This window comes from Pseudomonas sp. Marseille-Q5299 (genome assembly GCF_943737035.1).
Lineage (GTDB): Bacteria > Pseudomonadota > Gammaproteobacteria > Pseudomonadales > Pseudomonadaceae > Aquipseudomonas > Aquipseudomonas putida_E.
Genome location: NZ_CALSFR010000006.1, coordinates 1 through 112,370, shown reverse-complemented (window position 1 = coordinate 112,370; position 112,370 = coordinate 1). Strand labels below are relative to the sequence as shown.

101 protein-coding genes, 7 tRNA genes, 3 rRNA genes and 5 pseudogenes (1 of these 116 running past the window's edge) are annotated in these 112,370 nt (G+C 61.5%); 43 read left to right on the top strand and 73 right to left on the bottom strand.

Annotation, left to right across the window (positions count from 1 at the left end):
- The 7 genes in view from NGJ21_RS17820 to ycaC are tightly spaced (at most 51 nt apart) and all read right to left on the bottom strand, a layout consistent with a single transcriptional unit that may run on beyond the window.
- A protein-coding gene (locus NGJ21_RS17820; protein ID WP_251962457.1) for a DUF2955 domain-containing protein crosses the window boundary here: on the bottom strand, window positions 1-453 show its 5' portion. It extends 558 nt beyond the left edge of the window; only the first 453 of its 1,011 coding nucleotides appear in the window; its start codon is at window positions 451-453; its stop codon lies off the left edge, out of view.
- A complete protein-coding gene (locus tag NGJ21_RS17815) occupies window positions 443-1,528 on the bottom strand; it encodes an HlyD family secretion protein (RefSeq protein ID WP_251962456.1) in 1,086 nt (361 codons plus the stop codon). The genes NGJ21_RS17820 and NGJ21_RS17815 overlap by 11 nt, the downstream gene beginning before the upstream one ends.
- Window positions 1,528-3,039 (bottom strand): efflux transporter outer membrane subunit, encoded by a 1,512-nt coding sequence (locus NGJ21_RS17810; RefSeq protein WP_251962455.1) that lies wholly within the window; start codon window positions 3,037-3,039, stop codon window positions 1,528-1,530. Before NGJ21_RS17810 ends, NGJ21_RS17815 begins: the two co-directional genes overlap by 1 nt.
- Before the next feature lie 13 nt (window positions 3,040-3,052).
- On the bottom strand, window positions 3,053-4,150 hold the full coding sequence (locus NGJ21_RS17805; protein ID WP_115273855.1) for an AI-2E family transporter: 1,098 nt from the start codon (window positions 4,148-4,150) through the stop codon (window positions 3,053-3,055).
- A gap of 40 nt (window positions 4,151-4,190) precedes the next feature.
- Window positions 4,191-5,387 (bottom strand): monovalent cation:proton antiporter-2 (CPA2) family protein, encoded by a 1,197-nt coding sequence (locus NGJ21_RS17800; RefSeq protein WP_046784573.1) that lies wholly within the window; start codon window positions 5,385-5,387, stop codon window positions 4,191-4,193.
- A 36-nt stretch (window positions 5,388-5,423) separates the two neighbouring features.
- The gene (ppk2, locus tag NGJ21_RS17795; protein ID WP_115273854.1) at window positions 5,424-6,242 is read right to left on the bottom strand and encodes a polyphosphate kinase 2; all 819 of its coding nucleotides are present in this window, start codon (window positions 6,240-6,242) and stop codon (window positions 5,424-5,426) included.
- Between the two features lie 51 nt (window positions 6,243-6,293).
- Window positions 6,294-6,914 (bottom strand): isochorismate family cysteine hydrolase YcaC, encoded by a 621-nt coding sequence (gene ycaC / locus NGJ21_RS17790; protein WP_046784574.1) that lies wholly within the window; start codon window positions 6,912-6,914, stop codon window positions 6,294-6,296.
- Between the two features lie 201 nt (window positions 6,915-7,115).
- Here ycaC and NGJ21_RS17785 point away from each other — a divergent pair, with 201 nt between their 5' ends.
- The 5 genes from NGJ21_RS17785 to NGJ21_RS17765 all read left to right on the top strand — a co-directional run bounded on the left by NGJ21_RS17785 (window position 7,116) and on the right by NGJ21_RS17765 (window position 11,352).
- Window positions 7,116-7,511, top strand: coding sequence for a hypothetical protein (locus NGJ21_RS17785; RefSeq protein ID WP_046784575.1), 396 nt, complete (start codon window positions 7,116-7,118; stop codon window positions 7,509-7,511).
- A complete protein-coding gene (locus NGJ21_RS17780) occupies window positions 7,508-7,654 on the top strand; it encodes an RES domain-containing protein (RefSeq protein WP_231386162.1) in 147 nt (48 codons plus the stop codon). Before NGJ21_RS17785 ends, NGJ21_RS17780 begins: the two co-directional genes overlap by 4 nt.
- 268 nt (window positions 7,655-7,922) lie before the next feature.
- Window positions 7,923-8,312 (top strand): YybH family protein, encoded by a 390-nt coding sequence (locus NGJ21_RS17775; protein WP_039601730.1) that lies wholly within the window; start codon window positions 7,923-7,925, stop codon window positions 8,310-8,312.
- A gap of 93 nt (window positions 8,313-8,405) precedes the next feature.
- The gene (locus NGJ21_RS17770) at window positions 8,406-9,908 is read left to right on the top strand and encodes a purine-cytosine permease family protein (RefSeq protein WP_115273852.1); all 1,503 of its coding nucleotides are present in this window, start codon (window positions 8,406-8,408) and stop codon (window positions 9,906-9,908) included.
- 13 nt (window positions 9,909-9,921) lie between these two features.
- Complete coding sequence (locus tag NGJ21_RS17765; RefSeq protein ID WP_115273851.1) at window positions 9,922-11,352, top strand: aldehyde dehydrogenase family protein; 1,431 nt, start codon at window positions 9,922-9,924, stop codon at window positions 11,350-11,352.
- Between the two features lie 58 nt (window positions 11,353-11,410).
- On the opposite strand, the gene NGJ21_RS17760 is transcribed toward NGJ21_RS17765, so the two are convergent.
- The 3 genes from NGJ21_RS17760 to NGJ21_RS17750 are packed head-to-tail and all read right to left on the bottom strand — an operon-like array spanning window position 11,411 to window position 15,576.
- Entirely contained in the window at window positions 11,411-13,810 is a 2,400-nt protein-coding gene (locus NGJ21_RS17760) for a DUF3772 domain-containing protein (RefSeq protein ID WP_204918891.1), read from the bottom strand.
- A 56-nt stretch (window positions 13,811-13,866) separates the two neighbouring features.
- Window positions 13,867-14,919 (bottom strand): bifunctional DNA-binding transcriptional regulator/O6-methylguanine-DNA methyltransferase Ada, encoded by a 1,053-nt coding sequence (ada, locus tag NGJ21_RS17755; RefSeq protein WP_115273849.1) that lies wholly within the window; start codon window positions 14,917-14,919, stop codon window positions 13,867-13,869.
- Window positions 14,920-14,949: 30 nt separating this feature from the next.
- Window positions 14,950-15,576 carry a DNA-3-methyladenine glycosylase family protein gene (locus NGJ21_RS17750; RefSeq protein WP_119687784.1) on the bottom strand — a complete coding sequence of 209 codons (627 nt, stop codon included), beginning with the start codon at window positions 15,574-15,576 and terminating at the stop codon, window positions 14,950-14,952.
- A 169-nt stretch (window positions 15,577-15,745) separates the two neighbouring features.
- Between NGJ21_RS17750 and NGJ21_RS17745 the strand changes: the two genes are divergently transcribed.
- The 3 genes from NGJ21_RS17745 (at window position 15,746) to NGJ21_RS17735 (ending at window position 19,774) form a co-directional block, all read left to right on the top strand.
- Window positions 15,746-16,261 carry a sigma-70 family RNA polymerase sigma factor gene (locus NGJ21_RS17745; protein ID WP_046784582.1) on the top strand — a complete coding sequence of 172 codons (516 nt, stop codon included), beginning with the start codon at window positions 15,746-15,748 and terminating at the stop codon, window positions 16,259-16,261.
- Window positions 16,248-17,204, top strand: coding sequence for a FecR domain-containing protein (locus tag NGJ21_RS17740; protein WP_119687785.1), 957 nt, complete (start codon window positions 16,248-16,250; stop codon window positions 17,202-17,204). The genes NGJ21_RS17745 and NGJ21_RS17740 overlap by 14 nt, the downstream gene beginning before the upstream one ends.
- A 95-nt stretch (window positions 17,205-17,299) precedes the next feature.
- Window positions 17,300-19,774: a TonB-dependent siderophore receptor gene (locus tag NGJ21_RS17735; RefSeq protein ID WP_119687786.1), complete on the top strand. Its 2,475-nt coding sequence runs from the start codon at window positions 17,300-17,302 to the stop codon at window positions 19,772-19,774.
- Between the two features lie 95 nt (window positions 19,775-19,869).
- On the opposite strand, the gene NGJ21_RS17730 is transcribed toward NGJ21_RS17735, so the two are convergent.
- Together NGJ21_RS17730 and NGJ21_RS17725 are read right to left on the bottom strand one after the other, a co-directional pair.
- A complete protein-coding gene (locus NGJ21_RS17730) occupies window positions 19,870-21,030 on the bottom strand; it encodes an MFS transporter (RefSeq protein WP_251962454.1) in 1,161 nt (386 codons plus the stop codon).
- Window positions 21,031-21,462: 432 nt separating this feature from the next.
- Window positions 21,463-22,674 (bottom strand): MFS transporter, encoded by a 1,212-nt coding sequence (locus tag NGJ21_RS17725; protein ID WP_115273844.1) that lies wholly within the window; start codon window positions 22,672-22,674, stop codon window positions 21,463-21,465.
- Between the two features lie 180 nt (window positions 22,675-22,854).
- On the opposite strand from NGJ21_RS17725, the gene NGJ21_RS17720 reads away from it, so the two are divergent.
- A complete protein-coding gene (locus NGJ21_RS17720; protein WP_251962453.1) occupies window positions 22,855-23,787 on the top strand; it encodes a FecR family protein in 933 nt (310 codons plus the stop codon).
- A gap of 95 nt (window positions 23,788-23,882) precedes the next feature.
- Window positions 23,883-23,959 (top strand) — tRNA-Met (locus tag NGJ21_RS17715).
- A 76-nt stretch (window positions 23,960-24,035) separates the two neighbouring features.
- Here NGJ21_RS17715 and NGJ21_RS17710 read toward each other — a convergent pair.
- Window positions 24,036-24,647, bottom strand: a complete 612-nt coding sequence (locus NGJ21_RS17710) for a LysE family translocator (RefSeq protein WP_119687788.1) — start codon at window positions 24,645-24,647, stop codon at window positions 24,036-24,038.
- A 145-nt stretch (window positions 24,648-24,792) separates the two neighbouring features.
- Between NGJ21_RS17710 and NGJ21_RS17705 the strand changes: the two genes are divergently transcribed.
- Window positions 24,793-25,707, top strand: coding sequence for a LysR substrate-binding domain-containing protein (locus NGJ21_RS17705; RefSeq protein WP_119687789.1), 915 nt, complete (start codon window positions 24,793-24,795; stop codon window positions 25,705-25,707).
- Here NGJ21_RS17705 and NGJ21_RS17700 read toward each other — a convergent pair.
- From NGJ21_RS17700 to NGJ21_RS17690, 3 genes are all read right to left on the bottom strand, one after another.
- Complete coding sequence (locus tag NGJ21_RS17700; protein ID WP_174141596.1) at window positions 25,647-26,231, bottom strand: D-Ala-D-Ala carboxypeptidase family metallohydrolase; 585 nt, start codon at window positions 26,229-26,231, stop codon at window positions 25,647-25,649. The genes NGJ21_RS17705 and NGJ21_RS17700 overlap by 61 nt on opposite strands.
- A 106-nt stretch (window positions 26,232-26,337) precedes the next feature.
- The gene (rimI, locus tag NGJ21_RS17695; protein ID WP_012316291.1) at window positions 26,338-26,793 is read right to left on the bottom strand and encodes a ribosomal protein S18-alanine N-acetyltransferase; all 456 of its coding nucleotides are present in this window, start codon (window positions 26,791-26,793) and stop codon (window positions 26,338-26,340) included.
- The gene (locus NGJ21_RS17690; RefSeq protein ID WP_046784589.1) at window positions 26,790-27,578 is read right to left on the bottom strand and encodes a hypothetical protein; all 789 of its coding nucleotides are present in this window, start codon (window positions 27,576-27,578) and stop codon (window positions 26,790-26,792) included. The genes rimI and NGJ21_RS17690 overlap by 4 nt, the downstream gene beginning before the upstream one ends.
- Before the next feature lie 220 nt (window positions 27,579-27,798).
- Here NGJ21_RS17690 and mksB point away from each other — a divergent pair, with 220 nt between their 5' ends.
- From mksB to NGJ21_RS17670, 4 genes and pseudogenes are all read left to right on the top strand, one after another.
- Window positions 27,799-29,076: an Mks condensin complex protein MksB gene (gene mksB / locus NGJ21_RS17685; RefSeq protein ID WP_012316293.1), complete on the top strand. Its 1,278-nt coding sequence runs from the start codon at window positions 27,799-27,801 to the stop codon at window positions 29,074-29,076.
- On the top strand, window positions 29,066-29,773 hold the full coding sequence (gene mksE, locus NGJ21_RS17680; protein WP_251962452.1) for an Mks condensin complex protein MksE: 708 nt from the start codon (window positions 29,066-29,068) through the stop codon (window positions 29,771-29,773). Before mksB ends, mksE begins: the two co-directional genes overlap by 11 nt.
- Window positions 29,770-32,601: an Mks condensin complex protein MksF gene (mksF, locus tag NGJ21_RS17675; protein WP_115273842.1), complete on the top strand. Its 2,832-nt coding sequence runs from the start codon at window positions 29,770-29,772 to the stop codon at window positions 32,599-32,601. The genes mksE and mksF overlap by 4 nt, the downstream gene beginning before the upstream one ends.
- 55 nt (window positions 32,602-32,656) lie before the next feature.
- Window positions 32,657-32,845, top strand: a pseudogene (locus NGJ21_RS17670) (Mks condensin complex protein MksF); the annotation flags it as partial.
- A 118-nt stretch (window positions 32,846-32,963) separates the two neighbouring features.
- Here NGJ21_RS17670 and NGJ21_RS17665 read toward each other — a convergent pair.
- The 5 genes from NGJ21_RS17665 to rplU form a co-directional block, all read right to left on the bottom strand.
- Complete coding sequence (locus tag NGJ21_RS17665; RefSeq protein ID WP_039603157.1) at window positions 32,964-33,425, bottom strand: CreA family protein; 462 nt, start codon at window positions 33,423-33,425, stop codon at window positions 32,964-32,966.
- Entirely contained in the window at window positions 33,422-34,540 is a 1,119-nt protein-coding gene (proB, locus tag NGJ21_RS17660; protein WP_012316297.1) for a glutamate 5-kinase, read from the bottom strand. The genes NGJ21_RS17665 and proB overlap by 4 nt, the downstream gene beginning before the upstream one ends.
- Before the next feature lie 87 nt (window positions 34,541-34,627).
- Complete coding sequence (gene cgtA / locus NGJ21_RS17655) at window positions 34,628-35,854, bottom strand: Obg family GTPase CgtA (RefSeq protein ID WP_046784592.1); 1,227 nt, start codon at window positions 35,852-35,854, stop codon at window positions 34,628-34,630.
- 190 nt (window positions 35,855-36,044) lie between these two features.
- Window positions 36,045-36,302 (bottom strand): 50S ribosomal protein L27, encoded by a 258-nt coding sequence (gene rpmA, locus NGJ21_RS17650; RefSeq protein WP_008092023.1) that lies wholly within the window; start codon window positions 36,300-36,302, stop codon window positions 36,045-36,047.
- A 38-nt stretch (window positions 36,303-36,340) separates the two neighbouring features.
- Window positions 36,341-36,655, bottom strand: coding sequence for a 50S ribosomal protein L21 (gene rplU, locus NGJ21_RS17645; protein ID WP_008092021.1), 315 nt, complete (start codon window positions 36,653-36,655; stop codon window positions 36,341-36,343).
- A 245-nt stretch (window positions 36,656-36,900) separates the two neighbouring features.
- Here rplU and NGJ21_RS17640 point away from each other — a divergent pair, with 245 nt between their 5' ends.
- The 3 genes from NGJ21_RS17640 to NGJ21_RS17630 all read left to right on the top strand — a co-directional run bounded on the left by NGJ21_RS17640 (window position 36,901) and on the right by NGJ21_RS17630 (window position 38,700).
- A complete protein-coding gene (locus NGJ21_RS17640; RefSeq protein ID WP_039603156.1) occupies window positions 36,901-37,869 on the top strand; it encodes a polyprenyl synthetase family protein in 969 nt (322 codons plus the stop codon).
- Window positions 37,870-38,029: 160 nt separating this feature from the next.
- The gene (locus NGJ21_RS17635; protein ID WP_012316300.1) at window positions 38,030-38,371 is read left to right on the top strand and encodes a zinc ribbon domain-containing protein YjdM; all 342 of its coding nucleotides are present in this window, start codon (window positions 38,030-38,032) and stop codon (window positions 38,369-38,371) included.
- 83 nt (window positions 38,372-38,454) lie between these two features.
- Window positions 38,455-38,700: a PA4570 family protein gene (locus NGJ21_RS17630; protein WP_039603155.1), complete on the top strand. Its 246-nt coding sequence runs from the start codon at window positions 38,455-38,457 to the stop codon at window positions 38,698-38,700.
- A gap of 117 nt (window positions 38,701-38,817) precedes the next feature.
- Here NGJ21_RS17630 and bamJ read toward each other — a convergent pair whose 3' ends face one another.
- From bamJ to NGJ21_RS17605, 5 genes are all read right to left on the bottom strand, one after another.
- Window positions 38,818-39,435: a BamJ family beta-barrel-assembly machinery protein gene (gene bamJ, locus NGJ21_RS17625; protein WP_012316302.1), complete on the bottom strand. Its 618-nt coding sequence runs from the start codon at window positions 39,433-39,435 to the stop codon at window positions 38,818-38,820.
- Between the two features lie 85 nt (window positions 39,436-39,520).
- Entirely contained in the window at window positions 39,521-39,826 is a 306-nt protein-coding gene (locus NGJ21_RS17620) for a DUF6482 family protein (protein ID WP_046784593.1), read from the bottom strand.
- A gap of 144 nt (window positions 39,827-39,970) precedes the next feature.
- Complete coding sequence (locus NGJ21_RS17615; protein WP_012316304.1) at window positions 39,971-40,459, bottom strand: TIGR00645 family protein; 489 nt, start codon at window positions 40,457-40,459, stop codon at window positions 39,971-39,973.
- Between the two features lie 201 nt (window positions 40,460-40,660).
- Window positions 40,661-40,999, bottom strand: coding sequence for a PA4575 family protein (locus tag NGJ21_RS17610; RefSeq protein ID WP_012316305.1), 339 nt, complete (start codon window positions 40,997-40,999; stop codon window positions 40,661-40,663).
- A 163-nt stretch (window positions 41,000-41,162) separates the two neighbouring features.
- A complete protein-coding gene (locus NGJ21_RS17605) occupies window positions 41,163-43,601 on the bottom strand; it encodes a Lon protease family protein (RefSeq protein ID WP_046784595.1) in 2,439 nt (812 codons plus the stop codon).
- A 251-nt stretch (window positions 43,602-43,852) separates the two neighbouring features.
- On the opposite strand from NGJ21_RS17605, the gene NGJ21_RS17600 reads away from it, so the two are divergent.
- The 3 genes from NGJ21_RS17600 to NGJ21_RS17590 all read left to right on the top strand — a co-directional run bounded on the left by NGJ21_RS17600 (window position 43,853) and on the right by NGJ21_RS17590 (window position 46,968).
- On the top strand, window positions 43,853-44,341 hold the full coding sequence (locus NGJ21_RS17600) for a DUF3015 domain-containing protein (protein WP_012316307.1): 489 nt from the start codon (window positions 43,853-43,855) through the stop codon (window positions 44,339-44,341).
- 74 nt (window positions 44,342-44,415) lie between these two features.
- Window positions 44,416-46,269, top strand: coding sequence for an Lnb N-terminal periplasmic domain-containing protein (locus tag NGJ21_RS17595; protein ID WP_046784596.1), 1,854 nt, complete (start codon window positions 44,416-44,418; stop codon window positions 46,267-46,269).
- Window positions 46,270-46,470: 201 nt separating this feature from the next.
- Window positions 46,471-46,968, top strand: a complete 498-nt coding sequence (locus tag NGJ21_RS17590) for a GreA/GreB family elongation factor (protein ID WP_046784597.1) — start codon at window positions 46,471-46,473, stop codon at window positions 46,966-46,968.
- A 36-nt stretch (window positions 46,969-47,004) separates the two neighbouring features.
- Here NGJ21_RS17590 and gdhA read toward each other — a convergent pair whose 3' ends face one another.
- The 3 genes from gdhA to NGJ21_RS17575 all read right to left on the bottom strand — a co-directional run bounded on the left by gdhA (window position 47,005) and on the right by NGJ21_RS17575 (window position 50,862).
- Window positions 47,005-48,345 (bottom strand): NADP-specific glutamate dehydrogenase, encoded by a 1,341-nt coding sequence (gene gdhA / locus NGJ21_RS17585; RefSeq protein ID WP_251962451.1) that lies wholly within the window; start codon window positions 48,343-48,345, stop codon window positions 47,005-47,007.
- A 244-nt stretch (window positions 48,346-48,589) separates the two neighbouring features.
- Window positions 48,590-50,257, bottom strand: coding sequence for an energy-dependent translational throttle protein EttA (gene ettA, locus NGJ21_RS17580; RefSeq protein WP_012316311.1), 1,668 nt, complete (start codon window positions 50,255-50,257; stop codon window positions 48,590-48,592).
- 206 nt (window positions 50,258-50,463) lie between these two features.
- Entirely contained in the window at window positions 50,464-50,862 is a 399-nt protein-coding gene (locus NGJ21_RS17575; RefSeq protein ID WP_046784618.1) for a hypothetical protein, read from the bottom strand.
- 1,104 nt (window positions 50,863-51,966) lie between these two features.
- On the opposite strand from NGJ21_RS17575, the pseudogene NGJ21_RS17570 reads away from it, so the two are divergent.
- From NGJ21_RS17570 to NGJ21_RS17560, 3 genes and pseudogenes are all read left to right on the top strand, one after another.
- Window positions 51,967-54,951: pseudogene (locus NGJ21_RS17570) on the top strand (sensor domain-containing protein); the annotation flags it as partial.
- 195 nt (window positions 54,952-55,146) lie between these two features.
- On the top strand, window positions 55,147-56,400 hold the full coding sequence (glyA, locus tag NGJ21_RS17565; protein WP_012316314.1) for a serine hydroxymethyltransferase: 1,254 nt from the start codon (window positions 55,147-55,149) through the stop codon (window positions 56,398-56,400).
- Window positions 56,401-56,563: 163 nt separating this feature from the next.
- Window positions 56,564-57,520, top strand: coding sequence for an arsenic resistance protein (locus NGJ21_RS17560; protein ID WP_251962450.1), 957 nt, complete (start codon window positions 56,564-56,566; stop codon window positions 57,518-57,520).
- A gap of 136 nt (window positions 57,521-57,656) precedes the next feature.
- On the opposite strand, the gene NGJ21_RS17555 is transcribed toward NGJ21_RS17560, so the two are convergent.
- The 5 genes and pseudogenes from NGJ21_RS17555 to NGJ21_RS17540 form a co-directional block, all read right to left on the bottom strand.
- Complete coding sequence (locus NGJ21_RS17555) at window positions 57,657-57,899, bottom strand: hypothetical protein (protein WP_115273837.1); 243 nt, start codon at window positions 57,897-57,899, stop codon at window positions 57,657-57,659.
- On the bottom strand, window positions 57,892-58,035 hold the full coding sequence (locus NGJ21_RS17550; RefSeq protein WP_174141599.1) for a hypothetical protein: 144 nt from the start codon (window positions 58,033-58,035) through the stop codon (window positions 57,892-57,894). The genes NGJ21_RS17555 and NGJ21_RS17550 overlap by 8 nt, the downstream gene beginning before the upstream one ends.
- A 352-nt stretch (window positions 58,036-58,387) precedes the next feature.
- Window positions 58,388-58,606, bottom strand: a pseudogene (locus NGJ21_RS25945) (helix-turn-helix domain-containing protein); the annotation flags it as partial.
- Between the two features lie 36 nt (window positions 58,607-58,642).
- Window positions 58,643-58,840: pseudogene (locus tag NGJ21_RS25940) on the bottom strand (helix-turn-helix domain-containing protein); the annotation flags it as partial.
- 25 nt (window positions 58,841-58,865) lie between these two features.
- On the bottom strand, window positions 58,866-59,372 hold the full coding sequence (locus NGJ21_RS17540) for a MarR family winged helix-turn-helix transcriptional regulator (RefSeq protein ID WP_012316321.1): 507 nt from the start codon (window positions 59,370-59,372) through the stop codon (window positions 58,866-58,868).
- A 125-nt stretch (window positions 59,373-59,497) separates the two neighbouring features.
- On the opposite strand from NGJ21_RS17540, the gene NGJ21_RS17535 reads away from it, so the two are divergent.
- Window positions 59,498-60,310, top strand: coding sequence for an alpha/beta fold hydrolase (locus NGJ21_RS17535; protein ID WP_251962449.1), 813 nt, complete (start codon window positions 59,498-59,500; stop codon window positions 60,308-60,310).
- Window positions 60,303-61,475 (top strand): MFS transporter, encoded by a 1,173-nt coding sequence (locus tag NGJ21_RS17530; protein WP_251962448.1) that lies wholly within the window; start codon window positions 60,303-60,305, stop codon window positions 61,473-61,475. Before NGJ21_RS17535 ends, NGJ21_RS17530 begins: the two co-directional genes overlap by 8 nt.
- 154 nt (window positions 61,476-61,629) lie before the next feature.
- Here NGJ21_RS17530 and NGJ21_RS17525 read toward each other — a convergent pair whose 3' ends face one another.
- The 9 genes from NGJ21_RS17525 to NGJ21_RS17485 form a co-directional block, all read right to left on the bottom strand.
- The gene (locus NGJ21_RS17525; RefSeq protein ID WP_237859835.1) at window positions 61,630-61,851 is read right to left on the bottom strand and encodes a hypothetical protein; all 222 of its coding nucleotides are present in this window, start codon (window positions 61,849-61,851) and stop codon (window positions 61,630-61,632) included.
- Between the two features lie 871 nt (window positions 61,852-62,722).
- A complete protein-coding gene (locus NGJ21_RS17520) occupies window positions 62,723-63,193 on the bottom strand; it encodes a helix-turn-helix domain-containing protein (protein ID WP_251962447.1) in 471 nt (156 codons plus the stop codon).
- The gene (locus tag NGJ21_RS17515; protein ID WP_251962446.1) at window positions 63,190-64,554 is read right to left on the bottom strand and encodes a type II toxin-antitoxin system HipA family toxin; all 1,365 of its coding nucleotides are present in this window, start codon (window positions 64,552-64,554) and stop codon (window positions 63,190-63,192) included. The genes NGJ21_RS17520 and NGJ21_RS17515 overlap by 4 nt, the downstream gene beginning before the upstream one ends.
- A 157-nt stretch (window positions 64,555-64,711) precedes the next feature.
- Window positions 64,712-65,290 (bottom strand): plasmid pRiA4b ORF-3 family protein, encoded by a 579-nt coding sequence (locus NGJ21_RS17510; protein WP_251962508.1) that lies wholly within the window; start codon window positions 65,288-65,290, stop codon window positions 64,712-64,714.
- A gap of 263 nt (window positions 65,291-65,553) precedes the next feature.
- Window positions 65,554-66,708, bottom strand: a complete 1,155-nt coding sequence (locus NGJ21_RS17505; protein WP_251962445.1) for a Fic family protein — start codon at window positions 66,706-66,708, stop codon at window positions 65,554-65,556.
- 450 nt (window positions 66,709-67,158) lie between these two features.
- Window positions 67,159-67,545 carry a carboxymuconolactone decarboxylase family protein gene (locus NGJ21_RS17500; protein ID WP_012316327.1) on the bottom strand — a complete coding sequence of 129 codons (387 nt, stop codon included), beginning with the start codon at window positions 67,543-67,545 and terminating at the stop codon, window positions 67,159-67,161.
- Window positions 67,546-67,570: 25 nt separating this feature from the next.
- A complete protein-coding gene (locus tag NGJ21_RS17495) occupies window positions 67,571-68,845 on the bottom strand; it encodes an OprD family porin (RefSeq protein ID WP_251962444.1) in 1,275 nt (424 codons plus the stop codon).
- 144 nt (window positions 68,846-68,989) lie between these two features.
- Entirely contained in the window at window positions 68,990-69,517 is a 528-nt protein-coding gene (locus NGJ21_RS17490) for a cupin domain-containing protein (RefSeq protein ID WP_012316329.1), read from the bottom strand.
- 152 nt (window positions 69,518-69,669) lie between these two features.
- Window positions 69,670-70,707, bottom strand: a complete 1,038-nt coding sequence (locus tag NGJ21_RS17485) for an AraC family transcriptional regulator (protein ID WP_012316330.1) — start codon at window positions 70,705-70,707, stop codon at window positions 69,670-69,672.
- A gap of 134 nt (window positions 70,708-70,841) precedes the next feature.
- Between NGJ21_RS17485 and NGJ21_RS17480 the strand changes: the two genes are divergently transcribed.
- The 3 genes from NGJ21_RS17480 to NGJ21_RS17470 all read left to right on the top strand — a co-directional run bounded on the left by NGJ21_RS17480 (window position 70,842) and on the right by NGJ21_RS17470 (window position 74,203).
- On the top strand, window positions 70,842-71,783 hold the full coding sequence (locus tag NGJ21_RS17480; protein WP_012316331.1) for a 3-hydroxyacyl-CoA dehydrogenase family protein: 942 nt from the start codon (window positions 70,842-70,844) through the stop codon (window positions 71,781-71,783).
- Window positions 71,784-71,788: 5 nt separating this feature from the next.
- Window positions 71,789-72,727: a 3,5-dioxohexanoate:acetyl-CoA acetone transferase gene (gene kce / locus NGJ21_RS17475; RefSeq protein ID WP_012316332.1), complete on the top strand. Its 939-nt coding sequence runs from the start codon at window positions 71,789-71,791 to the stop codon at window positions 72,725-72,727.
- A gap of 111 nt (window positions 72,728-72,838) precedes the next feature.
- A complete protein-coding gene (locus tag NGJ21_RS17470; RefSeq protein WP_251962443.1) occupies window positions 72,839-74,203 on the top strand; it encodes an MFS transporter in 1,365 nt (454 codons plus the stop codon).
- 238 nt (window positions 74,204-74,441) lie between these two features.
- On the opposite strand, the gene NGJ21_RS17465 is transcribed toward NGJ21_RS17470, so the two are convergent.
- Window positions 74,442-75,086 carry a recombinase family protein gene (locus NGJ21_RS17465; protein ID WP_251962442.1) on the bottom strand — a complete coding sequence of 215 codons (645 nt, stop codon included), beginning with the start codon at window positions 75,084-75,086 and terminating at the stop codon, window positions 74,442-74,444.
- A gap of 29 nt (window positions 75,087-75,115) precedes the next feature.
- On the opposite strand from NGJ21_RS17465, the pseudogene NGJ21_RS17460 reads away from it, so the two are divergent.
- From NGJ21_RS17460 to NGJ21_RS25935, 3 genes and pseudogenes are all read left to right on the top strand, one after another.
- Window positions 75,116-75,436: pseudogene (locus tag NGJ21_RS17460) on the top strand (IS21 family transposase); the annotation flags it as partial.
- An 18-nt stretch (window positions 75,437-75,454) separates the two neighbouring features.
- Window positions 75,455-76,210: an IS21-like element ISPsy14 family helper ATPase IstB gene (gene istB / locus NGJ21_RS17455; protein ID WP_251962441.1), complete on the top strand. Its 756-nt coding sequence runs from the start codon at window positions 75,455-75,457 to the stop codon at window positions 76,208-76,210.
- 115 nt (window positions 76,211-76,325) lie between these two features.
- Window positions 76,326-76,616, top strand: coding sequence for a topoisomerase DNA-binding C4 zinc finger domain-containing protein (locus tag NGJ21_RS25935; protein ID WP_353506392.1), 291 nt, complete (start codon window positions 76,326-76,328; stop codon window positions 76,614-76,616).
- Here NGJ21_RS25935 and NGJ21_RS17450 read toward each other — a convergent pair.
- The 3 genes from NGJ21_RS17450 to NGJ21_RS17440 form a co-directional block, all read right to left on the bottom strand.
- A complete protein-coding gene (locus NGJ21_RS17450) occupies window positions 76,609-78,030 on the bottom strand; it encodes a tyrosine-type recombinase/integrase (RefSeq protein WP_012316336.1) in 1,422 nt (473 codons plus the stop codon). The two genes, NGJ21_RS25935 and NGJ21_RS17450, sit on opposite strands and share 8 nt — an antisense overlap.
- Before the next feature lie 10 nt (window positions 78,031-78,040).
- Window positions 78,041-78,116 (bottom strand) — tRNA-Thr (locus tag NGJ21_RS17445).
- Window positions 78,117-78,186: 70 nt separating this feature from the next.
- Window positions 78,187-78,597: a pilin gene (locus NGJ21_RS17440; protein ID WP_237859810.1), complete on the bottom strand. Its 411-nt coding sequence runs from the start codon at window positions 78,595-78,597 to the stop codon at window positions 78,187-78,189.
- Window positions 78,598-78,812: 215 nt separating this feature from the next.
- On the opposite strand from NGJ21_RS17440, the gene NGJ21_RS17435 reads away from it, so the two are divergent.
- From NGJ21_RS17435 to yacG, 4 genes are read left to right on the top strand one after another with little or no spacing between them, the layout of a single operon-like run.
- A complete protein-coding gene (locus NGJ21_RS17435; RefSeq protein WP_196997067.1) occupies window positions 78,813-80,021 on the top strand; it encodes a type II secretion system F family protein in 1,209 nt (402 codons plus the stop codon).
- A gap of 2 nt (window positions 80,022-80,023) precedes the next feature.
- The gene (locus NGJ21_RS17430; RefSeq protein ID WP_204918946.1) at window positions 80,024-80,890 is read left to right on the top strand and encodes a prepilin peptidase; all 867 of its coding nucleotides are present in this window, start codon (window positions 80,024-80,026) and stop codon (window positions 80,888-80,890) included.
- Window positions 80,890-81,513, top strand: a complete 624-nt coding sequence (gene coaE, locus NGJ21_RS17425) for a dephospho-CoA kinase (protein ID WP_251962440.1) — start codon at window positions 80,890-80,892, stop codon at window positions 81,511-81,513. The genes NGJ21_RS17430 and coaE overlap by 1 nt, the downstream gene beginning before the upstream one ends.
- A complete protein-coding gene (gene yacG, locus NGJ21_RS17420; RefSeq protein ID WP_012316341.1) occupies window positions 81,510-81,710 on the top strand; it encodes a DNA gyrase inhibitor YacG in 201 nt (66 codons plus the stop codon). Before coaE ends, yacG begins: the two co-directional genes overlap by 4 nt.
- A 130-nt stretch (window positions 81,711-81,840) precedes the next feature.
- Here yacG and NGJ21_RS17415 read toward each other — a convergent pair whose 3' ends face one another.
- Window positions 81,841-82,581, bottom strand: coding sequence for an energy-coupling factor ABC transporter permease (locus NGJ21_RS17415; protein WP_052326222.1), 741 nt, complete (start codon window positions 82,579-82,581; stop codon window positions 81,841-81,843).
- 34 nt (window positions 82,582-82,615) lie between these two features.
- Between NGJ21_RS17415 and NGJ21_RS17410 the strand changes: the two genes are divergently transcribed.
- From NGJ21_RS17410 to NGJ21_RS17400, 3 genes are all read left to right on the top strand, one after another.
- Window positions 82,616-83,245, top strand: a complete 630-nt coding sequence (locus tag NGJ21_RS17410; RefSeq protein ID WP_012316343.1) for a DUF1780 domain-containing protein — start codon at window positions 82,616-82,618, stop codon at window positions 83,243-83,245.
- 132 nt (window positions 83,246-83,377) lie between these two features.
- Entirely contained in the window at window positions 83,378-83,551 is a 174-nt protein-coding gene (locus NGJ21_RS17405; protein ID WP_251962439.1) for a DUF3094 family protein, read from the top strand.
- An 84-nt stretch (window positions 83,552-83,635) separates the two neighbouring features.
- Complete coding sequence (locus tag NGJ21_RS17400; RefSeq protein WP_251962438.1) at window positions 83,636-84,931, top strand: NAD(P)/FAD-dependent oxidoreductase; 1,296 nt, start codon at window positions 83,636-83,638, stop codon at window positions 84,929-84,931.
- Window positions 84,932-85,050: 119 nt separating this feature from the next.
- Here NGJ21_RS17400 and NGJ21_RS17395 read toward each other — a convergent pair.
- The 6 genes from NGJ21_RS17395 to rluD all read right to left on the bottom strand — a co-directional run bounded on the left by NGJ21_RS17395 (window position 85,051) and on the right by rluD (window position 90,219).
- Window positions 85,051-85,126, bottom strand: a tRNA-Lys gene (locus NGJ21_RS17395).
- Between the two features lie 6 nt (window positions 85,127-85,132).
- Window positions 85,133-85,209: transfer RNA gene (locus NGJ21_RS17390), tRNA-Pro, on the bottom strand.
- A 4-nt stretch (window positions 85,210-85,213) separates the two neighbouring features.
- Window positions 85,214-85,289 (bottom strand) — tRNA-Asn (locus tag NGJ21_RS17385).
- A gap of 422 nt (window positions 85,290-85,711) precedes the next feature.
- Entirely contained in the window at window positions 85,712-88,276 is a 2,565-nt protein-coding gene (gene clpB, locus NGJ21_RS17380) for an ATP-dependent chaperone ClpB (protein WP_046784643.1), read from the bottom strand.
- A 243-nt stretch (window positions 88,277-88,519) separates the two neighbouring features.
- Window positions 88,520-89,260 carry a peptidoglycan editing factor PgeF gene (gene pgeF, locus NGJ21_RS17375; RefSeq protein ID WP_251962437.1) on the bottom strand — a complete coding sequence of 247 codons (741 nt, stop codon included), beginning with the start codon at window positions 89,258-89,260 and terminating at the stop codon, window positions 88,520-88,522.
- The gene (rluD, locus tag NGJ21_RS17370; RefSeq protein WP_039602973.1) at window positions 89,257-90,219 is read right to left on the bottom strand and encodes a 23S rRNA pseudouridine(1911/1915/1917) synthase RluD; all 963 of its coding nucleotides are present in this window, start codon (window positions 90,217-90,219) and stop codon (window positions 89,257-89,259) included. Before rluD ends, pgeF begins: the two co-directional genes overlap by 4 nt.
- A 147-nt stretch (window positions 90,220-90,366) precedes the next feature.
- Between rluD and NGJ21_RS17365 the strand changes: the two genes are divergently transcribed.
- Entirely contained in the window at window positions 90,367-91,386 is a 1,020-nt protein-coding gene (locus NGJ21_RS17365; RefSeq protein ID WP_012316349.1) for an outer membrane protein assembly factor BamD, read from the top strand.
- 93 nt (window positions 91,387-91,479) lie between these two features.
- Window positions 91,480-91,710: a PP0621 family protein gene (locus NGJ21_RS17360; protein WP_012316350.1), complete on the top strand. Its 231-nt coding sequence runs from the start codon at window positions 91,480-91,482 to the stop codon at window positions 91,708-91,710.
- A 102-nt stretch (window positions 91,711-91,812) separates the two neighbouring features.
- Here the strand turns inward: NGJ21_RS17360 and thiO are convergent, their stop codons facing one another.
- Genes thiO through NGJ21_RS17335 form a run of 5 tightly spaced genes read right to left on the bottom strand, consistent with a single transcriptional unit; the run spans window position 91,813 to window position 94,678 of the window.
- On the bottom strand, window positions 91,813-92,910 hold the full coding sequence (gene thiO, locus NGJ21_RS17355) for a glycine oxidase ThiO (RefSeq protein ID WP_115273825.1): 1,098 nt from the start codon (window positions 92,908-92,910) through the stop codon (window positions 91,813-91,815).
- A gap of 53 nt (window positions 92,911-92,963) precedes the next feature.
- Window positions 92,964-93,353 (bottom strand): type IV pilin protein, encoded by a 390-nt coding sequence (locus NGJ21_RS17350; protein ID WP_046784647.1) that lies wholly within the window; start codon window positions 93,351-93,353, stop codon window positions 92,964-92,966.
- 1 nt (window position 93,354) lies between these two features.
- Window positions 93,355-93,828, bottom strand: coding sequence for a hypothetical protein (locus NGJ21_RS17345; RefSeq protein WP_115273824.1), 474 nt, complete (start codon window positions 93,826-93,828; stop codon window positions 93,355-93,357).
- Window positions 93,825-94,472, bottom strand: a complete 648-nt coding sequence (locus NGJ21_RS17340; RefSeq protein WP_125923358.1) for a PilW family protein — start codon at window positions 94,470-94,472, stop codon at window positions 93,825-93,827. Before NGJ21_RS17340 ends, NGJ21_RS17345 begins: the two co-directional genes overlap by 4 nt.
- Window positions 94,469-94,678, bottom strand: coding sequence for a prepilin-type N-terminal cleavage/methylation domain-containing protein (locus tag NGJ21_RS17335; protein ID WP_046784650.1), 210 nt, complete (start codon window positions 94,676-94,678; stop codon window positions 94,469-94,471). The genes NGJ21_RS17340 and NGJ21_RS17335 overlap by 4 nt, the downstream gene beginning before the upstream one ends.
- Window positions 94,679-94,787: 109 nt before the next feature.
- Here NGJ21_RS17335 and NGJ21_RS17330 point away from each other — a divergent pair, with 109 nt between their 5' ends.
- Window positions 94,788-95,279, top strand: a complete 492-nt coding sequence (locus tag NGJ21_RS17330; protein ID WP_119687802.1) for a GspH/FimT family pseudopilin — start codon at window positions 94,788-94,790, stop codon at window positions 95,277-95,279.
- On the opposite strand, the gene ispH is transcribed toward NGJ21_RS17330, so the two are convergent.
- From ispH to murJ, 6 genes are all read right to left on the bottom strand, one after another.
- Window positions 95,280-96,227, bottom strand: a complete 948-nt coding sequence (gene ispH / locus NGJ21_RS17325; protein ID WP_012316357.1) for a 4-hydroxy-3-methylbut-2-enyl diphosphate reductase — start codon at window positions 96,225-96,227, stop codon at window positions 95,280-95,282.
- Window positions 96,228-96,241: 14 nt separating this feature from the next.
- A complete protein-coding gene (gene fkpB / locus NGJ21_RS17320) occupies window positions 96,242-96,679 on the bottom strand; it encodes an FKBP-type peptidyl-prolyl cis-trans isomerase (RefSeq protein WP_012316358.1) in 438 nt (145 codons plus the stop codon).
- Window positions 96,672-97,187: a signal peptidase II gene (lspA, locus tag NGJ21_RS17315; RefSeq protein ID WP_012316359.1), complete on the bottom strand. Its 516-nt coding sequence runs from the start codon at window positions 97,185-97,187 to the stop codon at window positions 96,672-96,674. Before lspA ends, fkpB begins: the two co-directional genes overlap by 8 nt.
- Entirely contained in the window at window positions 97,180-100,011 is a 2,832-nt protein-coding gene (gene ileS, locus NGJ21_RS17310; protein ID WP_012316360.1) for an isoleucine--tRNA ligase, read from the bottom strand. The genes lspA and ileS overlap by 8 nt, the downstream gene beginning before the upstream one ends.
- Complete coding sequence (ribF, locus tag NGJ21_RS17305) at window positions 100,008-100,958, bottom strand: bifunctional riboflavin kinase/FAD synthetase (RefSeq protein ID WP_046784653.1); 951 nt, start codon at window positions 100,956-100,958, stop codon at window positions 100,008-100,010. The genes ileS and ribF overlap by 4 nt, the downstream gene beginning before the upstream one ends.
- A gap of 118 nt (window positions 100,959-101,076) precedes the next feature.
- Window positions 101,077-102,615 carry a murein biosynthesis integral membrane protein MurJ gene (murJ, locus tag NGJ21_RS17300; protein WP_125923356.1) on the bottom strand — a complete coding sequence of 513 codons (1,539 nt, stop codon included), beginning with the start codon at window positions 102,613-102,615 and terminating at the stop codon, window positions 101,077-101,079.
- A gap of 250 nt (window positions 102,616-102,865) precedes the next feature.
- Here murJ and rpsT point away from each other — a divergent pair, with 250 nt between their 5' ends.
- The gene (gene rpsT / locus NGJ21_RS17295) at window positions 102,866-103,144 is read left to right on the top strand and encodes a 30S ribosomal protein S20 (RefSeq protein WP_003247625.1); all 279 of its coding nucleotides are present in this window, start codon (window positions 102,866-102,868) and stop codon (window positions 103,142-103,144) included.
- Window positions 103,145-103,283: 139 nt separating this feature from the next.
- Here rpsT and NGJ21_RS17290 read toward each other — a convergent pair whose 3' ends face one another.
- The 8 genes from NGJ21_RS17290 to NGJ21_RS17255 form a co-directional block, all read right to left on the bottom strand.
- Window positions 103,284-105,584, bottom strand: coding sequence for a PqiB family protein (locus tag NGJ21_RS17290; RefSeq protein ID WP_046784655.1), 2,301 nt, complete (start codon window positions 105,582-105,584; stop codon window positions 103,284-103,286).
- Window positions 105,577-106,200 (bottom strand): paraquat-inducible protein A, encoded by a 624-nt coding sequence (locus NGJ21_RS17285; protein ID WP_046784656.1) that lies wholly within the window; start codon window positions 106,198-106,200, stop codon window positions 105,577-105,579. Before NGJ21_RS17285 ends, NGJ21_RS17290 begins: the two co-directional genes overlap by 8 nt.
- Window positions 106,187-106,846: a paraquat-inducible protein A gene (locus NGJ21_RS17280; protein ID WP_125923355.1), complete on the bottom strand. Its 660-nt coding sequence runs from the start codon at window positions 106,844-106,846 to the stop codon at window positions 106,187-106,189. The genes NGJ21_RS17285 and NGJ21_RS17280 overlap by 14 nt, the downstream gene beginning before the upstream one ends.
- Window positions 106,847-106,980: 134 nt before the next feature.
- A 5S ribosomal RNA gene (gene rrf, locus NGJ21_RS17275) occupies window positions 106,981-107,096 on the bottom strand.
- Between the two features lie 131 nt (window positions 107,097-107,227).
- Window positions 107,228-110,119: ribosomal RNA gene (locus NGJ21_RS17270) — 23S ribosomal RNA — on the bottom strand.
- 236 nt (window positions 110,120-110,355) lie between these two features.
- Window positions 110,356-110,431, bottom strand: a tRNA-Ala gene (locus NGJ21_RS17265).
- A gap of 24 nt (window positions 110,432-110,455) precedes the next feature.
- Window positions 110,456-110,532 (bottom strand) — tRNA-Ile (locus NGJ21_RS17260).
- Window positions 110,533-110,618: 86 nt separating this feature from the next.
- Window positions 110,619-112,155: ribosomal RNA gene (locus NGJ21_RS17255) — 16S ribosomal RNA — on the bottom strand.
- The 16S, 23S and 5S rRNA genes sit together here with 2 tRNA genes alongside, the layout of an rRNA operon.
- Window positions 112,156-112,370 lie beyond the last annotated feature (215 nt).

The window sequence follows — 112,370 nt, the reverse complement described above, 5'->3', positions numbered from 1 at the left end:
CACATGGGCCAACGCCGTCCCCAGCACCGCCAGCAGCATGCCCTTGGCCATCGCCTCGACCACCATGAGCGCCAGGGTGAAATCGCTGGTACCGGCAGCGGCGATCATGGTCAGGCCAACCACCAACAGGTTGGCCAGCAGGCCGTTGCCACCCTTGAGCGCATAGCGCAACACCAGAAATACCCCCACACCGACCAGCAACACGCCACTCACCGGCGCATGGCGCAACAGGGGTATCAGCAAAAGGCCGCTGCCACAGCTGAGCAACACCAGTATCGCCAACACCGGTGCGGCCTTGATCGGCAACGGCTCGCTGCGCATGGCCAACAACAGCACTGCGAACACCGGCGCAAGTATGGGCACCGGCAGGCCCAGGCCAAAACTCGCCACCAGGCATAGCGCCACGCCCAAGGCCAGGCGCAGCGCGCGCAGGCGTCGCAGCTCAATAGGCATAGGACAGCCAGCTCATCAGCCACATGAACACACGCCCCAGAAGGTTCAAAGGGTTACCTTCGCCGGGCAGGGCCATGACTTCGGCCTGACCGCCCACACGCAGCCCGGACCTGTCTGCAAGTTGGTCTCGGTCGAGCTCGACGATCACCGGGAAGCGCTGCGCCGAGCGTAGCCATTCGCGGCTGTTCTGTACGGTCGGCAAGGAACCCGGCGGCGTACCCTGCCCCACACTCACGCCATAGCCGATGCTGCGGATATGCCCTTGCAATACCCTACCGGGGATGGCGTCCAGCACCACCAGCACCGGTGTACCAGGGCGCAGACGCCCGAGGTTGTTCTCGGTCATGTCGGCGCTTATCCACACGTCGTGGATGGCGATCAGGGTCATCATCGCACTGCCGGCGGGAACATAGTGGCCCACGTCAGTGCGCAGGTCAGTGATCAGCCCATTGGCATCGGCGCGCACCACGGTGCGGGCCAGGTCCAGGCGGGCCTTTTCGACATTGGCCGCCGCACTGCGCAGTTGCGCGTTGTCCGCCTCCACCCCGCCTTGCTGCTCCCGCGCCCGTTCGACTTCCGCACGGGCTGCCGCCACTTGGCTGATGGCCTGGTCGCGGGTCGCCTGCGCCCCTTCAAGGCGACGGACAGACACTGTACCTGGGTCTTCTTCGATCAGCCGTTTGAGCCGCTCGGCATCCTGGCGGGCCTTGCGCTCGTTGGCCTGGGCCGCCACCAAGGCGGCCTTGGCCGAGTCGATGCCGGCGGTATTGGCGCCGATCTGCCGGCGTACCGTATCCAGATCTGCCTGAGCGCGGGTCAAGGCAATGCGGTACTGCTCCTGATCCAGCTCGAACAGCACATCACCCTGGCGCACTTGCTGGTTGTTGCCCACCGCCACGCGCTTGACCTGCCCGGCAACTTCAGCGGCCACGGGCACCACATAGGCTTGCAGACGAGCCTGCTGGGTGTAAGGCGTGAACCGGTCGGCAAGCAGGTACCAGACCAGGCTCACGATGATCAGCACCAACACCCAGTGCATGGCGCGGTCAGGGGGCGTGTCCACGGCGTCACTCATCAGGGCTCACCTTGTTCAGGGTCGGCGGGGGCCGGCTCGTCCAGCAGGTCACCCCAATCGGTACGGTTTTCCATCTGCTGGCGGGTGGCCGGGTCAACGGGCTTGCGCTGGTTGTCCCAACCACCGCCCAGCGCTTTGTACAGCGTCACCAGGCTGCTCACTGCGTTGCCCCGGCTGACCAGGTAGCCGTCCTGCTGCTGCAACAGCAGTTGCTGGGCATCGAGCACGCGCTGGAAATCGGCAAAACCTTCCTGGTACTGGGCGCTGGCCAGGCTCAGCGAGCGCTGGGCGGCCTGCGAGGCCTCCTGGCGAATGCTGGCGCTCTGCAGCGAACGCACCAGGCCACTGGCGGCGTCATCGGCCTCACGCGCAGCTTCACGCACCCCTTGCTGGTACAGCTCGATCAACTGCTGCAGGCGCGCATCCTCGACACGCACGGCATTCTTGCGGCGGCCGTAGTCGAAGGGGCTCCATAGCAGGCTTGGCCCGGCAGCCAGGTCGAAGGTGTTGGGCAGTTGATTGGCCGATACGAAAGTCCAGCCGATGCTGCCCAGCAGGCTCAGCTGTGGATAAAGATCCGCGGTGGCCACCCCGACGAGTGCCGACTGCGCCGCCACGGCTTGCTCGGCGGCACGAATGTCGGGGCGCCGCTGCAGCAGGCTGGCGGGCACGTCCTGCAACACAGCCCGGTCCGGCAGTGGTAACTGGCCGTACCGCGCAGCCAGCTGCGGCAACGGCCCGGGCGGCCTGCCGAGCAATGCGCAGAGCACATTGCGCAAGGCATTGAGCTGGTTTTCGAACTCGGGGATCGTGGCCTGAGTTGCCAGGTACTGGGTACGCGCCTGCTGCCAGTCGAGCTCGTCGTTCTCGCCGTGGCGGAACAGCCGCTCGGTAATTTCCAGGCTACGCGCCTGGCGCCTGGCGTTCTCCGTTGCGATCTGCAGCCGCGCCTCGGCGGTGCGCAGGGCAAAGTAGGTGTCGGCCACCTGCGCACGCATCAGCAGCATGGCGTCGGCGTAATTGGCCTGGGACGCGAAATAAGCGGCATCGGCGCTTTCGATGGCGCGGCTGAAACGCCCCCAGAAATCGATCTCCCACCCGATATCGAAACCCACGCTGGACTGCCAGAACACCGAATCGCGGGCGCTGTCGGTGCCGGACTGGTCCTGTTTGAGGTACAGGCTCTGCCCACGCAGTTGCTGCAACTGTGGATAACGCCCGGTCTGGACGATGGCCAACTGCGCCCTGGCCTCGGCGACGCGCAGGCCGGCCAGGCGCAGGCTGGTGTTATTGGCGTCGGCCTCGGCGATCAGTGCGTCCAAGGCCGGGTCGGCAAACACTGCCCACCACTGGCGCAGCTCCGGCTGCTCAGCCCTGCGCTGGGCCTGCTCGAGCAATGGCGTGCTCCAGCTGTCCAGCCATGGGTGCCGGGGCGTCTCATAGTCCGGGCCGACCTGGGTGCAACCGGTCAGCACCATCAGCAGGCTCAACCCACAGCAGCGCCTGGGCATGGCAGGCCTTGGCTCAGGCTGCCGGCGGCGCGGGTTGCTCCGGCACCTGCAAGGCCACCCATTGCCAGAACAGCACGTAGGTCACAGCGAGGATCACCGGGCCGAGGAACAGCCCGATGATGCCCTTGACCACCATGCCGCCCAGCGCACCGATCAACACCACCGGCATCGGCACATCCACCCCGCGGCCCAGCAACAAAGGTTTGAGCACGTTGTCGGCAAGCCCGGCGACGAAGGTGTAGACAGCGAACACGATAGTGACCACGGTGAAGCCCTCGACGTTGAGTACGTAGATGATCACCGGCAACGTGATCAACGTCGCCGGGGCCTGGGCGATGCCCAGCATGAGGATGAGAATGGCCAGCATGCCGGCACCTGGGACGCCTTTGATCACGAAGCCCACACCGATCAGCAGCATCTGGATGAAGGCGATGCCGATCACCCCTTGCGCCACTGCACGAATGGTCGCGGTGCACAACGTGGCAAGCGGCTTGCCCCGCTCTTGGCCAGAAATCCGCATGGCGATGCGCTGTGCTGCGATTTCGCCACGATCACCAAAAGCCATGATCACGCCGGAAATGATGATCGCGCCGACGAACAGCAGGAAGGCCCCGCCGGCACTGGCCGCCGCACCCAATGCCGTACGCCCGGCGCTCTTGAGCTGGGGCATCCATTGCGCAATCACATCGGCCAGGTTCTCGGAGGCTGACAGCCACAGCGCATGGACTTTCGGCCCGATCAGTGGCCAGTTGGCCACAGAGTCGGGCGGCACCGGCACGCTCCAGCTGTCGCTTCTGATCAGCGACACCAGGTGGTCCACCGATTCACCGATGGACATCACCACCAGGTAGATCGGTACAAGCAACACCACCAGCACCAGCAGCACCACCAGTGTCGCCGCATAGCCGTCCTTGAAACCTGAACCACGCTTGATGCGTTGGTACAGCGGATACAACGTCACCGCCAGGATCACCGACCACAGCATCAACTCCAGAAATGGCTGGAAAACCTGAAAGGCAAAAAGCACCAGGGCAGCCACCAGGCCTGCCTTGATGAGCACATCGAGCAGGCCCCGTGACCGGGCGCTGTCCAGTTTGATACTCGGCTGCATGACTCATCTCCTCGTGCTCAGTGCGCCAGGGGGGCGCGATTCAGTGGTCCGTTCTGGGTGCAGGGTGCGAGGTATCGCGCTCAGGCAGCTGTCGCGCCAGGGCCATCATCACCAGCGGCACCACCGCCATCGAGAGGGTGATCGCGAGCACCAGCAGGTCGTGCACCTGTCGAGTCAGAACGTGATGTTCGAGCGCCATTTTGAATACGACGAACGCAAACTCGCCGCCCGATGCCAGCACCACCCCCAGGCAAAGCGCCTGCGGGTGAGTGAGCCCACCCGCCAGCCGGCCCAACCCCCAGAGAAGCGGCAATTTGATGCCCACCAACAACAGCGTCAGCCCCAGCACGGCCAGGGGCATGCCGATCAGCAGACGCAAATCGGCGCTCATTCCCACCCCGACGAAAAACAACCCCAGCAACAGGCCCTTGAGCGGCTCGATCTGGGCTTCCAGTTCGTGGCGAAACGGTGACTCGGCCATCAGCACACCAGCAAGAAAGGCGCCCAGGGCCATGGATATGCCCACGTGCTCCATCACCCAAGCCGTGCCCAGCACCACCAGCAAGGCTGTGGCGGTCGACAGCTCCGGCAGGCCCGACCCGACTGTCCATTTGAACACCGGCGTCATCAGGTAGCGGCCGCTGACGATCACCAGGCCAATGCCAAGTGACACCGCCAGTAGCGGCCAGGCGCGCTCATCGGCAGTGCTGACATCACCGCCAAGCAACGGCACCACGGCAATCAGCGGTATGGCGGCGATGTCCTGAAACAGCAGGATGGCCACGGCCAGGCGGCCGTGCGGTTTGCCCAGGTCCTTGCGTTCGGCCAGGACCTGCAGGCCGAACGCGGTGGACGACAGGGCAAGGCCCAGCCCCAGAACGATCGACGCCGGTTTCGACTGGCCGAACACAGCGTACGCCAGCAAGCCAAGCACCAAGGCAGTCAGCCCGACCTGCAGCGCCCCGACACCGAACAGCGCCCGACGCATGGTCCACAAGCGCTGTGGTGATAGCTCCAGGCCAATCACGAACAGCAACATGACCACACCGATCTCTGAAATCCGTGCCACGTTGCCTGGGTTATCAAGCAGCCCCAATACCGAAGGGCCAATCAGGATGCCGGCCAGAAGATAGCCAGGCACCGCCCCCATCTTCAGACGCTGCGCCAGTGGCACCAGAAGCACCACGGCCAGCAGGAAGACCACTGTCGCCTGCAGCAGGCTGCCGTCATGTGGCATAGGTTCGTACCCTTGCGACCATGCGCAGTGAGGGAATCAGAAACGCTCTTCGACCACTTTGAAGGGATAGGCTACCGCTTTGTACTTGCCGATCTTGCCGCGTTTGGGCAGCTTCACCACCTTGTCGCCAGTGACGTCCTTGTAGGGAATGCGCGAAAGCAGATGGCTGATGATGTTCAGGCGAGCACGGCGTTTGTCGTCGGAATGGGCCAGGAACCACGGCGCCCACGATGAATCGGAAGCAGCGAACATTTCATCGCGGGCGAGTGTGTATTCGTCCCAGCGGGTGTAGGACTTAAGGTCCATGGGAGAGAGTTTCCACACCTTGCGGCCGTCATTGATGCGGTCCTGCAGGCGGCGGGTCTGTTCCTGGGCACTGACTTCGAGCCAGTACTTGATGAGGATGATCCCCGACTCGACCATCAGTTTCTCCAGCAAAGGCACCACCGCGAGGAACTTGCCGGCCTGCTCGTCGGTGCAAAAGCCCATCACCCGCTCAACGCCGGCGCGGTTGTACCAGCTGCGATCGAAGATCACCACCTCCCCCGCTGCCGGCAGGTGGTTGAGGTAACGCTGGGCATACATCTGGGACTTTTCCCGTTCAGTCGGCGCCGGTAGCGCCACCACGCGGAATACCCGTGGGCTGACCCGCTCGGTGATGGCCTTGATGGTACCGCCCTTGCCGGCACCATCACGGCCCTCGAACACGATGCACACCTTCAGGCCCTTGGCCACGACCCATTCCTGCAGCTTCACCAATTCCACATGCAGGGTTTTCAGCTGTTTGTCATAGGCCTTGCCGCCCAGCTTCTCGACAGGCGCCTGCAAGTCTTTCTTCCTGGACGGCTTGGCCATGACACGCTCCTTGGGGCGAATGAACAGTGAGTATGGTCGATCCCTGCCGTTTTACTTGGCCAACTTGCTGTAACTGGTCATCAGGTTGCGGTAATCGGGAATATGGTTGGAGAACAATGTGCCCAGGCCTTCAACATCATTGCGCCAATCACGGTGCAGCTCGCAGGCCACGCCGAACCAGGTCATCAGTTGCGCCCCGGCTGCCTCCATCCGCCGCCAAGCCGAATCACGGGTCAGCTCATTGAAGGTGCCGGAGGCATCGGTGACCACGAACACCTCGAAGCCCTCCTCCAGCGCCGACAACGCCGGGAAGGCCACACAGACTTCCGTGACCACCCCGGCGATCAGCAACTGCTTCTTGCCGGTGGCCTTCACCGCCTTGACGAAATCTTCGTTGTCCCAGGCGTTGATGTTGCCCGGCCGGGCGATGTAGGGGGCGTCGGGGAATTGCTCCTTGAGTTCGGGCACCAGCGGCCCGTTGGGGCCCGTTTCGAAACTGGTGGTGAGGATGGTGGGCAGCTTGAAGTACTCGGCCAGGTCGGCAAGCGCCAACACGTTGTTCTTGAAACGGTCGGGGTCGATATCCCGGACCAGCGACAACAGGCCGGTCTGGTGATCGACCAGCAGAACCGCGGCGTTGTTCTTGTCCAGACGCTTGTATTGGAAGGCCATGACCGATCTCCTTGCTAACGTTGGGGTGGGAGTTTCAGCGTAGGCAAGGATGGGGGGTGAGTAAGACCGCCAGTCGGATCCAAGGCGGCGGTGCAGAACCGATGACAGCGCGGTCCCAGCCTGCGTGCAAAGATCTTGATTTATGCTCAAATTGTGCAAATATTGTGCTTGTGAGAAGCGAAACCCCTCAGGAGGTCAATCATGGCCAGCAATGCAGTATTGGAACTTCAACCCACAAGTTTCGAGGGGCTGATGGAAGCGCTTCGGGAAGTCAATCGGGTCATGTTCTCCCCTGAGCGGTTCCTGAAGGTGTTCTCGATGGACCAGCAGACATTCGCAACCCGCGCCCATGTCCATCGCAACACCGTGCGCAACGCCCCCGAGTCGGAGAAGATCCAGGCGTACATACGTGATGCCGTGCGGGTCTTGCGTGCTGTAACTGACATGGGCACGGACATGACCAAGGCCATTTTCTGGTTCAAGAACGAACCGCTGTCGACATTCGACTACAGAACGCCAGAAGAGGTTGTCAGCGACGGCCGAACTGAACAGTTGATCGCCTTCCTGCAGTCGTGGGAAGCCGGTTCTCAAGGATGAAAATCATCGCGTTGAAGAACCTGCCCTGCTACCGGCTGCACACACCGAAATGGGCAATAACACCCACATCCGGCACCGGCGCGGCTACCCAAGGTGGCCGCGCCAATCGCAAAGGGCTTGAGGCGCTTTACCTGTCCCTGTAGCCGGCCACTGCCGTGGCCGAGTTCCAGCAGGGTAGCCCGTTTTTACCGCCGGGATTGCTGGTGAGTTACTCATCGTTAATGACCCCAGAGGCGACTTGCCTCGCGACCAATCTTCCTGGAGTGATTCCTGAGTCAGGCTAAGCGCCTGGTTCATCGCACTTCACTTCACAAATTCCTGAACTAATTATTTCCCCCCAGCGATTTGTTCACCCGCCAACCCCCACCAGAATCGCTTCACCACAATCACAATAACCGTGAGGCCACTCCCGTGGACCAGACACTTCAGGTACGCCAGGCCGCCGCCGACCTTGTAGCCGCCTTCGCCAGCAACGACACCGCCCGCTACTTCGCCTGCTTCAGCGAAGACGCCACCTTTCTTTTCCACACCCTGGCGCAACCGCTGCTGTCGCGCGGCGCCTACGAAGACCTCTGGGCCCAATGGCAGGCCGAGGGTTTTGCCGTGCTCGGCTGCGTTTCGAGCAATGCGCAGGTGAGCCTGCAAGGTGATGTGGCGATCTTCATGCACGATGTTGCCACGCACATCCGCATCGCCGGCGAGCAGCACCAACTGGCCGAGCGCGAAACCATCGTGTTCCGCCGCCACGGCGAACGCTGGCTGGCCTGCCATGAGCACCTGTCGGTCGTCACCGTCGCCTGATTCACCTTTACGCGGCCCTGCCGCCCTGCCATCGCACCCACAAGAGGGCCCGCGCACCGCGCCGGCCTACAACAACCGCGCTGGAGCATCACCATGAGCCACTCGACCGGTATCGAGACCAATGGCGTCGAACAGATCCCTGACGATCAACGCGACGCCTCCCCGCTGGACCTGTTCCGCCTGATCTTCGGCGGTGCCAACACCTTTGCCACCGCCGTGCTGGGCAGCTTCCCGGTACTGTTCGGGCTGTCGTTCCAGGCCGGGGTCTGGGCGATCCTGCTCGGCGTCGGCGTGGGTGCGCTGATCCTTGCGCCCATGGGCTTGTTCGGCGCGCTCAACGGCACCAACAACGCGGTGTCGTCGGGCGCGCACTTCGGCGTGCATGGGCGCATCGTCGGCTCGTTCCTGTCGCTGCTCACCGCCGTGGCGTTCTTCTCGCTGTCGGTATGGAGTTCCGGCGATGCCCTGGTCGGCGGCGCCAAGCGCCTGGCCGGGCTGCCCGAAACCGACCTGACCCTGGGCCTGGCCTACGGCCTGTTCGCCATCCTGGTGCTGGTGGTGTGCATCTTCGGCTTCCGCTTCATGCTGTGGGTCAACAAGGTTGCCGTGTGGGCCTCGAGCCTGCTGTTCCTGCTGGGCATCTTCGCCTTTGCCGGCCCGTTCGATGCGGGCTACGCCGGGAGCGTCAACCTTGGCCAGGTCGGATTCTGGGCAGCCTTCGTCGGCGCGGCGATTCTGGCCATGAGCAACCCGGTATCGTTTGGCGCCTTCCTCGGCGACTGGTCGCGCTATATCCCGCGGCAAACGCCCAAGGCGCGCATCATGCTGGCGGTGATCGCCGCCCAGGCCGCCACGCTGATCCCGTTCCTGTTCGGCCTGTGCACCGCCACCCTGGTGGCCACCCACGCCGCGGACTACATCGCCGCCAACAATTACGTAGGTGGCCTGTTGGCGATTTCGCCTAGCTGGTTCTTCCTGCCGGTGTGCCTGATCGCGGTGATCGGTGGCATGTCCACCGGCACCACTGCGCTCTACGGCACCGGGCTGGACATGTCGAGCGTGTTCCCGCGGCTGCTCAGCCGCGCAGGCGCCACCGTGCTGATCGGGGTAATGGCTATTGCCTTCATCTTCATCGGCCGCTTCACCTTCAACCTGGTGCAGAGCGTTTCGACCTTCGCCGTGCTGATCATTACCTGCACCAGCCCGTGGATGGTGATCATGATTCTCGGCTTGATCACCCGCCGCGGCTTCTACCACGCCGACGACCTGCAAGTGTTCACCCGCGGCCAGCGCGGCGGTCACTACTGGTTCCTGCATGGCTGGAACTGGCGCGGCATGGGCGCGTGGGTCCCCAGCGCGGTGGTAGGCATGAGCTTCGTCAACCTGCCTGGGCAGTTCGTCGGCCCGCTGGGCGACCTGGCTGGCGGCATCGACGTGAGCCTGCCGGTAACCCTGGGCATGGCTGGTGTGCTGTACCTGCTGCTGCTCAACCTGTTCCCTGAACCTGCTGGCGTGTATGGCCCCAACGGCCCGCGCTGGGTGCGTTGCAAAAGCACCGCGCACACGCCGGTGCTGAAACCTGCCGAAATGGCCTGACTGGATAACGACCATGACCACTTCCCACTACATCGCTGGCCGCTGGGTCGAAGGCCAGGGCAGCGACTGCATCAGCGTCAATGACCCTGCATTGGGCCAACCTTTTGCCGAACTGATGGCCGCCAGCGTTGCCCAGGTCGACCAGGCCGTGGCGGCGGCGCGCAACGCCCTGCCCACCTGGAAGCAGGTCAGCGCCAACGAGCGTGCGGCGTACCTGCGCGGTTTTGCCGAGCAGCTCGGGCAACGCCGTGAAGCACTGATCAGCCTGCAAATGCGCAACAACGGCAAGCCTCGCCATGAGGCCGAAATCGACCTGGACGATGCCATAGCCACCTTCGCTTATTACGCCGACCTGGCCGAGCAACTGCCGGAAAGGAATCGCGAAGTGGCGTTGGCCGCACCGGGTTTTACCGCCCGCACCCGGCTGGAGCCGGTGGGTGTGGTCGGCCTGATCGTGCCGTGGAACTTCCCGTTGGTGACCAGCGCCTGGAAGCTCGCCCCGGCCTTGGCGGCAGGCTGCACCGTGGTGCTCAAGCCCTCGGAAGTCACCCCGCTGATCGAGCAGGCCTACGGCCAGATCGCCGATACCCTGGGCCTGCCTGCGGGCGTGCTGAACATTGTCAACGGCAAAGCCGAGACCGGCGCGGCACTGAGCAGCCACAGCGGCCTGGACAAGCTGTCGTTCACCGGCAGCAACAGCGTCGGCAGCCAGGTGATGCGCAGCGCATCGGCACAGTGCCGGCCCGTGACCCTGGAGTTGGGCGGCAAATCGGCGATCGTGGTGTTCGATGATTGCGATGTGGACCAGGCAGTGGAGTGGATCGTCGCCGGTATCACCTGGAACGCCGGGCAAATGTGCTCGGCCACCTCGCGCTTGCTGGTGCACGATGGCATTGCCGATGCGCTGCTGCCACGCCTGCAACAGGCACTGGAAACGCTGCGCGTCGGTAACCCACTGACTGAAGAAGTGGACATGGGCCCGCTGACCAGCCAGGCGCAATGGTTGAAGGTTGCCAGCTACTTTGCCACCGCCCGTGAAGAGGGCCTGCAGTGCCTGGCCGGTGGCAAGGCGCTGGACCGCGACGGCTGGTTTGTCAGCCCGACGCTGTATACCGACGTCCCCGTGGACAGCCGCCTGTGGAATGAAGAAATCTTCGGGCCGGTGCTGTGCGCGCGTCGATTCTCGACCGAAGCACAGGCAATTACCGAGGCCAACGACAGCCGTTTCGGCCTTGTCGCCACCGTTTGCTCAGCGGACCTGGAGCGCGCCGAGCGGGTGGCCGATGCGCTGGAAGTCGGGCATGTGTGGATCAACTCGGTACAAGCGGTGTTCGTCGAAACGTCCTGGGGCGGCACCAAGGGTAGCGGGATCGGGCGGGAGCTCGGGCCTTGGGGGTTGTCGGGCTACCTGTCGGTCAAGCATGTGACGCGGTGCCTGGGCTGATTGCCCCAGGGGCCGCCAGGCGGCCCAATCGCCGGCGGCCGTCTTGCGCGCCAGGGTATTACGCCGGCTCGTCAGCCGGGCGTGCGCCCTCCTGCACCAGCACCATGCTCTGCGGTGAAGACAGGGGAATGCCCTCATCACGCAAGCGCCCCAGGATGGTGAACAGCAGGTCGCTGCGCGCCCCTGACACCTGCCGCGGCCCCGCCACATAGCCGCTGACACTGATCACCATGCCGCTGGTCGTCAGGTCCTTGAAGGTTACCGAAGCAGCCGGCGCGTCCAGGATCGCCTCATGCTCGTGAAAGGCAGTCAGCAGCAGGTCGCGCACCTGGTTGGCATCGGTCTCCAGCGGCAAGGTCAGGGTGATGCCCACCACGCCCAAGGCATTGCCCATGGTCACGTTGCGCACGTTCTGCGAGATGAACTGCGAGTTGGGCACGATCACCGTGGAGCGGTCGGACATCTGGATCTCGGTGGCGCGCACGTTGATCCGGCGAATGTCACCCTCGACGCCCGCCAGGCTCACCCAGTCGCCCACCTTGACCGGGCGCTCGGTGAGCAGGATCAGACCGGAAATGAAGTTCTGCACGATCTGCTGCAAGCCGAAACCGATACCCACCGACAGCGCACTGACCACCCAGGTCAGGCTGGTGAGGTTGATGCGCAGGGTCGACATCACCAGCATGGCCAGGAACAGGAAGCCCAGGTAACCCACCAGGGTTACCAGCGAGGCACGCATGCCGGCGTCCATGTCGGTTTCCGGCAGCAGGCGCTCGCTCAGCCAGCGCTTGAGCACACGGATACCGAGCATGCCGCCTAACAGCATCGCCACGGCCAGCAGGATGTCTTGCGGCACGATGTTCAGGTTGCCAAGCAACTTGCCACCGGTGCCGTCCCAATCGCCCAGGCTCAGCAGCAGCTCGCCGGGGCTGGTGCCCGACGGCATCAACGCCAGCATCACGGCCAGGAACAGCAGGACCGTGCGGCTGACACCGGTCAGGATGGTGCTGGCCTGGGCCTGATGGCGTGGTGCCAGGCCCAGCGACGACGCCAGCGCCAGGCCGCCGGGTTGACGCGGCGACAGCAGGGTTTCGCACAGATCAGCCAGGAAGGTGGTCAAAAGGTAGGCGCAGGTGGCGACCATGCTGATCCACAGCAGCTTGGCAGTGAGGAAGTAAGCCAGGGTGAGGTAGCCGGCCAGCAGCGTCAGCAAGATGAGCCCGACCCACACCACGATCACGAACGGGATCAGCCCTGCCAGGCCGGTCGGGCGCGCCAGCTCATGTTTACGCAAGGTCCGGCGGTAACGTATGAGCGCCATTGAGAAGATGGCGGCCACCACCAGCGCGGTCAGGCCGTTGGTGGCGACAGTCAGCGCCAGGCTGGTGCCGATCACACTGTTGATGCGCTCGAAGGTCAGCATCACCATCAGTGCCAGGGCCAGCAACTTGGGGAACCAACCCAGAGCACTGGCCACTTCGTCGGGGATCGGCGGCAAACGCCAGGAAGGCCGTTGCAGCATCAACATGGCCCGGCCAAGGCCGGTGATGAAGGCACTGAACACCACGAGCATGAGGAAGTGGTTGGTCAGGCTGGCCATGTCCGAGCCCAGCATGGCACTGCTTTGAAGGCCCCAACGCAGCAGCGACACGGCGCCGGCGATAGTGCCCAGGGTGGCCAGGCTCACGCTCAGGGCCAGTGCGCTTCGGCGCAGGCGGCCTTCGGGCAGCCAGCGAATCATGGCGGCAGCGAGCAGGCGCTCAAGGACCAGGCGGACCAGTGTCCAGACCAGGATCGCGGCCACCAGGCTAGTGATGAAGAACCCGCGGTGTTCAGCGCTCAAGGCACTGGCGACGGCATCGGCCGCCTCGCCGCGCAAGTCACGCAGGCGCATCACATCGTCCTCGGTAGGACGGATCAGCGACTGCCAGAAAGCCGGGCTCAGCGGGGAGGCCGCCCGGCTGGTCACTTGCGAGTTGAACTGGCTACGGCGCAGGTTGACGATTTGCGTGGACAGGTCGCGCGCCGACTGAGTCAGCTTGGTGGCCTGATCCTGCTCGGCGAGCACGGACTTTTTCTGCGCCTCCAGCTCCTTGCGCTGCAAGGCCAGGGTCGCGGCTTCATCCTTCTGTACCGGGCCGATGACCTTGAGCTTGTCGTCGAGCTTCTGCACGTCAGCAGCGCGCAAGGTGCTCAACGCATCGGCCTGTCGCTGGACCTGCACGGTAGCCATGCGCAGTTGCGAGAGCAGGTCATCGTTGGCGTTGCTGGTCACGCCCTGACGAATCTGGTCGAGCCTGTCGCTCAACTGCTCGATACTTGCGTTTTCATCCAGCACCGGCAGCTCGCTGGCAACCAGGTTGGCAACCGGCACGGAAGCCGACCAGGCCGGCGACGCAAGCGCCAGCATCAGGGCCATTACACCCAGGTAAAATCGGGCAAGGCAGACACGCCTCATCGAACGTTCCTCATCACAAGGCTATTTGGCGGTGGATTCTACGCGGCTTGCGGCCTTCAGGAGAGTGCCGTTTCTCGCTCCAACAGTTGCCGCTTGCGCTCCACCCCCCAGCGGTAGCCGCTGATGTCGCCGTCTCGGCGCACCACCCGATGGCAAGGAATCGCCACGGCGATACGGTTGGCCGCACAAGCCATGGCCACGGCACGCACGGCTTTGGGCGCGCCAATGCGCTCGGCAATCTCGGTATAGCTTACCCGGCCGCCCAGCGGGACTTCGCGCAGGGCTTGCCAGACCCGCTCCTGAAACGCGGTGCCCTGCACATCCAGAGGCAAGTCCAGGCCCAGGGCGGGCGCCTCGACGAAGCCCACCACCTGCGCCACCAGTCGTTCGTACTCGGCATCGCCGCCGATCAGGCGAGCGTTAGGGAATTGATCCTGCAATTGCTCGAGCAGCGCTTCAGGTGCATCACCCAACAGGATTGCGCAGATGCCTTTTTCGCTTTGCGCCACCAGGATCGCCCCCAGTGAACACTGCCCTACGGCGAAATGAATGGCCATACCCGCGCCACCGGCGCGGTACTGGCGCGGGCGCATGCCCAAGCGCTGATCGGCGCTTTCGTAGAAACGGCTATTGGAGTTGTAACCGGCATCAAAGATGGCATCGGTCACCGATGTTTTCCCCTCGCCCAGCCGCTCGCGCAGGCGCCGGGCGCGGAAGGCTGTGGCATAGGCCTTTGGCGTGAGGCCGGTTGCAGCCTTGAACAGGCGGTGCAAGTGGTACGGGCTGACCCCCAGTTGTGCCCCGAGCTGGCCGAGGCCGGGTGGATTGTCCGGGGTTTCGAGCAGGCGGCAGGCGCGGGCTACCAGTTCGCAGCGGCGAATGCTCGACGGCTTGGCCTGGCAGCGCCGGCAGGGACGATAGCCTGCGGCCTGCGCGGCGGCGGCAGCGGTGAAGAATTCGACGTTCTCGCGTTTGGCCATGCGCGATTTGCAGCCGGGTTGGCAATAAATGCCGGTGGTGCGCACGGCGTAGACGAAATGGCCTGCTGCTGCCGCGTCGCGGGTGTAGACAGCTTGCCAGCGTTGTTCGTCAGTGGTGTAGGGGGTCATTGCGGTATGCCTCAACCAAGCTGATTCGTCTCAGGCCCGCCACAGATACCAGGCTGCCACCGTGCGGTGCGGACGCCACCCGGCGCCCAGCGACCGCATCTGCGCCGGCGTCGGCGCCTTGCCCAGCCCCTTGAGGCGACGATACCCCTCACGCACCGCAAAATCGTCCACCGGCAACACATCCGAGCGCTCCAGGCTATAGATCAGCAGCATCTCGACGGTCCAGCGGCCCACGCCGCGCAAGGCAACCAGGCGCTCGATCAAGGCCTCATCGCTCATGCCCAATGCCTCTTCCCGGCACGGCACCGCCCCGTCCAGCGCGGCCTGGGCAATCCCGTGGATTGTCGCCAGCTTGCTCGCGGAAAACCCACAGGTACGCATCGTTTCCGGCGCCACCTCAAGCAACTGCCTCGGCGCGGGAAACCCATCGTCAGGAAACAGCGCCAGCAATCGCCCCAGTATCGCTTCGGCCGCACGGGCATGCAGCTGCTGGTAGGCAATCGCCCGTACCAGCGCCTCATAGGGCTCGCGCCCCGGTGTCGCCCGGTGCAGGCACGGCCCGGTCACAGCAATGTGCCGCGCCCAGTCAGGGTCCAGCGCGGCCAGGTAATCGGTGGCTTCGCGGTAGGCTTCAGGCGAGAGGTCGGCCAGGATCATCCATAGCTCCAGTGGGTTCAAGGCAGGACCAGCTTAGCCCAGCCACTGATCGTGGAAACGCCGAATCTTGCGCAGCTAATTCCGGGCAACCATTGCCCAGTGCCATCATCCATGCATAGAATTGAGAACTATTCACAGTCACGCATGCTTCCTGGGATCAGCCGCTACGATGCAGCTCAACGACACGCTCAAACCGGCCGAAGTCGCCCTGCTCTATCAGTCCCATCACGCTTGGCTACGTGGGTGGCTGCGCAGCCGGGTCGGCTGCCAGGAACACGCTGCAGACCTTGCGCAGGACACCTTCGTGCGCCTGCTGCGTGCACGCCAGGTTTCGCCGATCAAAGAACCGCGGGCTTACCTGAGCAGCATCGCTCGCGGCCTGATGATCGACCAGTTCCGCCGTCGCGCCCTGGAGCGCGCCTACCAGGAAAGCCTGGCCCATGTACCCGAAGGCGAAGTGCCCAGCGAAGAACATCGCTTGGTGATTCTGGATGCCCTCGAGCGCCTTGACCGTGCCCTGCACCAGCTCAGGCCCCGCGCCCGCCAGGCCTTTTTGCTGGCCCAGCTCGATGGCCTGAGCATCGCGCAGATCGCCCTTCGCCTTGGCGTTTCGCGTGCCACCGTGGAACGCGACCTGGCCAAGGCCCTGGGCGTCTGCTACCGGTTGCGCTATGCCGAGCTCTGATCAAGTACCCGCGCAGGCCCAGGTCGACCAGGCCATCGAATGGCTGGTGAAGCTGCGCTTCGACACCCCAAGCCCGGCTACCGAACAGCAGTTCCAGCAATGGTTGGCCCACCACCCGCACAACGCCCAGGCCTGGCAGCGGGTGAGCACCCTCAGCGACGAACTGGCGGGGCTCCCCAGCGACCTTAGTCGGCGCACCCTCGATGGCCGCCAACGCCAGCGCATCAACCGCCGTGACCACCTCAAACTGCTGGCGGTGCTGGCGATCGGCGGCACCGCCGGTTGGGCCGCGCGCGAGCCGCTCGGCTTGGCCGCCCTGATGGCCGACAACAGCACCGGCACTGGCGAACGTCGCCGGTTGCAGGGTAGTGATGGCAGCCAGATCCAGCTCAACACGGCCAGCGCCATCGACCTGCACTACAGCGCCGAGCTGCGCGAACTGACCCTGCTGCGCGGCGAAGTCAGCCTGGCCAGCAACCCTGGCGACAACCGCCCGTTCCGCATCACCACCCGGGTCGGCGCCCTGGCTACCCAGGACGGCCAACTGCTGCTGCGCGAAAACGATCAGGGCCTGTTGCTGGCCGTGCGCCGCGGCAAAGTCACCTTGTTCCCGGCCTCCCCTTCACCACGCGTGGTGCAGGCGGGCGAGGTGTTGCAAGTATCGCCGCACGGGGCTCACGCGCTTGCCTCGTTGCATGGCGACCCGTGGGGCTGGACCGACGGTGTGCTCAGCGTGCAACAGATGCCACTGGGCGAGTTCTGCGCCGAACTGGCCCGTTACCGCCCGGGGCTGCTGCGCTGCGCTGGCGAGGTGGCCGCGCTGAAGGTATCCGGTACTTACCAGCTGAACGATACCGAGCAGATTCTGCAACTGCTCACCCGCAGCCTGCCGGTACGTGTCGATTACCGCACACGCTATTGGGTCAGCGTCGGGGCAGCCTGATCTTTTTTGAAAAAGAATGAGGTGGAATCTCATTCTCGTCCGGCCTGAAGGAACAAAGCCCGAAAAGTGGTCTACGAAACCTTCAGGAGCGGTCCATGATCCACCCGTGTTCCCCCCGCAACGACAGGCTGCGCCATGCCGTGCGCGCCGCCGTGTTCGGCCTCGGCCTGGGCAGCGCCCTGGCACTGCCCGCACAGGTCGCGGCTGCACCCGCCAGCCAGCACCGGCAAATCGACTGGAGCATCCCCGCAGGCCCTCTGGCCCCGGCACTGGACCAGGTGGCCCGGCAAGGCGGCCTGAGCCTGTCGTTCGATGCGAACAGCCTGCAGGGCAAGACCACCCAAGGCGTGCAGGGGCGCCACGAGCCGGCCCAAGCATTGACCCTCGTGCTGATGGGCAGCGATGTGCAAGTGCAACAGGAAGGCGATAACAGCTTTCTGCTGATACCCGCACTGGACGCCGGTGGCGCACTGCAACTGGGTGCCACCAGCATTTCCAGCGATCGCCTGGGGGAAACCACCGAGCACAGTGGCTCCTACACGACCGGTGCGGTCACCATCGGCAAGACCGCACAAAGCATTCGCCACACCCCGCAGTCGGTGACCGTGGTCACCCGCCAGCGCATCGACGACCAGAACATCACCAACCTGACCAACCTGCTGGAGCAGACGCCTGGTGTGGTGGTGAACCTCACCGACAGCGAACGCGTGCAGTACTACTCGCGCGGCTATGCGATCGATGCCATCCAGTACGATGGCGCCACCGTGGTACAGGGCAGCGGCGGTGGTTCATTCATCCAGAGCGATTCGGCCATCATCGACCGGGCCGAGATCTTGCGCGGGGCCACCGGCATGATTCGCGGCGCGGGTAACCCGTCAGGCACCGTCAACCTGGTGCGCAAACGCCCGACGCACGAATTCCAGGGCGAAGGCAGCGTCACCCTCGGCTCCTGGGATGCCCAGCGTTATGTCGCCGATATCTCCGGCCCGCTGACAGAAACCGGCAACGTGCGAGGCCGGGTGATCGCCGTGCACGATGACAAGGACCATTTCCAGGACTCGCGCCAGGAGCGCAAAGAGGTGTTCTACGGTGTGCTGGCCTTCGATCTGAATGAAAGCACCACCCTGACCACTGGCCTTGAGTGGACCAAGCTCGATGCCACCGGCGCCTGGGGCAACCTGCCCGCCGACTATGATGGCTCGCCCCTTGCGTTTGGCCGCAGCACTTACCTGGGTGCCGACTGGAACCGCTGGGACCGCAGCAACCTGCAGACCTTTGCCGAGCTCGAACACCGTTTCGACAACGACTGGTCGCTCAAGCTGATGGCCCAGCGCACGCACTTCGAGCTGGATGACCACGGTTTCAAGCAGACCTACTTCACCCGTGCCAGCGGCGCTGCCAACCCCAGCAACAACCCCTACCTGATGAACTATCAGGTTACCGAAGGCGACGGCGGCGAGAGCCTGCAGAACAACCTGAGCGCCACCCTCAATGGGCCATTCGAGCTGCTCGGTCGCAGCCATGACCTGATGCTGGGTGTCGAGCGCATTCGCAATGACTCCTACGCCTCGGCCACCAACTTCGTATCCTCCGGTGTTTTCGACATCCGCGAGTGGGACCCAAAGACCAGCCTGGCCGAACCGGACATCAACATAACCGCCCATCCGGTGCGCACGCGCACCACCCAGGAAGCGGCCTACGCCACCTGGCGCATTTCCCTGGCAGACCCGCTCACGGCTATCATCGGGGTACGGGCCAACTGGTATGACTACGAGCAGGAAAACAACGTCAAGTCGAACGGCAAGTTCAGCGTCGACAACAAGATCGTGCCGTATGCGGCGCTGATCTACGACCTCAACGATAACTTCAGCACCTACGCCAGCTACACCGAAATCTTCAACCCGCAGACCGCCACCGACGTCAGCGGCTCGGTGCTGGAGCCCACCACAGGCGAAGCTTACGAGACCGGAATCAAAGGCGAGTTCTACGAGGGGCGGCTGAACACCTCGCTGGCGTTCTTCCGCATCTACCAGGTGGGCAACGCCCTGGATGACCTGAGCGGCCCCAACCCCTGCCCGCCCAACTACACCTCGGGCTATTGCAAGGTGGCTGCTGGCAAGAACCGCAGCCAGGGCTTCGAGCTGGAGATTTCCGGCGAAGTATTACCAGGCTGGAACGTGACCGGTGGCTACACCTACAACACCACCAAGCAACTCAAGGACACCATCAGCAACACCGGCAACGCCATCCGCACCACCGACCCCAAGCGCATGCTGCGCCTGTTCACCAGCTATCGCCTGCCGGGCGAGCTGCAAGCGTGGACGGTTGGCGGCGGCGTGCAGGCGCAGAGCGACATCTACAACCGCAGCGGCAGCGCCGAGGCCACGCAGGCGGGGTATGCGGTGTATAACGCGATGGTCAATTACCGGTTCAACGAGCATTACTCGTTGCAGCTCAATGCCAACAATATCTTCGACAAAAAGTACTACCGCCAGGTGGCGCCGACGCCGACCGGGTATTACTGGGGTGACCCGCGCAATGTGTCAGTGACCTTGCGCGGCAGCTTCTGACCCAGGCTGCCAGGCCCCCACTACCCTCAAGGCCTCAGGTGCACCTGTAGGAGCCGGCTTGCCGGCGATAGGGCCAGCACTGGCAACAACAATCCTCAGTCCGCCACTGCCCGCAGCTTACCGGCCCGCCGGTACGACTGCCGGGCAAAGCACACGAACAGCCCCGCCATGATCGCCAGCGCCATCGGCAGCCCATGCGGCGCCACATCCATCGCCGCGCCGCTGACCAGCGGCCCGACCAGGCTGCCCACGCCCCACAAAAGGCCAACGCTGGCATTGGCGGTGACCAGATCCTGGCCCTTGAAACGCTGCCCGATCAGCACCAGCGCCAAGGTATAGATACCCCCTGCCACAGCGCCAAGCACCACCAGCAGCGGCCATAGCAGCCAGGCCATGTCCAGCAGCCATGGCAAGGCAATACCGATCGCCATCGCCACCAGCCCGCACACCATGTGCAGCCCGGTGCGCTCGACCCGGTCGGCCAGCCAGCCCAACGGCAACTGGAAAACCATGTCACCGGCGAACACCACCGTCACCATCAGCGCCGCCACGCCCACGGCAAAACCATGGCTGGTGGCATACACCGGCAGCAACGACAGCACGACCGCATCGAAGAAGGAGAAGAACAGCACAGCCACGCACAACGCCGGGGCGACGCGGAAGAAGCCCGCCAGGCCGAAGCTTTTCTCGCCTTCTTCACCATGCTCCACATGATCGTTGGGTACGGTCAGCACAATGCACAGCAGCGCCAGGCCATAACAGAAGGTCACCACACCGGTGATCCACGGGCTGTTGGCGCCAATCACTGCGAGCATCGCCGGGCCGAGTACCTGGAAGCCGGTGAAGCTGGTGGCGTAAAGCGCCATGATCTTGCCGCGGTTGTGATCGGGGCACAGTTCGTTGACCCATGACTCGCCCAAGATGATCGCGATGCCCATGCCGATACCCAGGCCCAGGCGCAGCAGGGCCAGCATCCAGACCGAATCGAATGCCCATTCCAGCAAGGCGATGCTCACGGTGCACAGGCTGAAGCAAAGCAGGTAGATGGTGCGCCGGGTCAGGTACCGGCAACAGGCGTCGACCATGAACGCCGAAAGCATCATCCCCGCAGCGGGGATGGCCGAGATGATGCCGATCTGCAAGGTGCCGGCACCGGCCTCATGCAGACGCAACGACACCAGCGGCAGGCTGGCCCCCAGGCTGAAGCCGACCACAGACACGGCGAACAGAAGGCCCGCCAGCAAACGCATGTTCATGTACCACTCCCAGCAAACTGAAAAGACGCGCAGATACAGGCGCCCAGGCGCACGCCGGGACGGCGGACGACGCAGGAGCGCAGGTCAGTTCAGGGCGAGGTGTGGCGAGAAGGTAAAGGCAAACAGCACACTGCGGCGACGCTTGAGCACCGTATCGCTCGGCCACGCGCGACGCATGGCCTGGAGGGCAGGCTGGCGGGCGTGTGGTAGGGACTGGGTACGGCACATTGCTTTGGCTACTACGCAGGTTGGGGAAAAGAGGCGGCACTCTAGGCCAAGCCAGGCTGAGCCGTCAATTGCCGGCGCCCACAGCGAACATCAGCACTGCCCCGATAGTGGGAGCAACTGTCTTGCCCAATTTCCAGAAGTTAACACAATTACCTGTGGGAGCCGGCTTGCCGGCGATTGGGCTGCAAAGCAGCCCCTACGCTGTCAGCGCTTACCGGTATTGGGCAGAAACACGGCCAACAGACCGAACAACGGCAGGAACGAACACACGCCATACACGTACTCGATACCGCGCAAATCCGCAACGTACCCCAGCAGCGCTGCGCCAATCCCGCCAAAGCCGAACATCAGCCCGAAGAAGACCCCGGCAATCATGCCCACACTGCCCGGTACCAGCTCCTGGGCGTACACCACGATCGCCGAGAACGCCGACGCCAGAATGAAGCCGATGACCACGCTCAGCACGGTGGTCCAGAACAGATCGGCGTACGGCAGCGCCAGGGTGAACGGCGCCACACCAAGGATCGAGAACCAGATGACCGCCTTGCGCCCGATGCGGTCACCGATCGGGCCACCAAAGAAGGTGCCGGCCGCGACCGCGCCAAGGAACAGGAACAGGTGCAGTTGCGAGCTGGCCACCGACAGGTCGAACTTCTCGATCAGATAGAAGGTGAAGTAGCTGGTGAAGCTGGCCATGTAGAAGTACTTGGAGAACACCAGCAGGCCCAGCACGACCAACGCCGCGATCACACGCTTGCGCGAGATGCCATGGGTGGCCTGCACCACCTTGCGCGCCTTGGCCTGGTTGAGATGCTCGGTGTACCAGCGGCGCAGCATCAGGGTCACGGCAAAGAACAGCAGGCCAGCCACGCCGAACCAGGCCACATGGGTCTGGCCGAACGGGATGACGATGGCTGCCGCCAGCAGCGGGCCGAAGGCCGAGCCTGCGTTGCCACCGACCTGAAAGGTCGACTGCGCAAGGCCGAAACGCCCACCTGAGGCCAGCCGCGCAATCCGCGAGGTCTCCGGGTGGAAGGTCGACGAGCCGATACCCACCAGCGCAGAAGCCAGCAAGATCATCGGGAAGCTGCCGACGAAGGCCAGCATGACGATACCTACCAACGTGCACAGGGTGCCGAGCGGCAACAGGTTCGGTGTCGGCCGGCGGTCGGTGAAGAAGCCGACCCAGGGCTGCAGCAGCGACGCCGTTATCTGGAAGGTCAGTGTGATCAGGCCGATCTGGGTGAAGCTCAGGTCGTAATTGGCCTTGAGCATCGGGTAGATCGCCGGCAGCACCGACTGGATGAGGTCATTGATCAGGTGCGCCAGCGCGCAGAAGGCGATGATGCGCATCACCAGTGGGTTGGCTTGGCTTGCCGAACCGGTGCTGGCGGTGGAGGTGCTGCTGATGGCCATGAGCTTGAGTTCCGTCCGCAGGTTTGGGATCCGATTATCAGGAAACAAATGGATACATAGCTACCTTTTTATCCCTCTATTACTGCGTACTTGCAAATGGTTCTCAATATATTTAGCATCCTCGCACCAAATCCCCCGCAATTGTTGGGCGCAAACGCCCTTTAGCGAGCACATTTCAGCATGAGCCCGATGCCCGCCACGCAGATTCAGGCCGACGCCCAACAGGAAGCACTGGCGTGGTTCTCCCGCCTGCGCCAACCAGGCTGCGATGACCGGGAACGCCAGGCCTTCGCCCGCTGGTGCCAGGCCCCGCTAAATGCCCATGCCTACGCCGAGCTCGAAGCCTGCTGGCAGCAATTGCAAGCGCCACCAGCACGGCCTCGCCCGCGCCAGGTCACCGTGCGACGCAGCCACCTCGGCAAAGGGCTGGCATTGCTGTTCCTGCTGGCGCTGGCCGTGTTGGCGTACCTGTATTGGCCACTGATGCAGCGCCTGGGCAGCGAGCTGCACACTGGCGCTGGCGAGCGGCGCAGCGTACGCCTGGCCGATGGCTCAACCCTGCACCTGGACAGCGCGAGTGCACTGAATGCCGACCTGCGCGGGCGTACCCGCCTGCTGCAGGTTGTGCAGGGCCAGGTCGAGCTGCAGGTGATGCTCGACGGCCGCGCCCTTGAACTGCAGGTGGACGATGCGCGTATCCAGGTATTCGGCACTCGCCTGATGGTGGCGCGCCATGCCGGGCATGACGAACTGGTGGTGCTCAATGGCAAGGCCATGATCGCCCAGGGTAGCGACCAGCGCATGGTGTCGGCGGGTGAGCGGGTGACCTTCACCGATGCCCGGATCAACCCCGTGCAGAAGGTCGATGTCAAAAACGCGAACGCCTGGCGCAGCGGCCACCTGCGCGCCATCGACATGCCGTTGGGCCAAGTCATCGAACGCCTGGCCAGCTACCAGGGCCGCCGCGTATGGATGATGGACGAACAGGTGGCCGATCGGCGGGTAAGTGGCGACTTCAACCTCGACCGCGCCGGCGAAACCCTCGACGCCCTGATTGCCGAGCAGCGCCTGCAGGTGTACAGCATTCTTGGTCAATGGCTGATCGTGCGCTGAAAACAGGCTGGGCGGCTAAGTTTTTGAAAGCGTGCAAATTTTTTTTGAAATGAGTGTTGACACAGGGGCATCACAAGGGAATAATGCGCGCCATCGGCTACATAGCTCAGTTGGTTAGAGCATAGCATTCATAATGCTGGGGTCCGGGGTTCAAGTCCCTGTGTAGCCACCAAACTTGAAAAGGGCTTACCGCAAGGTAGGCCCTTTTCTTTTGCCCGCAAAAAAGTTTGCACCCTTCTCTATCGCTTTCAGCGCACCCCCGACACCGCCACTGCCAAGCCAAGCCCTATCAGCGCTACACCAATCAGGCGGTCGACCAGCCGCTGGCGCTCGATCATTACCTTGCGCAACCCGGCGCTGGAAAAAAACACCGCCACCAGACTAAACCACGCCCAGTGGGCCAGCGACATGAACGCACCATAAGCGAAGTCCAGCGCCAACGGGCTACCTGGCTGCACGACCTGGGTGTAGGCACTGATCACGAACAGCATGGTTTTGGGGTTGAGGGCGTTGGTCAGGAAGCCCGTGCGCAAGGCAGCCAGCAGCCCCACAGCCGATTCCTGGCCATCAAGACTGATGCGGGTGGTGCTGGTCAGCGACTGATATCCCAGATAGATCAGGTATCCCGCGCCCAGCATTTTCATGGCCAGGAACAGCGCAGGGCTCTGACTGATGACCACGGCAATGCCCAACACCGTGTACAGCACATGCACCTGAACGCCGAGGGCTATACCCACAGCCGCCGCCAGGCCGGCCTTGCGGCCCTGTGCATAACTGCTGCGGGTGACCATGGCGAAATCCGCGCCAGGGCTGACGACGGCCAGCAGGGTGAAAAGGGCGATAGCGAAAAGCTCAGTCACGAAAGAAGTCCTCGATAGGCGATGAAAATGCACAGATGTCGCCATTATCGAAATAGCAGTGCGCTGGGAAAATCGATTTATAGTTACGCGAATCCGCTAGTTTTTCTCACACAGGTGCCGTGCCGTCGCTGGCAACTTAAAGCCCATGAAACTTCCCCCACTCACTGCCTTGCGTTACTTCGACATCGCCGCCGAAACCGAAAGCTTCGTGCGGGCCGCCGAACGCCTGCACGTCACCCATGGCGCCGTCAGCCGCCAGGTTCGCCTGCTTGAGGAAAGCCTAGGTGTCGAGCTGTTCGAGCGCCGTAACCGGGCAATCTTCCTGACTCCGGCCGGTCGCGCACTGCACGGCACCACCCAGGCCATCTTCGAGCAACTCGAAAGCGCAGTGCAGCGCCTGCAGCAGCAGGAACCGGACAATGTGCTGGTCCTTTCTTGCGAGCCGACCATCGCCATGCGCTGGCTGATCCCCCGCCTGCCCCGCTTTCATGCCGCCCACCCGGACCTGCAACTGCACCTGGTGGCCTCCGGTGGGCCGCTGGACTTTGCCCGCAGCGGCGTTGACCTGGCACTGCGACGTGATGACTTCCATTGGCCGCCCACCCTGCACGCGCTGAAGGTCTGCGACGAATGGATCGGCCCGGTCAACCGCGATGGCGGCACCGCACTCGATGGCCAACGCCAGTTGCACAGCAACACTCGCCCCAGTGCCTGGCCCGCGTGGCTGCGCCTGAGTGGCCAGCAAGCGCGACACTGCCAACGCAGCGACTACGAACACTTCTACCTGTCACTGCAGGCCGCCAGTGCCGGCCTGGGCCTGGCGATCGCCTCGGCGCTGATGGTGCGCGACGAACTCGACAGCGGGCAGTTGCAGGCGCCATTCGGCTTTCTGCGCGATGGATCCGCCTATCACCTGCTAAGCCCGCAACCGCTGGATGACGGCGGCAAGCGCCAATGCTTTGCCGATTGGGTAGTGGGAGAAAGCCAGGCCTGCCTCGCTCACCTGGGCTTGCTGCAGAACGACGACGCCGCACTGCCATCACCGCCCCAGGTGCGATAACCCGCGGTATCGATATGGATGCGGCCTGTCGGGTAGCGCCCCAGCCCCATGCCCCAGGCCTGGCCATGCTGCTGCCAGAAGCGGCACAACGGGTTGGGGTCGGCCCAGGCCGGCAGGAGGATATCGACTGCGAAGGCACGGGTATGGGCACTGCCCGCGGCCCCACCTGCGCACCTGTTCAAGCCGGGGTCACGGTAGGCGGAGACCACTTCGAACTGGCGCAGGATGCCTTGCTTTTCCAGCGTATTGATCAGCGCCAGCGTAGAGCGCACCGCCGGCCAGTTGCCAGGCGGCGGCACGGCAAACGGTGAAGCCTTGCACAGCCGCCAGTCCGACGCCGAGCGCAGCAATTGATGAATCGGCACCACGCCATACAGGCGGGCGTCCACCAGCATCTCCCGAAAAGGGCGGGTGTGATGATCCCCGGCCCATTGCGCGAACATCCACAGGTCACGCTCATCGGCCTGAGCCACGCCACCCAGCATCACGCTTGCGGCCATCAGCAGCCATTTCGTCCTTCTCATCCCCGCTCCTTCTGCCCCAGCATGAGCACGGCCGCCCATCGGGGCGGCCATTACAAGGAGTTAAGCATGCACAAATTACTGGCAACAGAGCAGGAAGGATTGAAAGTCAGTCTTCGAGCAACGTACAAGCCATCACCAGCGCATCCTCGCGCCCGCCAGCCACCGGGTAGTAATCACGCCGACGGCCGATCTCGTTGAAGCCGTACCGCTCATACAAGCGATAGGCCGACTGGTTGCTGGCCCGCACCTCCAGGAAACACTCGCGCCCATTGAGCTGATAGGCCCGCGCCATCAGGTGCTCGAGCAAGCGCAAACCCAGGCCACGCCCCTGGTTCTCCGGCTTGACGGTAATGTTCAGCAGGTGCGCTTCGTCGATGATCACGTTGATCACACCATGGCCGACCTGCTGCTGACCATCGAACATCAACCACACTTCGTAGGACTTGAGCGCATCCTGGAAAATCCCGCGGGTCCAGGGATGGCTGAACGCGGCATATTCGATCTTAAGCACGGCATCCAGATCCGCCTCGGTCATGGGGCGGAAACTGATCGATTCACTCATTCAACGCTCTTCCAGCGCGCCATCAGCTGGCGCATCGCTTTCCAGACGTCCGCCTTGCGCTGCGGCTCGTCCATCAACAGTTCAAGGCCCGGCAAGGCCCAGGCATCGCCCAGGCCGTCGAGCTTGAGTACTTGGTAATAGGCCTGGGCGTCGGTATTGGCGGCAAAGCGCAAGGCCGGCATGCCGATCAGCCAAAGGCAGGTACAAGGGGCTTCTTCAAGGCGCGCCTGGATGAAACCCTGGACGAAATCACGCGCGGCATCCGGCCCCTGGTCCATGTTGCCACGCACCAGCAGCGGCCAGCGCACCGGCTCGCCGATGATCTGCGGGGCATCTGGCAGGCCTGCGGCGCGCAGCATGTCCTTGAGCAGCAGGTAGGATGGGTCGCGGCTCTGGAAGGGTTGGCCGGTGGCCAACTCCACCAGCAGCAGGCAGTTGCCGGCGCGCAGCAGTTGCAGCGAAAAACGCGGTGGCGGCACGGGGGCCGGGCGTGGCGCAGGGGCTTGTTCCTCGGCCTCGACCGGTTTGGCGGCGGGCTTTGGCGTGTTGCCCGGGCGCGGAATTTCGATTTTCGGCCGTTCGCCGGAGCGCGCCTGGGGTGCGACCGGCGCTTCGTTGGCAGGGGCTGGCGAAGGCCTGACCTCGAACGCGGCGTGCTCGACCGGAACCTGCGGCAACAGCAGCTCGGGCCGCGACGGCGCAGCGAACGGCAGTTCGGCGCGCGGCAGCCAATGCACCACTTGCATGGCGGAAAGGTAGGCGCGGCGGCGGGACTCGGTCAGCAAGGCACGGGTATCCGGGGGGCTTGAACAATCGGGCATTCTAACGCTGTTGGCTGCCGAGCGCCGCAACTGGTCGGCAGAAAATTGCTGCCTGTACCGCCGAGGGGCCAGGGAAACCCCCAGCCAATCCGGGGTTATCCCTCATTACAGACCAAGGGGTGAAATCCTCCCCCCCGGATGCAGTACAATCGCCCCCTTTTTACTTGGCAACGAGTAGACGCCAATGATCGAACCCAAGCGCGTCCTGCGCGCCCTAGCCGAACACTGGGCCCTCATCGAGCCGCTGTGCGAGCGTTTCGACCAAGGCACCCTGAGCCTGGTCGAACTGCGCCAGCAGCTGGGCCGCCAGCAAGTGGAAAGCACGCCGCAGGACATCACCCAGCTGCTCGACGTGTGGATCCGCCTGGATATCCTGGTCCCGGTGGCCAAGAGCCCGAACCGTTTCGAGCTCAACGCCCAGATCCACGACTTCCTCGCCTACCTGCGCCGCGAGCACCGCCTGGGCCTGTGCCTGGAGATCGAGGCCTACCTGCGCCACCTGGAGCGCCTTGCCGGGCACATTCAGGATGCCTTCGACAACCGCGACAGCGATGACCTGGCGCGCCAGCTGCGCCTGCTCGACATGCGCGTGCGCGACGTGCTGAAAAAGCTCGACAACGACGAACAGGCGCTGGTCGCCGTGGCCGAACGGGCCAAGACCAGCAACCGCCAGATCCCGCTACGCCAGCGTTATGCCGAAGTCCTGGCGACCTGGGACGAATACGTCGAGCCGATGATCCAGCTGGTCAATGCCGACGGCGCCTTCGAACAGGGCGTGCGCAAGGTCGAGACCGTGCTGCTGAAACTGCTCGGCGAACAGGCGCGCCTGGGCCACCTGGTCGACGACGACATGCTGCTGCGCACCCATGCGCGCATCCTCGAGATGCAGACCAGCGCCCAGCTGACCCTGCGCCACGCCCGTGAACTGCTGCTGCCGCTGCGCGAAGAGGCGCGCCGGCACAATGCCGTGACCCGCGGCGCCGCCCTGGCCCTGTCGGTGATCCGGCGCAAGGGTATCGACGCCGTGCCGCAGGCCGCCATGCCATTGTTCACCCGGCCGCAGAGTACCTTCCTGGGCAGCGCCAGCCAGGTCGAGGCGTACGTCTATGCCCTCGCCCGCTTCGAGCCGAAACCGGCCAAGTTCCCCAAGGCGCACAAGACCCAGACTGGCCCGCTGCCGCGCGCGCCACGCACGGTCAAGGAAATGCTCGAACGCTGCGAGGATGCCCTGCCACTGCCTGACCTGATGGTCTGGCTGCTGGACCAGGAGCCCGAAGGCGCCACCGACGAACTGTTGTACTGGTTCTCGCGCCTGTCGCGTGAGAAGCGTTTCAAGCGCGAACGCCTCGAACGCCGCGAGTACACCACCCACGAACACCTGGTCAGCCTGCGCTCGTTCGCCCTGACATCCAGCCGCGAAGCGCAACCTGAAACCAACGCGAGCCCAGCCAATGCATCTTGATCTTTCCGAACTGTCCCAGCTCGCGCCGATCTTCCGCGAGCTGTTCAAAGGGTTCCACGTCAGCCGCCGCGACCCGGAGCTGTACGCCCAGCTGTCGAACTTCCAGGACCAGTACCGCACCCTGTTCAAGGCTTTGGGCTTCGAGCTGGTGTGCGATACCCGCGGCTTCTATTACTTCGTCCCCGAGCAGGCCGCCGCGCAGGTCAACAAGACCGCCCAACGCCTGTCGCTGTTCACCTTCATCCTGGTCGAACACCTGGCCGACCAGGGCCGCGACCCGATGGCGGTGCTCGACGGCGGCAGCATCGGGCGCGACGAGCTGCCCTCGCTGCTGGAAAAATACCGTGACCTGTTCCTGCAGGCTGAAGTGCAGACTGTCGACGAGCTGGAAGAAAAGATCATGCGCCGCATGACCCAGCTCGGCTTCGCCCACGAAGAAGGCGGGATCTACCGCTTCCTGCCGCCGATGCACCGTTTCCTCGACGTGTGCCTGTCGGTGCAGCAGGACCGCGACCTGGCCGCCAGCCTGCACAGCGACCTGCCGCTGCCAACGCCGGTGCTGGTCGAGGAAGAAAGCCCCGAAGCGCTGGCCCGCACCGACGACCCGCTCGACCTCACCCCGTTCGAGGGCGAAGAAAGCGAAGAAGAGGCCCTGACCCGGGCCATCCGCGAAGAGCAACAGGAGATTGACGCATGAGCCAGGAACGCTATGGCATCCGCCGCTTCGCATTGCTCAACACCGCCGGCTACAGCCTGGGCCTGTTCCCGCTGGAGCACCCGCTGTCGGTCTACGGCGCCAACAACCTGGGCAAATCCGCCTCGATCAACGCCCTGCAGTTCCCGATCCTGGCGCGCATGTCCGACATGAGCTTCGGCAAGTACAGCCTAGAGCAATCGCGCCGTTTCTACTTCGCCAGCGACACCTCGTACATCCTCTGCGAACTGAACCTGCCCCACGGCCCCCACGTGATCGGCGTGGTCGGTCGCGGGCCGGGCGGCGGTTTCGGCCACCAGTTCTTTGCCTACAAGGGTGAACTGGACCTGGATCACTACCAGAAGAACGACACCTGCCTGCGCCAGAAAGAGCTGTTCACCAACCTCGAGCGCCTGGGCCTCAAAGCCTACGAGCTCAAGCCGGACGAACTGCGCCGGTTGCTGGTCGGCGGCCACACCTCGGTGCCGCTGGACCTGACCATGATCCCGCTGCGCTCGACCAGCGAGCAGAGCCTGAAAACCTTCCGCGCACTGTTCATCAACCTGCTGCACATGCGCGAAATCACCGCCGCCAAGCTCAAACAGCTGTTCCTCGACGCGTTCGAGCACAGCCTGCGCTCGGGCAGCGTCGACTACATCGCCGCCTGCGAAGAAGCCTTCCGCGACGTACGCCGCATGGAGCAGGACTACAACGCCCTGGTTGCCGCCGGCCCCCTGGTCGAAGCCCTGGCCGGCGGTGTGGCCCAGCGCGACATCCTGCGCGGCAAGCTGCACCGCCTCTCGCCACTGCTCGACAACCTGCTGGGCACCTGGCAGGAATACGCCATGGCGCGCAAGGAAGAGCTGGTAATCCAGGCCGAGCACTACCGGGGCGAGCAGGACCGCCTGCAGAACGACCAGCGTGGCGGCACCCAGGAGCTGATGCGCCTGGAACGTGAAATCACCGGTATCCAGCGCTGGCTCGGCGAGCTGTCGGTACTCAAGCACCGCTTCGCCCTGGTTGATGACGTCAAAGTGCTGGAGCAGCAGTTGCTGGCCGCCAAGGATGCCCACGACGAGCTGGCCGGCGCCTTGGCCCAGTCGCGGCAGTTCTCTGCCGAGGACCTCGACGAGCGTGTGCGCGACCTGGAAAAGCGCCTCAAGCAGGTCAAACAGCAGCTCGACCACGCCGACAACAACAGCTACGCCCGCCTGCGCGAAGAGTTTTCGCAGGCAGACGTCGACCGCCTGATGCGCCTGTTCAACGGCGCACTGTTCAGCCTGCCGCTGGGCGAGCGCGGTATCGAACTGGACGATAGCGACCTGTGGGTGAAATCGCTGGAAGCGGTGCTCGATGGCTTCAAGGGCGAGCGCTTCGAGGCCCCAGGCATTTCCATCGACCTTTCGCACATCGACCCACCGGCCCTGCAAGCCCTGGCCGACCGCGCCGCCCTGCGCGACCAGAAGGACCGCCTGGAGCGCGAGCTCAAGCAGCTCAAGACCCAGCAATCGGTGGCCGCCGACCGTACCGCTTCCAAAGCGCAGACCGAGGCCCTGTACCAGCAGGTGCTGGATGCGCAGAAGGCCCTGGAGGACTACCGTCGCAGCGAAACCCTGGCGGCTGAAGAACCGGAGAAGATGGAGCAGCTGGCGCAACTGGAGGCGGCCCAGGACGAACTCAAGCGCTCCAGCGATGCGTTCACCGAGCGCGTGCAGCAGCTGTCGGCCAAGCTGCAGCTGGTCGGCCGCCAGATCGCCGACCTGGAAGCCAAGCAGCGCACCCTGGAAGACGCCTTGCGCCGTCGCCAGCTGCTGCCTGCCGACCTGCCGTTCGGCACGCCGTTCATGGAAGCGGTCGACGACTCCATGGACAACCTGTTGCCCCTGCTCAACGATTACCAGGACAGCTGGCAGGGCCTGCAGCGCGTCGACAACCAGATCGAGGCGCTGTACGCCCAGGTACGCCTCAAGGGTGTGGCCAAGTTCGACAGCGAAGACGACATGGAGCGGCGCCTGCAACTGCTGGTCAATGCCTATGCGCACCGCACCGACGAGGCCCTGACCCTGGCCAAGGCGCGCCGCGCGGCAGTCACCGACATCGCCCGCACCCTGCGCAACATCCGCAGCGACTACGACAGCCTCGAACACCAGCTGGCCCTGTTCAACCGCGAGATCAACAAGCGCCAGGTTTCCAACCTGCAGAGCTTCCGCGTGGTACTGGCGCCGAACAAGGAAGCGCTCAAGCACATCGACCAGATCATCCACAGCGCCGGCCAGTACGAGGAAGGCGAGACCCTGTCGGTGTTCGACCTGACTCAGAATTCGGAGCAGGATCACAAGAACGAAGAAGCCAAGGAATACCTGGCACGGCTGGTGGCGGCCAACCACAACCAGCTGGGCCTCAAAGACCTGTTCGAACTGGCTTTCGAGATCACCAAGATCAACAGCCAGCCGGTGATCCACGCCGACATCGACGGCGCCGCTTCCAACGGCACCACCATGACCATCAAGGCGCTGACCAACATGTACCTGTTGCTGCACTTGATGGACCGCGACCTGGCCGGGCGCATCCGCCTGCCTTACTACCTCGACGAAGCGGCGGACATCGACGAGCGCAACCAGGCTGCACTGCTGGAGACCAGCCTGCAACTGGGCTTCGTGCCGATTCTGGCGAGCGTGAAGCCACAGGTATCGGCGCATGTGGCGATCGACCTGGAAGGCGGTAGCGGGCCGAATGGCATCTATATCGACGAGGCGGACTGGAAGTACATCAGCCGACGTGATGTGGAGAAAGCGATCGTGCGCGAGGATCAGGCAGAGGAGCTGGCCTGAGGAACTGGGGCCGCTTTGCGGCCCTTTCGCGACACGAGGCCGCTCCTACAGGCATATGCAGCTGGGCTTCGTGCCGATTCTGGCGAGCGTGAAGCCACAGGTATCGGCGCATGTGGCGATCGACCTGGAAGGCGGTAGCGGGCCGAATGGCATCTATATCGACGAGGCGGACTGGAAGTACATCAGCCGACGTGATGTGGAGAAAGCGATCGTGCGCGAGGATCAGGCCGAAGAGCTGGCCTGAGGAACTGGGGCCGCTTTGCGGCCCTTTCGCGACACGAGGCCGCGCCTACAGGCATATACGTTCGCCTGTAGGAGCGGCCTCGTGTCGCGAAAGGAGGCCAAAGGCCTCCCCTAAAGTATCAGTGAGCCCAAGGCAGAATCGGAATCGCCGTCACCGCATTCTGCGGGCTGCCTTCGATCATGCGGTCGCTGTACACCAGGTACACCAGTGTATTGCGCTTCTTGTCCAGGAAGCGCACCACCTGCATGGTCTTGAACACCAGCGAGGTGCGCTCCTTGAACACCTCCTCACCGTCTTTCAACTCACCCTTGAAGTTGATCGGCCCGACCTGGCGGCAAGCAATCGACGCCTCCGCACGGTCCTCGGCCAGGCCCAGGCCACCCTTCACTCCGCCCGTCTTGGCGCGCGACAGGTAGCAGGTCACACCTTCGACCTTGGGGTCGTCGAACGCCTCGACCACGATGCGATCGTTGGGCCCGACGAACTTGAACACAGTAGATACCTGGCCGATTTCCTCGGCCCCTGCCAGCATTGGCAGCGCCAGGGCTGCCACGGCAATCACGCGCTTGAGCATGTTCATACCAGCACCAGGTTGTCGCGGTGGACCAGCTCCGGCTCGGCACTGTAGCCAAGCAGGGACTCGATGGCATCGGACGATTGGCCAATGATTTTCTGTGCTTCCAGCGCGCTGTAGTTGGCAAGGCCACGCGCCACTTCAAGGCCGTCCGGGCCTACGCACACCACCATTTCGCCACGGCGGAAGCTGCCTTGGACGGTCTTCACGCCTACCGGCAGCAGGCTCTTGTTGGCCTGGCGCAGGGCCTGAACCGCACCGGCGTCCAGCACCAGCGTGCCGCGGGTTTGCAAGTGGCCAGCCAGCCACTGCTTGCGCGCCGCCAGCATGCCGCGCTCAGGCGACAGCAGGGTACCCAGACGCTCGCCAGCCTTGAGGCGGTCGAGTACGCGTTCGATACGGCCACCGATGATGATGGTATGGGCGCCGGAACGGGCTGCCAGGCGCGCGGCGCGCAACTTGGTCTGCATGCCGCCACGGCCCAGGGCACCGCCGGTACCGCCGGCTACGGCGTCGAGCGACGGGTCATCGGCACGGGCCTCGTAGATCAGCTGTGCCTCTGGATTGTTGCGTGGGTCGGCGTCGAACATGCCGTCACGGTCGGTGAGGATCACCAGCAGGTCGGCTTCGACCAGGTTCGCCACCAACGCGGCCAGGGTATCGTTGTCGCCGAAGCGGATCTCGTCGGTAACCACGGTGTCGTTTTCGTTGATCACCGGCACCACGCCCAGGTCGACCAACGTACGCAGCGTGCTGCGGGCGTTGAGGTAACGCTTGCGGTCGGACAGGTCGTCGTGAGTCAGAAGGATCTGCGCGGTGTGCTTGCCATGCTCGCCAAAGCTCGACTCCCACGCCTGCACCAGGCGCATCTGGCCGATCGAAGCGGCAGCCTGCAGCTCGTTCATCGCGCTCGGTCGTGCGGTCCAGCCCAGCTGGCTCATGCCGGCAGCCACGGCCCCGGAGGACACCAGCACCAACTCAACGCCCGCCTCACGCAGGGCAACCATCTGCTCGACCCATACGGCCATGGCACCGCGGTCGAGGCCCTTGCCATCGGCCGTGAGCAGCGCACTACCGATCTTCACGACCCAGCGCTTGGCGCCAGTCACCTTGCTTCGCATCTTCTCTTCCAACCTATGTCGAATCTGTAGATACCGTGGATACAAAAACGCCGCTCCAGAGAGCGGCGTTTAGTGTACTGCAACCGGTCAGTCGCGCACGTAAATGATTTCCGGGCCGTCTTCGTCGTCCTCGAAATCATCGTCCCACGCGTCATCGTCGCCGATGTCATGCACGCTCTTGACGCCAGTACGACGCAGGGTACGGGCGTCGTCCAGGGCCTGCAGCTGGGCACGGGCTTCGTCTTCGATGCGCTGGTCGAGGTCGGCCAGCTCTTCAGCGTAGGCCGGGTCATTGGCCAGGCGATCGGCACGGTCTTCGATGTAGCGCATCAGGTCATGAGTGAGCTGCTCGGTGCCCTGCTTGGCGATGGCCGAGATCACGTAGACCGGGCCTTCCCACTGCAGACGCTCGACCACTTCCTTGACGCGCTCGTCGCGCTCGTCGTCCATCAGCATGTCCGCCTTGTTCAGCACCAGCCAGCGCTCACGGTCGGTCAGCGACGGGCTGAAGCGGGTCAGCTCGTTGATGATCACTTCAGCGGCATCGGCCGGGCTGCTGCCGTCCAGCGGCGCCAGGTCGACCAGGTGCAGCAGCACGCGAGTACGGGCCAGGTGCTTGAGGAAGCGGATACCCAGGCCGGCACCGTCGGATGCGCCTTCGATCAGGCCAGGGATGTCGGCAACGACGAAGCTCTTCCAGCGGTCGACGCTGACCACGCCCAGGTTCGGCACCAGGGTGGTGAATGGGTAGTCGGCAACCTTCGGCTTGGCGGCCGACACCGAACGGATGAAGGTGCTCTTGCCGGCATTCGGCAGGCCCAGCAGGCCCACGTCGGCCAGGACTTTCAGCTCCATCTTCAGGTCGCGCTGGTCACCCGGCTTGCCTGGGGTGGTCTGGCGCGGCGCACGGTTGGTGCTGGATTTGAAACGGGTGTTGCCCAGGCCGTGCCAGCCGCCTTGGGCGACCATCAGCTTCTGGCCAGGGGTGACCAGGTCACCGATCACTTCCTGGGTGGAAGCGTCGATCACCGTGGTACCGACCGGCACACGCAGGAACAGGTCCTCACCCTTCTTGCCGGTGCAATCGGTGCTGCCACCGTTGGCGCCGCGCTGGGCTTCGTGGTGACGGGTGTAGCGGTAGTCAACCAGGGTGTTGAGGTTTTCGTCGGCCACCATGTACACCGAGCCGCCATCGCCACCGTCACCCCCGTTGGGGCCACCGTTCTCGATGAACTTCTCGCGACGGAAGCTCATGCAACCGTTACCGCCATCACCGGCCTTGACCCGGATGGATACTTCGTCAACAAACTTCATTCAAAAACCGCCTCTCGCCTTCCGACGAGCTGAATACTTAAAAAACCTGAGGCTCTTGCAAAAATGAGCGCGGCGGCCCCGTACGACCGAAGAAACCCACGCCGGCAGCCCATACAAACAGCTTTGCAAGAGGCTCACCACAAACGAAAAAGCCCCGTCGCATGACGGGGCTTCTGGAGCGACGTCGCGATTAAGCGGCGACGATGCTCACGTAACGGCGGTTGAACTCGCCTTTCTTCTCGAACTTGATCACGCCTTCGATCTTGGCGAACAGGGTGTGATCCTTGCCCATGCCAACGCCGTAGCCGGCGTGGAACTGGGTGCCGCGCTGACGGACGATGATGTTGCCGGCCTTGACGACCTGGCTGCCATACATCTTCACGCCAAGGCGTTTCGATTCTGAGTCGCGACCGTTACGAGTACTACCACCAGCCTTCTTGTGAGCCATGGTTCAATTCTCCAAATAAATTCAGGGGATCTGAGCGATTAAGCCTGGATACCGGTGATTTTGATCTCGGTGAACCACTGGCGGTGGCCCATACGCTTCATGTGGTGCTTACGACGACGGAACTTGATGATGCGTACTTTATCGTGACGGCCTTGCGAAACGACTTCGGCAACAACTTTAGCGCCAGCGACGACTGGAGCGCCGATGGTGACTTCTTCACCGTTGGCAACCAGCAGAACGCGATCGAAAGTCACGGATTCGCCAGTGGCGATTTCCAGCTTTTCGATTTTGAGGAATTCACCTTCAGCGACTTTGTACTGCTTGCCGCCGGTAACGATTACTGCGTAAGACATGGGTATTTCTCCGATAATCCTGCTCACCCAGCGCTTTATATGATGAGTATTGGCTGGCATGGCTGCACAGGGCTGGAACGGCCCGGCGCAATTGCGTAAGGCAGGTGCTGCCCAGGAAGTTAGGGTGCGCGATTGTACGCAACCCGGGTTTTGCTTGCAAGTACCGGCCCCGCTCACCGGGCGGCGCGCCTTGACACACCGGGACCCGCGACCTAGCATGCCGCGCAACCTCACTGGAGCAGCCGATGCAACCCCAAACCTTCTACCGCGCGGTAGCTGACGATTTCAGCGCCGTCGACGAGATCATCAAGAAGCAGCTGACCTCGCGCGTGCCGCTGGTATCGAAGATCGGCGACTATATCACGTCGGCCGGCGGCAAGCGCCTGCGCCCCCTGCTGGTGCTGCTGTGTGGCAAGGCCCTGGGCCGCGAGGGTGACGACCTGCGCCTGCTCGCCGCAACCATCGAGTTCCTGCACACCGCCACCCTGCTGCACGACGATGTGGTCGACATGTCCGGCATGCGCCGCGGCCGCTCCACCGCCAATGCCCTGTGGGGCAACGCACCGAGCGTGCTGGTGGGCGACTTCCTTTATTCGCGCTCGTTCGAAATGATGGTCGAGCTGGGCTCCATGCCGGTCATGCAGATCCTCTCCAAGGCCACCCGGGTGATCGCCGAAGGCGAAGTGCTGCAGCTGTCGCGCGTGCGCGATGCCAGCACCACCGAAGAGGTGTACATGGAGGTCATCCGCGGCAAGACCGCCATGCTGTTCGAGGCCTCGACCCACAGCGCCGCCGCGCTGGCCGGTGCCACCGACGAGCAGCGCGAGGCCCTGCGCACCTTCGGCGACCACCTGGGCGTGGCCTTCCAACTGGTCGACGACCTGCTGGACTACAAAGGCGATTCGCAGACCCTGGGCAAGAACGTCGGCGACGACCTGGCCGAAGGCAAGCCAACCCTGCCGCTGATCTACACCATGCGTGAAGGCACGCCAGAGCAGGCTGCACTGGTGCGCAAGGCGATCCAGAAGGGTGGCCTGGAAGACCTGGAGCAGATCCGCGTGGCGGTCGAAGCTTCGGGTGCGCTGGACTACACCGCGCAGCTGGCACGTGATTACGTGAAGCGGGCCATTGAGTGCCTGGAAGTGCTGCCGGCCAGCCAATACCGGGATGCACTGGTCGAGCTGAGTGAGTTTGCGGTAGCGCGTACACACTAAGATCGCGCCACCCTCTTCGCGGGCAAGCCCGCTCCACAGGATCCGCGTGGTTCCAGAGGAGCAGGCTTGCCCGCGATGCATTTGTACGGACAAAAACACTTCCCCGTTAAAACCTTATACAATATGGGCCTTTAACCGTCTGTCTGTTTAAGGAACCGAAGTGAGCACTTTGCCGCCCTGCCCCAAATGCAATTCTGAATACACCTACGAGGATGGCACCCAGCTGATCTGCCCCGAATGCGCCCACGAGTGGTCGGCCAACGGCGAAGCCGATGCCGGCAGCGATGACGTGGTGAAAAAGGATTCGGTGGGCAACGTGCTGCAGGACGGCGACACCGTCACCGTGATCAAGGACCTCAAGGTCAAAGGCTCCTCCCTGGTGGTCAAGGTCGGCACCAAGGTCAAGAACATCCGCCTGTGCGACGGCGACCACGACATCGACTGCAAGATCGACGGCATTGGCGCCATGAAGCTGAAGTCGGAATTCGTGCGCAAGGTCTGATTACATAAAAAACAGCCAATAGTCTCTTGCTATTTTGATAATAAGAATTATTCTCATTGGACTGCTATCCAAGGAGAATAGCCATGACTTATCTGATCGACGCCTGGCTGGACCGCCCCCACCCTTACCTGCGCATCCTGCATCGCGAAACCGGCGAAGTGTGCGCCATGCTCGAAGAAGAAGCGCTCGACGAGCTGCGTGACCAGGGCGACCTGGACATGAGCGGGCTGAATTCGAGTGAGCCAGTGGTGCTCAAGGAGCTGGTGCGCAATCTGTTCCTGTTTTGCTATGCGCGGGCATTGCGCCCGGTGGGAACAGACTGGAATTGATCGGCATAGCGAGGGCTTTGCCCTCGTTCGCGACACAAGGCCGCTCTTACAAGAGCATCATGGGCCTGTAGGAGCGGCCTTGTGTCGCGAATGGGCCGCAAAGCGGCCCCAGAGGCATTACAGAACGTCGAGCAGCTCGACGTCGAATACCAGCACGCTGTGCGGCGGGATGCTGCCAACGCCTTGGGCGCCGTAGGCAAGCTCGCTCGGCACGTACAGGCGCCATTTGCTGCCAGCGTTCATCAGCTGCAGGGCTTCGGTCCAGCCAGCGATCACGCCACCGACCGGGAATTCAGCCGGCTGGCCACGCTCGTAGGAGCTGTCGAACACGGTGCCGTCGATCAGCGTGCCGTGGTAGTGGGTACGCACGTTGCTTTCGCGGGTCGGCTTGGCGCCTTCGCCAGCGGTCAGCACTTCGAACTGCAGGCCCGAAGCGAGGGTGGTGATGCCTTCACGCTTGGCGTTCTCGGCCAGGAATTCCTTGCCGGTGGCAGCCGCAGCTTCAGCCTTGGCAGCAGCTTCTGCTTGCATCACGTCACGGATGACCTTGAAGCTGGCCGACAGGTCGGCTTCGCTGACGCGGCTGTCGGCACCGTTGAAGGCGTCGGTCAGGCCGGCCACGATCGCTTCCAGGTTGACGCCCGGTGGCGGGTTGTCGCGCAGCTGGCCGCCCAGCTGACGGCCGATGCCGTAGCTTACGCGGGTTTCGTCGGTGGACAGGTTGAGTTCGGACATTGTCGTGCTCCACTGCAGGGCGCAGTGCAGCCGCGCCCTTGATGAAAAGGGCGAGCAGCCTAGCACACTGGGAAGCTGCGAGCAGCTACCAGGCCGAACGCTGGGAAATGGGTACCTTGAGGTCTTCTTCGGGGTGCGAACCCATGCCGCACATTTCGTCCTGCACAGACCAGTGCACCAGGTTCATCGAGACCATCGGGATGGCTTGCAGCAACTTGCGGGCGTCTTCCACCGAGTGCACGCGCAGGCGTTCACCGCGGGTATCGGCAAGGGGGTGGGCGTGGCCCTTGATGCGGGCCTCGAGCAGATAATCACCACCTTCGATGGCGATCAGGTTCACTTCGTCGACATGGCCGGCCCTGGCCTCGGTATTGAGCTGATGCAGGTTCATGAGAGCACCTCGCTGCTGGAACCAGGCATGAGTGCTCATTTTTCGTACAGGACCAGGGAATACACAAGGCATTGCTGACGCCGCTCGTCAGTTGGGCCGCGCTGGCCCCAGCACCGGTACGCCGGCGATGGGGCCCGAAAGCACTCAGTGCTTGGTGACTTTGTCCAGGTAGCCCATGCAGAACGCCGACACCACGAAGGTCATGTGGATGATCACGTACCACATCAGGTAGTCGGTAGAAATGTTCTGCGCGTCCATGAACACCCGCAGCAGGTGGATGGAGGAAATGGCCACGATCGAGGCGGCGACCTTCATCTTCAGCGACGAAGAGTCCATCTTGCCCAGCCAGTTGAGCTTCTCCTTGCTGTCGTCGATGTCCAGCTGCGAGACGAAGTTCTCGTAGCCGGAGATCATCACCATGACCAGCAGGCCGCCCACCAGCGACATGTCGATCAGCGACAGGATCACCAGGATCAGGTCGGCTTCGCTCAGGGCAAAGACGTTGGGCAGGACGTGGATGACTTCCTGGAAAAACTTCAGCGCCAAGGCCAACAGGCCGAGGGACAGGCCGAAGTAGATGGGGGCGAGCAGCCAGCGCGAGGCATACATCGCGTTTTCGAGAATACGTTCCATGGAGGGTTGGGACTCGTCAGGTGACTAAAAAAGCGACGCCGAGTATAGCCAGCCACCTGTTACAGCAAAAGCCCGGCCTGAAGGGGGCTGCCGTGCAGCGCAACCGCCGACAAGCCGGCTACCTCAGGTACACCACTGCCTTGGTAAGCAGTGAGGCCCCAGTGCGAGCCGGCTTGCCGGCGATTGGGCCAGAAGAGGCGCTCAGGTTTCAGGATGGAACTGGTAATCCCCCAGGTTGCGACAACGTTCACCGTTGATCCGGCGCAACTGCGCCTGCAGGTGCAGGCACCAGATCTGCGGATCCTCGGCCACCTGGTACCCATGCAGGGTCAGGCTGTCGACAATGGCGTTGAGCACCGACTCGGCCACCAACGGCCCATGGAACGGCCCTTGGGCCTTGATGGCTGAGGGTTGTTCACCGGCCATGCCGGCAGCGAACAGCAAGGTCCACATGCCGTTATCACCGGCCAGCGGGCGAATGCTGCATTCGATACGCGTCACCAGGCCCAGGCACTGGCGAGTGAGGCAGAGGTTGCGCATGGCCGCGTCCCCCTCCAATAAGCCGTATTCAGCTCGAAACGTTCGGGCTGTTTCCATCCTGAACCCTGATACCGTCCTAAGTTCCAGCATAGAATAGCGGCGCAAAAAGATGGAAAACCGGCGCTGAACGGTAGCACATGGCCGCTAGCGCCGATTTATTGACTCAGGCTGGCTTGGCCTGGGCAATCACCTCTTCCAGGCGTTCCTTTTCCGCCTTCTCGATGTCTTCCTCGCTGATCATCTCGGCGATCTCGCGCAAGCGCTCGACCACCCGGGCGTTGACGCTGCCTTCGGTGAACTGGCCCTGCTCGTCCTGCTCCCCGGCGTCCTCACCCACCAGCAGGCTCAGCGCCTCGTCAGCCTGGCTGACCGCATAGACGTGGAACACGCCGTTCTCGACCGCCTGCAGCACACGCTCATCGAGCATCAGTGTGGCCACGTTGGCGCGCGGGATGATCACACCCTGCTCGCCCGTCAGGCCACGGGCCTCACACAGGCGGAAGAAGCCTTCGATCTTCTCGTTGACCCCACCCACCGCCTGCACTTCACCAAACTGGTTGATCGAGCCGGTGATCGCGAAGCACTGTTTGAGCGGGGTGCGCGACAATGCCGAGATCAGCGTGCACGCCTCACCCAGCGAGGCACTGTCACCGTCCACATAGCCGTAGGACTGCTCCAGGGCGATGCTCGCGGAAATCGCCAAGGGGAATTCCTGGGCATAGCGGCTGCCCAGGTAACCGGTGAGGATCATCACCCCCTTGGAGTGGATCGGCTGGCCCAGGTTGACCTCGCGCTCGATGTCGACGATGCCGCTGCCGCCCGGGTAGACGGTGGCGGAAATGCGCGCCGGCATGCCGAACGCCGAGTCGCCGACCTCCAGCACGGTCAGGCCGTTGCACTTGCCGATAGCCGCGCCTTCGGTGTCGATCAGAATGATGCCGGCGAGCATGTCGTCGAGCACGCGCTGCGAAACGCGCCCGGTGCGGGTGGCCTTGGCCTTGAGCGCACGCTCGATATGCCCGGCGTCAGTCATCTCGTCACTGGCCAGCTGGCGGATGAAATCGGCCTCGCTGACCAGCTGGAACAGGTCACCGATACGCGCCGACAGGCGCGACTGGTTTTCCGCCAGGCGCGCACTGTAGGTGGCCAGGCGCGCCACCGCATCGCTGGTCAGCGGCGCCATGCCCTCCTCGTTGGTGCGGGTGCGCAACAGCTGGGCGAACTGCTCGAGGTTCTCGTCGACCATCGGCATGTCTTCGTCGAAATCCACCAGCACCCGGAACATCTCCTGGAAGTCCGGGTCGTGGTCCTGCAACGCGTAGTACAGCTGACGCGAGCCGATGATCACCAGCTTGACGTTGAGCGGGATCATCTGCGGCGTCAGGCTGACGCTGGCGACACGGCCCAGCTCACCGATCGGCGACTCCATCTTCAACTTGCGCGACTGCAGGGCGCGCTTGAGCGCATCCCAGACGAACGGCTCGCCGAGCATCTTCTCCGCTTCAAGGATCAGGAAGCCACCGTTGGCACGGTGCAGCGCGCCTGGGCGCAGTTGGCGGTAGGAGGTGTACAGCGCCCCTTGGTCGGTGCTGTATTCGATCCGCCCGAACAGGTTGTCGTAAGTTGGGTGCGGTTCGAACACCACAGGGGCGCCACCGACGGCGTGGTGGCCGACCACCAGGCTTGGGGCGTATTGCTCTTCGAGCAGCTTGCGCGCCACGGCGTCGGTCTTGCTGTCATCGACCAGTTGCTCGACCACGGTACGCAGCAGGTTCAACTGCACCGATTGCAGGTAGGCGCACACCGCGGCGTTCTCGGCGTACTTTTCCGACAGCGGCGCCAGCAATGGCTGCAGGGCCAGGGTAATGGTTTCTTCGTTGAGCTGGCGCAGGTGGTTGTTCGACTCGCGCTTCCACTGTGGCAGGCTGGCCAGTTCTTCGTTGAGGCGCTCCTCAAGGAAGGCGATATCCTCGTGGAACTGCTCGCGGACCTCTTCCGGCAGCTGGGCGAATTCGGCTTCGTCCAGGGCCTTGCCGTCGGCCATCGGGGTGAAGGCGACATTGCTGGCGTCGCGGTACAGGGCCACGTCCTTTTCCAGCGAGGCGCGCTCGATGACATCCAGGGCGCGGTCGTAACGCTGGTTGAAGGCGCGGTCGATGGCGCCCTTCTTCTGCTGGTAGGACGGGTGCTCGAACACCGCCGGGAAGGTCGCCAGCAGGTTGTCGATCAGGCCGCCCATGTCGCTGATGAATTCTGCGGCGCTGCCCGACGGCAGCTCCAGTGCCCGTGGCTCGCGGGTGTCATCGAAGTGGTTGACGTAGACCCAGTCGGCCGGGGTCTGCTGGCGCTTGCCCTCGGCCTTGAGGTAGCGCTTGACGAACGAGAAGCGCCCGGTGCCGGGCTCGCCCATCACATACACGTTGTAACCAGGGCGTGGCATGGCCACGCCGAACTGCAGGGCCTCGACAGCACGTTCCTGGCCCAGGACTCCGCGAAACGGCTCCAGATCGTCGGTATTGGCAAAGGCAAACTGCTCGGGGGAAAAACGCCTGGTCAAAGCTTCAGGCGCGAGACGCAGGCGCGCAGCGACGGGATCGGGCATTGGGTTTCCTTACTTCGGCGGGGCAGATACGCAGCATTCTGGCGCTGCCCGCGCGCGCCTTGCAAGGCTCAGCGGGACTTTATGTCGCAGTATCGATTAGCGACCCAAGCAAATTTTTCGCAATCAACGACGCAACCTTTAGATCGTGCCTAAACTCCAAGCTGCGCGGGTGGGTGAAAAGCTTTCCCGACCTGGCAACCGAGTTGCCAGCAACCCTGACCCTTGGTTAAGACAAATAGAGAACAAATGCTATGAAACGGATTCTTCTGGGTACTCTGTTCACCGTAGTCTCACTCAATGCCATGGCCGAAGCGCCAGGCGGCCCGAACTGCGGCTGGGGCAACATGCTGTTCGAAGGCCAGCGCGGCACGCCGGCTCACTTCCTGGCATCCACCACCAACGGTACGTCCGGTAACGCCACCTTCGGCATGACCTCCGGCACCAACGGCTGCTCCACCAAGGCCTCGCTGACCTATGGCGGCAAGTCCTGGTTCGCCATGAATGGCATGATGAACGAACTGTCCGAAGACATGGCCATGGGCCAGGGCGAAGCACTCACCACCTACGCGGTGGTACTGGGTGTGGCGCCGGAAGACCGCGGCTACTTCAACTCGGTCACCCACCAGCACTTCAACCAGATCTTCAGCAGCGCTGACGTGAATGCCGAAACTGTCCACAGCAACACCCTGGCCGTTCTGAAGAACGACCCACGCCTGGCCAAGTACGCTACCGAGGCCTAAGCGCAGCTGCTCCCGCCCCGCTCGGGGCGGGTTTTCGCCTTTTTATCGGCATCGTTAAGAAGTAGTTGCCCGACATGCTCAAACGCCTCGCTTACCTGGCGCTGTGTGCCTGCGCCCCTGTTCATGCCGCGCCTGCGCTGGATGAAGGCCGTCTCCAGCAACTGGCCAATACCCCCTACTGGATTGCCCTGGGCCATTACGAAACCGCCAAGCTCGGCGGCTGGCGCAGCTATGTAGACGACCGCAAATTCTTCCTCGCCGAGGACGGTGCGCACCACCCGGACCAGGAACTGCGGGCTACGGTGCAAGCGCTGTATGCCCCGGCCAGCCTGGGCGACAAGCATGCCCAATGCGTGTTCCCCGCACGCACCCGCTGGCTGACGGAGCAACTGGGCCTGCAAGGTTTGCCGCAGCCGGACTGCCAGGAGTTCAAGGCCTGGTACAAATCGGTCGACCCGCACAGCGCGGCACTGATCTTCCCGGCGGCCTACCTGAACAGCCCGTCATCGATGTTCGGCCATACCCTGCTGCGCATCGACCAGTCCAACACGCGCAGCGACGACACCACGCTGCTGAGTTACGCCATCAACTTCGGCGCCTATATCGAAGGCAGCGACAACAGCATCCTGTACGCCTGGAAGGGCCTGATGGGCGGCTATCCCGGGCTGTTCGCCCTGATGCCCTACCAGGAAAAACTCTCGGAATACCGCAGCCTGGAAAACCGCGACCTGTGGGAGTACCAGCTAGACCTCACCCCGGAAGAAACCGGGCGCATGGTCGAGCATGTGTGGGAACTCAAGCAAGTCCAGTTCGATTATTTCTTCTTCGACGAAAACTGCTCCTACCGCCTGCTGGAACTGCTGCAGGTGGCGCGGCCGAGCCTGGACCTGACCTCGCAGTTCCCGCTGACCGCGATCCCCACCGACACGGTCAAGGCCGTGAAACAGTCGGGCATGGTCGCCAGCGAGACCTACCGGCCCTCGCGTGAACGGGAGTTGTTGGCTCGGGCCGAACCGCTGGACCTCGATGAGAAGCGCCAGGTGCTGGCCGTCAGTGCCGACACTGCGCAGTTGCAGAGCCCGGCATTCACCGCCCTGCCCCGCGAGCGCCAGGCCTTGGTGCAGGATGCCGCCTACCGCCTGGAACGTTACCGAGCCAACGGCCAGGAGCGCGACCCCGGCCAGGCACGGCGCAGCTTCGAGCTGTTGCGGGCGATCAACCGCAACCCGCCACCGCCCCTGCAAATTGAACGCCCCGGCCTGCCCGAGGACGGGCACGACTCACGCACCTGGCAGCTAGGCGTCGGCACCCGGGAAGACCGCGCCTATGCCGAATACGGGCTGCGCATGGCGTATCACGACCTGAACGACAATGCCTACGGCTTCCCGCTCGGCGCGCAGATCGAGATCCTGCAGCTCAAAGTGCGCCAGTACGAAGGCAACGACTGGCAAGTGCAACGCCTGGACTTGGCCACCATTCGCTCGCTGACCCCTCGCAACGAACTGCTCAAGCCTTGGTCGTGGCAGGTCGCCGGTGGCCTGGAGCGGGTGCCGGGCAAGCATGACGACGAAGTGCTGGTGAGCCATGTCAACGGCGGTGCCGGCGGCACCTGGCAGTTGGCCGATGGGCTGCTGGGCTTTGCCTTGGGCACGGTGCGGGTCGAGCACCATAACGACTTCGCCCAGTTCATCGCCCCGGCGGCGGGGTTCAATGGCGGGCTGCTGTGGCGCAACGGGCTGGGCAACATGACACTGGAAGCCAAAGGCGATTACTTCACCAATGGCGAAGTGCGGCGCAGTGTGAGCCTGAACCAGCAGTGGGAGATCAGCCAGAACCTGGGGCTGAGGCTGAGTGCCTCACGGGAGTTCAGCCACCTGGCTACTGCCCAGAATGAGGTGATGCTGGAGCTGAAGTGGTATCACTACTGACGCGCCCTGCTCTTCGTAGGAGGGGCCTTGTGTCGCGAAAGGGGCGCGCAGCGGCCCCAAGGCCTATGGCGTGGCAAGTAATGCCGGGGCCGCTGCGCAGCCCTTTCGCGACACAAGGCCGCTCCTACGACGGCCGCATCAAGGCCGGCGAGTGTGAACCCACCGGCTCTTTCACGCTGTTTTGAGCAAAAGGAGGTCCCTATGAGCCGCGCATTCGTCAACGAGGACCAAGCCGCCGCCCAGGCCGACCAGCCGGTGGAGCGGCACGTCAGCGACCAGCCCAACTACGTCACCACCAATGGCCTGCGCCAGCTGCAGCAGCGCGTGGCCGAACTCAATGCCTTGCGTGCCGAGCTGCAGGCCCTGGGCGAACAGGGCGACAAGCAACGCCTGGCCGATGCCGAGCGTGACTTGCGTTATTTCAGCGCCAGGGTGCAGAGCGCGCAGGTGGTGCCAGCTGCCACCTCGACCAGCAAGGTGCAGATTGGCAGCCGGGTGCGGTTTGCCGATGAGCAGGGGCAGGAACAGACCGTGCAACTGGTTGGGGAGGATGAAGCCGATGCCAGCCGGGGGCTGATCAATTGGGGGTCGCCATTGGGGCGGGCATTGCTGGGCGCAGGGCCTGGGGATGAAGTGATTTGGCGGCGGCCGGCGGGGGACCAGGTGATCGAGGTGATGGATATCGTGGGTGAGGCCTGAAACAAAGGGGCCGCTGCGCGGCCCCAATCTTTCGAATCAGACCACGCCCTGGGCCAGCATGGCGTCCGCGACTTTGACGAAGCCGGCGATATTGGCGCCTTTCACGTAGTTGATCTTGCCATCGGCCTCTTCACCGTAGTGCACGCAAGCATGGTGGATCGACTGCATGATGTGGTGCAGCTTGCTGTCCACTTCACCGGCGGTCCACAGCAGGCGCATGGCGTTCTGTGACATCTCCAGGCCCGAAACGGCCACGCCGCCGGCGTTGGATGCCTTGCCCGGTGCGTACAGGATGCCAGCCTCCAGGAAGATATCCACAGCCTCCAGCGTGGTCGGCATGTTGGCGCCTTCCGCTACGCAGATGCAGCCGTTGCGCAGCAGGGTGCGGGCGTCTTCGCTGCCCAGTTCGTTCTGGGTGGCACACGGCAGGGCGATGTCGCACGGCAGGCTCCATGGCGTCTGCCCCTTGCGGAACTCCAGGCCGAACTGATCGGCCAGTTCGCTGATGCGGCCACGCTTGACGTTCTTCAGCGCCATCACGGCGTCCCACTGGGCGTCGGTCAGGCCGGCTTCGGCGTACAGAGTGCCTTCGGAGTCGGACAGCGAGATCACCTTGCCGCCCAGGTCCATGACCTTGCGTGCAGCATACTGGGCAACGTTGCCGGAACCGGAAATTGCTACGCGACGACCGTCGATGCGCAGGCCCTGACGCTTGAGCATTTCTTCGGCGAAGTACACACAGCCGTAGCCGGTGGCTTCAGGGCGGATCAGGCTGCCGCCGTAGGTCATGCCCTTGCCGGTCAGCACCGACGTGAACTGGTTGGCCAGGCGCTTGTATTGGCCGAACATGAAGCCGATCTCGCGGGCGCCCACCCCGATATCACCGGCAGGCACGTCCAGGTCGGCGCCGATGTGGCGGTACAGCTCGCTCATGAAGGCCTGGCAGAAGCGCATCACTTCGGCGTCGCTCTTGCCCTTGGGGTCGAAGTCCGAGCCGCCCTTGCCGCCGCCCATGGGCAACGAGGTGAGGGAGTTCTTGAATACCTGCTCGAAGGCCAGGAACTTGAGCACACCCAGGTTTACCGAGGGGTGGAAACGCAGGCCGCCCTTGTAGGGGCCGATGGCGCTGCTCATCTGGATGCGGTAGCCGCGGTTGACCCGAACCTTGCCCTGGTCATCGACCCACGACACGCGGAACAGCACCGCGCGCTCGGGTTCGACCATGCGCTCGAGGATGCCGGCCTGCAGGTAGTGTGGGTTGGCTTCAAGGAACGGCCAAAGGCTGCGCAGCACTTCTTCCACCGCCTGGTGGAATTCGGGCTGGGCCGGGTCGCGCTGCTTCAGGCGCTCGAGGAAATGGTCGACAGATTCGATCATGGGTAGACATCTCACCAAGAGGGATTGGACTTATTGGTTTTTTCTGGAATGTACCAAGAAGCAATCGCACTGGAACAGGGCGGAATGTCGTTTTTATGAAATTATTTGGTGCGTTTTATATAAGTGTATACAAAACAAGGTGCCTTCCGATGGCCGATCAGCCCGCCTGGGGGGACAGGCCACTTCATGCCAGGCACAAAAATGGGGCCCCTGAGGGCCCCATTCTTGTGCATCGGAAACCGGCTTACTGGGCCAGCTTCTTGTGCCGTACCCGGTGCGGCTGGGCAGCGGCGTCGCCCAGGCGCTTCTTGCGGTCGGCTTCGTACTCGGTGTAGTTACCTTCGAAGAACACCACGTTCGAGTCGTCTTCGTACGCCAGGATGTGGGTAGCCACACGGTCCAGGAACCAACGGTCGTGGGAAATCACGATCGCGGCGCCCGGGAAGTCCAGCAGGGCTTCCTCCAGCGAACGCAGGGTTTCGACGTCCAGGTCGTTGGACGGTTCGTCGAGCAGCAGCACGTTGCCGCCCTCTTTCAGGGTCAGGGCCAGGTGCAGACGGCCACGTTCACCACCGGAGAGGTCCTTGACGAACTTCTGCTGGTCGCCGCCCTTGAAGTTGAACCGGCCAACGTAGGTGCGCGACGGGATCTCGTAGTTGCCGATGCGGATCATGTCGGAGCCATCGGAGATCTGCTGGAACACGGTCTTGGCACCGTCCAGGTCCTCGCGGCTCTGGTCCACACAGGCCAGTTGCACGGTTTCGCCGATCTCGATGCTGCCCGAGTCCGGCTGTTCCTTGCCCATCAGCATGCGGAACAGGGTCGACTTACCGGCACCGTTACCACCGATCACGCCGACGATGGCACCTTTAGGCATGGCGAACGACAGGTTGTCGATCAGCACCCGGTCGCCATAGCCTTTGGAGACGTTCTTGAACTCGATGACCTTGTCGCCCAGGCGCGGGCCAGCCGGGATGTAGATCTCGTTGGTTTCGCTGCGCTTCTGGAATTCCTGCGACTGCATCTCTTCAAAGCGCTGCAGACGGGCCTTGGATTTGGACTGGCGGGCCTTGGCGCCTTTGCGCACCCACTCCAGTTCCTCTTTCATGGCCTTCTCGTGGGCGCTCTGCTGCTTGGATTCCTGCGCCAGACGGTCCGACTTGGCCTCCAGCCAGCCCGAGTAGTTGCCTTCGTATGGGATGCCGGCGCCGCGGTCCAGCTCAAGGATCCAGCCTGCGACGTTATCGAGGAAGTAACGGTCGTGGGTAATCGCTACCACGGTGCCCGGGAAGTCGTGCAGGAAGCGCTCCAGCCAGGCCACCGAGTCGGCGTCCAGGTGGTTGGTGGGTTCGTCGAGCAGCAGCATGTCGGGTGCCGACAGCAGCAGACGGCACAGGGCCACACGGCGCTTCTCACCACCGGACAGGTGTTCGATGCGGGCATCCCAGGCCGGCAGGCGCAGGGCGTCGGCGGCGACGTCGAGCTGGCGCTCGAGGTTGTGGCCGTCGGCAGCCTGCAGGATGGATTCGAGCTTGGCCTGCTCGGCGGCCAGCTTGTCGAAGTCGGCGTCGGGTTCGGCGTAGGCAGCGTAGACCTCGTCCAGGCGGGCCTGGGCGTCCTTGATCACGCTGACCGCTTCTTCGACCACTTCGCGTACGGTCTTGCTCGGGTCCAGCTGCGGCTCCTGGGGCAGGTAGCCGACGTTGATGTCGGGCATCGGACGGGCTTCGCCGTCGAATTCCTTGTCGACGCCCGCCATGATCCGCAGCAGGGTCGATTTACCCGCGCCGTTCAGGCCGAGTACGCCGATCTTGGCGCCCGGGAAGAACGACAGGGAAATGTTCTTGAGAATTTCCCGCTTCGGCGGCACGACCTTGCTCAGCCGATGCATGGTGTAGACGTATTGAGCCAAAACCAAGCCCTCTAATCAGATAGGTAAAGACATCGACGATCGCCCCGGCCAGGTGGCCAGGCGGATGTGTTTACGGGGTGTCATTGAACAAAGTCGACCATTCTACGCCAACGCGCCGCGTTGCACAGGGTGGTCGGATGGTGGGGTCAACAGGGCCGCTGTGCGGCCCATTGGCGGCGGTGAGGCCGGTGCTGGCCCCACACAGATCAGACGTGACGCTGCTTTGCCTTGCCCCGCGGCAACCGGCAACGGTCGCCCTGCCCGGCCAGGCGCGCGGCCCAGGCAGATTTCACGCTGAAACCACCCTGGCGGGCAGGCTGCTCGGCAGCCTTGGCCGGCTTGGCGGCAGGTTTGTTCACGGCCTTGCTGGCCGGTTTCACTGCAGCCTCAGCCCCAGCTTCGACCGGGGCTACTGCCGCCTTGGCGGTCTTGCGCAGCTCGGCCAGCGACGGCGCCTTGGCTTTCGAGGCCGAGGCCTCAGGTTTGACCAGCGAACGCTGGCACGACTTGCAGGATACATCCTCGGTCACGGCAGTGCTGACAAGGGTCTGACTGCTGCGCCCACAGGCGGAATCGAGGCCATTGGTGGAAAAGTGAGTAACCAAAACCGAACATCTCCGATGCGTTGTCATTGAAGCGGGCGGCATTCTCGCACAGCAAGCAAGGCATTGCCGAACGGGCAGGTTTCATCGCGACCATCGGCACCCGATAGCAGGGCTGGCACTTTGCCATAATGACAGGCATGCTAGCCCGTTTCGGGTATACGGCCTTATAGTGCGCAACCGCGGTGCGGTCGCCCAGGCACCGGCATACACCGTGCATATCAATCCCTGCCGTCGCCAGCCCAATAGCAGGACCAAGGTTTGACCAATCTCAATCATCCGTCCTCGCCGCGCACTGTCACGCCGGCCCCAGCCGCTCCGGTGCGCGGCTCGGTCAAAGGTGCGCTGGCCCTGCTGGCTTTGCTGCTGCTGGGTTTGCTGCTTTGGCAACTGTTCTCGCAGTTCCGCCACACCCAGGCCGAGCAGCGCCAGCAGCACCTGGACGCAAGCGTCGAACTGGCAGACCACTTGGGCCTGAACATGGCGCTCAAGGCCCAGCAGGCGCTGAATGTGGTGCAGCCGTATGTCAAAGCGCCTTCGCCTGCCGCCTTGCCCAGCCTGCTCGACACGCTGCGCGAGCGCCTGCCAAACCTGCGCGACCTGGCCTGGCTGGACCACAGTGGGCGGCTACAGAGCGACAGCCTGGCCGGCAGCCCCGACCGCCCGCTGATTGACGAGCTGTTCGGCTTGAACCAGGGCCGGCCTTACTTCTTCGCCAACTCGGCGGACAACCGCACCGTCTACCTGCTGTTGCGCCAGGCCACCGAGCAGGGTCGCGGCTACTGGCTGCTGCGCCTGTCCAACGATTTTTACCGCACCCTGACCCAGCACCTGGACGGCCCCGGGCACCCCCTGTGGCTGCTGGAGAACAGCCGCAGCGGCGAGGTGCTGGAACGCCACGCCCCAGCGCAGACCAGCGACCAGCCGCTGCAAAGCGTGATGCTGGTCTTCATCGACAACAGTGTCTGGCAGCTGCGGGGCCTGTTCGATGCCGGCCTTGCCCAGCAGAAACTGTTGCCGGCACTGCTGGGCAAGTGCCTGCTGGCGCTGTTCTGTGCGCTGCTGCCGGTACTGGCGCTGATCAACATGCGCCGCCGCCAGCGCGCCCTGCAGGAGGACCGCCGGCGCTACCAGGAAATCTTCGAGGGCACCGGCGTAGCCCTGTGCGTGCTCGACCTCTCCAGCCTGCCCGGCCAGCTTGACCGCTACCACCTGCGCAACCTCGCCGCGCTCAAGCAGAGCCTGGCACTCGACTCCAGCCTGCGCCGCTCGCTGCTGCTGGAACTGAAGATCACCGAAATCAACCAAGTGGCGCGCCAGCTGCTCAACGTCGACTGCCACGCAGGGGCCTGGCAACGGCTGATCGACGGCAGCGGCGACGGCCGTGACAGCGTCGGCATGCAACTGATCGATGCGCTGATCGAGCAGCGCCCGCTGCTGGAACTGGAAGTGCGCCTGCCCGCCCCCCTGGGCGGTGAGCTGCACCTGTGGCTGATGGCGCGGCTGCCGGAACAGCGCCGCGACTACCAGGCGGTGATCCTGAGCATCAGCGACATCACCAGCCGCAAGCAGGTGGAGCTGTCGCTGCTGGAGCGCGAAAGCTTCTGGTCGGACGTGGTGCGTACCGTGCCCGACCAGTTGTACGTGCAGGACGTGCTCAGCCAGCGGATGATCTTCAGCAACCGCCACCTCGGCCAGACCCTGGGCTACGACCGCACCGAGCTTGCGCAGATGGGCGACCGCTTCTGGGAGCTGCTGCTGCACCCCGAGGATGCGGCGCACTACCAGGCCCTGCGCCAGCAGCAACGCGCCAACGGCCACGGCCAGTCACTGCATTGCCAGCTGCGCTTCCGCCACCGCGACGGCGGCTGGCGCTGCTACGACATCCGTGAGCAAGTGCTGACCCGCGACAGCGATGGCCAGGTTACCCGCATCATCGGTGTGGGCAAGGACGTCACCGTGCAAATCGAGGCCAGCCAGTCGCTACGCGACAGCGAGCAGCGCTACCGCATGCTCGCCGAAAGCATCAGCGACGTGATCTTCTCCACCGACAGCAAGCTGCAGCTCAACTACGTCAGCCCCTCGGTGCAGGCAGTGCTGGGCTACAACACCGACTGGATCTTCGAAAACGGCTGGCAGTCGATTGTCGCCAACCCGTCCCAGCTCACCGGCATCTACAGCCTGATGGAACGGGTCAGCAAGGCCATGGGCGACCGGGAACAGCTGGCACAACTGCGCCAGCACCTGCCCAACCAGCTGTTTTTGTTCGACTGCCTGCGCGCCGATGGCCGCAAGATCCCTATCGAGCTGCGCCTGGTGCTGGTGTGGGACGACCGCGAGCGCTTCGAGGGTGTGCTGGGCGTGGGCCGCGACATCAGCCAGCAACGCCGTGCGGAAAAAGACCTGCGCATGGCCGCCACGGTCTTCGAACACTCAACCTCGGCCATCCTCATCACCGACCCGGCCGGCTACATCGTGCAGGCCAACGAAGCGTTCAGCCGGGTCAGCGGGTATTCGGTCAGCGATGTGCTCGACCAGCTGCCAAGCATGCTGACTGTGGACGACCAGCAGGAGGGCCACCTGCGCTACGTACTCAAACAGCTGCACCTGCGCGGCAGCTGGGAAGGCGAAGTGTGGCTCAAGCGCCGCAGTGGCGAGCACTACCCAGCCTGGGTCGGTATAACCGCGGTGCTCGATGACGAGGGCGACCTGGCCAGCTACGTGTGTTTCTTCACGGACATCAGTGAGCGCAAGGCCAGCGAACAGCGCATTCATCGCCTGGCCTATTACGATGCCCTGACCCACCTGCCCAACCGCACGCTGTTCCAGGACCGCCTGCACACCGCCCTGCAACAAGCTGAGCGGCAGAAGTCGTGGGTGGTACTGATGTTCCTCGACCTGGACCGTTTCAAGCCGATCAACGACTCCCTGGGCCACGCCGCGGGCGATCGCATGCTCAAGGACATGGCCCTGCGCCTGCTGGCCTGTGTCGACGATGACGACACCGTGGCGCGCATGGGCGGTGATGAGTTCACCCTGCTGCTGCAATCGCGCGCCACCCGCGAAATGGCGCTCAACCGCGCCATCCATGTGGCCGAGAACATCCTCGCCAGCCTGGTGCGGCCATTCGTGCTCGAAGGCCGCGAGTTCTTCGTTACCGCCAGTATCGGCATCGCCCTCAGCCCGCAGGACGGCGGCGAACTGAGCCAACTGATGAAGAACGCCGACACCGCCATGTACCACGCCAAGGAGCGCGGCAAGAACAACTTCCAGTTCTACCAGGCCGAGATGAACGCCAGCGCCCTGGAGCGCCTGGAGCTGGAAAGCGACCTGCGCCATGCCCTGGAGCAGAACGAATTCATCCTCTACTACCAGCCGCAGTTCAGCGGCGACGGCAAGCGCCTGACCGGTGCCGAGGCGCTGCTGCGCTGGCGCCACCCCACGCGCGGCCTGGTGCCGCCGGGCGACTTCATCCCGGTGATCGAGGAGTTGGGGCTGGTGGTGGATGTCGGCGACTGGGTGCTGCGCGAGGCCAGCCGCCAGCTCAAGGCCTGGCACAAGGCCAAGGTGCGCGTGCCGAAGGTGTCAGTGAACATCTCGGCCCGGCAGTTCTCCGACGGCCAGCTGGGCAAGCGCATCGCTACCGTGCTCGAAGAAACCGGCCTGCCGCCTGCGTGCCTGGAGCTGGAGCTGACCGAAAGCATCCTGATGCGCGATGTGAACGAAGCGATGCAGATACTCGACAGCCTGAAGGTGCTGGGCCTGAGCATTGCGGTGGACGACTTCGGCACCGGCTACTCGTCGCTCAACTACCTCAAGCAGTTCCCCATCGACGTGCTGAAGATCGACCGCACCTTCGTCGACGGCCTGCCCGAGGGCGAGCAGGACGCGCAGATTGCCCGGGCGATCATCGCCATGGCGCACAGCCTGAACCTGGCGGTGATCGCCGAGGGCGTCGAAACCCACGAGCAGCTGGAGTTCCTGCGTGAGCATGGCTGTGATGAGGTGCAAGGCTACCTGTTCGGGCGGCCGATGCCGGCCAGCCAGTTCGAGGCGCAGTTCAGCAACGAGACGCTGTTCATGTTCCAGTGATCCGGTGCCCGCTGGCGCGGCCCTGGCCTGCTGAAAGCGGACTTCAAAGTCAACTCCCGCCCCCATCCAGCCCAGGCAGGGCGCGGGATGCAACATGAAAGCCATTGGTCCGCGACTTGATGCCACTTCATATGCCAGGCGCGAATCAATCGGTTAGAATGCCCCCCCAATTCAGCCCGATCCTTGAGGACCGTTATGTTCAGCCGTGATTTGACCATTGCCAAGTACGACGCCGAGCTCTTCGAAGCCATGCAGCAAGAAGCTCTGCGCCAGGAAGAGCATATCGAGCTGATCGCTTCGGAAAACTACACCAGCCCAGCCGTCATGGAAGCCCAGGGTTCGGTCCTGACCAACAAGTACGCCGAAGGCTACCCGGGCAAGCGTTACTACGGTGGTTGCGAGTACGTCGACGTGGTCGAGCAACTGGCCATCGACCGCGCCAAGGAGCTGTTCGGCGCCGACTACGCCAACGTTCAGCCGCACGCCGGCTCCCAGGCCAACGCCGCTGTCTACCTGGCCCTGCTGTCGGCCGGTGACACCATCCTGGGCATGAGCCTGGCCCACGGTGGCCACCTGACCCACGGTGCTTCGGTAAGCTCCTCGGGCAAGCTGTACAACGCCATCCAGTACGGCATCGATGCCAACGGCCTGATCGACTACGACGAAGTCGAGCGCCTGGCCGTCGAGCACAAGCCGAAAATGATCGTTGCCGGCTTCTCGGCCTACTCGCAGGTCCTGGACTTCCCGCGCTTCCGCGCCATCGCCGACAAAGTAGGTGCCTACCTGTTCGTCGACATGGCCCACGTTGCCGGCCTGGTTGCCGCTGGCGTGTACCCGAACCCGGTGCCGTTCGCCGACGTGGTCACCACCACCACCCACAAGACCCTGCGCGGCCCGCGTGGCGGCCTGATCCTGGCCCGTGCCAACGCCGACATCGAGAAGAAGCTGAACTCCGCCGTCTTCCCGGGCGCCCAGGGCGGCCCGCTGGAGCACGTCATCGCGGCCAAGGCCATCTGCTTCAAGGAAGCCCTGCAGCCTGAGTTCAAGGCTTACCAGCAGCAGGTGGTGAAGAACGCCCAGGCCATGGCCAGCGTGTTCATCGAGCGTGGTTTCGACGTCGTTTCCGGCGGCACCCAGAACCACCTGTTCCTGCTGTCGCTGATCAAGCAGGAAATCTCCGGTAAGGATGCTGACGCCGCCCTGGGCAAAGCCTTCATCACCGTCAACAAGAACTCGGTACCTAACGACCCACGTTCGCCGTTCGTGACCTCGGGCCTGCGTTTCGGCACCCCGGCCGTCACCACCCGCGGCTTCAAAGAAGCCGAGTGTAAAGAACTGGCCGGCTGGATCTGCGACATCCTCGCCGACCTGAACAACGACGCCGTCATCGACGCCGTACGTGAAAAGGTCAAGGCCATCTGCAAGAAGCTGCCGGTGTACGGCAACTGATTGGCGATAGCCTGATGTGAAAAGCCCGGCCCTTGTGCCGGGCTTTTTCATGCCTGCGGGCAAGCCTTGCCATTGCAAGCCGCAACAAGCGGGCGACCACAATTGCGGCGCAGCGTATTACCCTGTGCACCCTCACGCCCACCGCGAACGCCAGGACGCCGCCTTGACCAGAGAGCAACTCGAAACCCATCAGATTGCGTTGTATTTCGCCGCCGTGCTCGCCGCCGCGGCCTTCGGCCTGCTGGCCACCGACGCCGCGCGCCACCTGGAAGCACTGGTCACCCCGGCAATCGCCGTGCTGATGTACGCGATGTTCCTGCAAATCCCCTTCCTCGACCTGCGCCAAGGCCTGGGCAACCGCCGCTTCATGGCCGCGCTGCTGCTGGCCAACTTCATCTTCGTCCCGTTACTGGTGTGGGCCGCCACCCGAGGCTTGGTCGAGCACCCGGCCATCCTCATCGGCGCCCTGCTGGTGCTGCTGACGCCCTGCATCGACTACGTGGTGGTGTTCACCCACATCGGCAAAGGCGACTCGCGCCTCACCCTCGCCGCCACCCCCGTGCTGTTGCTGGTGCAACTGGTGCTGTTGCCGGTGTACCTGGCGGTGATGCTGGGTGACAGCAGCGAAGTGGCGATTTCCATCACGCCATTCGTGGAGGCGTTCGTGCTGCTGATTGTGCTGCCGCTGATCCTGGCGGTGCTCACCTCGGCCGGAGCACGCCGGTCACGTAGCGTTTCTGTGTGGAATCAGGCCTGGGCGTGGATGCCGGTGCCGGCGATGGCACTGGTGCTCGTGGCAGTGATCGGCTCGCAGATTGCCGTGGTAGTGCGCGATTTCGACCGCCTGCTGCCGGTGATCCCGGTGTACATCGGCTTCATGCTGCTGGCGCCGGTGCTCGGGTTTGCCTCGGCGCGGCTGTTCCAGTTGCCGGTGGAAGAAGTACGCTCGGCGACCTTCAGCGCCGCGACACGCAACTCCCTGGTGGTGTTGCCCCTGGCGCTGGCGCTGCCGGAGGACATACGTGGGCTGGCGGCCGCGGCGGTGATCACCCAGACGATGGTGGAGTTGGTCAGTGAGTTGATTTACGTGCGAGTGGTACCAGCACTAATTCGAGCCTGATACCCGCCCCCCCCTGTAGGAGCGGCCTTGTGTCGCGAAAGGGCTGCAAAGCAGCCCCAAAATCCCACAGGCAAATTACTGAACTGCTAACCGCCCTGGTTAACGGTTCAGTAACTTGCCGTTTATACAACCTACCTCACCGACTTCCCTCCCCCGCCTCGCCAGCTTCGCCCTGCAAAAGGCTCGTTTTCGCACACTGCTCACTGGCCAACTGGCTGATGATCCGTATTGCTTGGTGGATACCTGCGGTGTTCCGGAAGCTCAAGTGAGGGTTGTGTTCACACTCGAGCATCTCGTCATGCTGCACCAAGGCTTCGCCGAGCAGTTCGAGGGTCCAGGCGTAGCTCTGGATTGTGGACAAGCGTTCCTGGTCAGTCATGGGGCACCTGCTTGGGTGCGCTGTGCGGACGTGATGGGTCGTAGATGGGGTAGAAACGGTGGGGTTCGGGAGCCGGCGAAGGGCGACGGCGGCGGAGAACGAATGCGAGGATCAGTAACGGATTTCGGGTGGTCATGCATGAGTTCCTTTCGTTGTGGAACTGCCACCGCTCGCGGCCAAGCAAGTTAAGGTGGCAGCAGTACGCGGGTTGGCCGACCGGGACGAAAGGAGCCCGGCACACCCGAAGGTGTCCCGCGCACCACCGCCAAAACACGACATCGCGGGCACAAAAAAAGCGCCTGCGATGAAGACTGAGCGCTGATGCGCCTTTCGAATCCGACCGGCCAAGGTCGCATCACCGATGCTTCGGCGACTGAGGCAATTTATCCCCATGCCACCGCTTTCGCAAGTGCCTTCGGCCAGCAGTACGTCAGGCTGCCCCGCTTATAGCTACGCAAACGTGACCCGATTTGCATCCCACATCAATCTTACTTTTCCTGACTGCTTTTCCGTGCCCGTGGCGATGCCGGCCTCGACACTGCCTTCTTCGCTTTGGCTGCCGCAGGGCTTTACCCTCGCTTGGGTCCGGCCACCACGTAGGAGCTGGCCAGCGGCACGGCCACAGCGATTGGCGCACCAGCCTTCAACTGGCCGACATTGTTGCCGACGACCGTTGCGATGGGCTTGTCTTTGGCAGTCATCACCATACGCAGGTAGGGCGCGATTTTCTCGGCCTTGGTGGTGGGCAGCAGCACGCCCTGGGAAGAAGCGAACAACGTGTCATCGAAGCAGCCACGCAGGCGCTTGAGGCAATAACTCACGGTAGGCTGGCTGACGCTCATCAACTCGGCGGTGCGCTTGGCGCTGCGCAACTCGAGCAGGTTGAGAAACACCACGATGTCCTGCAGATCCAACTGCTTGAGGTAGTTGCTGTGCAGCATGAAAATTCCTCCTGAATTTTCCAGTTCATTGGCTGGGCGCCCCTTCGCCAGGCAGACACGCGAGCATCTGCTTCAACAGCTGCGCAAACCCTGCGCGCTGCTTCGCACTCAAAGGGGCCAGTACCAGCTCCTGAATCTCAGTATGTGTAAGCAGAGCCTTCTCAATCAACACCTTACCTGCCGCCGTCAGTGCAACCTGGTAGCTGCGCTTGTCGTGGTCGTCGGCAATACGTTCGACCATGCCGGCGCTTTCCAGCCGGGCCAGCCGGTTGGTCATCGCCCCGGATGTGATCAGCAGCGAGCGGTAAAGCTCGGTTGGCGTCAGGCGGTACGGCGCCCCTGCCCTTCGCAGCGTCGCCAGCACATCGAACTCGCCTTCCTTGAAGCCGTACTGTGCCAGCGCTTCGGCACGCATGCGCTCCAGATGCTTCTGGATGCGCGCCATGCGCCCGAAAATCTCCATGGATGTGACGTCCACCGAGGGCATCGCCTGCGCCCACTGCGCGACGACGAAATCCACATGATCGTTCATAGCTCCCCTTCACCGGGCAATTGATCAACTGTTAACCCGCGCAAACTCCTGAACTCCGACGCCTTTAAACTATCTTAACGTTAAGTTATCTTGCTGACGATACGACTGAAGGATCAGGAGAACACATGGCATTTTTCATACACGGACCGCATCGGCACTACTACTACGACTCAGGCGCTGGCAGCCCGGTGCTGCTGCTGCATGGCCTGGGCAACAGCGGGCGTGCCTGGGCGCCCCAGGCCAGTGCACTGCTCAGCCTGGGCCACCGCGTTATCGTATCCGACCTGCTGGGCCACGGCGCGTCCAGCGAAGCGCCCGAAGGTATCACGGCCCATGCCCAGGCACTGGAAATGCTGGCACTGCTCGACCACCTGGGGCTGGAAAGCACCCACCTGATCGGCCTCTCCCTGGGCGGCATGGTGGCGCTCGAAATGGCCTGCCATGCACCTGAGGCCGTACAGCAACTGGTGGTCGCCGGCACATTCGCCAGCATGAACAGCACGTACCGCCAGGGGCTGCTGAACGACTGGGCCGCAAACCTTGCGCAAGCGGACGGCTGCCTGAAGCGGTTCAAGGCCACATGGCCGGCGTTGGTTGGCGCTGATTATGCCGCCTCGGCCGAAGGCCAATGCCTTTACCAGGCCTGGCACGCCCAGGCCGCTCAACTGTCAGCGCAAAGCCAGATCCACTGGTGCAATGGCATGAAGCGCTACGACCTGAGCAATCAATTGCCAGCAATCCAAGCGGCAACCCTGGTGCTCGCCGCCGAAGGCGACCTCATCAGCCCACGCTCGGAAGCCGAAGACATCACCCAACGTATCGACCATGCCCGCCAGATCACCCTGCCGGGTGACGGCCACGTATTCAACATTCCGTACGCCCAGGCCTTCAACCAGGCGATATGCACCTTCCTGCAGGAGCCACTCCAACATGCGTGATCTGCCAAGCAAAGCGTGCATCGGCCTACTGGCCATGCTGATCGGCTTGAACCTACGCCCCATCATGGCGGCCATCGGCCCCTTGCTCGGCACCCTGCAACAAGACCTGGGCCTGAGCAACGCCCAAGGCGGCCTGCTGACCACCCTGCCAGTGATGATGATGGGGTTGTTCGCGCTGTCCGGCCCCTGGCTGCTGCGCCTGGTAGGTGAAGTGCGAGGTGTGGCGATGGGTATCACGCTGATCGTCATCAGCTGCGCCGCACGGGCCTATATCACGTCCGGCACGGCGCTGATCGCAACAGCCGCGTTGGGCGGGGTCGGCATTGCGGTCATCCAGGCTTTGATGCCCGCGTTCATCAAGCGCAGCCACCCGCAAAGCGCCGGCATGCTGATAGGGCTGTTCACCACCGGCATCATGGGCGGCGCAGCGCTGGCCGCTGCCTTTGCGGCGCCGGGTGCCAGCACCTTCGGCTGGCAACTGACGTTGGGGGTTGCAGCCTTGCCGGCGCTGGTCGGCTTGATCGCCTGGTTGCTTGCCGCCGGCAGCGACCCCGGTAGCCACAGCGATGCCACCTTGCCGTACCGCAGCGGGCGAGCCTGGTTGCTGTTGTTGTTCTTCGGCATTGGCACGGGTGCCTACACCCTGGTACTGGCCTGGTTGCCGCCGTTCTATGTTGAATTGGGCTGGACGGCCACCCAGGCGGGTTACCTGCTTGGCGCCCTCACCGTCACCGAGGTCATCGCCGGCCTACTGGTTTCAGCCCTCATTCACCGCTACCCAGACCGCAGACAGCCGCTGACCGTGGTGATACTGCTGTTGCTTGCCGGCCTGGCCTGCCTGATGCTCGCCCCCGTGCAGCTCGCGGTGGTGGCCACCCTGTGCCTGGGGCTTGGCATAGGCGCATTGTTCCCGCTGTCGCTCATCGTCACCCTCGACCACACCCACTCGCCAACCGAAGCCGGCGCCTTGCTGGCGTTCGTGCAGGGCGGTGGCTACCTGATCGCAGCGACCATGCCACTGATTGCCGGCATCGTCCGTGACCAGCTCAGTTCGTTGCACTGGGCCTGGGGGATAATGGCCATCGGTGCGGTGTTGTTGCTGGGGTTGAGCACGCTTTTGCGACCGAAGGCCGTGCAGTTGCCAGGTGCGGCGCACGAAGCGTGAGCGGGTGAGGTTTTAATCGAAGGGCACGCTGTGTGGGCGGGCCTCCGGTCAGAACCGGAGGCCGCGTTCGCGGTTCAAGGCAGGGACGGTTTACAGGCTAAAACGCGTGATCAGGTGGTACCTGAACGTGCCCTGTAACCGGATGTGCCCCTCCTTAGCAGGCTTCGTCCTTCAACAGGCTCACTTTCGCGCACTGCTCGCTGGCCAGCTGGCTGATGATCCGTATTGCTTGGTGGATACCTGCGGTGTTCCGGAAGCTCAAGTGAGGGTTGTGTTCACACTCGAGCATCTCGTCATGCTGCACCAGGGCTTCGCCGAGCAGTTCGAGGGTCCAGGCGTAGCTCTGGATTGTGGACAAGCGTTCTTGGTCAGTCATGGGGCACCTGCTTGGGTGCGCTGTGCGGACGTGATGGGTCGTAGATGGGGTAGAACCGGTGGGGTTCGGGAGCCGGCGAAGGGCGACGGCGGCGGAGAACGAATGCGAGGATCCTGGATAGACTTACGGTGAGCATGCATGAGGTCCTTTTCGTTTGGAGCACCACGCTGACCGTCGCCAAACGATTAGGGTGGCAGCTGTACGCAGGTTGGCGAACCGAGGAAAAGGAACCCGGCAGACCCGAGGGTCTCCCACGCACAGCCGCCATTACACGAGACAGCGGACGCAAAAAAAGCGCCTGCAATCGTGATCGGGGCGCCGTTGCGCCTTTTCATACGGGTCGCCAAACCCGGTCGCACAATTGGTTGCGACCCGATGAATTTATCCCTCCAGGCCAGCTTCCGCAAGGTTCAGTGTGGTCCGAAAGTGCATCATGAGCCGTAGGAGTTGTCACGACAGCACGCCATAGCGCGCAGTGGCGCGACAATCATGCTGAACTGTCACGTTCGCCCGTAAGGATCAGGCTTGGGATTGTTACCCAGCAGCCTAATCGCTACTTCCGGCAGGATTGGGGGGTGGCAGCTTTGTATGGGGTAGGAATACCGGGGAACTTGGAAACCCGGCCAGGCCGAAGCCTGCCCACACACAGCCGCCATTACACGAGACACGCCAAAACCGAAAACACAGATAACCGCTATCTAGAGGACCTTGCAACGTTCTGCGGAAAAACTCAACCCCCGATTACCCATGGTTACCGTTACAAGTATGAAGCCGTCGTGGTTTGGAACTACTGCGAGCAACCAGACTTAATGCCGCAACCGATCAGTTAGAGGCAAATGGGATGAGACTTTATTTGCATCCCACATCAATCTCACTTTTCCTGACTGCTTTTCCGTGCCCGTGGCGATGCCGGGCTCGACACTGCCTTCTTCGCTTTGGCTGCCACCGGGCTTTTCCCTCGCTTGGGTCCGGCCACCACGTAGGAACTGGCCAGCGGCGCGGCCACAGCGATTGGCCCACCGGCCTTCAATTGGCCGAAACTGTTGCCGACGACCGTTGCGATGGGCTTGTCTTTGGCAGTCATCACCATACCCATCCGCACGCCAAAGAGACGCAGCACAGCCTCCAAAGTGCTGAGCTTCGGATTCGACTTCCCGCTTTCCAGTTCGTACAGGCTTTTCGTGGACATCCTGCACATGGCCGCGAAGGTCTCTTGGTCAAGCCCGGTGACTTCGAGCCGCAGACGGCGGATGGATGTGCCGATTGGATCGAGCCCCGCCGCGTTGCGCTTGACGATATCCTCTACGAGCTGAGCGCGCTCTTCAGGCTGTAGTTTTTTCATCGCAGTCCCCACTCCACGAGTCGCTTATCCAGGTTATTCACGGGTAGAGAGGCTGCATTGCGCATCGATTCAGGAGCATCGGTCAGCAGATCGGGCAACGCCCTGAATTCCTCAGCCGCATTCCTCAACCGTTGCAGCAGAACATCGGGATCAGTGTAACCAACGAGCTCAGCGCAGTTGTCGCTCCAATTGGAAGACCCCTTGCGCTCCGCCGCCCACTTCGTCGTCCGTGTGATGCCCTCTTCATCCAGAATCATTGGCGCAAGGTCATAGATTGGCGCCAAACGAAACCTCCCACCCACACGCATGATGGAGGTGTTGCGGCCGTGGTTATCGGTGTTCCCTAGAATGCGGTTCAGCAGATCGCGCCGCACGTATTCGAACACCAGGTCGTCCACCTCATCCTGCTGGCCGTTATCGATCCATAGACCTACCAGTCGGTGAACCACTTCGGCATGCGCCATCGGATGCGCGTAGCCGGTAATGCCGCAGATCGAGTACACCGACTCCAGCGGTATCCGCTCCACCCCGCCATCCACTACTCGGCGATCAAACCGTGGCATCCAGAGGCTTGGCTTCACTGCCTCTTCAAGCGCCAAACCATCAGTGGGAACCGTATCAAGGCCGAGGGCAGCAACCGCCTTGTAGTAATGAAACTCTGTTCGCAGGATGTCTTGGTCGCGCTCGCCGCCTCGATTACGCGCGAACTTGATCAGCCAGTGACGGCACGCCTGGTCATCGGGGAGCATCGCATCAGCATACAGAGCACCGTCGTGGGCTTGGGTCATGACCAGCTTGGGGGCTTGCCCGTTGGCACCGGTAGCACCGCCCAACGCCGCGCCGCTTTCATAGGCGTACTCAAGAAATTCGTTCGTCCTGTCCACGACCTCAGCATGCGCGAAAGCCTCGTTCCGATCTGGCTGAAGGCCTTCCACCGACTCCTTGATGCGCAGATGCCCAATAGGGGCCGGCGTGAAGCGTTCCAGAAGGTACAGCCCCATTTCCACGCCTTCGGGCTTAAGACGCCCGTAGCGGGATTCAAGAGAGTCCTTGGCAGCACCAGAGGGAATGATGTCGTAGAGGAATGCTGGATACCCTGTGACGTCATGGTGGTCCCAGTTCAACGGAAGGTTAACGCTCAGGGCCAGTTCACAACGATCTTCCATGCGATCAAAGTTCGCGATGATGTAGTCGTTGTCGTATGCGACAAGGCACCGTCCATCAGCAACACGCTCGGGGTTCTCGACCGTGAGTGTCGCTGCATCGCTCCATGCACCATCGGAGAAAGCCTGGATCGTGAGTCTGAGCGGCATCGCCACACCATTAATCAGCATTTGAATGCTGATTATCATAGTGGGCATAGCGGAAACCGGCAATACGATGCTGATTAAAAGCTTAAGCAGGGGTAAAACCAGCAGCGAACTACCGATTATGCATTCACAGCGCACGGGTGGTGCTAGAGGTAGTTGCCGCGCCTGGTAAGCAGCAAAGCGCGAGAATCCGCACCGCCTGGGACTGTCAGACCCTGATTTCCTTCAGCCAACCATTCGTAAGCTCACAGTCAAAAGCCGCCGGGTCGAAGATATCCCCATACCATTCCATCATGGCCTCATGCTCTGGGTGATTGGGGTCTGCCATGGCTTGAAGAAACTCGGCATAACCCGGCTCACCGCCCACATCTTCCGGCGGGCAGGCATTGGCACCATCGACGCAATACGGCACCTGCGGACAGGCGATGGCGGGCAGCACTTTCACGACTTTGATCCGGTGATCCCAGCCGTCACCAAAGTCATACACATAGCGGAAACTCTTCTTCCCGCACAAAGCTTTGACCAAGGTCTTGCGCGCTTCCGGCTTTACCGGCGGCCCCCAGCCATCGGGGTCGGGTATGCCGTAATTCTCACCGGCAATTTCAAATTCATGCAGGTGCCCACCCTCCCATCCCATCACGACCTGGATCACTGAATGCAATCTGCCCAGGGTGATGTTTTCCGGTACCGCCACGCGGCGCCAGATGGCCGGCTCGATGTATTTCAATTCAATGTGCAGCAACAACAGGTCGGCCGCGGGTTTGGGCAAGCGAACAGTTTTGACCATGGGTAAGGCCACCTCGCAGAGTTCAGTAGGGCGAAAGAACCGTACCACGGGAGGCAGTTTATCGACCCAATTGATCGGGTGTTCGGCGATGCGCTCCAAGATGACGGCCGCAGCGAGATTGGATGGGTAGCAGGGCTGCAAGATTACGGTGGTTCAAGAAATGCAGCGGCCGCCTTGCGGCCCTTTCCGACCGGCCCGGCGCCCCGGCAAGGCCGCGCCAGGGTGGCAAGATCAAGCTGGATTCGGCACGAACCTGCGATTTCTCAAGGCCTATCGAGAGGTTCAGGAATGAACCCCTGCTCTCTCAGCGCCTTGATTACCCCACGCACCAGATAGTTGCTGGAGAAGCCAATGGTGTATTGCCTCGCCCCCGGATTGACCGGCAAAAGCATGCCTTGCTCTACCAGATTTTTAATCTGATACGTTCGTTGGTTAGGGGTGAGCGTTGGAAGCGCCTGAGCAATATCACTTGATTTCACTACCTTCATCTTTATCACGCCGACAAGGATCCGTTCCTCGGTCTCGGTAATCCATTCCCGACTGCGTGCAAAGCTCACCGCTGGGTGCAGAATGCATTTAGTGAGATAGCCATAATCGGTGAGCTTGTCCACCTTCTCCAGCTCATCCCGAATGCCTTGCAACACATAGGTACACCATGCTTCCGAGCCCGCGATGGTACCGGTATCAGCCACCCCCAGCATGGTGTAGTACTTGTCTCGGTCATTGCAGAACACTGCCGTGGGATTGAGCACTCGGCCACCCGAGTTCACGTTAAAGCCGTACTTCATCAACAATGCATAGGTCAGCAGCCTTACCACCCGCCCATTGCCATTGCCGAATGGGTGAATCCAGCCGAAACGGTGGTGCGCCAGGGCGACCTTCATCAGGGCGTACTTAGGCGAGTCGTCACGATTGATGAAGCTGACCAACTCTTGCATGTACTGGGGCACCAGCACACCTTCCGGAGGTAGATGCTCCGCCTGCGCGATCCTGACCGCGCCTTCCCGGTAGGCGCCAGGCGTTTTATCGCCTTCGCGCCGCAACCCGTGCACGGTCATGGCGTGCAGCTCTCGAATCGTATGCTCTGTCAGGTCTTCACCGGGCTTAACCACCTCTTCGATGTAGTCCATTGCCTTCTCGATGTTGGCAATTTCCAGCAACTGGTCGGTGCTCTCGGCTTTGCCTTCGACCTTGCTGTCAATGTAGTCGGCCAGCGTGGTGTGGTTGCCCTCGATTCGAGCAGACCCCAAGCTCTCCAAGGTATGGAACAGCGCCTTGAGCTGAAAGAACACCTGGGGTGGGGTGTCTCCCTCCAACCTCAGTCTGCGCAGAAACTCGAGTTCGGCCAGAACGTCAACCAATGGCGAGTCGAAGGAGGGGTTCAGCAGCTGCAGGTCGTAGTGGGAAAACTGGGGCATCTCAAAATTATCTCTAAACAGAAAAACCATTATCTAGAAAAAATTCGGCATTTGCCCAGTAAACGTTGGCTAAAACCGAATCAACAGATAACCACTATCTAGAAAACCGTGCAACCCTAAGTGGAAAACCGCACCCCATTAAGTCAAAGCACGCAGATTCACAGCGTAAAAGACAGCCACAAAAAAACCCGCACACGGCGGGCTTCTTAGCAGGGCCAACAAGCGAAAAATCGCCACTGGCCAATCTGAATGTGGTGCCGGAGACAGGAACGATAGGAATCGAACCGGGGTGTGGCGACCAATGAATTCGGGTGCAATCGCGTGCAGGGCTGGCGAGGTTACCACAGGATTACCACAGCGCTATCACTAGCGGCCGCAGGGATCACGCTTGTTGGCGCAGAGGACAGCCCGTGCTCCTACGTCCCCTCTAGCAATTCTCGCCGCTTGCCGTCATGACTGAACTGGACCTGGAATATCCTCCTCAATCACGGCTCTAGCCACACGGAAGCCTTCCGCAGAAGCGGGTACACCGGCATAAACCGCGCAGTGAAGAATGACCTCCTGGATCTCCTCCGGAGTACAGCCATTGTTAAGAGCCCCGCGCACATGCCCAGAAAGTTCCTTTGGTGATTTCAAAGCAGTCAGCACGGCGATTGTCACCAAGCTTCGAAGCTTGAGGGAGATGCCTTCTCTAAGCCACACACTTCCCCAGGCATGATCATTGATGAACTCCTGGAGCGGTAGAGTGAACCCGTTGGCGCTGCGCATAGCCAGCTCTACAAACGGCTCCCCCATGACTGCTGCCCGCATGCCTCTTCCGTCAAGTACGTCGCTCATAATCACCTGCAGTCAAGAAAGTTGGTCATAAAAACTTAACTGGGTAATTTATAATCACCCTATTCTCATCAATATCGAAATTACTGAAATCTCTTCTTAGCGAAGAGTTTCGCCATTTGATAGACATGTCTTTCAGCGGTCCGCTCTGCACAACATACGCGAGCTCGGACTCGCGCCCCCACTCTTTTCCGTCAGTCACTGCATCGGCATGAATATTACTACCCGACAGGTAGCGGTTCATAATTGTCAGACCAGGTATTCCCAAGGCTACAAAATTGAAATCATGACGAATCTGCCAAGAGCGCTCTTTGGCAAAATCGTAGCTTGAAATGAAAGTATCGTTCGCGAGCGCACTGCCAGCGGCCCCGTTAACACGCATCCAACCTGTATCTCCATAGACGCCCTGTAATCCTACATAAAACGTATTCGCGCCGGTCTTTGCAGAAAGCATCAGTGTGGCAGTCTTGTTGTCCATTTCGCCTGCCTTGGCAGAACCGGACTCATCTCCCAAGAACAGGCCAAGATTCGCACCTAGCCGCCAGTCGCCTAACTGCTGACTATGTACCGCATTAAAATACTGCTGCTTGTAGATGTCTTGCAGTTCTGCATACCAAAGGCCAACTTGAGTAGCCTGGTTATTGAACGAGTACTCACCACCGAAAAAATTGAATCGATCAGATACCGCTCCAGGCCTACCAGACATGAACATTTTTTCCATGCTGCCATCGTTTCTCGGGCTATTGCCTCGAAACTGACCAGTATAAAGTGTAACGTTTTCGATTTCTTTAGATGTGATCTGTGCGCCCCTGAATGTCTGAGGTAAAGATCGACCATCATCTGAACGCAGTACCGGAAGCGATGAGACCCACTCACCAACCTTCAGTTCTGTCTTCGATACTCGGGCTTTCACTGCAACCCCTAAACGACCGAAGTCATCGGCGGCTCTGCCGTCATCATGGACTGGAAGGAGCTGAGTGCCTGCAGTTCCACGCCCACCGTCAAGTTTTAGGGAGTAGAGCCCGAGAATATCCACACCGAAGCCCACAGGCCCTTGTGTGAAGCCTGAGCGGACATCCAAGATGAAGCTCTGCGCCCATTCTTCTGCCATGCCCTGTGGATAAGTGGGATCTACAAAATTCCTATTGTGGTAAAAATTTCGCAGATTAAGCGAAGCGCTCGTATCCTCGATCATCCCCTCGGCGTTTGCCTGGGCTCCTAAACCTAATACCGAAAGCGTTACAACTGTGCCGCCGAGCAGGCTGGATTGAAGTTTTAATTTCTGGATCAAAAGGATCTTCATTATTTTTATTTTCCTTTTTACGGGCAGACGAGAACGAAGCTGACACTTAGCAGCATTCAAAAAGTCACAAGTGGAGCACACAGTAAAGCCGCCCCCCCTAAAATCATTAAGGGATCGAGTTGCTTTAAGTAATTCAGCGAGCTTTCAAGACCCTCTTGCGTCTACCAGGACCGCCATCAACAGAGCATCAACATCACCCCGGTTTACCCATGAGTGATTGGTGCCGCGCTGAATAACTACATCAAACGGCTTCATTTCAACTTCGGCTTCATCGAGCACGAGCGTGATTGAACCTTGCAGGAGAATTATGTAGTCAGTAGTAGAACTCTTGTGCATGCCCGGATCACGAGTGGTATCAGGTTGAACGTGGGCCGCATTCATTCTTGCGAACAGGTCACCCCAAGCCTTCGCCTTCTCCTCAAGACTGAGGTGAGCTGTATCTGCTTCAGGAGGGATCTGAAAGAATCTGAAAACCGTGCCCGATGCGGGAGGCTCCAAGCTATTGGACAGCTCACCGTGATCAGTGGTTGAACTGTGATCATGCGGAGCTTTTCCGGTGGTCCACAGCTCGGTGAGACCGCCGATGCAGTGAGTGGCAGGACCGTCAGAGAGGACGGTAGATCGACCGTTTGAATTATCACACGTGATGATACGTCGCACAGGTATGAGCATGGTCAGGCACTCTTATTCTTTGATTGGGCCATTTGCCGAGTAGGCCCTCAATGAGGTCTACCTTCGCCGCATACTACGAATCCTGCCTGAAAAATGCGAGGTCATAACCGGATTCAAAACGGTCATAATCGGACATCCAGACGTAGGGCGCACTACTTCGATTCCTCCCTGACCTGCCGAGGTGTCTTCCCTGTCCACCGCTTGAACGCTCGTCGAAAATTTGTACTGTCGCTGAAGCCGATTTTGGCTGCGATGTCCTCAGTGCTCATCTTAGTGGTTTGCAGATACTCCAAGGCAAGGCTGCTTCTCACGTCATCAAGAATAGCTCCGAAGTCCGTCCCTTCCGCGTCCAGCTTTCTGCGTAGAGTCCTGGTGGTCAATCGCATTTGCTGAGCGACCTGTTCCATCGTCGGAAACTGATTCGGAGTCAGCATCATCAGTTGGTAAACCTCACCCGCGAAGCCTGACGAGGTCTTCGCTTTGCCTATCAGACGGTCACACGTTTCCTGCAGCACGGTACGGGTTAGGCGATTAGCAAGCTGAGGAGCTTGGGCCAAAATCTTATGAGGGTAGTGAAGCTCCGTCACTTGATGGCCAAACTCGCATTCACACCCTAGGAACCGCTCATACCTGGCCGAATCCGAAGGAGTGGGAAATGCGAACAGAGCCTTTATAGGCCGGCACTCAGGCCCTGCCGCATCGTTCAGATGAGTGACGTGTTGAGCCATCTGCTGGCGGAGCAGAAACTGCCTCGCCTTTGGGCTCATGAGATGACTGTAAACCTCCGTGAACTCCCAAATGGCGGCATCGGCTTCTTCGCGCCAACTGATCGTCAGTGTGGGTGTGGCGAGCACGTGGTATTTCACGCCGAAGTCGAAAAAATCTCGCAGCGTTGAACTGCACATCAACGCATACCCATACATCCCGTATGCAGAGAGATGCATACGAGATCCAACCTGAAAAGCAGTTGAGGAGTCTGCCGAGGCTCGGATGACATTTTCGCAGGCCTCAATGTACTGATGAATCGAGGTCAGCGTATTTGGATCGCTGATTTGGGAGACATCGAGCTGCGTTCCCTGGAGGACGACTTCCGCAGTGATCCCTTGCTCAGCCACTGCTTCAACGAGCGTGGCGATCTTGTATGGAGCAAATATTTTCTGATTGAGGAAGACCTGATTAGGTGCAGGCATGGCAACCCTCCGTTAGCGCGAGTGTCCGGATAGGACTGGTAACTGTCCTAAAGCAACCTTACCAGCTTATCTGCACGCTCGTAGTATGACTTCAACAAGAAAGCCCGAACGGGCTCGATAAAAACGGAGTCACCATGCACAAGATTCTACAGGCCTGTGTAATCGGGGCCGGGCTCATGGGCCATGGCATTGCACAGGTTTTTGCCCAAGCCGGACATAAAGTATCGCTCTACGATCCCGATGCGGCCACCTTGGACCTCGCTCCGCAGCGAGTGGCCCATAACCTCGATCAGATGGGTATAGCCTCAGCGCCGATTCTCGCGAACATTGCCCTCTTCACAGACTTGCGGGAGGCGGTGAGCAACGCCGATATCGTCATTGAGGCTGTGCCAGAGCGGCTGGAACTGAAGCAAAAGCTCTTCGCCGATATCGCTGGCTTCGCCCCACCACACACCGTGCTGGCAAGCAACACTTCTGTCATTCCCATCACTGAAATCGGCGAGATGCTGGGCTCCGAGGCCCGAGCGCGACTGGTCGGCACACACTGGTGGAACCCTCCTCATCTCGTTCCTCTGGTAGAGGTAGTGCGTACTGAGCACACCTCACTGAGCGTATTTGAATCGACCTTCGAACTCCTCCAGAGCCTGGGTAAGTCACCGGTTAAGGTGAATCGAGACGTCGCTGGTTTCATCGGTAACAGGCTTCAACATGCAATGTGGAGGGAGGCCATCTCTCTGGTCTCCCAAGGCGTGTGTGACGCCGAGACTATCGATACGGTGGTAAAGCAAAGCTTCGGCATGAGGTTGCCCTACCTGGGCCCGATGGAGAACGCAGACTTGGTGGGGCTCCAACTGACGAAGCTAGTCCACCAAGTCATTTTCCCGGATTTATGTAACGACCAAACTCCAAATCCGCTGCTCGAAACCCTGCTGGCAAATGGGCACGAAGGAATGCGATCCGGCGAAGGACTCCGGTCATGGACAAAAGAACAAGCCGATGGGGTTCGTCAGCAATTGGCTATGCGACTCATCGAGTCAGTGGCCGCCAAGTCCCCTGGAACGTCCCAAGCTGAGTAAAAGCGATGAACAATAAGAACCGCAAAATTATCATCACCTGTGCCGTTACCGGTGCAATGCACACCCCGACCATGTCGGAATATCTGCCGATCACACCTGAACAAATCGCCCAGCAGGCTATCGATGCTGTCGAGGCTGGTGCCTCCATCGTCCACTTGCATGCTCGTGACCCCATCGATGGTCGGCCATCACCAGATCCAGCGCTGTTTGATCAATTTGTCCCGGAAATTGCTCGCCAAACGGGTGCGGTGATCAACATCACTACAGGCGGAAGCACGCGTATGACACTTGAAGAGCGTCTCGCATATCCGCTGCGGGCACGCCCTGAAATGTGCTCACTAAACATGGGATCAATGAACTTTTCGATCCATCCTATTGCTCGTAAATTCGACAACTGGAAACACGAGTGGGAAAAACCATATGTCGAGGGCATGGAAGATCTGATCTTCAGAAACACCTTCAAAGACATCAAGCACATCATGCAAGATCTGGGTGAGTCGGGCACACGCTTTGAGTTAGAGTGCTACGATGTAGGGCACCTTTACAATCTCGCGTACTTTGTTGATGAAGGTTTGATTAAGCCACCATTCTTTATCCAGTCGATTTATGGAATTCTAGGTGGCCTGGGCGCTTGCCCTGAAAACCTCACAATGATGCGTAGCGTCGCGGATCGCCTATTCGGGCGCACCAACTATGAGTTTTCGATTTTGGGGGCTGGCCGCCATCAAATGCCTCTGCTCACCATCGGCGCAATCATGGGTGGACATGTGCGGGTAGGATTGGAAGACAGTATCTACTTGGGTAAAGGGGTGAAAGCAAAGTCCAGCGCAGAGCAGGTTCAGAAAATTCGTCGAATTCTCGAAGAGCTGTCGTATGAAATCGCCACGCCAGATGAGGCTCGCCAGATCCTGGGGCTCAAGGGCGCTGCGAACGTCGGATTTTAGTTTCCACTAAGCAACACCCTTGACAGTGGAGGTTACGAAGGCTTGGTATCTAGGGAGCCTTCGAACTCCACAGGCGAGAAAGAACAATAATAATCATCGCGAGGCAATGCTATGGCTAATGTCGAAACCACCGTGGACGCTTCTGGTGGCCCCGCTTCCTCACATAAATACCTGGTCACCGAGAACTCCGTATATCGGAGGATCACATGGCGCTTGGTCCCGCTGCTTTTCTTGGCGTACCTATTAGCCTTCCTCGATAGAATCAACGTTGGGTACGCGAAACTTCAGATGAGCGCCGACCTCGGATTTTCTGAGGCCGTATATGGATTAGGCGCAGGAATCTTCTTCATCAGTTATCTGTTATTCGAAGTTCCTAGCAATATGTGGCTCGAACGAGTAGGTGTTCGAATCACTCTGCTGCGAATAATGGTGCTGTGGGGACTGGTATCAGCCTCAACGATGTTGGTGAAAACCCCTGAGCAGTTTTACTTCGTTCGGCTACTGCTGGGAGTTTGTGAGGCAGGATTCTTCCCGGGGATCATTCTCTACCTCACCTACTGGTTCCCGAGCACGCGGCGCGGAAAAGTCACTGGCCAGTTCATGTTTGCTATTCCAGTGGCCGGGATCATCGGCGGTCCACTCTCGGGCTGGATCATGCAGTCCATGAATGGTGTGAGCGGCCTCAGCGGTTGGCAGTGGATGTTCCTTATTGAGGGACTTCCTACTGTTTTGCTGGGTTGCCTCTGCTATCTCCTGCTGGCCAATCGTCCATCAGAGGCGCGCTGGTTAAGTGATGCCGAGAAGCAAGTGGTTGCTGATGCCATGGCAAAAGATTCAGATGCCTCTGTTGAGAAGGGCCATGTGGGCGCCCTATCGAAGCTGCGCCTGGCGCTGGGGGATTCGAAGGTTTGGCTACTGGCATTCATCTATTTCACCACTGCATGCGCGAACTACACCTTCACCTTCTGGTTGCCCACAATCATTAAGAACCTGGGGGTGACTGATGTTTCCCATATAGGGGCGCTTTCGGCTATTCCTTATGTCTTCGCTGCCCTGGGTGTGCTATTCGTCTCGGCCAGCTCGGATCGACTGAAGGAACGCCGCTGGCACGTGGGTGGCTCGTTGATCCTGGGGGCAATCGGCCTCGCTACCACACCATTCCTTAACAACTCGTTGGTGGCCACAATTGCGGTGCTGAGCTTCGTTGGCTTTTTCCAATTTGGGGCAGGGATTGCCTACTGGGCCATACCTTCGACCTATCTCAATAAAGCCACTGCGGCTGTCGGGATTGGACTAGTGAGTTCGATTGGAGTTGTTGGTGGCTTCGTCAGCCCAGCGCTGCTCGGATTTATCAAGGAGCTGACAGGCAGTCTGGATAACGGGATTTTCACCATCTCGCTTCTGATGCTTGCAGGTGGATTGGCGATTTTACTGGCGCTACCTGCGAAGGCGGTGCGAGTGGGAAGCCATCGATAGACCCTCAGGACTCGTGCAAAGTGGACTCGGTTTACGATCAACCCAGTAGCCCAGCCTAAGCACTGGAAAGGTTTACGGCCTGGCTTATCCGGTTTACCGCCACGCACGGTAGAGCAGATAGGCTGGGCCGTAATTTCTTACATCTCATCTCACGCCAGTGCAATTGGCTGTGGTCAGATTATGGGGAATGCTTTACTCATACCCCGAACGGGCCGCGCAAAAACAGATAGCGGAACGCTCACGCTTCAGTATTTTGACGGGCCTTCACGAGCCTCAGCAGCGTGCTGCGGGAAGCGCCAGTGGCCGCACAGACCTCCGACCAACTGCTACCTCGATCTAGCATCGCCAGGATTGCGGTGTTGCGCTCATGGTTCGCCGGACGGCCTTTGTAGGCCCTCTCCGCCTGAGGTTTGAGCTTGTCGCGTTCCCTAGCTTGGGCAATACCCTGAGTGGTCCTGCGGCGTCTGTCCTCATAGTCCTTGCGGGCGATGGCAGCCAACATATCCAGCATCATCGAGTTTAGAGCGTCCATCATCCTCATGGTCATCTCATCCTCCGCCTTCACCATCATGTGGGAGGTAGGTAGGTCGAGGGCGACCACACGAACTTTGCGGCCCAGCAGCTCAGCCTTGAGGCGGTCCCAATCCCCGGCATTAAGTCGCGAAAGGCGGTCCACTTGCTCAATCAAGAGCACGTCTCCGGGATGACTATCAGCCAGCAGCCGGAATAGCTCTGGACGCTTGAGGCTAGCTCCGGATTCGTTCTCTGCGTACCAGGCTGCGATTCGCAAACCGCGCTCATGGGCGAACGCTTCGAGGTCTGTTCGGGCTCGCTGAGCATCTTGGTCTTGAGTAGAGGCGCGGAGGTAGGCGCGGATGTACATGGAACGGCTCCGGTTCGCTTTGAATGGTTTGGACGCCGCAACGGCTGATCCGCTGGGCAGAGCAAACCGGGCCCAACACCGCTGGCGTCATCACCTACATCCTCGAACGCCGAATCCACCCACAGCACGGCTTTCGCGCCTGCCTAGGCATCCTGCGCCTGAGCAAACAGCACGGCGAAGCGCGGCTGGAAGCCGCGTGCCAGCGTGCGCTGGCACTGGGCGCATGCAGTTACAAGAGTCTGGAATCGATCCTGCGCCAAGGGCTGGAACGCCTACCGCTGGCTCAGCAAAACCTGCCGCTGCTGCCCGACGAGCACATCAACCTGCGCGGCCCCGGCTACTACCACTGACCTGAAAGGAGGATCAAAATGCTACCGAACCCGACCTTGGACAAGCTGCAAACCTTGCGCCTGCACGGCATGGTCAAAGCGCTCAGCGAGCAACACGCTACGCCCGACATCAACGATCTCAGCTTCGACGAACGCCTTGGCCTGATGGTCGACCGCGAGCTGACCGAGCGCGAAGATGCACGCCTGACGACTCGCCTCAAAGCCGCACGACTACGCCACAACACCTGCCTGGAAGACATCGACTACCGCAGCCCGCGTGGCCTGGACAAGGCGCTGATCCTGCAACTGGGCAGCGGCCAGTGGCTGCGCGACGGCCTGAACCTGATCATCGGCGGCCCAACCGGCGTAGGCAAAACCTGGCTCGCCTGCGCGCTGGCCCACAAGGCCTGCCGCGACGGCTACAGCGTGCGCTATCTGCGCCTGCCGCGCTTGATGGAAGAGCTGGGCCTAGCCCACGGCGATGGGCGCTTCGCGAAACTGATGGCGGGTTATGCCAAGACCGACTTGCTGATCCTGGATGACTGGGGCCTGGCGCCGTTTACCGCCGCACAACGGCGCGACATGCTCGAACTGCTGGACGACCGCTACGGCAACCGCTCGACGCTGGTGACCAGCCAGATGCCGGTAGACAAATGGCACGCACTGATCGGCGATCCGACCTTGGGCGACGCGATCCTCGATCGGCTGGTGCACAACGCTTACCGGATCGAACTGAAGGGCGAATCGATGCGCAGGCGCGCAACGAAATTGACGACGACAGGGACTTCAGACTAACAATGCAAACCTGCGTCGCTGCGCTCCGACTGCCTGTCCAAGTGGACGTGGATTAGGTGTCCAAGTGAGCGTGGAACGAGTGTCCAAATGATCGTGGGCTGAGTGTCCAAGTGTCGTGGAATCCGCACTCAATGATCGGAAGAACGCCAAAGAAGAGGCCGTAAGGCGCGCCGCTGAAGCAGCTCGCCTCGAAGCAATCGAAATAGCAAAGCCGCCGAAAGATCAGTGGGACGCTCTCTCCCTGTGCCTACTTTGCGGTAGCCCCATGGTGACTCGAACCGCTAAGACGGGAAGGAGCAGAGGTAAGCAGTTCCTCGGCTGCACTTCCTACCCTCGGTGCTTAGGAACACGAAAGATCGAAAAAGCAGCCGCCAAGCCGAAAAGCCCTGGTCCCCACGCTAGCTGAGCTCTGTTTTCAATAGCCACTCTCGCATCACATGAAGCGAGTATCCCTTCCCGTACCGGCTGGCTACATCAGCGCTAGCCCACCCGCCGATGCTCTTTCGTATGTCCTCAGGGCACTGAATCTCACGAAGCCGATCAGCCATCGTGTGACGAAGCTCATGAGCGGTATGAGCGACACCCTGCCCCCTCAGCCACTTGGCGATGGTGGCGGAGGCACTGTTGGCATTGCATCCCTTCGCAGACGTGTATTTAGGGAAGGCAAATACTGCGCCCGGAAGTGAGCCCGCCACTGCGCGCTGGGCTGCCCACAGGGACGCCCCAACGAGCGGCACAACACGCTTGCTGTCTTTGTTCTTGAGCGAACGCCATGGGTGCTCCTGGATGACGATATGAGGCACCTCAGCGTCCAGTCTGATGTCATCGAGGGGCAGACCTACCACCTCCGCCAAACGGGCTCCAGTGTCCGCTAGCATCGCAGTAATCCAGCGCGGTTCATCGTCCTTTTCCCTGCACCTCGCTACCGTCCTTTGAAGCTCTTCCGGGGTGAATGGTTGGCGCTCTTTCGAGTCGCTGCCCTCGCCCATAATCTTAAGCTCGGCAAACGGGTTCGGTCTCGAAAGCTCATGCTCCCGTGCGTAACGAGTGAACACCGCCACGATGGTGGATAGCCTGCGGCGAACGCTGGTGGTGGCAGAGCCGCGAGCCAACTCAGCATCAACGTAAGCCCTCGCATCCGCCCGAGTGACCGACTCAAAGGGCTTGTCACCAATCACATTCATCAGTCCATCGAACACTCGCCGAGCATCTGCGGAGAACTTGGCATCGTCACGCTTGGTGTGGTTATCCAGGTAGAAGTCCAGCGCATCGCTCAGCCTTACCTCAACCCGTCCTGCCAGCAGCTTGGCCGCTTCCCGCTCAGTGGGTGAGAGGTACTCCACGGGGTTGGGTTGCGCGCGTTGATCTTCATCCTCCACTGCGTGATTTGGCCGTTTGCCGTCCAGAAAGTCGAAGAACACCTCGACGATAGAGGGGTCATTCTTCGCAGGCTGATCGGCGAGCCCCCAATCACGGAGGAGAGACACGGCGTGGGCCCTGAGAGCTTGCGGGGAGGATGTCGGTTCCGCCCGCAGGCGTTCCCACTCAGCCTCAACCTGTCGGTTCAAGCGATCCACCTCACGGCTAGCCATGAGCACATCCGCGCTCTTGAGCTTCACCTTCACGAGTTTTTTGCCGTATCGAGGCTGGAGTTCTTTCGGGATGGGCCGCTGATAGTACAGCGTCCCTTTGCGGGAGTAGGTGTAACGGAGGTTCACTTGGAGGGGGCCAAAGCTAGCTTTCATCGAGTAGTTACCACAAAGGTTACCACGCGAGAGGGGCTTTAGAGGCCGCAAACCCTTGATTTCAAAGGGTTTCATGGAGATTTCATGGTGCCGGAGACAGGAATCGAACCTGCGACCTTCGCGTTACGAGTGCGCTGCTCTACCGACTGAGCTACACCGGCGTGTAGCGCAACGTACCACTGCCGCAGCCGTTACGCAAACGCCTGTTTCCGCTGACTTATTCCCCTGCCCTCAGGCCCCTTTGCAGCCACTGGGCGCCAGGTCTTCCTCGATGTTGGTGGTGCAGCGCCAGCCGGTAGCCGAGCGCGTCAGGGTGAGGGCCTTGCCCACCACATTGGCCGGTGCCTCCACCAGGGTGCAGACGATGCTCCCGTTGCCGTCGGCAGCCTTGCCGGCAGCGGTGATCGCGCAATGCGCGGTCGCGGGCTGGCCGCCCAGTGCAGCTACATCGGCCACATCCTTCCCTTCATTCAAGCGCAGGTCCATCGCTGTCTTCAGCGCGCTGATCTCCAGCAAACCGGCAGCCGCCTTGGTGCGTGACTGGTGGTTGGTGTACATCGGGATGGCGATGGTCGCCAGGATGCCGATGATCGCGACGACGATCATCAGTTCGATCAGGGTGATACCGCGTTGCCCTTTCATGAACGGTTTCCTTTTTGATACGCGTGTTCGTTGAGGTCAGGCTCGACCCCGGCTGGCAGCGGCGCAGTAGACCTGAACAGACACCTTTTGTCACCCCTGCCGGCCGGGGCGTCACCTTCGCTGAACTACTCTAGTGAGCATCGCCAATGCGCGCCCCTTCATGGACACGACAAGCTGTTTCCAGGCTTGTCACACGGGCAGAAAAGGACCTTTGCATGAACCATTCAACACAGCTCTATGCCTGGCAGGGCATCGATGCCAATGGCGCAGAAGTGCGCGGGCAGATGGCTGGGCGCAGCCCGGCCTATGTGCGGGCCGGGCTGCAGCGCCAGGGCATTCGCGTGGCTAGTTTGCGGCCCGCGGGCGGGCTGGTATGGCGCTGGCCTGCACGTAGGGTAAAGAGCGACCCGGCGGGTTTCAGCCGGCAGTTGGCAACGTTGCTGAGGGCGGGTGTACCGCTGCTGCAGGCCTTCCAGGTGATGGGCCGCAGTGGGTGCAGCGCGGGGCAGGCGGCGTTGCTGGAACGTTTGAAACAGGATGTGGCGGCGGGGTTGGGGCTGGCGGATGCGTTGCAGCGTCACCCGCAGTGGTTCGACGGGCTTTACTGCAACCTGGTACGCGTGGGCGAGCAATCCGGCACGCTCGACCGGCAGCTTGAGCAACTGGCGGGCATGCTGGAGCAGCGCCAGGCACTGCTCAAACGGGTGCGCAAGGCGATGCTGTATCCGCTGCTGCTGTTGCTCACCGGCCTGGGCGTGTCGGCGGTGCTGTTGCTGGAAGTGATTCCGCGCTTTGAAAGTCTGTTTGCCGGCTTTGATGCTGCGTTGCCGGCGTTCACGCAATGGGTCATCGGCTTGTCCACAGGGCTGGGCCGCCATGGGCCGCTGCTGTTGATAACCCTGCTTGTGGTGGCATTGGGTATGCGCCAGCTGTATCGGCAGCATGCGCCAGCACGCCTGTGGATATCTTGCCAGGTACTGCGCCTGCCGGTGTTCGGTCGGCTGCTGGGGCAAGCAGCGCTAGCCCGTTTTGCACGCAGCCTGGCTACGGCGTATGCCGCTGGGGTACCGCTGCTGGATGGGCTGGGCACCGTGGCCAGGGCCTGTGGGGGCGAGCTGCACGAGCGGGCCATTTTGCGGCTGCGCCAGGGCATGGCCAATGGGCAAGGGCTGCATCAGGCGATGGCGGCTGAGCCGTTGTTCCCGCCGCTGCTGGTGCAGCTGACGGCCATCGGTGAATCAAGCGGCACCCTGGACCAGATGCTGGAAAAAGCCGCCAGCCTTTACGAGGAACAGGTCAGCCAGGCGCTGGACCAGTTGACCAGCCTGCTGGAGCCAGCCATCGTGCTGGTCCTGGGCCTGCTGGTCGGTGGCCTGGTGGTGGCGATGTACCTGCCGATCTTCCAGTTGGGTAGTTTGATCTGAACATGACTTTATGGACTTTACTGGCCGAACAGCCGGCGTACTTCTTCACCCTTGCGACAGTGCTTGGCCTGTTGGTCGGCAGCTTCATCAATGTGGTGGCGTATCGGCTGCCGATCATGCTGGAGCGCCAATGGCAGCGTGAAGCGCAGGAGGCGCTGGGGCTGCCGACCGATGAGCATGAGCGCTTCGACCTGTGCCTGCCCGCTTCACGTTGCCCGCACTGTGGGCATGCGATCCGTGCCTGGGAAAATATTCCGGTGCTCAGTTACCTGGCCTTGCGCGGGCGCTGCTCTGCGTGCAAACAGCCTATCGGCTCACGGTACCCGCTGGTGGAGCTGGCCTGCGCCTTGCTGTCGCTGACGGTGGCCTGGCATTCCGGTGCCGGGATGGAGGCACTGGCCTTGCTGGCCTTTACCTGGAGCCTGCTGGCGCTGAGCCTTATCGACCACGACAAGCAGATCCTGCCGGATGTGCTGGTGCTGCCAATGCTGTGGCTGGGGCTGATCGTCAATGTTTTCGATACCGTGGTGCCATTGTCCGACGCCATCTGGGGCGCGGTGGCCGGTTATCTCAGCCTGTGGACAGTGTATTGGCTGTTCAAACTGATCACCGGCAAGGAAGGCATGGGTTACGGCGACTTCAAGCTGCTGGCGCTGATCGGGGCCTGGGGCGGCTGGCAGGTAGTGCCGCTGACCTTGATGCTGTCGTCGCTGGTCGGGGCGGTGGTGGGGTTGTGCATGTTGCGCCTGCGCAGCCATTCGATGGGTACGGCGATACCTTTTGGTCCTTATCTGGCCATTGCGGGGTGGATTGCCGTGCTCTGGGGTGATGAAATATACGCCTCATACCTGCAACTGCTTGGATTCTGATGACCACTGCGCCGTTCACCCCCTGGATTCTCGGCCTCACCGGCGGCATTGGCAGCGGCAAAAGCGCCGCCGCCGAGCGCTTCGTCGAGCTTGGTGTGCACCTGGTCGATGCCGACCAGGCCGCGCGTTGGGTCGTGGAGCCCGGCCGCCCGGCCTTGGCCAGCATTGTCGAGCGCTTTGGCCCGGGCGTGCTGCTGGAGGACGGCCAGCTTGATCGCACAGCGTTGCGCCAGTTGATCTTCGCCGACCCGGCCCAGCGCAAATGGCTTGAACAGCTGCTGCACCCACTGATCGGGCAGGAGATATTCAGCTACCTGGCCATGGCTGAGTCGCCGTATGCGGTGTATGTGTCGCCGCTGCTGATCGAGTCTGGCCAGTACCAGAAAACCCAGCGTGTGCTGGTGATCGATGCACCGCAAGCGCTGCAGGTTGCGCGCACCTTGCAGCGGGACAACACCAGCCCCGAGCAGGTGCAAGCCATCCTCAAGGCTCAGTTGGCCCGCGAAGAGCGCTTGCGCCATGCCGATGATGTGGTGGTCAACGACAGTGACCTTGCCGCGCTGCATGCGCAGATCGACCATCTGCACCACTTTTACCTGACTTTACGAGGAGGCCAGCCATGAGCCAGCCATTGACCGTCGATTGCCCTACCTGTGGCGCACCTGTGGAATGGGACGCGAAAAACGCGTTCCGGCCGTTCTGCTCTGACCGTTGCAAGTTGATCGACCTGGGCGCCTGGGCGGCTGAGGAGCACAAGATTGCGGGGTCGCAAGAGTCCGAGGATGAGTTGTATTCGGGGGACCTGGAGCCGCGCCACTAAGGCGCTGCATCGGGACCTGTGGGCGCGGCCTTGTGTCGCGAAAGGGCTGCGCAGCGGCCCTCGATGTTTCGGTATTGATGCAACAATTGCTGGGGCCGCTCTGCGGCCCTTTCGCGACACAAGGCCGCTGCTACTCGTCCTTCCACGGTGCCTGCAGGTACCGCGTGCGGTTGAATGTCTCCAGCCACTCCGGGCAGAACACCACCAGCGCACTGACCACCATGCCGTTGATGAACGCCTCCGGGAACATCATCAGCCACAGGTAGCCGACAAAGTCGCTGAGCCACTCCGGCATGGCGAAACGCCCGTCCAGCCACAGCAGCCCCAACCCGGCCAGCAGGCACACCAGCACGGTCAGTGCTGCGGGAAAGAACCCCGAGCAGAAGATATAAACGAAGAGGTTACGCGGCTGTGCCCGCTCGACCAGGATGGCGCACACCTCAGTGATCAGCACCGGCAGGCCGATCAGCAGCAGGCCGTTGATACCAAGCGCTGCCAGGTCCTGGCGCCCCAGCGCCAACAAGCCGAGCTGGGCCAGAAACCCGCCAAGCACCGCCAGCGGCCAGTCCAGCAACAACGTCACGGCGGTCATGCCGATGAAGTGGTACGACACACCGGTGTCGAAGTCGCGCCGGACCAGCCAGAGTGCAAACAGGCAGAACACCGTACCGAACAGCAGGTGCTGCCGGCGGCTGTCGGCGAACAGTTCCAGCCAGCGAGTGCGGCTGGCCGCCCACAGCAGCAAAGGGACGAACCCTACCCAACCGAGCGTGAGGCTGGTGCTGGACAACACTTGCGCGCTGATCACTTGACGAATGCCCCTGTCGAGACTGTGGACATACCTGAGTCTACACCCATTCAAAAACAGCATCTTATCGTCATGGTTTAGCGTCTAAGCTGTAAGCATGGATGACTCAGACTACCTGCGCCTGCTCACCATCCAGGCCGAACAAGCCAATGCATTCCTCTCCAATGCTCGCAAATGGGAGCGGGAGCGTTGGGTATGCCAGCGCCTGCTGCAGGGGCTGAACATCCCCTATCGCAGTGAAGATTTCACCCCGGCCGGCCAGGAGCCGCCCGACGTGCTGTTCCGCGATGCGTCGTTCGAGGTGTTTTTTGTGCTCGACGAAGGCCGCCGGCTCAATGATGAGTGGCGCGAAGAGCTGCAGCGAAGGCGCAGCGCCTTTTCACTGGCCCAGCTGGTACGGCGCGAGGCGCGGCCCAGGCGTATCGCCGCCACCGAGCTGCTGGCGCGGCTGGCGCCCACCTTGCGCAAAAAGGCGCACAACTATCGCGAACGCGGGCTGGACCTGAGCGAGCTGGACATCATCGCCTTCGCCAGCCTCAAGCGTGAAGTGCTCGACCTCAACACCCACTTTCCGCCGCCCACCGAGTACCTGCGCCAGGGTTGGCGCTCGCTGTCGCTGGTGGGGCCGACCTTTGCCCGGGTGCTGTTCGCCCACCCTGATGCCCCGGACTTTCTGCGCGGCAACCTGGGGCGCAGCATCGTGTTCGACGTGGGCATCAGTCTTTGATCCAGTGCCGAGAGTCTTTGCGATGGCGTACACTCGGCGCCAGGGATAGAAAGCTTTATCATTTGTCTCAAGTACTTGCCGGAACGCTGTAGCGTTCAGGCAGTCACATACGTCTACCTGACGAGGCCCACCATGACCAGCCGACTGAATCCGGAAGATCAGCGTCGTGTCGATGAGTATCTGCGAGCCCCTCAGCACCAAGTCGAGCGCAAGCCATTCCGGCCGTGGCTGCTCCTTGTGCTGGTGGTGGCCGTGACCATCGGGCTGGGCCTCATCAGCCGCCTGTTGAGTGGACTGCTGCTATGAGCTGCCTCGCGCTCGCCCTCCCCTCTTGCAGTTTGCGGCAGGCCCCTGGGGCCACGAATTCCGTAAACCTTATGAGATATCCCCATGACTCATCGCATCGTGATTGTCGGCGGCGGCGCCGGCGGCCTGGAACTGGCGACCCGCCTGGGTAAAACCCTCGGCAAGCGCAAGCAGGCCGAGATCACCCTGGTCGACGCCAACCTCACGCACATCTGGAAGCCGCTGCTGCACGAAGTGGCCGCCGGCTCGCTCAACTCCTCGGAAGACGAACTGAACTACGTGGCCCAGGCCAAGTGGAACCACTTCAACTTCCAGCTGGGGCGCATGAGCGGCCTGGACCGTGAAGGCAAGCAGATCCAGCTGGCCGCCACCCTCGATGAAGAGGGCCGCGAGCTGGTGCCTGCGCGCACATTGCGCTATGACACCCTGGTCATTGCCGTGGGCAGCAACACCAACGACTTCGGTACCCTGGGCGCGGCGCAGCACTGCCTGTTCCTGGACACCCGCAAGCAGGCCGAGCGTTTCCACCAGCAACTGCTCAACCACTACCTGCGTGCCCATGCGGGTGACCAGGCCAGCGAGAAGATCAGCGTGGCGATCGTCGGCGCCGGTGCCACCGGTGTGGAGCTGGCGGCCGAACTGCACCACGCAGCGCACGAACTGGCGGCTTATGGCCTGGACCGTATCCAGCCAAAAGACATGCACATCACCGTGATCGAGGCGGGCCCGCGCGTGCTGCCGGCGCTGCCAGAGCGCATCAGCGTGCCGGTACACAAGACCCTGGAAAAGCTCGGCGTGACGGTGATGACCAACGCTGCCGTCAGCGAAGTGACCGCCGATGGCTTGAAGACCGCCAACGGTGAAGTGATCCAGGCCAGCCTCAAGGTGTGGGCGGCCGGTATTCGTGCGCCGGGCTTCCTCAAGGATATCGACGGCCTGGAAACCAACCGTATCAACCAGCTGGTGGTGCGCCCTACCCTGCAAACCACCCGCGACGATGACATCTTCGCCTTCGGTGACTGTGCAGCCTGCCCGCAACCGGGCAGCGACCGCAACGTGCCGCCACGCGCCCAAGCAGCGCACCAGCAGGCCGAGATGCTGGCCAAGAGCCTGAAAGCGCGCCTGGAGCACAAGCCGCTGCCGACCTATGCCTACAAGGATTACGGTTCGCTGGTGTCGCTGTCGCGCTTCTCGGCGGTGGGTAACCTGATGGGCAACCTGATGGGTAGCGTGAAGCTGGAAGGCTGGCTGGCGCGGATGTTTTATGTGTCGCTGTATCGCATGCACCAGATGGCGCTGTACGGGTTCTTCCGCACGGCGATGATGATGCTGGGTAGCAAGATTGGGCGGGGCACTGAGCCGCGACTGAAGCTGCACTGATCGTGTAGAAAGGGGGCCGCTGATGCGGCCCTTTTTTTTGCTTCCGGTTGGCGGTACTGGCCAAAACTTTTCGCGAGACAAAAGAAAAAGGGCATCTCAGTTGAGATGCCCTTTTTACATGGTGGGTCGTGTAGGATTCGAACCTACGACCAATTGGTTAAAAGCCAACTGCTCTACCAACTGAGCTAACGACCCTGAAAATGGTCGGGGTGAGGGGATTCGAACTCCTGACATCCTGCTCCCAAAGCAGGCGCGCTACCGGACTGCGCTACACCCCGAGATTGGCTCCGCGACCTGGACTCGAACCAGGGACCCAATGATTAACAGTCATTTGCTCTACCGACTGAGCTATCGCGGAACTGAACTTCGGTACATCTTTACAGCTTCGAAGTCTGTGTTAGCTTCGATCTCTTTGGCTATCCGCTTTCGCGTTGTCGCTGCTGAGGCCGGCTATTCTACATTCTTCGTTTTGCTTGTCAACCACTTTTTTTCATTCAACTTACTGATTTCTAAGTTGTTTTGCGGTCACCGATGTTGCTGGTGATTCGCTTAGTGCCTGACAACGCGGCGTATATTAGGGGCACTCTAATTTCTGTGCAAGCGTTTTTTTCAAAAATTTCAGCAAGTTATGGAAAAAACTGGCGAGGCCCCGATTTTGCTGGGTTTGGCCGGGGCTATTTGCCGGCAAGCCGCCCCCCACAGGGTTCCCCGTGGGCTGCCGAAACGCTGCGGCCTTAAAAAAGCCCCGCAGGTGCGGGGCTAGTTTTTGCAGCGTAGGGATCAGGCGAACACGATTTCTTCGCCTTCCACCTTGGCAGTGATCGCCGAACCCGGCATGAATTTGCCGGCCAGGATCATTTGCGCCAGCGGGTTCTCGATCCAGCGCTGGATCGCCCGCTTCAGCGGCCGGGCGCCATACACCGGGTCGTAACCCACCGCGATCAGCTTGTCCAACGCCTCCGGGCTCAGGCTCAAGGCCAGCTCGCGCTCGCTCAGGCGGCTGCGCAGGCGGCCAAGCTGGATCTCGGTGATGCCGGCGATCTGCTCGCGGCCCAAGGGCTCGAACACCACCACTTCGTCGATCCGGTTGACGAACTCCGGACGGAAGTGCGCACCCACCGCATCCATCACTGCCGCACGCTGCGCTTCGCGATCACCGGCCAGCTCCTGGATCTGCGCCGAGCCCAGGTTGGAAGTCATCACGATCACCGTGTTGCGGAAGTCCACCGTACGGCCATGGCTGTCGGTCAGGCGGCCATCCTCGAGCACCTGCAGCAGCACGTTGAACACATCCGGGTGGGCTTTCTCCACTTCATCCAGCAGCACCACCGAGTAAGGCTTGCGCCGTACCGCTTCGGTCAGGTAACCGCCCTCTTCATAACCTACATAGCCTGGTGGGGCGCCGATCAGGCGAGCCACGGAGTGTTTCTCCATGAACTCGGACATGTCGATCCGCACCATAGCCTCTTCGGTGTCGAACAGGAATTCGGCCAGGGCCTTGCACAGCTCGGTCTTGCCCACACCGGTCGGGCCGAGGAACATGAACGAACCACTTGGCCGGTTCGGGTCGGAAAGGCCTGCACGCGAACGGCGTACGGCGTTGGCTACGGCGGTCACCGCCTCGTGCTGGCCGATCACGCGCTGGTGCAGCAGGTCTTCCATTTTCAGCAGTTTTTCGCGCTCGCCTTCCAGCATCTTGGCCACCGGGATGCCGGTCCACTTGGACACTACTTCGGCAATCTCTTCCTCGGTCACCTTGTTGCGCAGCAGCTGGTTTTCGGTCTTGCCATGCTGGTCGACCATCTGCAGGCTGCGCTCCAGGTCCGGGATAACCCCGTACTGCAGTTCGGCCATGCGGTTCAGGTCGCCTTTGCGACGGGCCGCTTCCAGCTCCTGGCGGGCTTGCTCGATCTTTTGCTGGATCTGCGCCGAGCCCTGCACTTCTGCCTTCTCGGACGCCCAGATTTCTTCGAGGTCGGAATACTCACGCTCCAGGCGCTCGATTTCCTCGGTCAGCTTCTCCAGGCGCTTCTTGGCTGCTTCGTCTTCTTCTTTCTTCAGCGCCTGGGATTCCACCTTCAGCTGGATCAGGCGACGGTCGAGGCGGTCGAGCACTTCCGGCTTGGAGTCGATCTCCATGCGGATACGGCTGGCCGCTTCGTCGATCAGGTCGATGGCCTTGTCCGGCAGCTGGCGGTCGGTGATGTAGCGGTGGCTGAGCTTGGCCGCGGCAATGATCGCGCCGTCGGTGATGGCCACCTTGTGGTGCACTTCATAGCGCTCTTTGAGGCCACGCAGGATGGCGATGGTGTCTTCCTCGCTCGGCTCCTCCACCAGTACCTTCTGGAAGCGCCGCTCCAGGGCGGCGTCCTTCTCGATGAACTGGCGGTATTCGTTGAGCGTGGTGGCACCGACGCAATGCAGTTCACCACGGGCCAGCGCCGGCTTGAGCATGTTGCCAGCGTCCATGGCGCCTTCGCCTTTACCGGCACCGACCATGGTGTGCAGCTCGTCGATGAACAGGATGATCTGGCCTTCCTGCTTGGACAGCTCGTTGAGCAACGACTTGAGGCGCTCTTCGAACTCACCGCGGTACTTGGCACCGGCGATCAGCGCGCCCATGTCCAGCGCCAGCAGGCGCTTGCCCTTGAGGCCGTCCGGCACTTCACCGTTGATGATGCGCTGGGCCAGGCCTTCGGCGATAGCAGTCTTGCCCACGCCGGGTTCGCCGATCAGCACAGGGTTGTTCTTGGTACGGCGCTGCAGCACCTGCACGGTGCGGCGGATTTCGTCGTCACGGCCGATGACCGGGTCCAGCTTGCCCTCTTCAGCACGCTTGGTCAGGTCGACGGTGTACTTGTCCAGCGCCTGGCGTGACTCTTCGGCATTGGCGTCGTTCACCGCCGCGCCGCCGCGCAGGTTGTTGATGGCGTTTTCCAGGGCCTTCTTGCTCACGCCTTGGCTAAGCAGCAGCTTGCCGAGCTTGCTGTTCTCATCCATGGCGGCGAGCAGCACCAGCTCGCTGGAAATGAACTGGTCGCCCTTCTGCTGGGCCAGGCGGTCGGCCTGGTTGAGCAGGCGCGCCAAGTCCTGCGACATGTTCACATCGCCGGTGGGGTTCTGGATTTTCGGCAGCTGGTCGAGTTCTTTTACCAGTGCCTGGCGCAGGTTGTTGATGTCGAAGCCGACCTGCATGAGCAGTGGCTTGATCGAACCACCTTGCTGCTCGATCAACGCCTGCAACAGGTGCAGGGGTTCGATGGCAGGGTGGTCCATGCCAACGGCCAGGGACTGGGCATCGGATATCGCTAATTGAAGCTTGCTGGTCAAACGGTCTATTCGCATGGGGATACCTTCCTGTAAGGGCAGGTCGGAGCGATGGACAGCGCCTTTGATGAAGAAACCTGCCTGAGATGACCTTATAGATAAGGGTGATTCTGGAAGTTTCAAGCGTAGCGGGGTTGACTAAAGTCAGCCTAATGGATTAGCGGTGCCCCAATCGCCGGCAAGCCGGCCACAGGAATGCGCAAACTTCAAGAAAGGTGGGTACTTGTGGGAGCCGGCTTGCCGGCGATGAGGCCGGGCCTGTCAGCGAGGATCTAGCCAGACCAAAGAAGCAAACCGCCCACCCTGCGGGGTGCGGCGATAGGAGAAAAACCGCTCATCGCTGACGGTGCAAAAACCACCGCCATAAACAGCTGTCACACCGCGCGCCGCCAGGCGAATGCGCGCCAGCGCATAGATGTCGGCCATCAGCTTGCCCGGCCGCTCACCCTCGACAAAGGCCTTGGCAGCCTCCGGGTGCACAGCGGTGAAGGCATCCCGCACTTCCAGGCCCACTTCGAATGCCTGCGGGCCGATGGCAGGCCCCAACCACACCAGCACCTCTTCAGGCGGCAATGCCAGGCGCTCCAGCGTGGCTTCCAGCACGCCACCGGCCAGCCCGCGCCAGCCCGCATGTGCGGCAGCTACACGGGTGCCCGCGCGGTCGCAAAACAGCACGGGCAGGCAGTCGGCAGTCATTACGGTACAGGCAATGCCTGGCTGGTCGGTCCAGCTGGCGTCGGCTTCGGCGACCACCGATGGGTCGGCATCCGCCACGATCAGGCCATGCACCTGCTTGAGCCAGGCGGGCTGAATGGCATATTCGTCGCTCAGGCGGCGGCGGTTCTCGGCGACCGCAAGCGGGTCGTCGCCCACGTGGTCACCGAGGTTGAAGGATTCATAGGGCGGCAGGCTAATGCCACCCTGGCGGGTGGTGACACAGGCGCGAACCGAGGCCGGGGCGGGCCAGTCGGGGAACAGCAGCGCCTGCGTCAGGCCACTCATCCGATAAACGCCTCGCGGTCCTGGTTCAGCAGCGACAGCAACCAGACGAAGTCATCCGGCAGTTCCGACGCCCACTCCATGCGCTCACCGGTAGTGGGGTGGTCCAGCGCCAGGAAGCGTGCGTGCAGGGCCTGGCGCGGGAAGGTCTTGACCGCCTCGACCATGGTCGGGCTGGCTGCCGGCGGGATGCGGAAGCGGCCGCCGTAGGTCTGGTCGCCGACCAGCGGGAAACCGACATGGGCCATGTGCACTCGGATCTGGTGAGTACGGCCGGTTTCGAGCTTGACCCGCACGTGGGTGTGCGAACGGAAGCGCTTGAGCACACGGTAGTGGCTGACCGCCGGCTTGCCGCCTTCGGTCACCGCCATACGCTGGCGTGCGCCACCGTGACGGCCGATCGGGGCGTTGATCTTGCCGCCGGCAGTCACCACGCCGATCACGATGCACTCGTAGATCCGGCTGACCGTACGGCTCTGCAGCTGCTCGACCAGCTTGGTCTGCGCCTGCAGGGTCTTGGCCACGACCATCAGGCCGGTGGTGTCTTTGTCCAGGCGATGGACAATGCCAGCGCGCGGTACGTTGACGATATCCGGCACATGGTGCAGCAAGGCGTTGAGCAATGTGCCACTGGCGTGCCCGGCAGCCGGGTGCACGACCAGCCCGGCCGGCTTGTTGATCACCATGATCTGGTCGTCTTCGTAGACGATGTCCAGCTCGATGTCTTCGGCGATCCACTCGCCCTGGGCCTCTTGCTCGGCCTCAAGTGCAAGCATGGAGCCACCATGGACGGTGTCTCGAGGGCGCACGACGGCACCATCGACCGTCAGGCGGCCCTCTTTGATCCACGAAGTAAGCCGCGAACGCGAGTACTCGGCGAACAATTGGGCGGCGACCTGGTCGAGGCGTTGACCGCCCAGTTCGGACGGTACCTCTGCGCTAAGTTGAATGATCTCGGACATGCTCGATTCGGCGGGCGCACAGCCTTTGGTTTCGGCTGCGAGCTTGTGGTTAAATACGGCTTCTTTTGTCCCGGGGTTGGCCGGGGCGCTCATCATAACAGGACGGCACCGCCCAAGACAGCGGCCGTCAAAGGGACGCAAGCCGCTATGCAAGTGAAACACCTGCTGCTGATCGCCATCCTCGGGCTTACCGCGGCCTGTTCCTCTAATAAAGAGGTCATTGACGAGAACCTCAGCGAGGCCGAGCTGTATCAGCAGGCCCAGGCTGATCTGGACAACTCCAGCTACAACAGCGCCGTGAACAAGCTCAAGGCCCTGGAGTCGCGCTACCCGTTCGGCCGTTACGCCGACCAGGCGCAGCTCGAGCTGATCTACGCCAACTACAAGAATTCCGAGCCCGAGGCTGCCAAGTCGGCTGCCGAGCGCTTCATCCGCCTGCACCCGCAACACCCGAACGTCGACTACGCCTACTACCTCAAGGGCCTGACCTCGTTCGACCAGGACCGCGGCCTGGTGGCGCGCTTCCTGCCGCTGGACATGACCAAGCGTGACCCGGGTGCCGCCCGCGACTCGTACAACGAATTCGCCCAGCTGACCAGCCGCTTCCCCAACAGCCGCTACGCCCCGGACGCCAAGCAGCGCATGATCTACCTGCGCAACCTGCTGGCGTCTTATGAAATCCACGTGGCCGACTACTACCTGAGCCGCCAGGCTTACGTGGCCGCCGCCAACCGTGGCCGCTACGTGGTGGAAAACTTCCAGGAAACCCCATCGGTCGGCGACGGCCTGGCCGTGATGGTCGAGGCATACCAGAAGATGCACCTGGACGACCTGGCCGCCACCAGCCTGGAAACCCTCAAGCTAAACTACCCTGACCACCCGAGCCTGGTCGATGGCGAGTTCCAGCCCAAGCAGACCGAGTCTGACGGCCGCGGCTGGCTGTCCAAGGCCACCCTGGGCCTGATCGAGACCGACGCGCCACTGCCACCGGGTGAAACCCGCGCCAACCAGGACGTGGTCCGCCAGTTCCAGGATGCCCGCGCCGAGATGCCGCAGGACTTGCTGCCCAAAGATGAAAACGGCGACCCGATCCTGCCGGAAGGGCCGAAAGAAGCCGAGAAAGACCGCTCTTGGTTCAGCTACATGACCTTTGGTCTGTTCGACTGATTCAACGGGGTGCGAGAAAGGGAGACTGAGGTCTCCCTTTTTTATTGGCCTCGTCCTAGACTGTCGCCTCAATCAATAGACAAGCTGGACACCATGGTTCGCCTACTTTTCTGGATCGCCCTGATCGCCGCCGCGTTCTGGCTGTGGCGCAAATTCAAGATCAGCCAGCAGTCGCCGTCCGAGCCGAAACTCGACGACCCGCTGAAGATGGTGCGCTGCGCCCACTGCGGCGTGCACCTGCCCAATGACCGGGCGCTGCAGCAGGGCAGTCAGTGGTATTGCAGCCAGGCGCACCTTCAGCAAGGGCCTGGCCAGCAGGACTGAGCCAGTACCGCACGGGCCCAATCGCCGGCAAGCCGACTCCCCTGTACCTTGTGGGAGCAACTGTCTTGCCGGCGATTGGGCCGCTAAGCGGCCCCAGCGATTTCAGCCAAGACGCCCGGCCGGGGCATAAGGCGCCGGGTCAATGATCGGCTCCACCCCTGTCAGCAAATCAGTAAACAACTGACACGAAGCTGGCGCCAGCACCAACCCATTGCGGTAATGCCCACAGTTCAACCACAACCCGTCATGCCCCGGCACTCGGCCGATATACGGAATGCCTTCAGGCGAACCTGGCCGCAGCCCTGCCCAGTGCGCCACCACCGTGGCATCCGCAAGCTCCGGCAACAACTCTGCCGCTGAAGCCTTGAGGCTCGCCAGTGCATCCTCGGTCGGGGTCTTGTCGTACCCGGCATGCTCCAGCGTGCTGCCCACCAAAATGTGCCCGTCACGGCGCGGAATCGCATAGCGTCCCTTGGCCAGCACCATGCTCGGCAAGAAGTCTTCGGCGCACTTGAACAGGATCATCTGGCCTTTCACCGGTTCCACCGGCAGCTCAATGCCCAGCGTGCGCAGCAGATCGCCGCTCCAGGCGCCAGCGCTGAGCACGACATCATCAGCCTGCAGCACGCCGTCTGCGGTCTGCACGCCAGTCACGCGCTCACCGTCCTGAACAAAGCCGGTGATCTGGCAGTGCTCACGCAAGGTCACGTTGGGCATTGCCAGCAGCGCAGCCTTCAGTGCCTTGACCAGCCGCGGGTTGCGCACATTGGCCACGCCTGCCATGTAGATGGCGCGCTTGAAGCCTGGGCCCAGTACGGGGACCGCGTCATAGGCCGCCGAAATATCCACAGGGCTGAGCGGCCGCCGCTCGCGTTCTGCCCAGGCCAGCGCCTCGGCTTCATCGTCCAGGTCGAGCCAGTACAAGCCGGTGGTGTGGACTTGCGGATCAATACCGGTGCTGGAGAACAGATGCTCACCCAGCTGTGGATAAAAGTCCTGCGACCAGTGCGCCAGGGCAGTGACTGCCTGGCTGTAGCGCCAAGGGTAAAGCGGCGAGACGATACCGCCGCCCGCCCAGGACGATTCACGCCCGACCTCGGCCTGGTCACATACCACTACCTGGCCGACCTTCGCCGCCAGGTTGAACGCCGTCAGCAGGCCGATCACCCCGCCGCCAACCACCACTACTTGCTTGTTCATCTGTCGATCCAACACCTGAAGTAAAACCGCGATGCACGGGCATCATTCAACCTTCAGCTCCCCCAGCAGCGCTCAATGGCCCCGGTGCCATCCGGGTTGCTCTGTACACCGGCCTGGTCGAGCTGGAAATCACCGCAGCGATCGTCCGCCATCAAACCATGCGGCAGCCGCCGTGCACGCAGCGTGAAGGTATCGCTGCCGCGTTCGGCATGCAGGCTGTAATGGCGGTTGCCAGCGGGCAATGCCGGTTCGCCCTCGGCGTACTGGCCGGTGCGTACACGGTGGTGTTCCAGGCGCAGGGCAGCGTCATGCAGCAGGCCAACCACTTCGCTGCGTGCGGCTCGCCTGAGCTGGTCGCTGTAACTGGGGTAGGCAATGGCTGCCAGAATGCCGGTGACAGCCACGACAATCAACAACTCGATCAGGCTCAGGCCTTGCTGCATGTCAGTCTTCCCTCAGTCTCTGCCGCCAGAGAATCCGCTGCGGCGCCTGTGTTTGAGCCGCTGGCATGGCATACACCGCCTCCAGCACTTGCCTGGCCGCGAGTTGCCGGCTGACTGCGGTCACCCGGTAAAGCATGACGGGCTCATCCCTCGGCCTATGCGCGGCCCGGGTAGTTAGGCCAAGGTTCTGCAGCTGGAAGTAACCGCTCTCGCTGGCTTGCCATTGCCCCAGCAAGTCATGCGCGCGCGGGGGTGGCAGGCACGCTTGGCACAACCCAGGCGGCGCGCGCTGCAGTTCGGCCTCTGCGACCAGCAGCGTGGCTTCGGCCTGATCGAATGCCTGCAAACCCTCGCGCAGGTAGCCGGCCATGCGCGTTTCCACCAAGGCATCACGCAACGCCGAAGCCGCCAGCAGGCCAAGCAAAAGGCTGAGGACCAGCGCCAGCAGCAGTACCATGCCACGCTGGCGCTTCATGGCCTGGCAACCGGGTTGCGGATCGCCACACTCATGTCGTAACGCTGCTCGATGCCCAGACCAGGATCGAACAAGGTCAGTTGCACATCCACCCGCTGCCCTTCGGCGGTGTCGACAGGTTCAACGCGCATTTCGCGCACGTGGTCGACCAAGGGCTGAGAGCTGTTGCGCCGCATGAACCTCAGTGTGCTGCCGCGAAGTTGGTAGTGGTGCCGGCTGATGGGAAATGCCAAGGGCAAACCGGGGCTTTGAGCACGCCCCGCGTGCACTTCGGCCTCGCTGATACAATCGGTGTGCAAGGTCCAGTCCGGAGCCCCGGGGTACCCAGGCGGCTCTGCCACTATCAGGCTCAGGCTTGCCGGGCCAACCTGCAAAGGCCGCGCAAACGCTTCTCGCGCAGATGGGTCCCTGAAGTCGCCAGGCTCAAGGCGCAGGCAACCGAACATGCCGGCCATACGGATATCCTGGGCCATACGCAACAATGCCAGACGGGCGTCCGCCTGCATGCGCAACGCAGCAGATTGAAGGAGTGAGCTCTGGTGGGCCGAGATGAAAAGCTGGCTGGCGGCAGTCAGCAGCATCAGGCCGATGGCAAGCGCAAGCATTGCCTCGACCAGGCCGAAACCACCCTGCTCACGCTTCATGGCCGCGGCACCGTCAGCTTGCCAGCGGCCTTGCCCCGTTCAAGCAGCGTATGGGCGCCCAGCGCATCCTGCATATCACGACGCGCACTGTCAGTGGCCTGCAATGCCTGCAGCTGCAACGCTGCGGCAGCGAACATGCCCAGTGCCACCACCGCTACGGCCAACAGTACCTCCAGAAGCGTCATGCCCCGTTGTTTCGTGTGCATCCCTGCACCTCCTGCGATCTTTCCCGCAATTGCCTTGCACCTCGCCGACTGGACCTCTTGCCCAACGACCGTGAAGCTACAGCCAAGCACTTCCAGGGAGGAATGCACGGTGAAGCAACAGGGCGTAACACTGATACAAATGATGTTCGGGCTGGCTATGGCGGCGCTGCTGACGCAGCTTGGCATGCCGGCCTACGCGAAATTGAGCGATGACCTGCACAGGGCAGCAGCAGCCCGCGACTTGGCCCAGGCGCTGCGTAGCGCACGCAGCCACGCGGCCCTGCAAGGCCAGGCGGTAGTGGTGCAGTCTTTGGACAATGATTGGGGCAAGGGTTGGCGCGTGCTGTTGGAGCATAACCAGCAGTTGCTGCGCGAGTACCGACTGGCTCGGCCCCAAAGGGTGAAAGCCAATATCGGGAACCAGGTAAAATTCAGCGCACTGGGTGTGCCATTGGGGAAGACCAACAACTTGTCAGGGGGGCGGCTGGAGGTCTGTGAGCGCTCGTCTGCAACCAGCCGGCACCGTGTTGTGCTGGCGACCAGCGGTAGGGTCAGCCTGCGCACTGATGAACTGAAAAAGTCCCTGTGCGCAGGCCGCTGATCAGATCAGCGAACGAACCCGCAGCTCTTTGGGCATGGAGAACGTGATGTTCTCCGGGCGCCCATCAAGCTCTTCGGCGCCGGTGGCACCCCAAGCCTTGAGCTGGTCGATCACGCCACGCACCAGCACTTCGGGGGCCGAAGCGCCAGCAGTGATACCAATCCGCGCAGCCTGGTCGAACCAGCCGCGTTGCATGTCCTCGGCGCCATCGATCAGGTAGGCCGGGGTACCCATGCGCTCGGCCAGCTCACGCAGGCGGTTGGAGTTGGAACTGTTAGGGCTGCCCACCACCAGTACCACATCACACTCACCGGCCAGTTGCTTGACGGCGTCCTGGCGGTTCTGAGTGGCGTAGCAGATGTCGTCTTTGCGCGGGCCGCCGATGTTCGGGAAGCGCGTACGCAGGGCATCAATGACACGGCTGGTGTCGTCCATCGATAGCGTGGTCTGGGTGACGAACGCCAGGTTGTCCGGGTCGCGCACCTGCAGCCGGGCAACATCCTCCTCGTCTTCGACCAGGTAGATGGCACCGCCGTTGCTGGCGTCGTATTGCCCCATGGTGCCTTCGACTTCCGGGTGCCCTTCGTGGCCGATCAGGATGCACTCACGGCCGTCACGGCTGTATTTGGCGACCTCGATATGCACCTTGGTCACCAGCGGGCAGGTGGCGTCGAAGACTTTCAGGCCGCGGCCAGCGGCTTCCTGGCGCACGGCCTGGGAAACACCATGGGCGCTGAAAATGACGATGACGTCGTCCGGTACCTGATCCAGTTCTTCGACGAAGATGGCGCCACGGCTGCGCAGGTCTTCCACCACGAACTTGTTGTGCACCACTTCATGGCGCACATAGATCGGCGGGCCGAAGACTTCCAGCGCACGGTTGACGATCTCGATCGCCCGGTCGACCCCTGCGCAGAAACCGCGAGGGTTGGCGAGTTTGATTTGCATGCTCGGCTCCAGGCTTACAGGGCCTTCACCTCGAGGATCTCCACCTCGAAGGTAAGGGTCTTGCCTGCCAGTGGGTGATTGAAGTCGATGGTCACCTGGTTGTCATCGAACGCTTTGACCACACCGGGTAATTCGGTGTTGGCGGCATCGTTGAAGATGATCAGCAGCCCTTCGGACAATTCCATGCCCTCGAACTGGGACCGTGGCATGACCTGTACGTTCTGCGGGTTAGGCTGGCCGAAAGCATTCTCCGGGGCAACCACGACCGTGCGCTTGTCACCGGCCTTGAAGCCGAACAGCGCGGCCTCGAAACCCGGCAGCAGGTTGCCATCGCCGACCTTGAAGGTGGCTGGAGCCTTGTCGAACGTGCTGTCGACGGTGTCGCCGTTTTCCAGGTGCAGCGCGAAGTGCAGGGTAACTTCGGTGTTCTGGCCGATACGGGTGTCAGTCATGGACCGGATCCTCGGACTTCTTGCTCTTGAACATATCCAGCGCCAGCATCACCGCACCAACGGTGATGGCGCTGTCGGCCACATTGAAGGCCGGGAAGTGATGAACGTTCTTCCAGTGCACCAGGATGAAATCCACCACGTGGCCCAGCACGATGCGGTCGTACAGGTTGCCCAGCGCACCACCGAGCACCAGCGCCAGCGCCACGGCCAGCCAAGTCTCGTTGCGCCCCAGGCGCTTGAGCCAGACCACCAGCACGGCGCTGACCACCACGGCGATCAGGGCGAACAGCCAGCGCTGCCAGCCGGAGCTGTCGGCCAGGAAGCTGAACGCCGCGCCGGTGTTGTAGGCCAGGGTCCAGCTGAAGTAGTCAGGGATGACCACGATCTGCTGGTACATGCTCAGGGCGTTGTTGAAATACAGCTTGGTGGCCTGGTCAACGACCAGGACCAGCAGGCTGAGCCAGAGCCATGCAAGGCGCCCGAAGCGCCCCGCTGCAGGGTTAGGCATAGTGGCGCACCTCACCGGAACCGCTCAGGTTGTCGACGCAACGGCTGCAGATTTCCGGGTGCTCCGGATGGCTGCCGACGTCGGCGCGGAAGTGCCAGCAGCGGCCGCACTTGGCGTGACCAGACTTGACCACTTTCAGCTTGAGGCCTTCGACTTCGGTGGCCACGGCATCGGCCGGCGCCTGGGCGAACGGCACCACGCTGGCAGCGGAGGTGATGAGTACGAAGCGCAGCTCATCGCCCAGCTTGCTCAGGTCGGCGCTGAGGCCCTCTTCGGCGAACAGGGTAACTTCGGCCTGCAGGTTGCCGCCGATGACCTTGGCGGTACGCTGGTTTTCCAGCTCCTTGTTGACCGCAGCCTTGACCGCCATCACGCGGTCCCAGTAGGCGCGATCCAGCTCGGTGCCTTCCGGCAGCTCGCTCAGGCCCTGGTACCAGCCGTTGAGCATGACCGACTCGTTGCGCTCGCCCGGCAGGTACTGCCAGATTTCATCGGCGGTGAAGGCCAGGATCGGCGCGATCCAACGCACCAGCGCTTCGCTGATGTGGTACAGCGCGGTCTGGCAGGAACGACGGGCGACACTGTTGGCGCCAGTGGTGTACTGGCGGTCCTTGATGATGTCGAGGTAGAAGCCGCCCAGTTCCTGCACGCAGAAGTTGTGGATCTTCGAGTAGACATTCCAGAAACGGTACTCGCTGTAGTGCTCTTCCAGCTCGCGTTGCAGCAGCAGGGTACGGTCCACTGCCCAGCGGTCCAGGGCCAGCATGTCCTCTGGGGCCAGCAGGTCGCGGGCCGGGTCGAAGCCGGACAGGTTGGAAAGCAGGAAACGTGCGGTGTTGCGGATACGACGGTAAGCGTCGGCGCTGCGCTGCAGGATCTGCTCGGAAACGGCCATCTCACCCGAATAGTCGGTGGCCGATACCCACAGGCGCAGGATGTCGGCACCCAGGGTGTTGTTGACCTTTTCCGGCTCGATGGTGTTGCCCAGCGATTTGGACATCTTGCGGCCGCTTTCGTCCACGGTGAAGCCATGGGTCAGCAGCTCGCGGTACGGCGCGTGGTTGTCGATGGCGCAACCGGTCAGCAACGAGGAATGGAACCAGCCACGGTGCTGGTCGGAGCCTTCCAGGTACAGGTCCGCACGCGGGCCGGTGGCGTGGCCGATGTCGTGCGAGCCGCGCAGTACGTGCCAGTGGGTGGTGCCGGAGTCGAACCACACGTCCAAGGTGTCGGTGATCTTGTCGTACTGGCCGGCTTCATCACCGAGCAGTTCGGCGGCGTCCAGCTTGAACCAGGCCTCGATGCCTTCCTGTTCGACGCGTTTGGCCACGGCTTCCATCAGCTCGACGGTGCGCGGGTGCAGTTCGCCGGTCTGCTTGTGCAGGAAGAACGGGATCGGCACACCCCAGTTGCGCTGACGCGAGATGCACCAGTCCGGGCGATTGGCGATCATCGAGTGCAGGCGCGCCTGGCCCCAGGCCGGGACGAACTGGGTGTCTTCGATGGCTTTGAGCGCGCGCTCACGCAGCGGCTCGCCAGTGCTTGGCTGCTTGTCCATGCCGACGAACCACTGCGCGGTAGCGCGGTAGATCAGCGGGGTCTTGTGGCGCCAGCAGTGCATGTAGCTGTGGCTGATGGTCTCGGTGTGCATCAGCGCACCGACTTCGCTCAGCTTTTCGACGATGGCCGGGTTGGCCTTCCAGATGAACTGGCCGCCAAAGAACTCCAGCGACTCGACGTACACACCGTTGCTCTGCACCGGCGTGAGGATATCGTCGTTGACCATGCCGTAGCGCTTGCAGGTGACAAAGTCGTCTTCACCGTAGGCTGGCGCGGAGTGGACCACACCGGTACCTGCGCCCAGCTCGACGTAGTCGGCCAGGTAGACAGGCGACAGGCGGTCGTAGAAGGGGTGACGGAAATTGACCAGCTCCAGGGCCGAGCCTTGGGCGGTGGCGATGACCGAGCCTTCCAGGTTGTAGCGCTTGAGGCACGACTCGACCAGTTCTTCGGCCAGCACCAGCAGACGCTCGCCGGTATCGACCAGAGCGTACTTGAACTCCGGGTGGATGTTCAGCGCCTGGTTGGCGGGGATGGTCCACGGGGTGGTGGTCCAGATCACGATGGCAGCGGGCTTGGCCAGCGCCGGCAGGCCGAACGCGGCAGCCAGTTTGTCAGCGTCGGCGACCGGGAAGGCCACATCGATGGTCTGCGACTTCTTGTCGGCGTACTCGACCTCGGCTTCTGCGAGCGCGGAGCCGCAATCGAAGCACCAGTTAACAGGCTTGAGGCCCTTGAACACGAAGCCCTGCTTGACCATTTCGGCCAGGGCACGGATTTCACCGGCCTCGTTGGCGAAGTTCATGGTCTTGTAAGGGTTGTCCCAGTCACCCAGCACACCCAGGCGGATGAACTCGGTCTTCTGCCCTTCGATCTGCTCGGCAGCGTATTCGCGGCACAGCTCACGAGTGCGGTCGGCCGTCAGGTGCTTGCCATGGGTGACTTCGACCTTGTGCTCGATCGGCAGGCCGTGGCAGTCCCAACCGGGTACGTAAGGCGCGTCGAAGCCCGACAGCGTCTTGGAGCGGACGATCATGTCCTTGAGAATCTTGTTCAGCGCATGACCGATGTGAATCTTGCCGTTGGCATAGGGCGGGCCGTCGTGCAGGACGAACTTCGGACGATCCTTGCCAATTTCGCGCAGCTTCTGGTACAGGCCAATGCTGTCCCAGCGCTGCAGGATCTGCGGTTCGCGCTGAGGCAGGCCGGCCTTCATGGGGAAGGCGGTGTCCGGAAGGTTTAGCGTGGCTTTGTAGTCGGTCATTTCAGGCTCTTGGTTAGCGGTTGAGCGTGCCAATGTGCACGTGCGGCGGCGATATCCGCATCGATCGCCGACTTCAGCGCCTCCAGGGAGGCGAATCGCTGCTCTTCACGCAGCTTGTGGTGGAATTCCACCGTCAGGCGCCGGCCATACAGATCGCCGGCATAATCCAGTAGATGAATTTCAAGGTGCGGGCGGCCGTCGCCGGCCACTGTGGGGCGCACCCCGATGTTGCCGACACCCGGCCAGGCCTTGCCGTCGATTTCGATGCTGGCCAGGTAGACCCCGGACAACGGTACGCGACGACGCTTGAGCTGGATGTTGGCGGTGGGCGTGCCGAGCTGGCGGGCCAGCTTCTGGCCGTGCAATACGCGCCCGGTAATGCTGTAGGGGCGGCCCAGCAAGTGCTCGGCGAGCTCGAAGTTGCCTGCGGACAGCGCCTGGCGCACCTCGGTGCTGCTGACCCGCAAACCGTCCTGGATCACCGTGTTGGCGGCCTCGACGGTGAAGCCGTACTGCTTGCCGGCTTCGATCAGGAAGGTGAAATCGCCAGCGCGGTCGCAGCCAAAGCGGAAGTCGTCGCCCACTTCAAGGTGGCGCACGCCCAGGCCATCGACCAGGATCGCCTCGACGAATTCATCGGCGCTCAGGTTGCTCAGGCGCTGGTTGAACGCCAGGCACAAGACCCTATCGATACCTTCGCCAGCCAGCAGCTCGACCTTGTCACGCAGGCGCGCCAGGCGGGCCGGCGCAGTGTCCGGAGCGAAGTACTCGCGCGGCTGCGGCTCGAAGATCACCACGCACGTAGGCAGGCCAAGTGCCTGGCCGCGCTCGCGCAGGCGCGCCAGGATTGCCTGGTGGCCGCGGTGAACCCCGTCGAAGTTGCCAATGGTGGCGACACAGCCCCGGTGCTCGGGGCGCAGGTTGTGAAGACCTCGAACCAGCTGCATAACGCGCTTCTTGCTCATAAAGTGGCCGATTATAACCACACCCGGGCGCTGGTGACAGGCAGCAGCGCCCGGGTGCAGCGTGGAAAACGAAAAACCGACGCCTGACCCGCCTTCCAGCTCAGTGCAGGGCCTTGCGGGCGAAGTGCCGGGGCCTGAAGCCGCACAGGTAAAGGCAACCGAAATAGGTCACGATACCGGCCGCGATCAACGCCCCAAGGCGCACGAAACGCTCGAACATGTTGCCTTGCTCCCACGCCGGCAGGTAGTGCATGCCCACCAGCAGTACGGCCACCATCAGCGCTACTGCCAGCACCAGCTTGAGCAGGAACAGCGTCCAGCCCGGCTGCGGCTGGAACAGCTGCTGGCTGCGCAGCTTCCAGAACAGCAGGCCCGCATTCAGGCAGGCACCCAGGCTGATCGCCAAGGCCAGGCCGGCGTGCTGCAGTGGGCCGACCAGGGCCAGGTTGAACAGCTGAGTGCAGATGAGGGTGAAGATCGCGATCCGCACGGGCGTACGAATATTCTGCTGCGCATAGAAGCCCGGTGCCAGTACCTTGACCAGAATGATCGCCAACAGGCCTACCGAATAGGCGATCAGTGCCTGCTGGGTCATCGCCGCATCGAAGGCGCTGAACTTGCCGTACTGAAACAATGCAACGGTCAGCGGCTCGGCGAGTATCGCCAGGGCCAGCGTGCAGGGCAGCACCAGCAGGAAGCACAGGCGCAGGCCCCAGTCGAGGATCCGCGAATACTCCTCGCGGTCCTTGTTGGCGTAGGTCTTGGCCAACGTCGGCAGCAGGATGGTACCCAGGGCAACGCCAAGCACGCCCGAGGGCAACTCCATGAGGCGGTCGGCGTAGTACATCCAGGACACCGAGCCGGCCACCAGGAAGGAGGCGAAGATGGTGTTGATGATCAGCGAAATCTGGCTGACCGAAACGCCGAGAATGGCCGGCAACATCTGCTTGAGCACGCGCCACACGCCGGAGTCACGCAGGTTCAGGCGCGGCAGCACGAGCATGCCGATTTTTTTCAGTGCCGGCAGCTGGTACAGCAACTGCGCCAGGCCTCCGGCCAGCACGCCCCAGGCCAGTGCCATGATGGGCGGGTCGAAATACGGCGTGAGCAGCAGGGCGAAGATGATCATCGCCACGTTGAGCAGGGTCGGCGTGAAGGCCGGGACCGAGAAACGGTTCCAGGTATTGAGGATCGCACCGGCCAGGGACGACAGTGAGATCAGCAATATATAAGGAAAGGTCACCCGCAGCAGGTCGGTGGTCAGCTGGTATTTCTCGGCATCGTCCGCAAAACCGGGCGCGGTGGCCCAGACCACCCAGGGTGCCGCAAGCACGCCAATCACCGTGACCAGGGCCAGGACCAGCGTCAGCAGGCCGCTGATATAGGCGATGAAAGTGCGCGTCGCCTCCTCGCCCTGCTGGGTCTTGTATTCGGCAAGGATCGGCACGAACGCTTGGGAGAAGGCCCCCTCGGCAAAAATCCGCCGCAGCAGGTTGGGCAACTTGAAGGCGATGAAAAAGGCGTCGGTAGCGATGCCGGCGCCGAAAACACGGGCCAGGATGGTGTCACGCACGAACCCCAGCACCCGGGAAATCATGGTGATGGAGCTGACTGCAGCCAGGGATTTGAGCAGGTTCATCGAAAAGATTCACGCCAAGGGCAGAGGACGCTGCCAGACAGCGTCCGAATGTGCGATACTCCCGCGCCTTCGCAGGGGAGCCAAAAATTCCCGAGTTTACAGGTCGTGCAGCAGAAAGGAATATTTCCCTCCTGTTGGTACACCGCTCGGCGGAACCCTGCAGGTGGCCTTGACATCCGGTCAACTGATCGGCATGATTCGCGGCCTATTTTGTTTGCTATTTACCTAAAGTCTTTCGAGGAGCTCGACGGTGGCCAACACACCTTCCGCCAAGAAACGTGCAAAACAGGCTGAGAAGCGTCGCAGCCACAACGCCAGCCTGCGTTCCATGGTCCGCACCTACATCAAGAATGTAGTCAAAGCCATCGACGCAAAAGACGCCGAAAAAGCGCAAGCCGCTTACGTTCTGGCTGTACCTGTAATCGACCGTATGGCCGACAAGGGTATCATCCACAAGAACAAAGCTGCTCGCCACAAAGGCCGTCTGAATGGCCACATCAAGGCGCTGAAAGAAGCTGCAGCTGCCTAAGCGACGCTTGTCGAAAAACCGACCTTAGGGTCGGTTTTTTATTGCCTGCGATTTGATGATGCTTGTGTTGCCAGTTACGGCCTCATCGCCGGCAAGCCGGGCCCCACAAAAGCGATAGGGCCGCATAGCGGCCCCTGCATTACTTGGCGATCTGGATCTTCGGTGCCCACTGCAGCCAGGCGTCCTCAGGCTTGTCGAACAAGGCAAAGGTCTGCTGCGGCCGCGCCGGGTTACCCATCTGCTCGCCATCAGGCGTGGCGAATGCAATACCACCGTCGATGAGGGTCTCCAGCGACTCGGTACGCACAGTGGCGCCCTTGAACAAGCCCCAGTCGAAACCGAAACCGCTGCTGTTCCAGAACCGGCTGCCACCGCGCACCAGCGCGGCATAGCGTGGCTCGATCAGGATGTGAATCAGCACGCGGTCTGCCGTCTGGCCCAACTCGAAGCCCGTTACCTTACCCACCGCGACCTCACGGTAGGTCACCGGCACGCCCGGCTTGATCGACCCCCTGCGCGGGGCGCTGAGGGTCAATGGCAAGCCGACTTCCACCCCGGTTACCTCAGGCGCGTCAGCCAAGGCTATGAAATCACGCTGCGGGCCTTTGTCCTTAACAGCGGGCTGCACCTCCAGGTACTGGCCGCCAATCAGGGTATCGAGGTTTTCTGTACGCACAAGGCCAAGGGCCGGCTTGACCACCCAGAACTGCGTCCCTGCACGGGCGATGCGGTCTGCCGCTTCGGTGATACGCGCGCGCAGCAGCACAGCCTGCAGGTCTTTGGTCAGGTCGACACTCTCGACACTACCAACATCCAGGCCACGGAAACGGATGGGCGTTCCCGGCTTGAGGCCATCTGCACGGTCTACACGGATGGTTATCAGCGTGCCGGCACGGTTTACCGCCTCCTGGCTGTCGTGCAGCCGGAACCTTGGAATATGGCGCTTGAGGGCTACGTTCGGCGTTGGCGTGTCGAAGGCGATGCCACCGGCCATCAGGGTCTGCAGCGACTCACTCTTTATCTTGATGCCCGACAGGCCACCGGTGAGGGTAATGCCGCTGACGTTCCAGAAACGCGAAGAGCCATTGACCAGGTTCTCGTACTCCTTTTCGATGTGCACACCGATCAGGATGCGATTGCTGTTGCGGGCGAACTGGTAGCTCTGCACGCTACCAACCTTGACCTGGCGATACATCACCGGGCTACCGACCTCCAACGAGCCCAGCGTATCGGCGAACAGCACCATGTGCAGGCCAGGCGCCTTGAGGTCCAGCGGCGGTGCCTTGGCCCTTGCTTCGAACTCGCGCTGCGGCGTGGCCCCCTTCTCACCCGGGCGAATGGCAATGTAGTTACCCTTCACCAAGGCCTCCAGGCCTGTGATACCCGCCAGAGAAATGGAAGGTTTGACCACCCAGAACTGCGTGCCATCGACCAGATAGTCTTCGGTCAGGGGGTCCAGGGTCAGCTCAGCCATGGCGCTGCCAAGGTTGTTTTCCATCTTCAGGGCTTTCAGCGAGCCGACTTGAATGCCTTTGTACATGACCGGGGTGCGCCCCGCCTGCAGTCCCTCATAGTCGCTCAGCTTGACCTTCACACGGATACCCGCCTGGGCGGCATCGAAATCTTCGTACAAGCGGAATGGCAGGCTCGGGTCGGTGGGCGGGCTATCCTTGCGGTATTCCGGTGTAGCAAAGGCGATACCACCGGCAACGATGCTGGAGAGGGATTCGCTGCGTACTTTTACCCCGGACAGCCCGGCATCGATGCTGATGCCGCTGGCATTCCAGAAGCGCGTGTGTTTGCGCACCAGGCTGGCATAAGCCGGCTCGATGAAGACTTTGACCTCGACCGTGCTCTGGTCCTCGGAAAGGCGATAGCTCTTTACCCGGCCAACCTGGATCTGCTTGTAGAACACAGGGCTATCGCGGTTGAGCGAGCCCAAGCGATCGGCCTTGAGCGTAAGGTGCAGGCCCGGTTCGCTGTCCGAAAGCGGTGGCGCCACCTTCAATGCCTTGAAGCGCTTGGTTCGCTCACCCTCGCCAGGGCTGACGGCAATGTAATTCCCTGACACCAATGTCTCGAGACCCGAGATACCCGCCAGCGTGACACTGGGCTTGACCAGCCAGAACCGTGTCCCTTTGGTAAGGTGAGGCTCTGCGTCTTTGTTCATCTCGATAGTGGCAATGACACCTTGGTTTTCGCCCTCGGCATCGAGCACCAGGCTTTTTACCTTGCCCACGGGCATGCCTTTGTAGATGACTTCGGTTTTGTTGGCGACGATGCCCTCACCGCTCTCGAAACGAACCTCGATTTCCACACCCGCATCACGGTAGGCCTGCCAGGCCAGCCACCCTCCAATCATCAAAGCGATCAGCGGCAGAATCCAGATGGCCGACCAGTTGGAGGCGGGCCGGGTTTTAGCCGTTGGCATGTCACTCATGGTCGTCATCCGACTCCGTGTTATCCCAAATCAGTCGGGGATCGAAAGTTAAAGCAGCGAGCATCGTGAGAATCACCACAGTAGCGAAGGCGACAGCGCCCAGGTTGGCTTCGACACTGGCGATACGGCCGAAATTCACCACCGCCACCAAGATGGCGATGACGAAGATGTCCAGCATGGACCAGCGTCCTATGAACTCGATGAACCGATACATCAAGATGCGTTGCCGCGCTGACAAGGGTTGGCGGCGCTGCACCGAATACAACAACAAACCGATGCCCACCAGTTTGAAGGTGGGCACCAGAATACTTGCAATGAACACCACTGCGGCAATGGGCAACATGCCATGCTTGAGCAGGGTAATGACGCCGGACATGATCGTGTCCGGGCTGCCCTGCCCCAATGTACTGACAGTCATGATCGGCAGCACGTTGGCAGGTATGTACAGGATCGAGGCAGCGATGAGTAGCGCCCAGGTACGGACGATACTGTTGGGCCGACGTGCATGCACAATCGCGCCACAGCGCGTGCAGGTCTGCGACTTGCTCTCGGAATCCTGTCGATTCAGTTCATGACACTCATTGCAGACCATAATGCCCGCATCAATCGCCCGCATGCAGATCCTCCCCTGACAGCGCACTCCAGATCTGGTGTGGAGACATCACCACTTCAAGCCAAACCTGAATCAGCAACAGGCTTATGAAGCAAAACAACCCTAGCCCTACGGTCAGCTCGGCAAGGTCGACCAGTTTCACGATTGCGACCAGTACGCCCATGAAGTAGACCTCGAGCATGCCCCAGTCACGCAAATGGTGATAAATGCGATAGAACAGCAGCCCATAACTACGCCCAACGTTAAGGCGGATGCTCAATAGCACCATGAGCTGGCACATCAGCTTGAGAAACGGAACCGCCATGCTGCACAGGAACACCACGACAGCGACACCGCGCATTTCGGAGTTGTACAAGCCCAGCACGCCACTCCACACCGTATCGTCTGAAGTCTGGCCAAGCAGGTGCAGCTGCATGATTGGCAGGAAGTTGGCAGGCACGAAGAGCAGCAGCGCGGTCAGCACCAGTGCCAGGCTGCGATTGACCACATTGTGCCGGTGAGCGTATAGCTCATAACCACAGCGGGGGCACTGCGCCTTTTCATCGTGTTGCAGTTGGGGCTTGCGCATCAGCAGGTCGCATTCATGGCACGCGACCAGCTCGTCAAGCGGCAACTGCTCTAGCGCTTGGGTTTCGACTGGGTTGGGCATCTCGAGGTTCTGAATAGGTAGGTCGGCTCTATTCTAGTGATACAGCTCGAAATGTGGGAGCCGACTTTCGGGAAACGGAGCTGGAAAGACAAAACCCCTACCTGCTCGCGCAGATAGGGGTTTTGCGAAATGAATCTTGACGATGACCTACTCTCACATGGGGAAACCCCACACTACCATCGGCGATGCATCGTTTCACTACTGAGTTCGGGATGGGATCAGGTGGTTCCAATGCTCTATGGTCGTCAAGAAATTCTGTAGCCAGAATGTCCAGATGGACAGCCCAGCGAATTCGGATATGCGATAGTTGTGATGTTGCGAACTTTCGGTTCTTTCGTCTTCACCACCACAATCTGCAGAAGCAAATTGCTTGGGTGTTATATGGTCAAGCCTCACGGGCAATTAGTATTGGTTAGCTCAACGCCTCACAGCGCTTACACACCCAACCTATCAACGTCGTAGTCTTCGACGGCCCTTTAGGGGATTCAAGATCCCAGTGAGATCTCATCTTGAGGCAAGTTTCCCGCTTAGATGCTTTCAGCGGTTATCTCTTCCGAACATAGCTACCCGGCAATGCCACTGGCGTGACAACCGGAACACCAGAGGTTCGTCCACTCCGGTCCTCTCGTACTAGGAGCAGCCCCTCTCAAATCTCAAACGTCCACGGCAGATAGGGACCGAACTGTCTCACGACGTTCTAAACCCAGCTCGCGTACCACTTTAAATGGCGAACAGCCATACCCTTGGGACCGGCTTCAGCCCCAGGATGTGATGAGCCGACATCGAGGTGCCAAACACCGCCGTCGATATGAACTCTTGGGCGGTATCAGCCTGTTATCCCCGGAGTACCTTTTATCCGTTGAGCGATGGCCCTTCCATACAGAACCACCGGATCACTAAGACCTACTTTCGTACCTGCTCGACGTGTTTGTCTCGCAGTCAAGCGCGCTTTTGCCTTTATACTCTACGACCGATTTCCGACCGGTCTGAGCGCACCTTCGTACTCCTCCGTTACTCTTTGGGAGGAGACCGCCCCAGTCAAACTACCCACCATACACTGTCCTCGATCCGGATAACGGACCTGAGTTAGAACCTCAAAGTTGCCAGGGTGGTATTTCAAGGATGGCTCCATGAGAACTGGCGTCCCCACTTCAAAGCCTCCCACCTATCCTACACAAGCAAATTCAAAGTCCAGTGCAAAGCTATAGTAAAGGTTCACGGGGTCTTTCCGTCTAGCCGCGGATACACTGCATCTTCACAGCGATTTCAATTTCACTGAGTCTCGGGTGGAGACAGCGCCGCCATCGTTACGCCATTCGTGCAGGTCGGAACTTACCCGACAAGGAATTTCGCTACCTTAGGACCGTTATAGTTACGGCCGCCGTTTACCGGGGCTTCGATCAAGAGCTTCGCTTGCGCTAACCCCATCAATTAACCTTCCGGCACCGGGCAGGCGTCACACCCTATACGTCCACTTTCGTGTTTGCAGAGTGCTGTGTTTTTAATAAACAGTCGCAGCGGCCTGGTATCTTCGACCGGCATGAGCTTACGGAGCAAGTCCTTCACCCTCACCGGCGCACCTTCTCCCGAAGTTACGGTGCCATTTTGCCTAGTTCCTTCACCCGAGTTCTCTCAAGCGCCTTGGTATTCTCTACCTAACCACCTGTGTCGGTTTGGGGTACGGTTCCCAGTTATCTGAAGCTTAGGAGCTTTTCTTGGAAGCATGGCATCAACCACTTCGTCGCCTAAAGGCAACTCGTCATCAGCTCTCGGCTTTGAGATCCCGGATTTGCCTAAGATCTCAGCCTACCACCTTAAACTTGGACAACCAACGCCAAGCTGGCCTAGCCTTCTCCGTCCCTCCATCGCAATAACTGGAAGTACAGGAATATTAACCTGTTTTCCATCGACTACGCTTTTCAGCCTCGCCTTAGGGACCGACTAACCCTGCGTCGATTAACGTTGCGCAGGAAACCTTGGTCTTTCGGCGTGCGAGTTTTTCACTCGCATTGTCGTTACTCATGTCAGCATTCGCACTTCTGATACCTCCAGCAAGCTTCTCAACTCACCTTCACAGGCTTACAGAACGCTCCTCTACCGCATCACCAAAGGTGATACCCGTAGCTTCGGTGCATGGTTTGAGCCCCGTTACATCTTCCGCGCAGGCCGACTCGACTAGTGAGCTATTACGCTTTCTTTAAAGGGTGGCTGCTTCTAAGCCAACCTCCTAGCTGTCTAAGCCTTCCCACATCGTTTCCCACTTAACCATGACTTTGGGACCTTAGCTGACGGTCTGGGTTGTTTCCCTTTTCACGACGGACGTTAGCACCCGCCGTGTGTCTCCCATGCTCGGCACTTGTAGGTATTCGGAGTTTGCATCGGTTTGGTAAGTCGGGATGACCCCCTAGCCGAAACAGTGCTCTACCCCCTACAGTGATACATGAGGCGCTACCTAAATAGCTTTCGAGGAGAACCAGCTATCTCCGAGCTTGATTAGCCTTTCACTCCGATCCACAGGTCATCCGCTAACTTTTCAACGGTAGTCGGTTCGGTCCTCCAGTCAGTGTTACCTAACCTTCAACCTGCCCATGGATAGATCGCCCGGTTTCGGGTCTATACCCAGCGACTAAACGCCCTATTAAGACTCGCTTTCGCTACGCCTCCCCTATTCGGTTAAGCTCGCCACTGAATATAAGTCGCTGACCCATTATACAAAAGGTACGCAGTCACCTAACAAAGTAGGCTCCCACTGCTTGTACGCATACGGTTTCAGGATCTATTTCACTCCCCTCTCCGGGGTTCTTTTCGCCTTTCCCTCACGGTACTGGTTCACTATCGGTCAGTCAGTAGTATTTAGCCTTGGAGGATGGTCCCCCCATGTTCAGACAAAGTTTCTCGTGCTCCGTCCTACTCGATTTCATTGATAAGAGATTTTCGTGTACGGGGCTATCACCCACTATGGCCGCACTTTCCAGAGCGTTCCACTAATCTCAAACCAACTTAAGGGCTGGTCCCCGTTCGCTCGCCACTACTAAGGGAATCTCGGTTGATTTCTTTTCCTCAGGGTACTTAGATGTTTCAGTTCCCCTGGTTCGCCTCTTGCACCTATGTATTCAGTACAAGATACTCAGCTTATGCTGAGTGGGTTCCCCCATTCAGAGATCTCTGGATCACAGTCTGTTTGCCGACTCCCCAAAGCTTATCGCAGGCTACCACGTCTTTCATCGCCTCTGACTGCCAAGGCATCCACCGTATGCGCTTCTTCACTTGACCATATAACCCCAAGCAATCTGGTTATACTGTGAAGACGACATTCGCCGAAAATTCGCATGTTGCTCTTTCGAGCAGAACTCACAAATTTTACCTTAGCCTGATCCACCAGCAGTGAAACTGGTGTTCAGTCTATTTCTATCACATATCCGAATTTTTAAAGAACGATCTGACAAAAGCCAGAAATCAACATTCAAGCCGAATGTTCATTTCTAAGTTCTGACAAGTTACTGCAAAAGTGGTGGAGCCAAGCGGGATCGAACCGCTGACCTCCTGCGTGCAAGGCAGGCGCTCTCCCAGCTGAGCTATGGCCCCGTATTCTACGGCTGAACCATGTAATGGTAGGTCTGGGCAGATTTGAACTGCCGACCTCACCCTTATCAGGGGTGCGCTCTAACCAACTGAGCTACAGACCTATAACAGGGTCGCGTTACAGCATCGTCTTTATACAAAGAATCAAGCAATTCGTGTGGGAGCTCATCAGCAGGCTGATGTCGTCGATTAAGGAGGTGATCCAGCCGCAGGTTCCCCTACGGCTACCTTGTTACGACTTCACCCCAGTCATGAATCACACCGTGGTAACCGTCCTCCCGAAGGTTAGACTAGCTACTTCTGGTGCAACCCACTCCCATGGTGTGACGGGCGGTGTGTACAAGGCCCGGGAACGTATTCACCGCGACATTCTGATTCGCGATTACTAGCGATTCCGACTTCACGCAGTCGAGTTGCAGACTGCGATCCGGACTACGATCGGTTTTGTGAGATTAGCTCCACCTCGCGGCTTGGCAACCCTCTGTACCGACCATTGTAGCACGTGTGTAGCCCAGGCCGTAAGGGCCATGATGACTTGACGTCATCCCCACCTTCCTCCGGTTTGTCACCGGCAGTCTCCTTAGAGTGCCCACCATAACGTGCTGGTAACTAAGGACAAGGGTTGCGCTCGTTACGGGACTTAACCCAACATCTCACGACACGAGCTGACGACAGCCATGCAGCACCTGTGTCAGAGTTCCCGAAGGCACCAATCCATCTCTGGAAAGTTCTCTGCATGTCAAGGCCTGGTAAGGTTCTTCGCGTTGCTTCGAATTAAACCACATGCTCCACCGCTTGTGCGGGCCCCCGTCAATTCATTTGAGTTTTAACCTTGCGGCCGTACTCCCCAGGCGGTCAACTTAATGCGTTAGCTGCGCCACTAAAATCTCAAGGATTCCAACGGCTAGTTGACATCGTTTACGGCGTGGACTACCAGGGTATCTAATCCTGTTTGCTCCCCACGCTTTCGCACCTCAGTGTCAGTATCAGTCCAGGTGGTCGCCTTCGCCACTGGTGTTCCTTCCTATATCTACGCATTTCACCGCTACACAGGAAATTCCACCACCCTCTACCGTACTCTAGCTTGCCAGTTTTGGATGCAGTTCCCAGGTTGAGCCCGGGGCTTTCACATCCAACTTAACAAACCACCTACGCGCGCTTTACGCCCAGTAATTCCGATTAACGCTTGCACCCTCTGTATTACCGCGGCTGCTGGCACAGAGTTAGCCGGTGCTTATTCTGTCGGTAACGTCAAAACACTAACGTATTAGGTTAATGCCCTTCCTCCCAACTTAAAGTGCTTTACAATCCGAAGACCTTCTTCACACACGCGGCATGGCTGGATCAGGCTTTCGCCCATTGTCCAATATTCCCCACTGCTGCCTCCCGTAGGAGTCTGGACCGTGTCTCAGTTCCAGTGTGACTGATCATCCTCTCAGACCAGTTACGGATCGTCGCCTTGGTGAGCCATTACCCCACCAACTAGCTAATCCGACCTAGGCTCATCTGATAGCGCAAGGCCCGAAGGTCCCCTGCTTTCTCCCGTAGGACGTATGCGGTATTAGCGTTCCTTTCGAAACGTTGTCCCCCACTACCAGGCAGATTCCTAGGCATTACTCACCCGTCCGCCGCTGAATCAAGGAGCAAGCTCCCGTCATCCGCTCGACTTGCATGTGTTAGGCCTGCCGCCAGCGTTCAATCTGAGCCATGATCAAACTCTTCAGTTCAATACTGCTTGGGTTTTTAAGAAACCCTAAACTTGGCTCAGCAATCTCAAATGACTATGTGATTTCTCGCATGGTCACTTGTGATGCTGATAATCTTTCTGACTATCAGTCCGTACTCACAAGCACCCACACGAATTGCTTGATTCGATTTGTTAAAGAGCGTTTGGTTAAGAGCTTTTCGTCTCAACCGAGGCGCGCATTCTACGCTTTCCTCA

Coding starts and splice junctions, on each gene's coding strand:
- NGJ21_RS17815 (WP_251962456.1), bottom strand. CDS start 1,528: ATGAGTGACGCCGTGGACACGCCCCCTGACCGCGCCATGCACTGGGTG.
- NGJ21_RS17810 (WP_251962455.1), bottom strand. CDS start 3,039: ATGCCCAGGCGCTGCTGTGGGTTGAGCCTGCTGATGGTGCTGACCGGT.
- NGJ21_RS17805 (WP_115273855.1), bottom strand. CDS start 4,150: ATGCAGCCGAGTATCAAACTGGACAGCGCCCGGTCACGGGGCCTGCTC.
- NGJ21_RS17800 (WP_046784573.1), bottom strand. CDS start 5,387: ATGCCACATGACGGCAGCCTGCTGCAGGCGACAGTGGTCTTCCTGCTG.
- ppk2 (WP_115273854.1), bottom strand. CDS start 6,242: ATGGCCAAGCCGTCCAGGAAGAAAGACTTGCAGGCGCCTGTCGAGAAG.
- ycaC (WP_046784574.1), bottom strand. CDS start 6,914: ATGGCCTTCCAATACAAGCGTCTGGACAAGAACAACGCCGCGGTTCTG.
- NGJ21_RS17785 (WP_046784575.1), top strand. CDS start 7,116: ATGGCCAGCAATGCAGTATTGGAACTTCAACCCACAAGTTTCGAGGGG.
- NGJ21_RS17780 (WP_231386162.1), top strand. CDS start 7,508: ATGAAAATCATCGCGTTGAAGAACCTGCCCTGCTACCGGCTGCACACA.
- NGJ21_RS17770 (WP_115273852.1), top strand. CDS start 8,406: ATGAGCCACTCGACCGGTATCGAGACCAATGGCGTCGAACAGATCCCT.
- NGJ21_RS17765 (WP_115273851.1), top strand. CDS start 9,922: ATGACCACTTCCCACTACATCGCTGGCCGCTGGGTCGAAGGCCAGGGC.
- NGJ21_RS17760 (WP_204918891.1), bottom strand. CDS start 13,810: ATGAGGCGTGTCTGCCTTGCCCGATTTTACCTGGGTGTAATGGCCCTG.
- ada (WP_115273849.1), bottom strand. CDS start 14,919: ATGACCCCCTACACCACTGACGAACAACGCTGGCAAGCTGTCTACACC.
- NGJ21_RS17750 (WP_119687784.1), bottom strand. CDS start 15,576: ATGATCCTGGCCGACCTCTCGCCTGAAGCCTACCGCGAAGCCACCGAT.
- NGJ21_RS17745 (WP_046784582.1), top strand. CDS start 15,746: ATGCAGCTCAACGACACGCTCAAACCGGCCGAAGTCGCCCTGCTCTAT.
- NGJ21_RS17740 (WP_119687785.1), top strand. CDS start 16,248: ATGCCGAGCTCTGATCAAGTACCCGCGCAGGCCCAGGTCGACCAGGCC.
- NGJ21_RS17735 (WP_119687786.1), top strand. CDS start 17,300: ATGATCCACCCGTGTTCCCCCCGCAACGACAGGCTGCGCCATGCCGTG.
- NGJ21_RS17730 (WP_251962454.1), bottom strand. CDS start 21,030: ATGAACATGCGTTTGCTGGCGGGCCTTCTGTTCGCCGTGTCTGTGGTC.
- NGJ21_RS17725 (WP_115273844.1), bottom strand. CDS start 22,674: ATGGCCATCAGCAGCACCTCCACCGCCAGCACCGGTTCGGCAAGCCAA.
- NGJ21_RS17720 (WP_251962453.1), top strand. CDS start 22,855: ATGAGCCCGATGCCCGCCACGCAGATTCAGGCCGACGCCCAACAGGAA.
- NGJ21_RS17705 (WP_119687789.1), top strand. CDS start 24,793: ATGAAACTTCCCCCACTCACTGCCTTGCGTTACTTCGACATCGCCGCC.
- NGJ21_RS17700 (WP_174141596.1), bottom strand. CDS start 26,231: ATGAGAAGGACGAAATGGCTGCTGATGGCCGCAAGCGTGATGCTGGGT.
- rimI (WP_012316291.1), bottom strand. CDS start 26,793: ATGAGTGAATCGATCAGTTTCCGCCCCATGACCGAGGCGGATCTGGAT.
- mksB (WP_012316293.1), top strand. CDS start 27,799: ATGATCGAACCCAAGCGCGTCCTGCGCGCCCTAGCCGAACACTGGGCC.
- mksE (WP_251962452.1), top strand. CDS start 29,066: ATGCATCTTGATCTTTCCGAACTGTCCCAGCTCGCGCCGATCTTCCGC.
- mksF (WP_115273842.1), top strand. CDS start 29,770: ATGAGCCAGGAACGCTATGGCATCCGCCGCTTCGCATTGCTCAACACC.
- NGJ21_RS17665 (WP_039603157.1), bottom strand. CDS start 33,425: ATGAACATGCTCAAGCGCGTGATTGCCGTGGCAGCCCTGGCGCTGCCA.
- proB (WP_012316297.1), bottom strand. CDS start 34,540: ATGCGAAGCAAGGTGACTGGCGCCAAGCGCTGGGTCGTGAAGATCGGT.
- cgtA (WP_046784592.1), bottom strand. CDS start 35,854: ATGAAGTTTGTTGACGAAGTATCCATCCGGGTCAAGGCCGGTGATGGC.
- rpmA (WP_008092023.1), bottom strand. CDS start 36,302: ATGGCTCACAAGAAGGCTGGTGGTAGTACTCGTAACGGTCGCGACTCA.
- rplU (WP_008092021.1), bottom strand. CDS start 36,655: ATGTCTTACGCAGTAATCGTTACCGGCGGCAAGCAGTACAAAGTCGCT.
- NGJ21_RS17640 (WP_039603156.1), top strand. CDS start 36,901: ATGCAACCCCAAACCTTCTACCGCGCGGTAGCTGACGATTTCAGCGCC.
- NGJ21_RS17630 (WP_039603155.1), top strand. CDS start 38,455: ATGACTTATCTGATCGACGCCTGGCTGGACCGCCCCCACCCTTACCTG.
- bamJ (WP_012316302.1), bottom strand. CDS start 39,435: ATGTCCGAACTCAACCTGTCCACCGACGAAACCCGCGTAAGCTACGGC.
- NGJ21_RS17620 (WP_046784593.1), bottom strand. CDS start 39,826: ATGAACCTGCATCAGCTCAATACCGAGGCCAGGGCCGGCCATGTCGAC.
- NGJ21_RS17615 (WP_012316304.1), bottom strand. CDS start 40,459: ATGGAACGTATTCTCGAAAACGCGATGTATGCCTCGCGCTGGCTGCTC.
- NGJ21_RS17610 (WP_012316305.1), bottom strand. CDS start 40,999: ATGCGCAACCTCTGCCTCACTCGCCAGTGCCTGGGCCTGGTGACGCGT.
- NGJ21_RS17605 (WP_046784595.1), bottom strand. CDS start 43,601: ATGCCCGATCCCGTCGCTGCGCGCCTGCGTCTCGCGCCTGAAGCTTTG.
- NGJ21_RS17600 (WP_012316307.1), top strand. CDS start 43,853: ATGAAACGGATTCTTCTGGGTACTCTGTTCACCGTAGTCTCACTCAAT.
- NGJ21_RS17595 (WP_046784596.1), top strand. CDS start 44,416: ATGCTCAAACGCCTCGCTTACCTGGCGCTGTGTGCCTGCGCCCCTGTT.
- NGJ21_RS17590 (WP_046784597.1), top strand. CDS start 46,471: ATGAGCCGCGCATTCGTCAACGAGGACCAAGCCGCCGCCCAGGCCGAC.
- gdhA (WP_251962451.1), bottom strand. CDS start 48,345: ATGATCGAATCTGTCGACCATTTCCTCGAGCGCCTGAAGCAGCGCGAC.
- glyA (WP_012316314.1), top strand. CDS start 55,147: ATGTTCAGCCGTGATTTGACCATTGCCAAGTACGACGCCGAGCTCTTC.
- NGJ21_RS17555 (WP_115273837.1), bottom strand. CDS start 57,899: ATGACTGACCAGGAACGCTTGTCCACAATCCAGAGCTACGCCTGGACC.
- NGJ21_RS17550 (WP_174141599.1), bottom strand. CDS start 58,035: ATGACCACCCGAAATCCGTTACTGATCCTCGCATTCGTTCTCCGCCGC.
- NGJ21_RS17540 (WP_012316321.1), bottom strand. CDS start 59,372: ATGAACGATCATGTGGATTTCGTCGTCGCGCAGTGGGCGCAGGCGATG.
- NGJ21_RS17535 (WP_251962449.1), top strand. CDS start 59,498: ATGGCATTTTTCATACACGGACCGCATCGGCACTACTACTACGACTCA.
- NGJ21_RS17530 (WP_251962448.1), top strand. CDS start 60,303: ATGCGTGATCTGCCAAGCAAAGCGTGCATCGGCCTACTGGCCATGCTG.
- NGJ21_RS17525 (WP_237859835.1), bottom strand. CDS start 61,851: ATGACTGACCAAGAACGCTTGTCCACAATCCAGAGCTACGCCTGGACC.
- NGJ21_RS17520 (WP_251962447.1), bottom strand. CDS start 63,193: ATGAAAAAACTACAGCCTGAAGAGCGCGCTCAGCTCGTAGAGGATATC.
- NGJ21_RS17515 (WP_251962446.1), bottom strand. CDS start 64,554: ATGCCCACTATGATAATCAGCATTCAAATGCTGATTAATGGTGTGGCG.
- NGJ21_RS17510 (WP_251962508.1), bottom strand. CDS start 65,290: ATGGTCAAAACTGTTCGCTTGCCCAAACCCGCGGCCGACCTGTTGTTG.
- NGJ21_RS17505 (WP_251962445.1), bottom strand. CDS start 66,708: ATGCCCCAGTTTTCCCACTACGACCTGCAGCTGCTGAACCCCTCCTTC.
- NGJ21_RS17500 (WP_012316327.1), bottom strand. CDS start 67,545: ATGAGCGACGTACTTGACGGAAGAGGCATGCGGGCAGCAGTCATGGGG.
- NGJ21_RS17495 (WP_251962444.1), bottom strand. CDS start 68,845: ATGAAGATCCTTTTGATCCAGAAATTAAAACTTCAATCCAGCCTGCTC.
- NGJ21_RS17490 (WP_012316329.1), bottom strand. CDS start 69,517: ATGCTCATACCTGTGCGACGTATCATCACGTGTGATAATTCAAACGGT.
- NGJ21_RS17485 (WP_012316330.1), bottom strand. CDS start 70,707: ATGCCTGCACCTAATCAGGTCTTCCTCAATCAGAAAATATTTGCTCCA.
- NGJ21_RS17480 (WP_012316331.1), top strand. CDS start 70,842: ATGCACAAGATTCTACAGGCCTGTGTAATCGGGGCCGGGCTCATGGGC.
- kce (WP_012316332.1), top strand. CDS start 71,789: ATGAACAATAAGAACCGCAAAATTATCATCACCTGTGCCGTTACCGGT.
- NGJ21_RS17470 (WP_251962443.1), top strand. CDS start 72,839: ATGGCTAATGTCGAAACCACCGTGGACGCTTCTGGTGGCCCCGCTTCC.
- NGJ21_RS17465 (WP_251962442.1), bottom strand. CDS start 75,086: ATGTACATCCGCGCCTACCTCCGCGCCTCTACTCAAGACCAAGATGCT.
- istB (WP_251962441.1), top strand. CDS start 75,455: ATGCTACCGAACCCGACCTTGGACAAGCTGCAAACCTTGCGCCTGCAC.
- NGJ21_RS17450 (WP_012316336.1), bottom strand. CDS start 78,030: ATGAAACCCTTTGAAATCAAGGGTTTGCGGCCTCTAAAGCCCCTCTCG.
- NGJ21_RS17440 (WP_237859810.1), bottom strand. CDS start 78,597: ATGAAAGGGCAACGCGGTATCACCCTGATCGAACTGATGATCGTCGTC.
- NGJ21_RS17435 (WP_196997067.1), top strand. CDS start 78,813: ATGAACCATTCAACACAGCTCTATGCCTGGCAGGGCATCGATGCCAAT.
- NGJ21_RS17430 (WP_204918946.1), top strand. CDS start 80,024: ATGACTTTATGGACTTTACTGGCCGAACAGCCGGCGTACTTCTTCACC.
- coaE (WP_251962440.1), top strand. CDS start 80,890: ATGACCACTGCGCCGTTCACCCCCTGGATTCTCGGCCTCACCGGCGGC.
- yacG (WP_012316341.1), top strand. CDS start 81,510: ATGAGCCAGCCATTGACCGTCGATTGCCCTACCTGTGGCGCACCTGTG.
- NGJ21_RS17415 (WP_052326222.1), bottom strand. CDS start 82,581: ATGCTGTTTTTGAATGGGTGTAGACTCAGGTATGTCCACAGTCTCGAC.
- NGJ21_RS17410 (WP_012316343.1), top strand. CDS start 82,616: ATGGATGACTCAGACTACCTGCGCCTGCTCACCATCCAGGCCGAACAA.
- NGJ21_RS17405 (WP_251962439.1), top strand. CDS start 83,378: ATGACCAGCCGACTGAATCCGGAAGATCAGCGTCGTGTCGATGAGTAT.
- NGJ21_RS17400 (WP_251962438.1), top strand. CDS start 83,636: ATGACTCATCGCATCGTGATTGTCGGCGGCGGCGCCGGCGGCCTGGAA.
- clpB (WP_046784643.1), bottom strand. CDS start 88,276: ATGCGAATAGACCGTTTGACCAGCAAGCTTCAATTAGCGATATCCGAT.
- pgeF (WP_251962437.1), bottom strand. CDS start 89,260: ATGAGTGGCCTGACGCAGGCGCTGCTGTTCCCCGACTGGCCCGCCCCG.
- rluD (WP_039602973.1), bottom strand. CDS start 90,219: ATGTCCGAGATCATTCAACTTAGCGCAGAGGTACCGTCCGAACTGGGC.
- NGJ21_RS17365 (WP_012316349.1), top strand. CDS start 90,367: ATGCAAGTGAAACACCTGCTGCTGATCGCCATCCTCGGGCTTACCGCG.
- NGJ21_RS17360 (WP_012316350.1), top strand. CDS start 91,480: ATGGTTCGCCTACTTTTCTGGATCGCCCTGATCGCCGCCGCGTTCTGG.
- thiO (WP_115273825.1), bottom strand. CDS start 92,910: ATGAACAAGCAAGTAGTGGTGGTTGGCGGCGGGGTGATCGGCCTGCTG.
- NGJ21_RS17350 (WP_046784647.1), bottom strand. CDS start 93,353: ATGCAGCAAGGCCTGAGCCTGATCGAGTTGTTGATTGTCGTGGCTGTC.
- NGJ21_RS17345 (WP_115273824.1), bottom strand. CDS start 93,828: ATGAAGCGCCAGCGTGGCATGGTACTGCTGCTGGCGCTGGTCCTCAGC.
- NGJ21_RS17340 (WP_125923358.1), bottom strand. CDS start 94,472: ATGAAGCGTGAGCAGGGTGGTTTCGGCCTGGTCGAGGCAATGCTTGCG.
- NGJ21_RS17335 (WP_046784650.1), bottom strand. CDS start 94,678: ATGCACACGAAACAACGGGGCATGACGCTTCTGGAGGTACTGTTGGCC.
- ispH (WP_012316357.1), bottom strand. CDS start 96,227: ATGCAAATCAAACTCGCCAACCCTCGCGGTTTCTGCGCAGGGGTCGAC.
- fkpB (WP_012316358.1), bottom strand. CDS start 96,679: ATGACTGACACCCGTATCGGCCAGAACACCGAAGTTACCCTGCACTTC.
- lspA (WP_012316359.1), bottom strand. CDS start 97,187: ATGCCTAACCCTGCAGCGGGGCGCTTCGGGCGCCTTGCATGGCTCTGG.
- ileS (WP_012316360.1), bottom strand. CDS start 100,011: ATGACCGACTACAAAGCCACGCTAAACCTTCCGGACACCGCCTTCCCC.
- ribF (WP_046784653.1), bottom strand. CDS start 100,958: ATGCAGCTGGTTCGAGGTCTTCACAACCTGCGCCCCGAGCACCGGGGC.
- murJ (WP_125923356.1), bottom strand. CDS start 102,615: ATGAACCTGCTCAAATCCCTGGCTGCAGTCAGCTCCATCACCATGATT.
- NGJ21_RS17290 (WP_046784655.1), bottom strand. CDS start 105,584: ATGAGTGACATGCCAACGGCTAAAACCCGGCCCGCCTCCAACTGGTCG.
- NGJ21_RS17285 (WP_046784656.1), bottom strand. CDS start 106,200: ATGCGGGCGATTGATGCGGGCATTATGGTCTGCAATGAGTGTCATGAA.
- NGJ21_RS17280 (WP_125923355.1), bottom strand. CDS start 106,846: ATGCCCAACCCAGTCGAAACCCAAGCGCTAGAGCAGTTGCCGCTTGAC.